The organism is Massilia cavernae (assembly GCF_003590855.1).
Taxonomy (GTDB): Bacteria; Pseudomonadota; Gammaproteobacteria; order Burkholderiales; family Burkholderiaceae_D; genus Telluria_A; species Telluria_A cavernae.
The window spans coordinates 1-99,052 of the sequence record NZ_QYUP01000149.1 but is presented as its reverse complement, the minus strand read 5'-3'; the positions used below and the strand labels follow the sequence as shown (position 1 = coordinate 99,052).

General features: G+C 60.6%; 103 protein-coding genes, 1 tRNA gene and 2 pseudogenes. 46 read left to right on the top strand and 60 right to left on the bottom strand.

Annotation, left to right across the window (positions count from 1 at the left end):
- The 4 genes from D3872_RS20120 to D3872_RS20105 all read right to left on the bottom strand — a co-directional run.
- The coding region (locus tag D3872_RS20120; protein WP_119812483.1) for an MFS transporter at positions 1-1,121 on the bottom strand (1,121 nt) is incomplete at its 3' end.
- 56 nt (positions 1,122-1,177) lie between these two features.
- A complete protein-coding gene (gene pgmB, locus D3872_RS20115) occupies positions 1,178-1,819 on the bottom strand; it encodes a beta-phosphoglucomutase (protein ID WP_119812482.1) in 642 nt (213 codons plus the stop codon).
- Positions 1,816-4,164 carry a glycoside hydrolase family 65 protein gene (locus D3872_RS20110; RefSeq protein WP_119812481.1) on the bottom strand — a complete coding sequence of 783 codons (2,349 nt, stop codon included), beginning with the start codon at positions 4,162-4,164 and terminating at the stop codon, positions 1,816-1,818. The genes pgmB and D3872_RS20110 overlap by 4 nt, the downstream gene beginning before the upstream one ends.
- Positions 4,165-4,251: 87 nt before the next feature.
- Positions 4,252-5,238, bottom strand: a complete 987-nt coding sequence (locus D3872_RS20105; RefSeq protein ID WP_229459436.1) for a LacI family DNA-binding transcriptional regulator — start codon at positions 5,236-5,238, stop codon at positions 4,252-4,254.
- A gap of 331 nt (positions 5,239-5,569) precedes the next feature.
- On the opposite strand from D3872_RS20105, the gene D3872_RS20100 reads away from it, so the two are divergent.
- The 9 genes from D3872_RS20100 (at position 5,570) to D3872_RS20060 (ending at position 16,734) form a co-directional block, all read left to right on the top strand.
- Positions 5,570-8,014 carry a TonB-dependent receptor gene (locus D3872_RS20100; RefSeq protein WP_119812479.1) on the top strand — a complete coding sequence of 815 codons (2,445 nt, stop codon included), beginning with the start codon at positions 5,570-5,572 and terminating at the stop codon, positions 8,012-8,014.
- Positions 8,015-8,112: 98 nt separating this feature from the next.
- On the top strand, positions 8,113-9,114 hold the full coding sequence (locus tag D3872_RS20095) for a glucokinase (protein WP_229459435.1): 1,002 nt from the start codon (positions 8,113-8,115) through the stop codon (positions 9,112-9,114).
- 83 nt (positions 9,115-9,197) lie between these two features.
- Positions 9,198-9,851 carry a PepSY-associated TM helix domain-containing protein gene (locus D3872_RS20090; RefSeq protein ID WP_119812477.1) on the top strand — a complete coding sequence of 218 codons (654 nt, stop codon included), beginning with the start codon at positions 9,198-9,200 and terminating at the stop codon, positions 9,849-9,851.
- Between the two features lie 21 nt (positions 9,852-9,872).
- Positions 9,873-10,388 carry a DUF2271 domain-containing protein gene (locus D3872_RS20085; RefSeq protein WP_119812476.1) on the top strand — a complete coding sequence of 172 codons (516 nt, stop codon included), beginning with the start codon at positions 9,873-9,875 and terminating at the stop codon, positions 10,386-10,388.
- Positions 10,389-10,402: 14 nt separating this feature from the next.
- Entirely contained in the window at positions 10,403-11,221 is an 819-nt protein-coding gene (locus D3872_RS20080) for a DUF4198 domain-containing protein (RefSeq protein WP_119812475.1), read from the top strand.
- Between the two features lie 2 nt (positions 11,222-11,223).
- Positions 11,224-12,225, top strand: coding sequence for an FAD:protein FMN transferase (locus D3872_RS20075; protein ID WP_119812474.1), 1,002 nt, complete (start codon positions 11,224-11,226; stop codon positions 12,223-12,225).
- Positions 12,222-13,565 (top strand): sulfite reductase subunit alpha, encoded by a 1,344-nt coding sequence (locus D3872_RS20070; protein WP_119812473.1) that lies wholly within the window; start codon positions 12,222-12,224, stop codon positions 13,563-13,565. The genes D3872_RS20075 and D3872_RS20070 overlap by 4 nt, the downstream gene beginning before the upstream one ends.
- Before the next feature lie 177 nt (positions 13,566-13,742).
- Positions 13,743-16,037 carry a catecholate siderophore receptor Fiu gene (locus D3872_RS20065; protein ID WP_119812472.1) on the top strand — a complete coding sequence of 765 codons (2,295 nt, stop codon included), beginning with the start codon at positions 13,743-13,745 and terminating at the stop codon, positions 16,035-16,037.
- A gap of 16 nt (positions 16,038-16,053) precedes the next feature.
- Positions 16,054-16,734, top strand: coding sequence for a Fe2+-dependent dioxygenase (locus D3872_RS20060; RefSeq protein ID WP_119812471.1), 681 nt, complete (start codon positions 16,054-16,056; stop codon positions 16,732-16,734).
- Between the two features lie 10 nt (positions 16,735-16,744).
- On the opposite strand, the gene D3872_RS20055 is transcribed toward D3872_RS20060, so the two are convergent.
- On the bottom strand, positions 16,745-17,119 hold the full coding sequence (locus D3872_RS20055) for a four-helix bundle copper-binding protein (protein WP_119812470.1): 375 nt from the start codon (positions 17,117-17,119) through the stop codon (positions 16,745-16,747).
- A gap of 29 nt (positions 17,120-17,148) precedes the next feature.
- Positions 17,149-17,373, bottom strand: a complete 225-nt coding sequence (locus D3872_RS20050) for a YgaP family membrane protein (protein ID WP_182915871.1) — start codon at positions 17,371-17,373, stop codon at positions 17,149-17,151.
- Positions 17,374-17,531: 158 nt separating this feature from the next.
- Between D3872_RS20050 and D3872_RS20045 the strand changes: the two genes are divergently transcribed.
- The 3 genes from D3872_RS20045 to D3872_RS20035 all read left to right on the top strand — a co-directional run bounded on the left by D3872_RS20045 (position 17,532) and on the right by D3872_RS20035 (position 18,806).
- Complete coding sequence (locus D3872_RS20045; protein ID WP_119812468.1) at positions 17,532-17,912, top strand: BlaI/MecI/CopY family transcriptional regulator; 381 nt, start codon at positions 17,532-17,534, stop codon at positions 17,910-17,912.
- Positions 17,909-18,109, top strand: coding sequence for an oxidoreductase-like domain-containing protein (locus D3872_RS20040; RefSeq protein WP_119812467.1), 201 nt, complete (start codon positions 17,909-17,911; stop codon positions 18,107-18,109). Before D3872_RS20045 ends, D3872_RS20040 begins: the two co-directional genes overlap by 4 nt.
- A 229-nt stretch (positions 18,110-18,338) precedes the next feature.
- On the top strand, positions 18,339-18,806 hold the full coding sequence (locus tag D3872_RS20035) for a DUF421 domain-containing protein (RefSeq protein ID WP_119812466.1): 468 nt from the start codon (positions 18,339-18,341) through the stop codon (positions 18,804-18,806).
- A gap of 11 nt (positions 18,807-18,817) precedes the next feature.
- Here D3872_RS20035 and gluQRS read toward each other — a convergent pair whose 3' ends face one another.
- Positions 18,818-19,720, bottom strand: coding sequence for a tRNA glutamyl-Q(34) synthetase GluQRS (gluQRS, locus tag D3872_RS20030; RefSeq protein WP_119812465.1), 903 nt, complete (start codon positions 19,718-19,720; stop codon positions 18,818-18,820).
- A gap of 22 nt (positions 19,721-19,742) precedes the next feature.
- Complete coding sequence (locus D3872_RS20025) at positions 19,743-20,240, bottom strand: nuclear transport factor 2 family protein (protein ID WP_119812464.1); 498 nt, start codon at positions 20,238-20,240, stop codon at positions 19,743-19,745.
- Between the two features lie 169 nt (positions 20,241-20,409).
- Between D3872_RS20025 and D3872_RS20020 the strand changes: the two genes are divergently transcribed.
- Together D3872_RS20020 and D3872_RS20015 are read left to right on the top strand one after the other, a co-directional pair.
- Positions 20,410-21,219 carry a substrate-binding periplasmic protein gene (locus tag D3872_RS20020; protein ID WP_147373944.1) on the top strand — a complete coding sequence of 270 codons (810 nt, stop codon included), beginning with the start codon at positions 20,410-20,412 and terminating at the stop codon, positions 21,217-21,219.
- A 53-nt stretch (positions 21,220-21,272) separates the two neighbouring features.
- A complete protein-coding gene (locus D3872_RS20015; protein WP_147373943.1) occupies positions 21,273-21,608 on the top strand; it encodes a hypothetical protein in 336 nt (111 codons plus the stop codon).
- Between the two features lie 94 nt (positions 21,609-21,702).
- Here the strand turns inward: D3872_RS20015 and D3872_RS20010 are convergent, their stop codons facing one another.
- The 7 genes from D3872_RS20010 to D3872_RS19980 all read right to left on the bottom strand — a co-directional run bounded on the left by D3872_RS20010 (position 21,703) and on the right by D3872_RS19980 (position 27,877).
- On the bottom strand, positions 21,703-23,004 hold the full coding sequence (locus tag D3872_RS20010; RefSeq protein WP_119812461.1) for a citrate synthase: 1,302 nt from the start codon (positions 23,002-23,004) through the stop codon (positions 21,703-21,705).
- Between the two features lie 68 nt (positions 23,005-23,072).
- A complete protein-coding gene (locus D3872_RS20005) occupies positions 23,073-23,354 on the bottom strand; it encodes an FAD assembly factor SdhE (protein ID WP_119812460.1) in 282 nt (93 codons plus the stop codon).
- 108 nt (positions 23,355-23,462) lie between these two features.
- The gene (locus D3872_RS20000; RefSeq protein ID WP_119812459.1) at positions 23,463-24,173 is read right to left on the bottom strand and encodes a succinate dehydrogenase iron-sulfur subunit; all 711 of its coding nucleotides are present in this window, start codon (positions 24,171-24,173) and stop codon (positions 23,463-23,465) included.
- 9 nt (positions 24,174-24,182) lie between these two features.
- Positions 24,183-25,961 (bottom strand): succinate dehydrogenase flavoprotein subunit, encoded by a 1,779-nt coding sequence (gene sdhA / locus D3872_RS19995; RefSeq protein WP_119812458.1) that lies wholly within the window; start codon positions 25,959-25,961, stop codon positions 24,183-24,185.
- Positions 25,962-25,963: 2 nt separating this feature from the next.
- Complete coding sequence (sdhD, locus tag D3872_RS19990; RefSeq protein ID WP_119812457.1) at positions 25,964-26,329, bottom strand: succinate dehydrogenase, hydrophobic membrane anchor protein; 366 nt, start codon at positions 26,327-26,329, stop codon at positions 25,964-25,966.
- On the bottom strand, positions 26,329-26,751 hold the full coding sequence (gene sdhC / locus D3872_RS19985) for a succinate dehydrogenase, cytochrome b556 subunit (RefSeq protein ID WP_119812456.1): 423 nt from the start codon (positions 26,749-26,751) through the stop codon (positions 26,329-26,331). Before sdhC ends, sdhD begins: the two co-directional genes overlap by 1 nt.
- Before the next feature lie 328 nt (positions 26,752-27,079).
- The gene (locus D3872_RS19980) at positions 27,080-27,877 is read right to left on the bottom strand and encodes a GntR family transcriptional regulator (RefSeq protein ID WP_119812455.1); all 798 of its coding nucleotides are present in this window, start codon (positions 27,875-27,877) and stop codon (positions 27,080-27,082) included.
- 258 nt (positions 27,878-28,135) lie between these two features.
- On the opposite strand from D3872_RS19980, the gene D3872_RS19975 reads away from it, so the two are divergent.
- The 7 genes from D3872_RS19975 (at position 28,136) to D3872_RS19950 (ending at position 37,149) form a co-directional block, all read left to right on the top strand.
- Positions 28,136-29,128: a malate dehydrogenase gene (locus D3872_RS19975; RefSeq protein WP_119812454.1), complete on the top strand. Its 993-nt coding sequence runs from the start codon at positions 28,136-28,138 to the stop codon at positions 29,126-29,128.
- Between the two features lie 82 nt (positions 29,129-29,210).
- Positions 29,211-30,209 carry an HpcH/HpaI aldolase/citrate lyase family protein gene (locus D3872_RS19970; RefSeq protein ID WP_119812453.1) on the top strand — a complete coding sequence of 333 codons (999 nt, stop codon included), beginning with the start codon at positions 29,211-29,213 and terminating at the stop codon, positions 30,207-30,209.
- On the top strand, positions 30,209-30,721 hold the full coding sequence (locus tag D3872_RS19965; protein ID WP_119812452.1) for a hypothetical protein: 513 nt from the start codon (positions 30,209-30,211) through the stop codon (positions 30,719-30,721). The genes D3872_RS19970 and D3872_RS19965 overlap by 1 nt, the downstream gene beginning before the upstream one ends.
- Before the next feature lie 49 nt (positions 30,722-30,770).
- Positions 30,771-33,479 (top strand): aconitate hydratase AcnA, encoded by a 2,709-nt coding sequence (gene acnA / locus D3872_RS19960; RefSeq protein ID WP_119812451.1) that lies wholly within the window; start codon positions 30,771-30,773, stop codon positions 33,477-33,479.
- 225 nt (positions 33,480-33,704) lie between these two features.
- Positions 33,705-33,971 (top strand): hypothetical protein, encoded by a 267-nt coding sequence (locus tag D3872_RS25350; protein WP_147373942.1) that lies wholly within the window; start codon positions 33,705-33,707, stop codon positions 33,969-33,971.
- 243 nt (positions 33,972-34,214) lie between these two features.
- Complete coding sequence (locus D3872_RS19955) at positions 34,215-35,477, top strand: DUF2863 family protein (protein ID WP_119812450.1); 1,263 nt, start codon at positions 34,215-34,217, stop codon at positions 35,475-35,477.
- A 316-nt stretch (positions 35,478-35,793) separates the two neighbouring features.
- The gene (locus tag D3872_RS19950; RefSeq protein ID WP_441295136.1) at positions 35,794-37,149 is read left to right on the top strand and encodes an IS4 family transposase; all 1,356 of its coding nucleotides are present in this window, start codon (positions 35,794-35,796) and stop codon (positions 37,147-37,149) included.
- Position 37,150: 1 nt separating this feature from the next.
- On the opposite strand, the gene D3872_RS19945 is transcribed toward D3872_RS19950, so the two are convergent.
- Positions 37,151-37,459, bottom strand: coding sequence for a hypothetical protein (locus D3872_RS19945; protein ID WP_119812449.1), 309 nt, complete (start codon positions 37,457-37,459; stop codon positions 37,151-37,153).
- A gap of 157 nt (positions 37,460-37,616) precedes the next feature.
- On the opposite strand from D3872_RS19945, the gene D3872_RS19940 reads away from it, so the two are divergent.
- From D3872_RS19940 to D3872_RS19925, 5 genes and pseudogenes are all read left to right on the top strand, one after another.
- Complete coding sequence (locus D3872_RS19940) at positions 37,617-37,913, top strand: transposase (RefSeq protein ID WP_119811095.1); 297 nt, start codon at positions 37,617-37,619, stop codon at positions 37,911-37,913.
- On the top strand, positions 37,910-38,350 hold the full coding sequence (locus D3872_RS19935; protein WP_119812448.1) for an IS3 family transposase: 441 nt from the start codon (positions 37,910-37,912) through the stop codon (positions 38,348-38,350). Before D3872_RS19940 ends, D3872_RS19935 begins: the two co-directional genes overlap by 4 nt.
- Positions 38,351-38,983: 633 nt before the next feature.
- Positions 38,984-39,838, top strand: coding sequence for a reverse transcriptase domain-containing protein (locus D3872_RS27655; protein ID WP_229459434.1), 855 nt, complete (start codon positions 38,984-38,986; stop codon positions 39,836-39,838).
- Positions 39,832-40,500 carry a group II intron maturase-specific domain-containing protein gene (locus tag D3872_RS27650; RefSeq protein ID WP_229459433.1) on the top strand — a complete coding sequence of 223 codons (669 nt, stop codon included), beginning with the start codon at positions 39,832-39,834 and terminating at the stop codon, positions 40,498-40,500. Before D3872_RS27655 ends, D3872_RS27650 begins: the two co-directional genes overlap by 7 nt.
- 68 nt (positions 40,501-40,568) lie before the next feature.
- Positions 40,569-41,072, top strand: a pseudogene (locus D3872_RS19925) (IS3 family transposase); the annotation flags it as partial.
- Here D3872_RS19925 and D3872_RS25345 read toward each other — a convergent pair.
- Positions 41,018-41,413: a hypothetical protein gene (locus D3872_RS25345; protein WP_147373940.1), complete on the bottom strand. Its 396-nt coding sequence runs from the start codon at positions 41,411-41,413 to the stop codon at positions 41,018-41,020. The pseudogene D3872_RS19925 and the gene D3872_RS25345 overlap by 55 nt on opposite strands.
- A 224-nt stretch (positions 41,414-41,637) precedes the next feature.
- Between D3872_RS25345 and D3872_RS19920 the strand changes: the two genes are divergently transcribed.
- Positions 41,638-42,621 (top strand): IS5 family transposase, encoded by a 984-nt coding sequence (locus D3872_RS19920; protein ID WP_119812446.1) that lies wholly within the window; start codon positions 41,638-41,640, stop codon positions 42,619-42,621.
- Positions 42,622-42,860: 239 nt separating this feature from the next.
- Here the strand turns inward: D3872_RS19920 and D3872_RS19915 are convergent, their stop codons facing one another.
- From D3872_RS19915 to D3872_RS26705, 6 genes are all read right to left on the bottom strand, one after another.
- Positions 42,861-43,619 (bottom strand): hypothetical protein, encoded by a 759-nt coding sequence (locus tag D3872_RS19915; protein WP_147373939.1) that lies wholly within the window; start codon positions 43,617-43,619, stop codon positions 42,861-42,863.
- 9 nt (positions 43,620-43,628) lie between these two features.
- Positions 43,629-44,774 carry a serine hydrolase domain-containing protein gene (locus D3872_RS19910; protein ID WP_119812444.1) on the bottom strand — a complete coding sequence of 382 codons (1,146 nt, stop codon included), beginning with the start codon at positions 44,772-44,774 and terminating at the stop codon, positions 43,629-43,631.
- 28 nt (positions 44,775-44,802) lie between these two features.
- Complete coding sequence (locus D3872_RS19905) at positions 44,803-45,267, bottom strand: CYTH domain-containing protein (protein ID WP_119812443.1); 465 nt, start codon at positions 45,265-45,267, stop codon at positions 44,803-44,805.
- 2 nt (positions 45,268-45,269) lie between these two features.
- Positions 45,270-46,391: a M14 family metallopeptidase gene (locus D3872_RS19900; RefSeq protein ID WP_119812442.1), complete on the bottom strand. Its 1,122-nt coding sequence runs from the start codon at positions 46,389-46,391 to the stop codon at positions 45,270-45,272.
- An 81-nt stretch (positions 46,392-46,472) separates the two neighbouring features.
- A complete protein-coding gene (locus D3872_RS19895; protein ID WP_229459432.1) occupies positions 46,473-46,877 on the bottom strand; it encodes a hypothetical protein in 405 nt (134 codons plus the stop codon).
- A gap of 122 nt (positions 46,878-46,999) precedes the next feature.
- Positions 47,000-47,413, bottom strand: a complete 414-nt coding sequence (locus D3872_RS26705; RefSeq protein ID WP_229459431.1) for a KGG domain-containing protein — start codon at positions 47,411-47,413, stop codon at positions 47,000-47,002.
- Between the two features lie 364 nt (positions 47,414-47,777).
- Here D3872_RS26705 and D3872_RS19885 point away from each other — a divergent pair, with 364 nt between their 5' ends.
- The gene (locus D3872_RS19885; protein WP_119812440.1) at positions 47,778-48,335 is read left to right on the top strand and encodes a hypothetical protein; all 558 of its coding nucleotides are present in this window, start codon (positions 47,778-47,780) and stop codon (positions 48,333-48,335) included.
- A gap of 44 nt (positions 48,336-48,379) precedes the next feature.
- Here the strand turns inward: D3872_RS19885 and D3872_RS19880 are convergent, their stop codons facing one another.
- Genes D3872_RS19880 through D3872_RS19865 form a run of 4 tightly spaced genes read right to left on the bottom strand, consistent with a single transcriptional unit; the run spans position 48,380 to position 51,918 of the window.
- Entirely contained in the window at positions 48,380-49,636 is a 1,257-nt protein-coding gene (locus D3872_RS19880; protein WP_119812439.1) for an FAD-dependent oxidoreductase, read from the bottom strand.
- Complete coding sequence (locus D3872_RS19875) at positions 49,633-49,932, bottom strand: (2Fe-2S)-binding protein (protein ID WP_119812438.1); 300 nt, start codon at positions 49,930-49,932, stop codon at positions 49,633-49,635. The genes D3872_RS19880 and D3872_RS19875 overlap by 4 nt, the downstream gene beginning before the upstream one ends.
- Positions 49,886-51,019 (bottom strand): NAD(P)/FAD-dependent oxidoreductase, encoded by a 1,134-nt coding sequence (locus D3872_RS19870; protein ID WP_119812437.1) that lies wholly within the window; start codon positions 51,017-51,019, stop codon positions 49,886-49,888. The genes D3872_RS19875 and D3872_RS19870 overlap by 47 nt, the downstream gene beginning before the upstream one ends.
- A 2-nt stretch (positions 51,020-51,021) precedes the next feature.
- Complete coding sequence (locus D3872_RS19865) at positions 51,022-51,918, bottom strand: dihydrodipicolinate synthase family protein (protein ID WP_119812436.1); 897 nt, start codon at positions 51,916-51,918, stop codon at positions 51,022-51,024.
- Positions 51,919-52,178: 260 nt separating this feature from the next.
- Between D3872_RS19865 and D3872_RS19860 the strand changes: the two genes are divergently transcribed.
- The 5 genes from D3872_RS19860 to D3872_RS19840 all read left to right on the top strand — a co-directional run bounded on the left by D3872_RS19860 (position 52,179) and on the right by D3872_RS19840 (position 57,022).
- A complete protein-coding gene (locus D3872_RS19860) occupies positions 52,179-53,369 on the top strand; it encodes an IS4 family transposase (protein ID WP_119810180.1) in 1,191 nt (396 codons plus the stop codon).
- A gap of 62 nt (positions 53,370-53,431) precedes the next feature.
- Positions 53,432-54,181 carry an AraC family transcriptional regulator gene (locus tag D3872_RS19855; protein WP_229459430.1) on the top strand — a complete coding sequence of 250 codons (750 nt, stop codon included), beginning with the start codon at positions 53,432-53,434 and terminating at the stop codon, positions 54,179-54,181.
- A 209-nt stretch (positions 54,182-54,390) separates the two neighbouring features.
- Positions 54,391-55,398 (top strand): glycosyltransferase family 2 protein, encoded by a 1,008-nt coding sequence (locus tag D3872_RS19850; RefSeq protein ID WP_119812435.1) that lies wholly within the window; start codon positions 54,391-54,393, stop codon positions 55,396-55,398.
- A 9-nt stretch (positions 55,399-55,407) separates the two neighbouring features.
- On the top strand, positions 55,408-55,992 hold the full coding sequence (locus D3872_RS19845) for a D-glycero-alpha-D-manno-heptose-1,7-bisphosphate 7-phosphatase (RefSeq protein WP_119812434.1): 585 nt from the start codon (positions 55,408-55,410) through the stop codon (positions 55,990-55,992).
- A complete protein-coding gene (locus D3872_RS19840; RefSeq protein ID WP_119812433.1) occupies positions 55,970-57,022 on the top strand; it encodes a glycosyltransferase family 9 protein in 1,053 nt (350 codons plus the stop codon). Before D3872_RS19845 ends, D3872_RS19840 begins: the two co-directional genes overlap by 23 nt.
- A gap of 55 nt (positions 57,023-57,077) precedes the next feature.
- Here D3872_RS19840 and D3872_RS19835 read toward each other — a convergent pair whose 3' ends face one another.
- Positions 57,078-57,353 (bottom strand): hypothetical protein, encoded by a 276-nt coding sequence (locus D3872_RS19835; protein WP_147373938.1) that lies wholly within the window; start codon positions 57,351-57,353, stop codon positions 57,078-57,080.
- Between the two features lie 418 nt (positions 57,354-57,771).
- On the opposite strand from D3872_RS19835, the gene D3872_RS19830 reads away from it, so the two are divergent.
- Both D3872_RS19830 and D3872_RS25340 read left to right on the top strand, forming a co-directional pair.
- Positions 57,772-59,082: a tyrosine-type recombinase/integrase gene (locus D3872_RS19830; protein ID WP_119812431.1), complete on the top strand. Its 1,311-nt coding sequence runs from the start codon at positions 57,772-57,774 to the stop codon at positions 59,080-59,082.
- 885 nt (positions 59,083-59,967) lie between these two features.
- Positions 59,968-60,741 (top strand): hypothetical protein, encoded by a 774-nt coding sequence (locus D3872_RS25340; protein WP_147373937.1) that lies wholly within the window; start codon positions 59,968-59,970, stop codon positions 60,739-60,741.
- 577 nt (positions 60,742-61,318) lie between these two features.
- Here D3872_RS25340 and D3872_RS19820 read toward each other — a convergent pair.
- Entirely contained in the window at positions 61,319-61,909 is a 591-nt protein-coding gene (locus tag D3872_RS19820) for a hypothetical protein (protein WP_147373936.1), read from the bottom strand.
- 126 nt (positions 61,910-62,035) lie between these two features.
- Between D3872_RS19820 and D3872_RS19815 the strand changes: the two genes are divergently transcribed.
- The gene (locus D3872_RS19815; RefSeq protein WP_220476972.1) at positions 62,036-62,275 is read left to right on the top strand and encodes a helix-turn-helix domain-containing protein; all 240 of its coding nucleotides are present in this window, start codon (positions 62,036-62,038) and stop codon (positions 62,273-62,275) included.
- 38 nt (positions 62,276-62,313) lie between these two features.
- On the opposite strand, the gene D3872_RS19810 is transcribed toward D3872_RS19815, so the two are convergent.
- Positions 62,314-62,955: a hypothetical protein gene (locus D3872_RS19810; protein ID WP_119812428.1), complete on the bottom strand. Its 642-nt coding sequence runs from the start codon at positions 62,953-62,955 to the stop codon at positions 62,314-62,316.
- A 372-nt stretch (positions 62,956-63,327) separates the two neighbouring features.
- Entirely contained in the window at positions 63,328-64,197 is an 870-nt protein-coding gene (locus D3872_RS19805) for a hypothetical protein (RefSeq protein WP_119812489.1), read from the bottom strand.
- Between the two features lie 218 nt (positions 64,198-64,415).
- Here D3872_RS19805 and D3872_RS19800 point away from each other — a divergent pair, with 218 nt between their 5' ends.
- Positions 64,416-65,036: a recombinase family protein gene (locus D3872_RS19800; protein ID WP_119812488.1), complete on the top strand. Its 621-nt coding sequence runs from the start codon at positions 64,416-64,418 to the stop codon at positions 65,034-65,036.
- Positions 65,037-65,086: 50 nt separating this feature from the next.
- On the opposite strand, the gene D3872_RS27540 is transcribed toward D3872_RS19800, so the two are convergent.
- The 3 genes from D3872_RS27540 to D3872_RS25335 all read right to left on the bottom strand — a co-directional run bounded on the left by D3872_RS27540 (position 65,087) and on the right by D3872_RS25335 (position 66,878).
- A complete protein-coding gene (locus D3872_RS27540; protein ID WP_119812427.1) occupies positions 65,087-65,242 on the bottom strand; it encodes a YegP family protein in 156 nt (51 codons plus the stop codon).
- A gap of 580 nt (positions 65,243-65,822) precedes the next feature.
- The gene (locus D3872_RS19790) at positions 65,823-66,476 is read right to left on the bottom strand and encodes a hypothetical protein (RefSeq protein WP_119812426.1); all 654 of its coding nucleotides are present in this window, start codon (positions 66,474-66,476) and stop codon (positions 65,823-65,825) included.
- 135 nt (positions 66,477-66,611) lie between these two features.
- Positions 66,612-66,878 carry a hypothetical protein gene (locus D3872_RS25335; protein ID WP_147373935.1) on the bottom strand — a complete coding sequence of 89 codons (267 nt, stop codon included), beginning with the start codon at positions 66,876-66,878 and terminating at the stop codon, positions 66,612-66,614.
- 289 nt (positions 66,879-67,167) lie between these two features.
- Between D3872_RS25335 and D3872_RS19785 the strand changes: the two genes are divergently transcribed.
- On the top strand, positions 67,168-67,407 hold the full coding sequence (locus D3872_RS19785; protein WP_119812425.1) for a hypothetical protein: 240 nt from the start codon (positions 67,168-67,170) through the stop codon (positions 67,405-67,407).
- 34 nt (positions 67,408-67,441) lie between these two features.
- The gene (locus D3872_RS19780; RefSeq protein ID WP_119812424.1) at positions 67,442-67,642 is read left to right on the top strand and encodes a helix-turn-helix transcriptional regulator; all 201 of its coding nucleotides are present in this window, start codon (positions 67,442-67,444) and stop codon (positions 67,640-67,642) included.
- A 150-nt stretch (positions 67,643-67,792) separates the two neighbouring features.
- On the opposite strand, the gene D3872_RS19775 is transcribed toward D3872_RS19780, so the two are convergent.
- Positions 67,793-67,869, bottom strand: a tRNA-Pro gene (locus tag D3872_RS19775).
- A 203-nt stretch (positions 67,870-68,072) separates the two neighbouring features.
- On the opposite strand from D3872_RS19775, the gene D3872_RS19770 reads away from it, so the two are divergent.
- Positions 68,073-68,588: a response regulator gene (locus D3872_RS19770; protein WP_119812423.1), complete on the top strand. Its 516-nt coding sequence runs from the start codon at positions 68,073-68,075 to the stop codon at positions 68,586-68,588.
- An 18-nt stretch (positions 68,589-68,606) separates the two neighbouring features.
- Here the strand turns inward: D3872_RS19770 and D3872_RS19765 are convergent, their stop codons facing one another.
- The 4 genes from D3872_RS19765 to D3872_RS19750 form a co-directional block, all read right to left on the bottom strand.
- Entirely contained in the window at positions 68,607-70,493 is a 1,887-nt protein-coding gene (locus D3872_RS19765; protein ID WP_119812422.1) for an MFS transporter, read from the bottom strand.
- A gap of 30 nt (positions 70,494-70,523) precedes the next feature.
- Positions 70,524-71,261 carry a helix-turn-helix domain-containing protein gene (locus tag D3872_RS19760; RefSeq protein ID WP_229459429.1) on the bottom strand — a complete coding sequence of 246 codons (738 nt, stop codon included), beginning with the start codon at positions 71,259-71,261 and terminating at the stop codon, positions 70,524-70,526.
- Between the two features lie 178 nt (positions 71,262-71,439).
- Positions 71,440-72,762, bottom strand: coding sequence for a homoserine dehydrogenase (locus D3872_RS19755; RefSeq protein WP_119812421.1), 1,323 nt, complete (start codon positions 72,760-72,762; stop codon positions 71,440-71,442).
- 23 nt (positions 72,763-72,785) lie between these two features.
- The gene (locus tag D3872_RS19750) at positions 72,786-74,015 is read right to left on the bottom strand and encodes a pyridoxal phosphate-dependent aminotransferase (protein ID WP_119812486.1); all 1,230 of its coding nucleotides are present in this window, start codon (positions 74,013-74,015) and stop codon (positions 72,786-72,788) included.
- Between the two features lie 181 nt (positions 74,016-74,196).
- Here D3872_RS19750 and D3872_RS19745 point away from each other — a divergent pair, with 181 nt between their 5' ends.
- The 3 genes and pseudogenes from D3872_RS19745 to D3872_RS19735 all read left to right on the top strand — a co-directional run.
- On the top strand, positions 74,197-74,586 hold the full coding sequence (locus tag D3872_RS19745; protein ID WP_119812420.1) for an Mth938-like domain-containing protein: 390 nt from the start codon (positions 74,197-74,199) through the stop codon (positions 74,584-74,586).
- 113 nt (positions 74,587-74,699) lie between these two features.
- Positions 74,700-75,167 carry a peroxiredoxin gene (locus tag D3872_RS19740; RefSeq protein WP_119812419.1) on the top strand — a complete coding sequence of 156 codons (468 nt, stop codon included), beginning with the start codon at positions 74,700-74,702 and terminating at the stop codon, positions 75,165-75,167.
- 232 nt (positions 75,168-75,399) lie between these two features.
- A pseudogene (locus D3872_RS19735) lies at positions 75,400-77,116 on the top strand (PhoH family protein); the annotation flags it as partial.
- 138 nt (positions 77,117-77,254) lie between these two features.
- Here D3872_RS19735 and D3872_RS25810 read toward each other — a convergent pair.
- Both D3872_RS25810 and D3872_RS27300 read right to left on the bottom strand, forming a co-directional pair.
- Positions 77,255-77,725 carry a hypothetical protein gene (locus tag D3872_RS25810; protein ID WP_182915869.1) on the bottom strand — a complete coding sequence of 157 codons (471 nt, stop codon included), beginning with the start codon at positions 77,723-77,725 and terminating at the stop codon, positions 77,255-77,257.
- Between the two features lie 269 nt (positions 77,726-77,994).
- Positions 77,995-78,147: a hypothetical protein gene (locus D3872_RS27300; RefSeq protein ID WP_182915868.1), complete on the bottom strand. Its 153-nt coding sequence runs from the start codon at positions 78,145-78,147 to the stop codon at positions 77,995-77,997.
- Between the two features lie 202 nt (positions 78,148-78,349).
- Between D3872_RS27300 and D3872_RS19720 the strand changes: the two genes are divergently transcribed.
- The gene (locus D3872_RS19720) at positions 78,350-79,246 is read left to right on the top strand and encodes an MBL fold metallo-hydrolase (RefSeq protein WP_119812418.1); all 897 of its coding nucleotides are present in this window, start codon (positions 78,350-78,352) and stop codon (positions 79,244-79,246) included.
- A gap of 36 nt (positions 79,247-79,282) precedes the next feature.
- Here D3872_RS19720 and D3872_RS19715 read toward each other — a convergent pair whose 3' ends face one another.
- A complete protein-coding gene (locus D3872_RS19715; RefSeq protein ID WP_119812417.1) occupies positions 79,283-80,461 on the bottom strand; it encodes an aspartyl/asparaginyl beta-hydroxylase domain-containing protein in 1,179 nt (392 codons plus the stop codon).
- A gap of 214 nt (positions 80,462-80,675) precedes the next feature.
- On the opposite strand from D3872_RS19715, the gene D3872_RS19710 reads away from it, so the two are divergent.
- Entirely contained in the window at positions 80,676-81,053 is a 378-nt protein-coding gene (locus D3872_RS19710) for a VOC family protein (RefSeq protein ID WP_119812416.1), read from the top strand.
- A 139-nt stretch (positions 81,054-81,192) separates the two neighbouring features.
- Here the strand turns inward: D3872_RS19710 and D3872_RS19705 are convergent, their stop codons facing one another.
- The 8 genes from D3872_RS19705 to D3872_RS27535 form a co-directional block, all read right to left on the bottom strand.
- Positions 81,193-82,203, bottom strand: coding sequence for an inorganic phosphate transporter (locus tag D3872_RS19705; RefSeq protein WP_119812415.1), 1,011 nt, complete (start codon positions 82,201-82,203; stop codon positions 81,193-81,195).
- Between the two features lie 34 nt (positions 82,204-82,237).
- Complete coding sequence (locus D3872_RS19700) at positions 82,238-82,864, bottom strand: DUF47 domain-containing protein (protein ID WP_119812414.1); 627 nt, start codon at positions 82,862-82,864, stop codon at positions 82,238-82,240.
- Between the two features lie 61 nt (positions 82,865-82,925).
- Positions 82,926-84,311, bottom strand: a complete 1,386-nt coding sequence (locus tag D3872_RS19695; RefSeq protein WP_119812413.1) for a replicative DNA helicase — start codon at positions 84,309-84,311, stop codon at positions 82,926-82,928.
- 130 nt (positions 84,312-84,441) lie between these two features.
- On the bottom strand, positions 84,442-84,894 hold the full coding sequence (gene rplI / locus D3872_RS19690; RefSeq protein ID WP_119812412.1) for a 50S ribosomal protein L9: 453 nt from the start codon (positions 84,892-84,894) through the stop codon (positions 84,442-84,444).
- 27 nt (positions 84,895-84,921) lie between these two features.
- Positions 84,922-85,212, bottom strand: a complete 291-nt coding sequence (gene rpsR / locus D3872_RS19685) for a 30S ribosomal protein S18 (protein WP_119812411.1) — start codon at positions 85,210-85,212, stop codon at positions 84,922-84,924.
- Between the two features lie 31 nt (positions 85,213-85,243).
- Entirely contained in the window at positions 85,244-85,534 is a 291-nt protein-coding gene (gene priB, locus D3872_RS19680; RefSeq protein ID WP_119812410.1) for a primosomal replication protein N, read from the bottom strand.
- A 36-nt stretch (positions 85,535-85,570) separates the two neighbouring features.
- Positions 85,571-85,984, bottom strand: coding sequence for a 30S ribosomal protein S6 (gene rpsF, locus D3872_RS19675; protein ID WP_119812409.1), 414 nt, complete (start codon positions 85,982-85,984; stop codon positions 85,571-85,573).
- Positions 85,985-86,675: 691 nt separating this feature from the next.
- Entirely contained in the window at positions 86,676-86,939 is a 264-nt protein-coding gene (locus tag D3872_RS27535) for a hypothetical protein (RefSeq protein ID WP_182915867.1), read from the bottom strand.
- A 74-nt stretch (positions 86,940-87,013) separates the two neighbouring features.
- On the opposite strand from D3872_RS27535, the gene D3872_RS25795 reads away from it, so the two are divergent.
- Positions 87,014-87,169 carry an MCP four helix bundle domain-containing protein gene (locus D3872_RS25795; RefSeq protein ID WP_182915866.1) on the top strand — a complete coding sequence of 52 codons (156 nt, stop codon included), beginning with the start codon at positions 87,014-87,016 and terminating at the stop codon, positions 87,167-87,169.
- A gap of 4 nt (positions 87,170-87,173) precedes the next feature.
- Here the strand turns inward: D3872_RS25795 and D3872_RS19660 are convergent, their stop codons facing one another.
- From D3872_RS19660 to D3872_RS19615, 10 genes are all read right to left on the bottom strand, one after another.
- Positions 87,174-87,434, bottom strand: a complete 261-nt coding sequence (locus tag D3872_RS19660; RefSeq protein WP_119808949.1) for a hypothetical protein — start codon at positions 87,432-87,434, stop codon at positions 87,174-87,176.
- Between the two features lie 32 nt (positions 87,435-87,466).
- On the bottom strand, positions 87,467-87,799 hold the full coding sequence (locus D3872_RS26690; protein WP_229459428.1) for an IS66 family transposase: 333 nt from the start codon (positions 87,797-87,799) through the stop codon (positions 87,467-87,469).
- 144 nt (positions 87,800-87,943) lie between these two features.
- Complete coding sequence (locus D3872_RS26685; protein ID WP_147373934.1) at positions 87,944-88,903, bottom strand: IS66 family transposase; 960 nt, start codon at positions 88,901-88,903, stop codon at positions 87,944-87,946.
- Positions 88,904-88,985: 82 nt separating this feature from the next.
- Complete coding sequence (locus tag D3872_RS19645; RefSeq protein WP_119812405.1) at positions 88,986-91,664, bottom strand: winged helix-turn-helix domain-containing protein; 2,679 nt, start codon at positions 91,662-91,664, stop codon at positions 88,986-88,988.
- Between the two features lie 62 nt (positions 91,665-91,726).
- Entirely contained in the window at positions 91,727-92,956 is a 1,230-nt protein-coding gene (locus tag D3872_RS19640) for an NAD(P)/FAD-dependent oxidoreductase (RefSeq protein WP_119812404.1), read from the bottom strand.
- Between the two features lie 6 nt (positions 92,957-92,962).
- Positions 92,963-93,277, bottom strand: coding sequence for a 2Fe-2S iron-sulfur cluster-binding protein (locus tag D3872_RS19635; protein ID WP_119812485.1), 315 nt, complete (start codon positions 93,275-93,277; stop codon positions 92,963-92,965).
- Between the two features lie 37 nt (positions 93,278-93,314).
- A complete protein-coding gene (locus D3872_RS19630) occupies positions 93,315-94,418 on the bottom strand; it encodes an NAD(P)-dependent alcohol dehydrogenase (protein ID WP_119812403.1) in 1,104 nt (367 codons plus the stop codon).
- A gap of 103 nt (positions 94,419-94,521) precedes the next feature.
- The gene (locus D3872_RS19625) at positions 94,522-95,391 is read right to left on the bottom strand and encodes a helix-turn-helix transcriptional regulator (RefSeq protein WP_119812484.1); all 870 of its coding nucleotides are present in this window, start codon (positions 95,389-95,391) and stop codon (positions 94,522-94,524) included.
- Between the two features lie 13 nt (positions 95,392-95,404).
- Positions 95,405-96,622, bottom strand: a complete 1,218-nt coding sequence (locus tag D3872_RS19620) for a cytochrome P450 (RefSeq protein ID WP_119812402.1) — start codon at positions 96,620-96,622, stop codon at positions 95,405-95,407.
- 159 nt (positions 96,623-96,781) lie between these two features.
- Positions 96,782-99,052 (bottom strand): efflux RND transporter permease subunit (locus D3872_RS19615; RefSeq protein WP_119812401.1); only part of this gene is annotated, 2,271 nt, incomplete at its 5' end.

Genomic DNA, 99,052 nt, shown 5'->3' with positions numbered 1-99,052 from the left:
ACGTAGCCGGTAATGAAGGAACCGGTGGTGCCGCCCAGCGCCGAAAAGATCACCAGCAAGCCCGTCATCGCGGAATGCTGGTTCTTCGGCAGTGAGCTGAGCATGACCGAATTGATGCCCGGGTATACCGGCGCCATGAACAGGCCGATCAGCGGGAACAGGAACACGGCCAGCGGCGCGCTGGCCCAGGTCACGTCGGCGCCGATGGCCAGGTCGCGGGTCAGCGGCAGCGCAAGCAGGACCATCGCCGCCATCCCGATCACGCAGGCGTTCATGACCGGATACCAGTGCACGCGGCGCATCACCACACCGGCCGACAGACGCCCCAGCGCGAGGCAGGCCGCGAAGATGCTGGTGACTTCCACGCTCATCGCCGCCGGCAGCCTGAGGATCTCGTTGTTGAAGGTCGGCAGCCAGGTCCCCACGCTTTGCTCGACCAGCACATACAGGAAGGCGGTGATGACGAACACGCAGATCAGCGGCTTGAAGAACAGCTTGAGCATCGCGGTGAAGTCGTCCCAGCGGCTGCGCCCTTCCGGCAGCGCGGCGGTGCTCTCGTCGAACGGGGTGGCCAGCACCAGCGCGAAGGTCGCGGCGCACAGGCCGGCCAGTACCCAGTACACCTGCAGCCAGCCGTGCGACTTCGGGTTGGCCGAATCGATGAAGTGGGCGAAGATCCAGTAGGCGCTCAGCACCCCGACCATGAACACTCCTTCCAGCGTATTCATCAGGCCCGCATGGTGGCGGCGGTCGGTGGCGACCAGGCCCAGGGTGGAGTACACCGACACCTTCACCAGCGCGAACGCGATGCCCACGCACATGAACAGCAGCTTTGTGGTCAGGAAGGACGGTGCCAGCGGCATGGCGGCGCAGGCGCAGGTGACCAGTGCCAGCGCCGCCAGCATGGCGTTGCGGTAGCCGATGCGCGGCAGGAACGAAGCCACCAAAAAGGACACCACCGCGATCGGCAGGTCCTTGAAGGCCTCCAGCACGCTGGCGCCGGATTTGCTGACGTCGTAGGTGTTGATCACCTGGAGGATCACGGTCCCGACGCTGTTCAGCAGGATCGCAAACACAAAGTAGATCAAGAAAAGGGCAAGCATGATGCGCTGGGTTTTCACACGGTCTCCTGGATTTCTGGTTTTTATATGTGGGCGCTACTTCATCAAGGCTGCTGCTAATAGTCCTCGAGGCGGAACTGGTCGAGTCCCGGGATGACGCGGTCGGCCTGGGTCAGTACGGCGGGGCTGCCGACGCCGAGCGCGTACATGCCGGCGGCCTTGATCGAGGCCACGCCGGCCACCGCGTCTTCCACGCCAAGGCAGTCGGCAGGCGCCACGCCGAGGCGTTCGGCAGCCGTGAGGAAGATCTCCGGGTGCGGCTTGCCCTGTTTGACTGTCGCCGCATCGACCACGTAGTCGAAGCGGTCGCGGATGCCAAGGTGCTCCAGCACGGTGAAGGCATTCTTGCTGACCGAGGCCAGGCCGATGCGCAGCCCGGCGGCGCGCACGGCGGCCAGTGCATCGACAGCGCCGGGCAGCAGGTCGGCGGCCGACATCGTCGAGATCAGTTCCTGGTAATGGCGGTTCTTGGCGTCCGCCATCTCGAGCTTCTCCTGCGCGGAGAAGGCTCGCGCCGCGCCGGCCAGGATCAGCTCGAGCGATCCCACGCGGTCGACGCCCTTCAGCTGCTCGTTGAACTCCTGGTCGAAATGCACGCCGGCCGATTCGGCCAGCCGCTTCCAGGCCAGGTAGTGATAGTGGGCGGTGTCGGTGATGACGCCGTCGAGGTCGAAGATGACTGCCTTGAACCTGCTCATGCTGCGTGCTTCCGGTCGATGCGGGCCGATGGCGCCGCGCTGGTCAATGAAATGGTGCGGCCGTGGTGCGCGAACTGGAGCGCTTCGCCGTTCATCAGCGTGTATTCGGCAGCCCCCTGCTCCACCCGGATGCGCAGCAACGCGCCGCGGATGTGAACCTGGAACTGGTAGTGCGTCCATTTGATCGGCAGGGTCGGCGCGAAGCGCAGCTCGCCACCGGTGACGCGCATGCCGCCGAAGCCGTAGGCAACGCCCATCCAGGTGCCCGCCATCGCGGCCGTGTGCACGCCGTAGTGGGTATTGCCGTGGGTGTCGTCCAGGTCGAGGCGCGCCGTCTCCATGAAGTAGTCGTAGGCCTTGTCGTGGTAGCCGACTTCGGACGCGATGATGCTGAAGATGCACGACGACAGCGAGGAATCGTGGGTCGTCACCGCTTCGTAGTAATCGAAGTCGCGCTTCTTGTCGTCCAGCGTGAACTGGTCGGACAGCAGCAGCAGCGCCAGCACCACGTCGGCCTGCTTGCAAACCTGGTGGCGGTAGATCACCAGCGGGTGGTAATTCAGCAGCAGCGGATAGTTTTCCTTCGGCGTGGCGGCGAAGTCCCACACCTTCTTGGACAGGAAGCTGTCGTCCTGCTCGTGGATGCCGAGCGCGGCGTCGTAAGGCAGCGCCATCACGTTGGCGGCGCGGCGCCATTCGGCAGCCTCGCCTTCGTCGAGCGAGGTGGCGGAGGCGATGCGTGCGAAGTCGCCGGCGCGCTCGCTGCGGATCGTGTCCAGCATATCCGCGGCGAAGCGCAGGTGCATGCGCGCCATCGCGTTGGTGTAGTAGTTGTTGTTGACCAGCGCGGTGTACTCGTCCGGCCCGGTCACTTCGTTGATGCAGAACCGCCCGCCGCGGTCATAGCTGCCGATGCCGAGCCAGATGCGGGCCGTTTCCAGCACAATCTCTGCGCCCGCCTGCGCCATGAAATCCAGGTCGCCGGTCGCTTCGTAATACAGCTTGATCGAGTACGCGATGTCGGCGTTGATGTGGTACTGCGCGGTGCCGGCCGGGTAGTAGGCCGAGCATTCCTCGCCGGCGATGGTGCGCCATGGGTACAGCGCGCCCTTCGCGTGCGACATCTGGCGCGCCCGCTCGCGCGCCTGCGCCAGTCCGGCGTAGCGGTAGTCCAGCAGCTTGCGGGCGATTTCCGGTTTGCTGTACAAGAAAAACGGGAAGATATAGATCTCGGTGTCCCAGAAGTAGTGGCCTTCGTAGCCTTCGCCGGTGACGCCCTTGGCGGCGATGTTGGTCTTGCCGTCGCGCCCGACCGACTGCAGCAGGTGGAACTGGTTGAAGTGGATGCCTTGCTGGAGCGCGTCGTCGCCGGCGATTTCCACGTCGGCGCGGGCCCAGAAATCTGCCAGGTACGCTGCCTGGCGTGTGCACAGGGCTTCGAAGCCGTTGGCGCGCGCCTGCGCCAGCGCTTCCTGCGCCAGCGCGGCAAGCTCCTGTTTAGCGTAGTCGCGCGACGAATAATATACGCCGAATTTGGTCAGGCGCACGGTCTCGCCCTGTCCGGCATGCAGTTCGAAGGACTGTCCCGCCACTTGGCCGGCCTGGTAGGCCCGCACCTGCACGGCGCCGCAGCAGCTTACGTCGGTATCGATCGCGCTCACCAGCACGAAGCCGCTGTTGTGAGTGCGCTGGGTGATGCTCGACGTGGTGCCGCCCTGCTCCAGCGCAACCAGCCGCAGGGTCGGGCCGGACACCGCCGAACCGACACGCGGGTCGTCGCCCGCCTCCTGGTTTTTCACCGCGCCGTCCACCTGCGACACGAGCCGCAGCGGGCCCGAGAAGTTCAGCGGCGTGACGTGGTAGTCGATCGCGAACAGGTGCTTGTCGTCGAAGGCGACCACGCGGCGACTGGCCAGCGCCACGCGCTTGCCGCCCGGCGAAGTCCATTCCAGCGAGCGCGCCAGCACGCCGGTGCGGAAATCGAGCTCGCGCTTGTAGGCCGCAACGGTGCCCTGGGCCAGGTCGAAGCGTTCGTCGCCGATCCACAGTTCGATCCCCTTGGCATTCGGGACGTTGAGCATGAACTGGTTGTTCCTGGCCAGGCCGTAGGCGCCCTCGGGGTAGACGATCGGCTCCGATTCGTAGAAGCCGTTCAGGTAGGTGCCGTCCAGCGACTGGCCAGCCGGGCCGCTGTAGCCTTCCTCATGGCAGCCGCGCAGGCCGATGTAGCCGTTCCCGAGCGCGAACAGGGTCTCGTTCAGGAAGTTGTTGGCGGTATCCAGCCCGGTTTCGCACACGCGCCACGGGTCGAGGGGAAAGGTATGGTTGTGGCTCGGCTGTGGCACGGGATTTCCTTTTTTAAGGTCAAGTGGGCTCCCCTCCGGACCGCATGGGGGAGTTCTTCAAGTGGTAATTGCTGTGGATACGGTTGTTCAGGTCTGGCGCGCCACCAGTTCGGTGGGCAGCATCTCCGACGTCACTACCTCGCCGTTCACCATGCCCAGGATTTTTTTCGCCAGCAGCACGCCGCCATCGCGCAGGTACTGGTGCACGCTGGTCAGCGGCGGCACGAAGCTGGCGGCGCCCGGCGTATCGTCGTAGCCGATCACCGAGACGTCGTCCGGCACCCGCAGCCTGGTCTCGGTGAGGGCGCGGATGGCGCCCATGGCCAGCAGGTCGCTGGCGGCGAACACGCCGTCGAAGCTGCGGCCTTTCTTCACCAGCAGCGACGCGATGCTGTCGAAGCCGGCCTCGAAGGTGAAGGCCCTGGGCCGGATGATGTGCACGGTGGCCTGGCCGTCCAGCGCCTCGATGAAGCCGGCGCAGCGCTCCTTGACTTCGGCGTGGTCGACATCGCCGAGGAAGATCAAATGCCTGCGGCCTTGCCCGAGGAAGCGCCGGCCCACGCTCATGCCGCCCTTGCGGTTGTCGCTGCCCACCACGACGTACGAGCCGCCATCTTCGGGCGCGCCCCACACCACCAGCGGCAGGCCGGACTTCTGCAGCACGCGCACCGCTTCGCCGTGCGTGCCCTGGCCCAGCAGGATCATGCCGTCGGCGCCCTGCACCGGTGCGGTGTCGAGCAGCTGCTTCGAGGTCAGCACCACGCTGTAGCCGGCGGTGGTCAGCTCCTGCGTGATGCCGCCCAACAGTTCAAGCGGGTACGGGTCCGACATCGGCCGGCCTTTAATCGGCGTCATTTCGACCACCACGGCAATCGAATAGCTGCGCCGCATGCGCAGGTTGCGCGCACTGACGTTCAGGCGGTAGCCCTGTTCCTCGGCGATGCGGCGCACCTTTTCGCGCGTCTTGTCGGTGACCAGCGGGCTGGCGCGCAAGGCGCGCGACACCGTGATGGTCGACACCCCCGCTACACGGGCGATGTCCTCCATCGTCGGGCCAGCCTCGTTCGCTGGCATTCCACTTTTGTTTGCAGCCATTCAGCTCGATCCATGTTCGGTAAAACAACAATACCGGCGCATTATGCCAGATTTGCGCGCCCTGCCAACAAAAATTGTTATCGATGTCATTTTTTTTGACATCGATAACATTCTGATTGACATCGATAACATTTCTTGTTTCAATGATTCGTCTTTTTCGGTGCACCGGGGCACCAGCATAGTGCGGCGGCATGCCTGAAGCCGCGCCCGGAACACATCCAGGCAGGGACAGCAAGGCACTTCGCCAGCCGCGCAGCGCGGCTGGCCTGTCCAGGAGACGGATTTTCACACCATAACAAAGAGAGTTAACATGAAAAGTCACAAGCAGTTGATGCTGTCCTCGATCGGACTGGCAGTGCTCACCCTGGTCAGCCAGGCCCAGGCCGCCGGCCAGTCCGCCGATGCGCCGGCCGCCACCGCGCAGGATGCGGTGTCGAAGGAGATCCAGACCGTGGTCGTCACCGGTACCGCGTCGGCCAGCGGCACCCGCAAGATCGACACCAGCTTCTCGATCACCACCGCCACCGAAGAACAGCTGAAGGCCGCCTCCCCGAGCAGCACGGCGGACGTGCTCAAGCTGGTACCGGGCGTATACGCGGAAGCCACCGGCGGCCAGTCCGGCGCCAACATCGAAGTGCGCGGCTTCCCATCCGGCAGCGACTCGCCCTTCGTGTCGGTCCAGCTGAACGGCAACCCTATCTACCCGGTGCCGGTCCTGTCGTTCTTCGAAGGCTCGTCGGCATTCCGCCTTGACGACACCATCGAGCGCGTCGAAGTGCTGCGCGGCGGCCCGAGCACCATCTACTCGGTGGGCCAGCCAGGCGCCACCATGAACTTCCTGCTGAAAAAAGGCAGCGACACGCCTGAAGGAACGCTGCGCTTCACGGCCGGCACCGGCGAACTGCGCCGCGTCGACGGCTTCTTCGGCGGCAAGATCGCCGACGGCTGGTACGGCACCATCGGCGGCTTCGTGCGCGAGTCGCATGGCGTGCGCGACCCGCAGTTCAAGGCAGACGACGGCCACCAGCTGAGCGCCACCCTCACCCGCATGCTGGACGGCGGCGAAGTGACCGCCTACGTGCGCTCGACCAAGGAAAAGAATGCCTTCTACACCGGCGTGCCCCTCATCTCCAGCAACAACGGCCGCACCATCACCGAATTCCCTGGCTTCGATCCGCTCACCGGCACACTGATGAGCAACGAAATGCGCCACTTCACCATCGACGCGGCGCCCGGCAAGACCCTGTCGCGCGACCTCGCCGACGGGCGCGGCATGGACGCCACTGTGTTCGGCCTGAACTACGAACAGAACATCGGCAGCTGGGACTTCTCCAACAAGGCCAACTACTTCGATGGCGACCTGAACACGATCTCCATGTTCACCGGTAACAATCCGCTCAGCGCCGCCGCCTACCTGGCCAACGCCAACGCGGCCCACAATCCGACCGCGGCCGCGACCTCCGGCAGCATGACCTTCGTGAAGGGCGGCGCCGTCAGCCCGACCCAGCAGGTGGTGCAGGCCGGCCTGTGGTCGGTCGAGAAGCAGCTGAAGTCCTTCACCAATGAATTCCGCGCGAGCAAGGAACTTGGCAAGGACAACACCGTGACCGCAGGCTTCTATTACGCCGACTACAAGTCCAATGACGAGTGGTACCTGGGTAGCAGCCACCTGATGACCGCCACCCCGAACGCCAGCCTGATCGACGTGCGCCTGACCAACGGCGTGATCGTGTCGAACCAGGGCAAGGATGGCAATGTGTTCTACGCGCCGACCGCTTCGTACAAGGGCGACAACCTGGCGCTGTTCATCGCCGACGAGTTCAAGGTCAACGACCGCATCAAGATCGACGTCGGCGCGCGCCGCGAGAAGCAAAGCGTGCACGCACGCGTCTCCAACCTGACGTCGATGGACACGGACAACAATCCGCTGACCGTGTACAACAACGGCACCTCGATGACGACCGGCACCTTCACCAACCTGGAGCGCGACGACAGCGTCAACTCGTTCACCGCCGGCGCGCTGCTCAAGCTGTCGCCGAACGCCAGCGTGTTCGCCCGCGTCAACAAGGGCCACACCTTCATCTTCTTCGACGACATGCGCAACGCCGGCACCCAGGCCGCGTTGAACGACCGCAACGGCGTGCCGACCCCGGAAGTGTCGCAGTATGAATTTGGGTTCAAGACGGCTACGCCGCTGTACAGTGCCTACATCAACGCCTTCGTCACCGATTTCAGCGGGATCTCGTTCCAGCAGATCACCATCGGCGCGGTGCTTAACTCGGTCAGCGGCTCGAAAGGCCATGGCGTCGAATTCGAACTGGCGGTGCGCCCGATCACCAACCTGCAGGTGACCCTGACCGGCAACTACCAGAACTCGGAATACAAGGACAACCCTGCCATCGCCGGCAACGAAGTCCAGCGCCAGCCGAACCTGCAGTTCCGCCTGACCCCGAGCTACCGCATCCCGCTCGGCGACAACGCGATCAAGCTGTACGGCACCTATACCCACATCGGCGACCGCTGGGCCGACCAGGCCAACCTGTCCTACCTGCCGTCGTACAAGACCTTCGACGCCGGCATCCTGGCCACGGTGGGCGACCACTGGGAATTCCGCCTGGCCGGCACCAACCTGAGCAACGAGCTTGGCCTGACCGAAGGCAATTCGCGCCTGACCGGCGCGCAAAGCAGCGGCCCGATCAATGCACGTCCGATCTTCGGCCGCGCGGTCGAAGCCTCGGTGCTGTACCGCTTCTAAGTTAAATCTCAAGGTCCCTGTCCGCAGGGATTGGGCAAGGCGCTCTCGCCTTGCCTTTTTTCAACTTCACTTCTTCCATCATGCATGCTGATTTCCTGATGTCCCGCGCGGCCGAAGCGCGTCCGAGGCCGTCCCTGCTGGCCGATATCGGCGGTACCAATGCGCGCTTCGCGCTTGAAGTGGCGCCCGGCCAGCTGGAGTGCATCCGGGTGCTGCCGTGCGCCGGCTTCGCGACCTTGCAGGACGCCCTGCGCGCCTACCTCGCCCTGCCGGAAGCCGCAGCCTGGGAAACGCCATGGGACGCCGCGATCGCCGTCGCCAATCCCGTCAACGGCGACCTGCTGCGGATGACCAACCACCACTGGCAGTTTTCCATCGAGGCGGTGCGGCGCGAGTTCGGCTTCGCGCGCTTTGGCGTGATCAACGACTTCAAGGCGCTGGCCCTGGCACTGCCCCACTTGGCGCCCGGCAACCTGCGCCAGGTCGGCGGCGGCCAGGCTGCCGACGCCGGCACGATCGGCCTGCTGGGCGCCGGCACGGGTCTCGGTGTGTCCGGCCTGGTGCCGTCGAAAGGGGGCTGGGAAGCCCTCGACAGCGAAGGCGGCCACGTGAGTTTCGCGCCCGCCAGCGAGCGCGAAATAGCTGTCCTGCGTTTCGCCTGGCGCGAGTTCCCCCACGTGTCGGCCGAACGGCTGATGTCCGGCAGCGGCCTGGTGCTGGTGTACCGCGCCCTTGCCGAGCGCGCGGGGCTGCCGGCGCAGGCCCATTCGCCGGCCGACGTCATCGCGCTGGCGTTGTCCGGGGAGTGCGCGGTGTGCGCCGGGGCCGTGGACTGTTTTTGCGAGATGCTGGGCACCATCGCCGGTAACCTTGCTGTGACGCTGGGTGCGATCGGCGGCATCTACATCGGCGGCGGCATCGTCCCGCGCCTGGGCAGCGCCTTCGACGGCTCGGGCTTCCGCACCCGCTTCGAGCAGAAGGGCCGCTTCGCCGGCTACCTGGCCACGATCCCCACGTTTGTGATTACCGCTGAGTATCCCTGCTTCGCCGGCGTGGCGGCGTGGCTGCGCTCCAGCGCCGGGGTTGGCAGCATAATGTAGTTGTATTGACTTCAATAGTCGTTGACGATGTAAATGAGAATCGTTACTATTTGCATTAACGAGCTCTTCCCAACAACGACCGCATGCCCGCATCCAATCCGACCGACCGTCCAGCCCTGCCCGGCGCCGGCCGCGCCATCTGGCTCAAGACTTTGCACCAGTGGCACTGGATCAGTGCCGCCATGTGCCTGCTCGGCATGCTGATGTTCAGCGCCACCGGCTTCACGCTCAATCACGCGGCGCAGATCGAGGCCAAGCCGCAGGTCACCAGCAGCAAGGCCGAACTGCCCGCGCCGCTGCGCACCCGCATGGAGCAGTCGGCCGAACAGCACGCCGACGCCAGCGCCCCGCTGCCGCCCGCCGTCGAAGGCTGGGTACGCACCACTTTCGGCATCGACGTCGACGGCGTCAATGCCGAATGGAGCCCTGAAGACGCCTACGTGCCGCTGCCACGCCCCGGTGGCGACGCGTGGCTGCGCATCGGCGTCGACGGCGCCGCCGAGTATGAAGTGACCTCGCGCGGCGCGATCTCGTGGCTGAACGACCTGCACAAGGGCCGCAACACCGGCCCTGTGTGGAGCTGGTTCATCGACATCTTCGCGATCGCCTGCCTGGCGTTTTCCATCACCGGCTTCCTGATCCTGAAACTGCACGCGGCCAACCGCCCCTCGACCTGGCCTGTAGTGGGCTTCGGCATCATCGCGCCGGTCCTGATCGCCATCCTCTTCATCCATTAACCCACCCTGTCAGATCGCCCCATGAAATTACAACACACGCTGGCCCTCACGCTTCCAATGCTCAGCAGCTGGGCCGTCGGCGCCGAACTCGCAGTCAAGTTCGAGATTCCGCAGCTGAACGTCGCCGAATACCACCGCCCGTATGTCGCCATCTGGCTCGAACGCGCCGACCAGAGCGTCGCCTCGAACCTGGCCGTGCTGTACGACGTGAAGAAGAAGGACAACGGTGGCCTGAAATGGGTCAAGGACCTGCGCACCTGGTGGCGCAAGGCCGGCCGCGAGCTCGACCTGCCGGTCGACGGCGTCAGCGGCGCAACCCGCGCCACCGGCCAGCAGAGCATGACCTTCGGTCCGGCCCGCACCCAGGTCGACAAGCTGCCGGCCGGCGACTACAAGCTGGTGATCGAGGCGGCGCGTGAAGCGGGCGGCCGCGAACTGGTGCGCGTTCCGCTGACGCTGCCGCTCAAGCCGGGCCAGTCGTTCAGCGCCAGCGGCAAGGAAGAACTGGGCGCGGTCAGCGTCCAGGTGTCTAAATAATCGGAGCCAGAGAGATGACCAATACTAAAAATGTCCTGCTGGCCGCCGTGCTGGCCACCCTGTCGCTGCAGGCCAGCGCCCACCGCCCGTGGCTGCTGCCGACCCTGAGCACCGCCGACGGCAAGGAGCCGGTGGTGCTGATCGACGGCGCCGTGTCCGAAAACCTGTTCGACTTCGACCACATGGCGATGAAGCTGGACGGCGTGATGGTCACCGACCCGGACGGCGTGAGCACGCCCGCCCCGGCCGGAGTCACCCAAAAGTCGCGCGCCAGCTTCGAACTGAAGATGCCGAAGCCGGGCACCTATAAGGTCAGCACCTCGAACGTGACGATGATGGCCAGCTGGAAGGAAGGCGGCGAGACCCGCCGCTTCCGCGGCTCCGAGGAGGCATTCAAGAAGGACGTGCCGGCCAACGCGGTGGAACTGCAATCGGGCTCGCAGCATGCGCGCATCGAGACCTTCGTCAGCGCCAACAAGTCGAGCAACGGCGCGCTGAAGCCGAGCGGCGTCGGACTTGAAATGGTGCCGGTCACCCACCCGAACGAGCTGCGCGCTGGCGAAACCGCCACCTGGCGCTTCACCCTCGACGGCAAGCCGCTGGCGAACTTCCCGTTCTCGTTGGTCCCGGGCGGCGTGCGCCACCGCGGCGTGCTGGGCGAGATCCGCCTGTCCACCGACGCCAACGGCCAGGCCAGCGTCAAGCTGCCTGACGGCGGCTGGTACTGGATGAGCGCGAGCTATCCGGCCGGTCTGGCCAAGGGCGCACAGCCACCGGGCCCGAATCCGCGCCGCTACAGCTACACGGCATCGCTGGAAGTCCTGCCAGAGTAAGCATGCGCAGCGTCCTCGTTCCCCTTGCAATCTCCGGCGAGTTGCCTCCGGCGTCGCACCGCGTGATCGACATGTCCGGCGGCACCATGGGCACCATGTGGTCGGTGAAGGCGGTCGTGCCCCCGCGCGGCTTGAGCAAGATCGAGGACCAGCTGGAGAAGGAACTGGACCAGGTGGTGGCCCAGATGAGCCACTGGGAACCTGAGTCGAACCTCAGCCAGTTCAATAACGCCGGCGCCGGCAGCTCGCAGCGCGTGCCGGACGCCTTCGCCAAAGTGCTGGCCTATGCCCTGTGGGTGCGCGAGGCCAGCGGCGGCGCCTACGATCCGTGCGCGGGCGCGCTGGTCAACCTGTGGGGCTTCGGCGCCAAACGGCGCTATGACCAGCCCGAGTTCTTCGTGCCGTCGGACCAGGCGATCGAGGCGCTGGTGGCACGCCGCGACGGCGACCGCATCGAATTCGACCCGGCGCAAAAGCGCTTGCTGCAGCCGGGCGGCGTGCAGCTCGACCTGTCGTCGGTGGCGAAAGGCTTCGCGGTCGACCAGCTGGCGCGCCGGCTCGAGGCGGGCGGCATCAGCCACTACCTGATTGAAGTCGGCGGCGAGCTGCGCGGCTCCGGCATGAAGCCGGACGGCCAGCCATGGTGGGTGGCGCTCGAAGGCGTGCCGGGCACGCACAGCGGCGAAGTCATCGTCGCGCTGCACGGGCTGTCGGTGGCCACCTCGGGCGACTACCGCCAGCACTTCCGCCACAACGAGCGGCGCGCGTCGCACACGCTCGACCCGCGCACCGGCTACCCGATCCGCAACCAGGTCGCCTCGGTGACCGTCCTCCACGAGGAATGCATGGCGGCCGACGCGCTGTCGACCGCGATGTCGGTACTCGGCCCCGAAGAAGGGCTGGCATTCGCCGAGCAGCACCAGCTGGCCGCGCGCTTCCTGCTGCGCGCGGCCGGCGAACTTACCGAAATCACTTCCAGCGCATTCCGCGCAATGCTGCAATGATCACCATCGACCCGGTGCGCTGGGCCGGTGCGGCCCTGCTGCTGTCTTCCTACGCCGGCATGTGCCTGGCCGTCGTGTGCGCCGTGCGCAAGCGCAGCGCCGATGCAGGCGGCGGCGAGGCCGACTGGCTGGTGGCCCACGCCAGCCAGACCGGCACCGGTGAATACCTGGCGCAGCAAACCGCCGACACCCTGCGCGCCGCCGGGCTGGCCGCGCGCAGCATCAGCGTGGAAGACCTGGACGACGCCACGCTGCGGTCGGCCACCCGCATCCTGTTCATCGCCAGCACCTATGGCGAAGGCGACCCGCCCGACAGCGGCGCGCGCTTTGCCAGCCGGCTCGCCCGCGCCACCGCCCAGCTGTCGCAGCTGCACTTCGGCGTGATGGCGCTGGGCGACAGCACCTATTCCAATTACTGCGGCTTCGGCCGCTGGCTCGACCAGGCCTTGCAGGCGCGCGGCGCCCAGCCGCTGTTCGGGCGTATCGAGGTCGACCGCGGCGCCGGTCCCGGCATCGCCGAATGGCAGCATCACCTCAGCCACCTGGCCGGTACCGCCGACGCGCCGGACTGGGTGGCGCCCGCCTACGAACCCTGGCGCATCGCCGAACGCAAGCTGGTCAACCCCGGCAGCGCGGGCGCGCCGGTGTTCCACCTGTCGTTGGTGCCGGCCGCCGGCGCCCTGCCCGCATGGGAAGCGGGCGACCTGGTCCAGCTCAGCCCTCCGTCCGACCCGGACTATCCGCGCGAATATTCGATCGCGTCGGCTGCGGCCGACGGCCGCCTCGACCTGCTGGTGCGCCTGCACGTGCGCGACGACGGCAGCGATGGCGCGGCCTCGGGCTGGCTGTGCCAGGGCGCGACGGCGCAGGACACGCTGGCCCTGCGCGTGCGCCCGCATACCCGCTTCCGCCTCGGCGCCAACGCCACGCGGCCCCTCATCCTGATCGGGAACGGCACCGGCATCGCCGGGCTGCGCGCCCACCTGCGCGCCCGCATCGCCAACGGCGACACGCGCAACTGGCTGCTGTTCGGCGAGCGCAACGAGGCCCGCGACTTCTTCTTCCGGCAGGAGATCGAAACGTGGCGCCGCGAAGGTTCGCTGGAATGCCTTGTCCTCGCCTTCTCGCGCGACCATGCCGGCCCGCGCTACGTGCAGGATGCGCTGTCCCTGCACGCGGAGCAACTGCGAACCTGGGTAGAGCAGGATGCGGCCATCTACGTCTGCGGCAGCCTGCAGGGCATGGCCTCGGGCGTGCACCAGGTGCTGGTCGATGCGCTCGGCGCCGCCGCGGTGGAAGCGCTCGAGGCCGAAGGACGCTATCGGCGCGACGTCTATTAAGCGAAGACGTTGCCAAATCGCACATCTTGAATGCGATTGATAACGATTCTCATTTACTCATTGCGAATAAATCCTTACAATCCTGCCACCACCCGTAAATCGCAAGCCATCTGTAGCCAGCCTCTCCCGAGTCCATGCGTGCAGTAGCCAGCGCAACCATCGACAGAAGAAAAGCACATGGCAATCAAGAGTCGCAAGCACGCACAGACCCATTTCAACCAGCACATCCACACCGCCATCGCAGCCATGCTGCTGCCGGTCGCGGCGCACGCCGCCGACGGCGCACCGGCAGCGCCGGACCAGCAGTCGCGCACGATGCATGAAGTCGTCGTCAACGGCGCTGCCGAGAACGAATTCAAGGCGGAGAAGGCATCGTCGCCGAAATACACGGAAGAACTGGTCAATACCGCACAGACCATCACGGTCATCAAGAAGGAACTGATCCAGCAACAAGGCGCGGTCACGCTGACCGAAGCGCTGCGCAACACGCCAGGCGTGGGCACCTTCTTCCTGGGCGAGAACGGCAACACCACCACCGGCGACTCGATTTACATGCGCGGCTTCGATTCGTCGAGCAGCATCTACGTCGACGGCGTGCGCGACATCGGCTCGATCTCGCGCGACGTCTTCAACATCGAACAGATCGACGTGCTGAAGGGCCCTGCGGGCACCGACAACGGCCGCGCCTCGCCAACCGGCTCAGTCAACCTGGTGACCAAGCAGGCCTCGCTGGAAAACGCGTTCACCGGCAGCGTGACCGTCGGCAGCGGTAGCCAGAAGCGCGCCACCGCCGACCTGAACCAGGCGATCGATGCCGCCAAGGGCAGCGCCTTCCGCCTGAACGTGCTGGCGCAGGACAGCGGCAACCCGGCCCGCGACGTGGTCAAGAACAAGCGCTGGGCAGTGGCGCCGTCGCTGACCTTCGGCCTGAACGGCCCTACCCGCGCTTACTTCAACCTGCTGCACGTGGACCAGGACAACGTGCCCGACGGCGGCGTGCCGACCGTCGGCCTGCCTGGCTACTCCAGCCCCGATCCGAAGCGCCCGTTCATCACCGCAGCCAAGCCGGTCGACCCGCAAGGCTTCTACGGCTCGGACACCGACTTCGACAAGGTCAAGGCCGACATGTTCACCGTGCGCCTGGAGCATGACTTCTCGAAGACCCTGCGCGTGCAGAACACCACGCGCTACGGCAAAACCGACCAGAACTACCTGCTGACCGCGTTCATGGGCAACACCGCCAACCTGCTGACGCCCGACCCGGCCAACCCGAACACCTGGACGCTGGCCCGCACCACCCGCACCGTCAAGGACCAGCAGAACAAGATCCTGACCAACCAGAGCGTTGTGACCGCCGACTTCGGCACCGGCGCGATCAGCCACACCCTGGTCGCTGGCCTGGAACTGACCGCCGAAGAACAGCGCAACGTGGGCTACACTGGCCTCGGCACCCTGCTGCCTGCCCCCCTGTACCCGCCGAATCCGTCGCTGCCGGTCACCGGCCTGAATCCGCGTCCGAACGGCGTGGCCAGCAAAGCCCAGGTCGACACCCAGAGCCTGTACGTGTTCGACACGCTTCGCCTTGGCGACAAGTGGATCATCAACGCCGGCGTGCGCGCCGACCGCTTCAAGGTCGACTACGACAGCATGGTGTTGACCACCGCAACGAGCCACCCTACCCGGCCTGTCGGTACCTTGGTACCGCTCGACTTGGGTGTGAGCGACACGCTGGTCAACGGCAAGCTGTCGGCACTGTACAAGCCGACTCCGGACAGCAGCGTGTATGCGCTGGTGGCCACGTCGAAGCAGCCGCCCGGCACCAACCTGGTGCTGTCCGGATCGGCCAACAACGCATCGAACCCGAAATTCGTGCCGCAGGATTCCACCACCGCCGAAATCGGCACCAAGTGGGACTTCCTGAAGAAGAAGGTCACCGTGTCCGTTGCCGCCTACCGCACCACCGTCAAGAACGAAGTGGAACAAGACCCGGTCGACCTGCAGTACTACCAGACCGGCCGCAAGCGCGTGCAAGGCATCGAGCTGGGCGTGACCGGACAGGTGGCGCGCAACTGGCTGGTGAGCGCAGGCTATACCCGCATGGATACCGAAGTGGAATCGGGCAAGGTTGTGACTGCCAGCGGCATCAACAACCTGAGCTACACGCCAAAGCAGGCCTTCACCGGCTGGACCGCGTACACCCTGCCTAACGGCATCAAGCTGGGCGGCGGTGCACGCTTCGTCGACGAGCTGCTGCGTGGCACCGACAGCGCCATCGGCACACCGAAGTTTGTCGATTCGTACTGGGTGGTTGACGCGATGGCCGCGTACAACGTCAGCAAGAATGTCGAGCTGCAGCTGAACGTGTACAACCTGAGCGATGAGCGTTATATTGCTGCGATCAACAAGAGCGGCTACCGCTACACGCCTGGTGCGCCGCGTTCGGCCAGCCTGACCGCCAACATCCGCTTCTAAGAAAGTAGCCTACGCCATGATGCAGCACATCCCCCAGGTACTGACCCTCGAGCAGGTCGCCGCTATGCGCCATGCGCTGGGGCGGGCCGACTGGGTGGATGGGCGCGGCACGGTTGGCGCGCAAGGCGCCCAGGTCAAGCAGAACCGCCAGCTGCCGGAGAACAGCCCGGTGGCGCGCGATCTTGGCCAGGCAGTCCTTGCCGCGCTGGCCGCCAATCCCCTTTACTTTGCGGCGGTGCTGCCGCTGCGCACCGTGCCGCCGCTGTTCAACAGCTACGCCGGCGGCGAACATTACGGCGCGCACGTGGACGGCGCCGTGCGCCAGGTGGCGGGCAGCGCCCTGCCGCTGCGGACCGACGTGTCGTGTACCCTGTTCCTGTCCGATCCGGAAGAGTACGACGGCGGCGAACTGAACGTCATCGATACCTACGGCGAGCACGAAGTCAAGCTGCCGGCGGGCGACATGATCGTCTACCCGTCGTCCAGCGTGCACAAGGTGCAGCCTGTGACCCGCGGCGAACGCGTGTGCTCGTTCTTCTGGGTCCAGAGCATGGTGCGCGCCGACGCGCGCCGCAGCATGCTGCTCGAACTCGACCAGAACATCCAAAGCTTGCGCGCCCGCCTCGGCGATTGCGCCGAACTGGTGGGCCTAACCTCCCACTACCACAACCTGCTCCGCCAATGGGCGGAGACCTGACGCCCGCTTCCTATTGCGCTTTGGAGCCTTCAGCCTCCACGCTGGCCGGCGGCGCCATGCCGCAGGTGCGCCTGCACTCCTCCACGCAGCGCCGGCAGGCTTTCGCACATTCCTGGCAGTGAACGGCCTGGTGCTTGCCGCATTCGTCTGCGCACGAATCGCACACATCGGCGCACATCTGGCACACCGCGACGGCGAATTCGCTGCCGCGCGCCATGTAGGATGAGGCCATGCGGCAGAGCTGGGCGCAGTCGATGTCCAGTGCGATGCACTGGGCCATCATACTGACGTCCTCTTCCTTGAGGCAGGCTGCGGAACAGTAGTCGCACGCGTCCGCACAGGCATCGCATGCGTCCATGCATGCCTTGAATTCCTGAAATGCCATAAACTACCCTTCCATTGTTGCGGACCCGGCTACTTGATGATGGGCGTCTCCCGTCCGCTGCTATCGATGCCGAACAGCGTATTTATCGGGCAGTAACCTATCCCCGCCGTGACGGCAAAATATGCCGCGAAAATCCAGCATACCGCCTTCCAGACTGTCTCAAGGTCGCCAAAGATCGCAAGACCGGCCAGGATGATGGCACCTCCGATGCGAACCACACGGTCCACACCGCCAACGTTACTTTCGAGATTCATGGAAGCCTCCCGTCTAAAAAACGCGCCCGGCCACACGATGCAGGGCGCGTTAACCATAAGACTTGCGGCGGGGGCAAGAAGTTCGTGGAATATCGCTGCCCTAGACATTCCAGTCTAGATCATTTATTCTAGGTTCAACCCCGACTCACCCCGCCACCATGACTTCCCCTGCTCCCGTCCCCAAGCCGACCGCCGCCGAACTGGAAATGCTGCGCCTGCTGTGGCAGCTCGGTCCGGCCACGGCGCGGCAGGTGCACGAGTCCGCCGTCGCCACGCGCCCGGACATGGCCTATGCGACCGTGCTGCGCCTGCTGCAGGTGATGCACGCCAAGGGTCTGCTGACACGCGACGAAAGCCAGAAGGCGCACGTGTACGCGCCGGCCCAGCCGCAGGACACCTGGCAAACCAGCCTGATCAAGGAACTGATCCACAAGGCCTTCGCCGGTTCCGGCAAGGACCTGATCCTGGCCGCGCTGCGTGGCCACGTCAGCGAACGCGAGCGCGCTGAGATCCAGGCCATCCTCGACAAGGAAAAGTGAAGCGCGTCCGCACCGCCAAGGCCGCTGTGGTGGCCGATCCGCCGCCGCCGGAACCGGTGCAGCCGGCGCTGGAAGACTGCTGCCGCAGCGGATGCACGCCCTGCGTGTTCGACTTGTATGAGGATGCGATGGAGCACTATCGCAAGGAATTGGCGGCATGGCGGCTGCGGCATCCGGCGGCGGCTTCCGGCGGGTAAGGAACTTGTTCTGCGCGTCCCGACAGTAATCGTCCCCAAAGAAGCGAACATGATCCCCAACCCGACGCATCCAGCCTACCGCAACGTCAACCTCTCGATTCTCAGGCAATTTGCATTCGATCTTCGAATGACTCGGTGAACCCACCTGACTTAGCGTGTTGGCATACCTATTTACAATATGAAAAGATAGGCCGGTCGCAATCCTGTCCGTTTATCGCAAAGGATCAACATGTTCGACATGTCACTCGACTGGTGGGAGTTCGTCGTCCGCGGGGCGATTGTCTACCTTGTCCTGCTGGGGATGATGCGAGTATCGGGGCGCCGAACCGTCGGCCAGTTCACGCCCTTCGACCTGCTGGTGGTCATGCTGCTGAGTGAATCGGTGTCGAACGCGCTGACCGGGGGCGACCAGTCGGTCGGTGGCGGCCTGATCGTCGCGGCCGTACTCGTCGCGCTGAACATGCTGATGGCCTTCCTGTCGGCGCACAGCAAGAAAATGGACAAGATGCTCGACGGCACCGCGGTGCTGCTCGGACGTCATGGCTTCTTCTACGAAGACGTCATCAAGAAATGCCGCCTGTCGGACGCGGAAGTCGAGGAAGCGATGCGCGAGGCCGACTGCAAACGGGAAGAAATGGAGTATGCGTTCCTCGAGGCGGATGGCCATATCACAGTGCTGAAAAAGCGCGAGTCTTAAGCGGCGCCGGACTACCGGACGCCACGCTCGCTTAGCAATTCCGACCAGGCCGGCACGGCCTTTTGCCAAAACTCGCTGATGCTTGCCGCACCGGCGACGTCCAGCCCAAGGAAGCCGGCTGCACGCTGCAGTTCGGCCAGGGCGGCCTGCGCGTCACCCGGCGCAACCGCCACGGCGCCAGTCTGCTTGGACAGCTTCTCGCCAAGTTCATTGCGCACAACGGGCACGTGAAGGTAGCGCGGCGTGGGGACGCCCAGCAGGCGCTGCAGATAGATCTGGCGCGGGGTCGAGTCGATCAGGTCGGTGCCGCGCACTACGTCGGTAACGCCCTGCTCCGCATCGTCGACGACCACCGCCAGCTGGTAGGCCCAGAAGCCGTCGGCGCGCTTGAGCACAAAGTCGCCCGACTCGGTGGCGAGGTGCTGAGTGACGGTGCCGGCGAAGCGGTCGGTGAATGACACTGTTTCACCGTCCGCGCCGGCGTCAGGCACGCGCACGCGCAGGCTGCGGGCGGTTCGTCCGGGGGCCAGGCCGTGCCGGCACGTACCCGGATAAATCGCCGAGCCGTCGGGAGCGAGGCCCAGGCGCGAGTCGGCGATCTCGCGGCGGTTGCAGCCGCATGGATAAGTGTGGGCGGCGATCTTGTCGGCGGCTTCCTGGTAGAGCTGCTTGCGCGCGCTTTGCCAGACCACCTCGCCGTCCGGGTGCATGCCCAGCGTCGCCAGCAGGTGCAGGATGCCTTCGGCTGCACCGGGAACGGTGCGGCCTTCGTCGATGTCCTCGATGCGGACCAGCCATGTGCCATGGTGGGCGCGCGCGTCGAGATAGCTGGCGACCGCCGCCACCAGCGAGCCCGCATGCAGCGGGCCGGTGGGCGATGGCGCGAAGCGTCCGACGTATGGGCGGGTGTGCATGGGCGTTTGCTGGCAATGCGCCTTACTTCTTCGTGGCAGGCTGCGCCTCGTGTTCCTTGATCAGCTGGGTCACCTTGTCGGCCACGTCATTCGGCACGGCGATCGACAGCTGGTAATGCTGGATCTCGAAACCCTTGCCGGTATTGCGGATCACGCCGCTGGCCTGGCAGATGCCCATCTGGGTGTTCAGCAGTTCGTCGAACCAGATGAACTTGCGGTCTTCGGACATGTACACGTTGCGCTTGATGGCGGTGAATGCCCACGCCTTCTTGCGGTCGAAGAAGCGCTTGGCCCAGGCCTTGAACTCGTCGCGAGTCCACAGCTCGGTCTTGTCGGTGCCGATGTAGATGCCGTCCTTCGCCATCTTGTCGAAGTAGGCCAGGCGCGCATGGGCGGCGTCGTCGTGCCACTCGTCGACAAAGGCGTTGACCTTCTGCCGCGTCTCGGCCGCGGAGGGCGTCGCTGCGACGGCGGCAAAGGCGAACAGGCAGAGGAAAGCGGACACGATCAGTTTCTTCATTTGCGTTTTCTCGTCGGTGTTTGTCTGGGTCTATCGGTGCGGCACGCGTGCCGCGGCCAGCGGTGAAGCGCAAGCGATTGTACACAATGGCGCGGGACGGCCACGACATATCTTGCCAATCACCCAACCCGGCAGACTATAATTGCTGGTCTATTTTCTGGCGTTCGCGATGCGTTTCGTTCTTACCCTTTCCACGCTTGCACTGCTTGCGGCAGCAGGCCAGGCCAGCGCCGCCTGCACGCCGATGCTGTTCGGGTACATGGACCAGCACCGCCCGCCCTACTACCATGGTACCGGCCCCGAAGAATCCAGGCCGCGCGGCGCGGGCATCGACCTCGTGCACGAAATTGCCGCCAGCGCCAACTGCCCGCTCAGGACGACGCGGCTGCCGCTGGCCCGCTTGCGCGCCGCCGCGCAATTGGGCGTCCTCGATGCGATCCCGCTCGAGGCCACCCAGGCCGATCTCGAGAATTACGCGCTGCCGGTAGATGCGCGCGGCAAGCTCGATCCTGCCAAGGCGCTTCGGCTGCATATCGTGGTCTACGTACGCGCCGGCGACGCGATCCTGAAGGACGCCGAACCGGCGCAGGCGCTTCGCCAGCGACGGCTCGGCATCAATCACGCGGTACCGATGGTGGCCCCGCTGCGCAACCTTGGTTTCAAGATCGACGACGGTGGCGTCAACCCGGCGCGCAACCTGGAAAAGCTGGTACGCAACCGGATCGATGGATATGCCGTTTCCGTATCGGCGCTCGGGGACATGGACGCATGGGTTGCGAGGAACTTCGGCAAAGCAGTCATGCGCCTCGATAAGCCGATTGTTACGCACCACATTTGGGTTGCCGTGAACAAGGACTATTTTGCGCGCAACCGTCCGCACGTGGAGACCATGTGGAACTGGTTGGCGGAAAACGGCCAGGGCAGGTTTAGCAAACTGATCAAGAAGTATGAAAAGCAGTCCGCGGCAAGCGGCATTTGAACGGGCTCCGGCGGCCTTGCCTCGGAGCCCCCCTCTACACGAAAGACCATCAAATGAATCAATCCTTACCACTCGCCAGCAAGCTGCAGCTTCGTCTCATGAGCCGGCTGGCGTGGCCTGCATTGTTCCTGCTGACCGGAGTACCTGCGCTGTTCAGGTTCGCGGCTACCGGGGCAGTAAGCGAGCTGTTGACCGGAGCGGGCTTTGTGCTGTTTTCGATCAGCGCATTCTTCGCGCCGCTGACGCCGGAATGGCGGATGTCGGCGCGGCTCACACAGGAGGCGGCTATCGGGCCGCGGAAGCTGCATCGCGTCGTTGAGATCGTTTGCTTGCTGAGCGTCGCGGTCGGCCTTGGCATGCGTGTGTTTAATGTCTTGCAGACCATGTAGCACTCAATCGAACAATCGAACGGTGCCCTGGCGTCAGTCCAGGCCAACAAAAAAGCGAGCCGAGGCTCGCTTTTTTGTTGGCGTCGAAACGGGATTAGCGCTTGTCGATCGCTGGTACGTCGCGTGGGGTCGAGCCGATGAACAGCTGGCGCGGACGGCCGATCTTCTGTTCCGGGTCGGCGATCATTTCGTTCCACTGGGCGATCCAGCCGATGGTGCGAGCCATCGCGAAGATACCGGTGAACAGCGAGACCGGAATGCCCAGTGCCGACTGTACGATACCCGAGTAGAAGTCGACGTTCGGGTACAGCTTGCGCGATACGAAGTATTCGTCTTCCAGCGCGATCTTTTCCAGTGCCATGGCCAGCTTGAACAGCGGGTCGTCCTGCAGGCCCAGCTCTTGCAGCACTTCGTGGCAGGTTTCGCGCATCAGCTTGGCACGCGGGTCGAAGTTCTTGTACACGCGGTGACCGAAGCCCATCAGCTTGACGCCGGAGTTCTTGTCTTTCACCTTTTCGATGAACGCCGGGATGTTTTCAACCGAGCCGATTTCCTTCAGCATGGTCAGTGCCGCTTCGTTGGCGCCGCCGTGGGCAGGGCCCCACAGGCAGGCGATACCGGCTGCGATACATGCGAACGGGTTGGCGCCCGAGGAGCCGGCCAGGCGGACGGTCGAGGTCGACGCGTTCTGTTCGTGGTCCGCGTGCAGGATCAGGATGCGGTCGAGCGCGCGTACCAGCACGTCGTTGACCTGGTACTCTTCGCACGGATTACCGAACATCATGCGCATGAAGTTGGCGCTGTACGACAGGTCGTTGCGTGGGTACACGAACGGCTGGCCGACCGAGTACTTGTAGGCCATCGCGACCAGCGTAGGCATCTTGGCGATCAGGCGGATTGCCGATACTTCGCGGTGATGCGGGTCGTTGATGTCGAGCGAGTCGTGGTAGAACGATGCCAGCGCACCGACGGTACCAACCAGTACCGACATCGGGTGCGCATCGCGGCGGAAGCCGCGGAAGAAGAACTGCATCTGCTCGTGGACCATCGTGTGCTTGGTCACGGTGTCCGAGAACTTCGCTTTCTGTGCCGCGTTCGGCAGTTCGCCGTTCAGCAGCAGGTAGCAGGTTTCGAGGAAGTCGCAGTTGACCGCCAGCTGTTCGATCGGGTAGCCGCGGTACAGCAGCTCGCCCTTGTCGCCATCGATGTAGGTGATCGACGAGTTGCATGCCGCCGTCGACATGAAGCCTGGGTCGTAGGTGAACTTGCCGGTCTGGGCGTACAGCTTGCGGATGTCGATGACGTCCGGGCCTACCGTACCCTTGTAGATCGGCATGTCGATGGCTTGGCTGCCATCGGAGAACGACAGGGTAGCTTTGTTATCAGAGATGTTCATGGCACTTCCTTCTTGGGAGGTGAGTCTACAAAATAAAAATCAACACAATTCTCGTATGCCGGTGCGGCTCAGGCTTGCCGCAGGCGTGCCAGCAAGGCGCGCACATGCGGCACGTCAAGCTCGCCTTCCGGTTCCGCACGCCCCAGGATCAGGTCCATCAGGGGATTGTCCGCCAGGTCGAGCAAACGTGTCAGCGCATCGACCTCTTCATCCGTGAGCTGTTCTTCATGCGCATCGAGGAAGCGCGTGAGGATGAGATCATTTTCAAGCAGGCCGCGGCGGCTGCGCCAGCGCAGGCGCGCCCGGTTCGCGGGATCGGATTGATGCGAGGTCACACTAGAGTCTGTCATTGGGTCAACACTATACTCCGCCTGCAACAAATCGGCAGTACGGTACTTCTACTGTATTGTCGCGGCGCACGGCAGCGGCAAGCGATTCACGCCTGCCGCCTACCCGGCTTAAATCGCGCGGCGGACCATCAGTTCCTTGATCTTGCCGATCGCCTTGTTCGGGTTCAGACCCTTCGGGCAAACATCGACGCAGTTCATGATCGAGTGGCAACGGAACAGGCGGTACGGGTCTTCCAGGTTGTCCAGGCGCTCGCCGGTGGCTTCGTCGCGGCTGTCGGCGATGAAGCGGTAGGCTTGCAGCAGGCCGGCAGGACCGACGAACTTGTCCGGATTCCACCAGAACGACGGGCACGAGGTCGAACAGCACGCGCACAGGATGCACTCGTACAGGCCGTCGAGCTCGTCGCGCTCGGCCGGGGTCTGCAGGCGCTCTTTTTCAGGCGGGATCGAGTCGTTCACCAGGTAAGGCTTGATCGAGTCGTACTGCTTGAAGAACTGGGTCATGTCGACGATCAGGTCGCGGATCACCGGCAGGCCTGGCAGAGGACGCAGCACGATTGGCTGGGTCAGCTCGTTCAGGTTGGTGGTGCAGGCCAGGCCGTTCTTGCCGTTGATGTTCATCGCGTCCGAACCGCACACGCCTTCGCGGCACGAACGGCGCAGGCTCAGGGTGTCGTCCACGTCCGACTTGATGCGCTGCAGCGCGTCCAGCAGCATCTTGTCGGTGTCTTGCAGTTCCACCGTCACGTCCTGCATGTACGGCTTGGTGTCACGGTCCGGATCGTAACGGTAAATTTTCAGTTTTACGGTGCGTGTCATGTTCTGACCTTAGAAAGTACGTGGTTTCGGCTTGAAGGTGTCGACCGTCAGCGGTTTGGTGATCACAGGCTTGTATTCGAGGCGGTTGCCTTCGCTGAACCACAAGGTGTGCTTCATCCAGGTTTCGTCGTCGCGCGCAGGGTAGTCGCTGTGCGCGTGCGCGCCGCGCGATTCCTTGCGTGCCACCGCCGAGGTGATGGTCGCTTTCGCCGTTTCGATCAGGTTGTCCAGTTCCAGCGCTTCGACGCGCGCGGTGTTGAACACCTTCGACTTGTCCTTGAACGAGACGTGCTTGCGGCGTTCGTCGAGGACCATGATTTCCTTCACGCCCTGCTCCAGCAGCGCATCGGTACGGAACACGCCGCAGTACTTCTGCATCGTGGCGCGGATGTCGTTGGCGACGCCCTGTACTTTTTCCGAACCGGTCGAAGTCTCGAGGCGGTTCAGGCGCTCCATTGCGTAGTCGGACGCGTCTTTCGGCAGCGGCTTGTTCGACTTCTGCTTCAGGTTCGATGCAACCACGTGGTTGCCGGCCGCGCGGCCGAACACCACCAGGTCGAGCAGCGAGTTGGTGCCCAGGCGGTTCGCGCCGTGCACCGATACGCAGGCGCATTCGCCGATCGCGTACATGCCGTTGACCACTTCAACCGGATTGCCGTTCTTCGGCGCGACAACCTGGCCGTAGATGTTGGTCGGGATACCGCCCATCTGGTAGTGAATGGTCGGCACGACAGGAATCGGTTCCTTGGTCGCGTCGACGTTGGCGAACTTGTGGCCGATTTCCAGGATCGACGGCAGGCGCTTGGCGATGGTGTCGGCGCCGATGTGGCGCAGGTCCAGCAGCACGTGGTCCTTGTTCGGACCGCAGCCGCGGCCTTCCTTGATTTCCTGGTCCATCGAGCGCGATACGAAGTCGCGCGGCGCCAGGTCTTTCAGGGTTGGCGCATAGCGCTCCATGAAGCGTTCGCCGTTGCTGTTGATGAGGATACCGCCCTCGCCGCGCACGCCTTCGGTGATCAGTACGCCCGCGCCGGCCACGCCGGTCGGGTGGAACTGCCAGAACTCCATGTCCTGCAGCGGCAGGCCGGCACGTGCCGCCATGCCGGTACCGTCGCCGGTGTTGATGAAGGCGTTGGTCGATGCGGCGAAGATGCGGCCTGCGCCGCCGGTTGCGAAGATGGTGGTCTTCGCTTCCAGGATCATGCATTCGCCGGTTTCCATTTCGAGCGCAACCACGCCAACCACGTCGCCTTCAGCGTCGCGGATGATGTCGATCGCCATCCACTCGACAAAGAAGTGGGTGCGTGCGCGCACGTTGCGCTGGTACAGGGTGTGCAGCAGCGCGTGGCCGGTACGGTCGGCCGCCGCGCATGCGCGCTGGACTGGCTTCTCGCCGAAGTTGGCGGTGTGGCCGCCGAACGGACGCTGGTAGATGGTACCGTCTGGGTTGCGGTCGAACGGCATGCCGAAGTGTTCGAGCTCGTAGACGACCTTCGGCGCTTCGCGGCACATGAATTCGATCGCATCCTGGTCGCCCAGGTAGTCGCCGCCCTTGACGGTGTCGAACATGTGCCAGTACCAGTCGTCCTCGCTCATGTTGCCGAGGGACGCGCCGATGCCGCCCTGCGCCGCAACGGTGTGCGAGCGGGTTGGGAATACTTTCGACAGCACGGCCACATTCAGGCCGGCTTCGGCCAGCTGCAGGGACGCGCGCATGCCGGAGCCGCCGGCGCCGACGATTACCGCGTCGAAGCGGCGGGTAGGGATTGCAGTTTTAATTGCTGCCACGATTACACACTCCAGATAATTTGAACGGTCCAGGCAGCGCAGGCGACCAGCCACAGGATGGTTGCGATTTGCAGCGTCAGGCGAATGCCGACCGGCTTGACGTAGTCCATCCAGATGTCACGCATGCCGACCCACGCGTGATAAAACAGCGCGGCAAAGGTCACCAGCGTGAACAGCTTGAACCACTGTTGGGCGAACAGACCGGCCCAGCCTTCATAGGTGAAGTTCTGGCCGGTGAGGAAGGTGGCCAGCAGGATCACGGTGTAGAGCGCCATCACGATCGCGGTGATGCGCTGTGCCAGCCAGTCCTTGAATCCGTAGTGGGCGCCGACGACGAGGCGCTTCGGTCCGACGTTATTCTTTGCCATCAAAATACTCCAAACAGTTTGAGACCTGCCAGCGCTGTCAGTACCAGGCTGATGCCCAGCACGCCGACGGCGGACTGGCGCGACGAATCCTTCTCGATCATCACGTGCATGTCCATGAACAGGTGGCGCACGCCGGCGCAGAAGTGGTGCATATAGCCCCAGATCAGGCCCAGCAGGATCAATTTAACGAGGGGATTGGAGAGGATGCCGGCGAAATGCGCGAAGGTCATTTCAGAACTGATTGACAGCTGCAGCAGGTACAGCATGAATGGCAGCAGCAGGAACATCAATGCGCCGCTGACGCGGTGCAGGATCGACACGTACGCTGCCGGCGTCATGCGGTAATTCATCAAATCGGTAACATGGATGTTACTGAAGTGTGGCCGCTCTTTTCTTGGCACTTCTTTCACGGCTTCGGACATAACAAGACCTCCCCTTAAGACAAAACTAATAGTGAACCCGCAATTTTCGCCTATTTTCGCGCGCTGCACCAATATCTAAATCTTAATGAGCGACAAAACCGACAACAATGCAGCAAACACCTACCAATTACTACAAAAATTACTACATAGTTACTACATAACAACGTATCTTAACCGCAACGCATAATCTCTGCCGGAGGAGGCGGCGGCCAGGTCGGCGGATGCGCGCGTGGTGGCGCTTATCCGCCCTACGCGTGACTGACCGAGTTGATGCGATGACGGCGTAGGGCGGATAAGTGCGAAGCACGCATCCGCCGAACGCCAGCCGTCAGGACAACTCATTCTGGTAATGATGATGCGCAGTGAGGTACAAGCCCCTGCGCAACTCCACCGCCTTATCCCCATACGTAAACGAAACCCGCTCCGCGCACAGCAGCGGCGAACCTTCCTTCACGTGCAAAAACTCTGCCGCGGTCGAATCCGCAGCGATGGCGCGAATCTTCTCGGTCGCGCGAATCATGCGCGTGCCGAATTCCGACTCGAACAGCCCATACATTGGACCGCGATACTCGATCAGTCGTTCTGCCGTCAGCCCCTTGAACAGCAGGCCCGGCAGCCAAATTTCTTCCAGGATGGTCGGCTCGCCCTCGAATGACATCACGCGCTTGATATAGACCACTGCGTCGCCGCTCTTCAAGTCGAGCAGGCGCGCCACTTCGGCGGGCGCACGCATGCGCTTGACTTCGATGAGCTTGTTGTCGGGATGGTGCGGAACGCCCTCGTCGGGCACCAGGCGCAGGAAACGGAAGTGCGCGCGCGCCTCGTGATGGGTGGACACGAAGGTGCCCTTGCCCTGCCGGCGCATGACCAGGTTTTCGGCCGCCAGCTCGTCGATCGCCTTGCGCACGGTGCCCTGGCTGACCTTGAAACGGCCGGCCAGCTCGACTTCGCTGGGGATAAGTTCGCCCGGCTTCCATTCGCCCGATTGCAGGCTTTGGGTGATCAGGGCCTTGATTTGCTGGTAAAGCGGACTGAAGGTGGGTGAACTGCCCGCTCCGCCGGCGGCATTGCCGCTACCGCCGGATGGCGCGCCATTGTTGTTCGAATTCGACGAGGCTTGGTTCATAGACCACGATTTCACCACAAACGGCGATGCCAGTCCAGCATTTCCACCCATTGGTTATGTGTCTTATATAAGACATAAGATATGAATTGACAGAAGCACCCCGGCCGCCTACACTCCCTGCGATCCCGGCTTGCGCGCGCGCATCGCGCCTTGTATCGCGCCCGGGTTGAGGTCTGGCGATTTTGGTATGATTATACTTTTGCCCAAATCGCGTTTCCTCGGCGTCGACCGTTTCTTTTCTCACATTGGAGATTCACCATGGCTAAAACCCCACTGCGCGTTGCTGTCACCGGCGCCGCCGGCCAGATCGGCTATTCCCTGCTGTTCCGCATCGCCAACGGCGACATGCTGGGCAAGGACCAGCCAGTCATCCTGCAACTGCTGGAAATCGCTGACGAAAAAGCACAGAAAGCGCTCAAGGGCGTCATGATGGAAATCGACGACTGCGCATTCCCGCTGCTGGCCGGCATGACCGCCCACGCCGACCCGATGACCGCATTCAAGGATGCCGACTACGCCCTGCTGGTTGGCGCGCGTCCACGCGGCCCAGGCATGGAGCGCAAGGACCTGCTCGAAGCCAACGCACAGATCTTCACCGTGCAAGGCAAGGCGCTCGATGCCGTCGCATCGCGCAACGTCAAGGTACTGGTGGTCGGCAACCCGGCCAACACCAACGCCTACATCGCGATGAAATCGGCGCCTTCACTGCCGGCCAAGAACTTCACCGCCATGCTGCGCCTGGACCACAACCGCGCCCTGTCGCAGGTCGCTGCCAAGTCCGGCAAGCCAGTTGCTTCGATCGAAAAAATGGCTGTGTGGGGCAACCACTCGCCAACCATGTACGCCGACTACCGCTTCGCGACTGTCGATGGCCAGTCGGTCAAGGACATGATCAACGACGACGCATGGAACCGCGACACCTTCCTGCCAACCGTCGGCAAGCGCGGCGCAGCGATCATCGAAGCGCGCGGCCTGTCGTCGGCAGCATCGGCAGCCAACGCGGCGATCGACCACATGCACGACTGGCACGTCGGCACCAACGGCAAGTGGACCACCATGGGCATCCCATCGGACGGCTCGTACGGCATTCCGAAGGACACCATGTTCGGTTTCCCTGTCACCGTTGAAAACGGCGAGTACACTATCGTCCAGGGCCTGCCGATCGACGAGTTCTCGCAAGAGCGCATCAACCTGACGCTCAAGGAACTGACCGAAGAGCGCGAAGGCGTTGCCCACCTGCTGAAGGCTTAAAACCTACAGTCGCTGTCGGTTCCGCCACTGGCGGAACCGACTTCCCGCGAAAGCGGGAACGACGGTTTCAGAGCAAACGAAAATGCACCCATCCGAGGTTTTATTCCAGGGCAAACGCCAGCCCCTGCTGCTTCCAGCCTGCGACCACTATTGCGGGTCGGAGAAGCTGATGCGCAAGTCGATGGCCCTGCAACAAGAGCTTGGCCCCCTGTTCGACATCACCTTCGACTGCGAAGACGGCGCAGCTGCCGGCGCCGAGCCGGAGCACGCCCAACTGGTGGTGCGCCTGCTGAACGACGAAGGCAACCGCTTCAACCGCATCGGCGTGCGCGTGCACGACGTATCGAGCTCCTTCTTCGAACCTGACATCGCCGTCATCGTCGGCGGCGCCGCATCGCGCCTGGCCTATGTGGTCGTGCCGAAGGTTGAGAGCACGGAAGACGTGATGCGCGCGATCGAGCTGATCAACCAGCACGCCGCCAAGGCCGGCCGCGCCGACCTGCCTGTTCACGTTCTCATCGAAACCCACGGCGCCCTGCGCGACGCATACGACATCGCCGCCCTGCCCCAGGTCGAGTGCCTGTCGTTCGGCATCATGGACTTCGTCTCGGCGCACTATGGCGCCATTCCCGGCAGCGCGATGCGCACGCCGGGCCAGTTCACGCACCCGCTGGTGGTGCGCGCGAAGCTCGAGATGGTGGCAGCTTGCCATGCGCACGGCAAGGTGCCGTCGCATAACGTGACGACCGACATCAAGGACAGCGCAGTTGTGGCCAACGACGCACAGCGCGCCGGCGCCGAATTCGGGTTCACCCGCATGTGGAGCATCCACCCGGACCAGATCAAGCCGATCATCAAGGCATTTACGCCAAGGTTGTCCGAAGTGAATGAAGCCACTAACATCCTGACTGAAGCCATCAATGCGAATTGGGGACCAATCTCGCAACATGGGCGCTTGCACGACAGAGCCAGCTACCGATACTATTGGACGGTTTTACAGCGCGCGAAACTGGCCGGACTGGCCCTGCCCGACGCCGCTGCCGCCCTCCTCGGCCCTGACCTTCATACGGAAATAACCTGATGTCTACTCTTATTAGCAAGCTCATCGTTGCCTGCGGCTTCGCCTTCGCAACCGCCGCCCTCTGCGTTCCTGCCGCAGCCTCCGACATGGCGCAGCAAAACAAGGCCAAGCCAGCCGCCAAACCCAAGGCCAAGCCTGCCAAGAAGCCGCTTGAGAAGCACCCGAAAGCGGTCGACGTCCTGGCGGACGAAGCGGAACCCGACATTACCGACACCACCACGGTCGAGTACCAGTGTGAACTGAACAACAAGATCACGATTTACAAGAACGACGGCGATGTCGGCCACATCGCGCTGCGCTGGAAGAAACGCCTGCACCGGCTCGACCGCGTGGGCACCACCACCGGCGCCCTGCGCTTTGAGAACGCGCGCGCCGGCCTGGTATGGATCGGCATTCCGTCCAAGGGCATGCTGCTCGACTCCAAGCTGAACCGCCAGCTGGCCAACGAATGCAAGAACGCCGAACAGATCCAACAGGAGCTGATCAAGGCCCAGGAAGCCACAAAAACCTGAACGATTGCATAACATGCAATAACAAAATACCCCCACTGAAGGAGAGGATATGTCCCGCAACACACTGAACACACTCAAGGATTTCAAACTGTCGGCAGGCCAGAAAGGCAAGTTTTACTCGCTGCCGGCACTGGAGAAAAACCTGGGTGTGAATATTTCGCGCCTACCAGTGTCGATCCGTATCGTTCTGGAGTCCGTGCTGCGCAACTGCGACGGCAAGAAAGTGACCGAAGAACACGTCAAGCAATTGGCGAACTGGGGTCCGACCGCCGACCGCACGGAAGAAATTCCGTTCGTGGTAGCGCGCGTTGTGCTGCAGGACTTCACCGGCGTACCGCTGCTGGCCGACCTGGCCGCGATGCGCAACGTCGCCAACAAGATGGGCCTCGACCCGAAGAACATCGAGCCGCTGGTGCCGGTGGACCTGGTGGTTGACCACTCGGTCACCATCGACCACTACCGCGAGCCGAAGGCGCTCGACCTGAACATGAAGCTGGAATTCGAGCGCAACAACGAGCGCTACCAGTTCATGAAGTGGGGCATGCAGGCCTTCGACACCTTCGGCGTCGTGCCACCGGGCTTCGGCATCGTCCACCAGGTTAACCTCGAGTACCTGGCGCGCGGCGTACACAAGGCAGCGGAAGTCTACTACCCGGACACCCTGGTAGGCACCGACTCGCACACCACCATGATCAACGGTATCGGCGTGGTCGGCTGGGGCGTGGGCGGCATCGAAGCGGAAGCGGGCATGCTGGGCCAGCCGGTCTACTTCCTGACCCCGGACGTCATCGGCGTCAACCTGACTGGCGCGCTGCGCGAAGGCTGCACCGCGACCGACCTGGTACTGACCATCACCGAAATGCTGCGCCACCAGAAAGTGGTCGGCAAGTTCGTCGAATTCTTCGGCGCCGGCACCGAGACGCTGTCGCTGACCGACCGCGCCACCATCGCCAACATGGCGCCTGAATACGGCGCGACCATGGGCTTCTTCCCGGTTGACGACGCGACTGTCGAATACTTCGAAGGCACCGGCCGCACCAAGGAAGAAATCACCGCCTTCCAGAACTACTTCAAGGCGCAGGGCCTGTACGGCGTGCCAAAAGATGGCGACATCGACTACACCCGCGTGGTATCGCTCGACCTGTCGACCGTCACCCCATCGCTGGCTGGTCCGAAGCGTCCGCAAGACCGTATCGAAATCGGCAACGTCAAGAACAACTTCATCGAACTGTTCTCGAAGCCGACCACCGAAAACGGCTTCAACAAGGACGCAGCCGACCTGACCAAGGTCTACCCAACCGGTAACGGCGTCAACGTCAAGAACGGCGACGTGCTGATCGCGGCGATCACCTCGTGCACCAACACCTCGAACCCGAGCGTGCTGCTGGCTGCCGGCCTGCTGGCCAAGAAGGCTGTCGAAGCCGGCCTGAGCGTCGACCCGCACATCAAGACCTCGCTGGCTCCTGGCTCGCGCGTGGTTACCGAGTACCTGACCGCTGCCGGCCTGCTGCCATACCTGGAAAAGCTCGGCTTCGGCGTCACCGCTTACGGCTGCACCACCTGCATCGGCAACGCCGGCGACCTGACCCCGGAACTGAACCAGACCATCACCGAGAACGACATCGTCGCTTCGGCTGTCCTGTCGGGCAACCGCAACTTCGAAGCGCGTATTCACCCGAACATCCGCTCGAACTTCCTGGCCTCGCCACCGCTGGTCGTCGCCTACGCGATCGCCGGCAACATGACGCGCGACCTGATGACCGAGCCAGTCGGCAAGGGCCACGAAGGCAAGGACATCTACCTGGGCGACATCTGGCCGACCTCGAAAGAGATCCAGGCCCTGATGAAGTTCGCGATGAACTCCGATGTCTTCAAGGCTAACTACGCGCAGGTAAAAGGCGCACCTGGCAAGCTGTGGGAAAGGGTATCGACGGTGGAAGGCCAGGTCTACAACTGGCCTGAGTCGACCTACATCGCGGAACCTCCGTTCTTCCAGGACTTCACGATGGTCCCGAAAGCGGCGGCGAGCGGCATCACCGGCGCGCGCGCACTGGGCGTGTTCGGCGACTCGATCACCACCGACCACATCTCGCCAGCCGGCTCGATCCAGGAAAGCGGCCCTGCGGGCCAGTGGCTGAAGGCGAACGGCGTGATGAAGGCCGACTTCAACTCGTACGGCTCGCGCCGCGGCAACCACGAGATCATGATGCGCGGTACCTTCGCCAACGTGCGAATCAAGAACCGCATGATCCCGGCCAAGAAGGACGGCTCCGCGGTTGAAGGCGGCATCACGATCCACCAGCCGAGCGGCGAACAGATGTCGATCTACGACGCAGCGATGAAGTACGTTGCTGACGGCACTCCGACCATGGTGTTCGGCGGCGAAGAATACGGCACCGGCTCGTCGCGCGACTGGGCTGCGAAAGGCACCCAGCTGCTGGGCGTGAAGGCCGTGGTCGTGCGTTCGTACGAACGTATCCACCGCTCGAACCTGGTGGGCATGGGCGTGCTGCCACTGCAGTTCATCGGCGACGACAGCGTGCAAACGCTGAACATCACCGGTAACGAAGTGTTCGACCTGAAGGGCCTGGAAGGCGAGATCAAGCCACAACAACTGGCTACGCTCGTAATCCACCGCGCGAACGGCGACAAGCAGGAAGTGTCCGTCCTGCTGCGCATCGACACCCCGATCGAAGTCGACTACTACAAGCACGGCGGCATCCTGCCATTCGTGTTGCGCCAACTGCTGGCCGACTAATCGGCAAGTGCCTTGCGCTCCGCGCAAGGAGCGAACAGCAAAACGCCGGATTCGTCCGGCGTTTTTTTCTCCATTGAAAAGCGAATTACGTAACGCGAAATCCGTGATGCGTGATGGGTGATGGATATTGGGTAATGCGTAATTCGTGAGGCGCCATGCTTGCATCCACGTGATATCCGCATCTGACGGGGCGTATGAGGCACCTGCGTAGGGCGGATAAACGCAGTGCATCCGCGCTTTCATGCTCACTTCCGCCACCAACGCGGTCGCTTCACGCGTCAAACTCAATTCATCAACGTGACCCGTATGGCGGAAAGCGCGCAGCGCGTTATCCCCATGGCCGTCGTTCCACAACACTACAACTGGCGGAAACGACTTCCCGCCACTGACGGAAACGACTTCCCGCCACTGACGGAAACGACTTCCCGCGAAAGCCTCGGCGACGCGCGGCAACCCATGCTGAACACCCAGCACCTCCACCGCCCGCACTGATGGCAAACGCACACGCGTTATGGCTTCCCGCCTCCGTGGGAAATCGGGTCCGCCAATGGCGGGCACGACATGCAAGCGACAATAGGCATGGTCAAACCCTCAACACTCCCCCACCAAAACCCCCACCCCCTGCGCAGTGTTCATCCCCTCACCCCGAATCAACTACAATACGAACAATAAGGGTTTATCATTGTTCACAGAACAATCGAACCGTTCACTTCACTTAAAGAGACTTTTAGCGTTATGCGTCGACCATCCAAAGATTCAACGAACAAACTGTCGGCAGAAAGCCAGCGACTGGTCAGCATTTCACAATCGATCGTCCAGGCCGGCAGCCGGCTCGAGGAACGTACATTCGAGCGGCACCTCGACATGCAGCTGCAAAAGCTTCTGAAAACTGCGCACCAGGACACCATCGACGCCACCCTGAACGTCCTGTTCAAGGACGACCTGAACGCCTACGACGTGCTGATGGAAGGCGTCGAAGCGGTCAGCGAATCGTCCACGATGACCGAGATGCACGACGGCGTCGAAACCACTCACCAGGCCCTGCTGATCGCAGCGCCGGTACTGGCATGGACGCGCTTCTCGATCGCCTCCGGCACCATCCCTGGCGAGATCCTGACATCGCTGTCCGCCCACTTTGGCGCACACCTGCTGGCCGAAGGCACGCAGATGTCGATGGCCCCTACCCTGTTCGCCATCGACCAGCTGCCGCGCACGCACGCCGAGACCTACGCGCTTACGCACAAGCTGGCGCAAGCCGCGCACAAGGGTGCGGCCGTCAAGCCGATCGCAAAGCCGGCCGACACCGCGCCCTTCCTGGCCGACACGCGCTACCTGCTGGTTGCCGTCGTGGCGCCACTTGGCGCGCCGCTCTTCCGCTGGCAAGAACCGCAGTACCTCAACAACTTCATGGCCGAACGCACGAACGCGCTGGAACAGTGGCGCACGCAGGCCACGCCAAGCGTCTCGCGCCTGCTGCCAGGCTGCGGCGTCGAGCTGCTGCTGCCGGAAGCGTATTACGTCGCCTGCCGCGAAGCGGACAAACTGATTCGCCCGGTCTCGATCCGCGCGGCCGTGCACTACCTGACCAATACGCTGGGCGTTGAAGCGTCCGACCTGCGCGCGGTGATCGCAGGCTTCGGCGAAGAGACCACTGACGGCCAGATCGACGAATACCGCGTGTCGTTCACGATGCGCCAGGAAGCGGAGGTCATCTACGGCATCGTGTGGCCGCTGTACGGCCAGGAAGACGAGGAAGGCACGCCGCTGGAAGGGCTAACGCATTCGGCACTCGCTACTGGGGAAATCGTGCGGCCGATCGACGAGATCGTGGCGCACCTGAACGATTGCGGAATCACGCACATCAAGAAGCACACCGAGCGCTTCGTGGTTGAGTACTGCGATGACTGCGGCGCCCCCTTGTTTGCCGACCCCGTCGGGGAGTTGGTGCATGCGGAGATGCCGGAGGATGCTCCGCAGGGCGGCGAGCACTTCCACTAAAACGAAAGCCCGGGTGACCGGGCTTTTGTTTGTGGACTAGACGGTGACACCAATTGTTTCGCTCTGCCCTGTTCCTACGTTCACGCCAAGTGGCGGATTTGCTGATTTAGGGCCAATGCAAGAGTCAAGCAACTAGTCCAACCTCAGAATTACCGTTACCTTATTTCAAATTCTATCAAAGTGTGGATCCGCTTCAACACATATCGTTATACACAAGTCGGAAGCCGCTCCCAGCTTAGCTAGAAATATCGTTAACTTTCAATGAGTTGCAGATGGGTCTTGTAAACTTTGGCGAGATCGCGTTTACTCTTTCATTTTGGGTGACGCATTGACCAAGGTAGCGCAGCGCTGGACGGATCACGAGTTTGCAGGACTGGCCCTTGGGGATGCCCGCCTCGACAAGAGGGCAAGAATAATGATGGAACGACTTTCGGCAAAGCCGACGGCCAGCATCCCGCAGGCGTGCGATAGCTGGAATGAGACGTGCGCGGCCTATCGGTTCCTCGGCAACGACGATGTCACGTGGGAGGGCATTCTTGCCCCGCACTGGACGCGGACGCAGGAGCGCATGAGCGCGCATCGCGTGGTGCTCTGTATTCAGGACACGACCGAGCTTGATTTCAACGGACAGGAAACCGAAGGTCTTGGCCCGCTGAACTACGAAGCGCGGCGCGGCATGTATCTTCATCCGACCTATGCGGTCACGCCGGAACGCGAACCGTTGGGAGTGCTCGATGCCTATATGTGGGCGCGAGAGCAACGCGGTGCGGACGGGGTCCGTCCTGGGCAAAGTGAGAGCGCACGCTGGCCCGAAGGCTATGAACGCCTCGCGGAGATGGCGCCCGAGATGCCGGACACGCGGTTGGTGTACGTGGCCGACCGGGAAGCCGACATGGTAGCGATGATGCGTCGCGCGCGTGACTTGGGAACGCCTGTCGATTGGTTGGTGCGTGCCAAACACAATCGCTGCTTGCCCGACGGCGGCGACGACAAGTTGTGGGCCTATACGACCAAGGGCGAGGCAGTTGGAGAAATTACCTTCAAGATGGGTCCCCGTGACGAACAGAAAGCGCGTACCGTTCGCCAGCAAGTCTGGTCCCGCGCAGTCGAGATATCGGATGGCAAAGGTGGACGCATTACCGCAACCTGCATCGTGGCGCGCGAGATCGGCGCGCCCAAAGGCGTCAAGCCCGTCGAATGGCGCTTGCTGACCAACCGCCAGGCATCGACAGTTGAGCAAGCTATCGAGCTGATCGAATGGTACCGGGCACGCTGGGAAATCGAGATCTATTTCAATGTCCTCAAAAATGGTTGCGAGGTAGAGGCATTGCAACTGTCGGCGATCGATCGGATTGAACGCGCGCTCGCACTCTTTATGGTTGTTGCCTGGCGTATCACCAATCTGATGCGGTTGGGCCGAACCTGCCCCGACCTCGATGCCGCGCTGTTCTTCGATCCGGACGAGATCCGGGGCGCTTACCTGCTAACAAAAAAGAAGATGCCGACCGCTCCACCCACGCTCAACGAAATCGTCCGGCTTGTCGCGCAGGTGGGAGGCTTCCTCGGTCGCAAGAGTGACGGCGAACCGGGAGTAAAGACGATTTGGCGCGGACTGGATCAAGTCATGACCGCCGCCGAAACGCTACGCGCGCTGCGCGAAGGACTCGGCTGACTTATGTATAACGATATGACTTAAAATCAGGAACGGGCTTGTTGAATTCCTTTTTTAGCGGATCCAACAATCCGAAGTAGCCATTACGTTTGGCCTTAATTACGTATTCTACTTCAGTCGTAGCAGAGTCCCGGTCGATCAATGCGACGGCGTCGCAAATATCCGAAGAGGCTTGATATTTCACAAATCGGAAAACTTTTACTTGACCTTTCCCCAAAATTTCCGCGAGTACATCCTTAGGTACCGCCTTGGCCAACTTGAGAGAATAGCCAGGGAAAGCCGCGGTAAAGTGAGGAAACAGTTCGTCCATTAAATAGCCACGAACTCCGAACTGTTTGAAACGTTGAAATATTAGGGCGCCTTGAGCGCGTCCTTTAGGGAAATATGCGTGCAGTAAGAACGGTGCTGTGGTCTAATTTGCCCGGACACCTCGATAGGTGGACAATCCACCATCCGAGGAGATTTGCATGACAAGGCAACGCCGTAGTTTCGATCCCAGCTTCAAGCTTGAGGTCGTCAAAATGATCAAAGAACAGGGACTGAGTGTGCAGCATGTGTGCCAGAGCATGAGCATTGGTCCCACCGCCGTTCGCCGCTGGGTGGAGCAGTACGATTCCGAGCAGGCTGGCCAGCCAGGCATTGGCAAACCGTTGACGCCTGAACAGCAACGAATCCGGCAACTGGAGCAGGAGAACCGCCAACTGCGAGGAGACGTAGAAATTTTAAAAAAAGCGTCGGCCTTCTTTGCCCGCGAGCTGAAATGAGTTTTCGACTTATCGACGAGCTGCAAACGAAGGCCATCCCTGTCTCGCAAAGCTGCCGTGTACTGGGCGTTAGCCGTTCCGGTTTCTATGAAGCTAAGCGCCGTGCTGCTGCGCCGGCGGTTTGCAAAACGAGTGTCCATGTACGCGCAGCTTTCGTGGCAAGTCACCAGAGCTATGGCAGTCGCCGTATGGTGGCAGAGCTGTCAAATCGGGGCATTACGGCCGGTCGCTTCAAGGTTCGACGTTTGATGCGCCAGGCAGGCTTAAAACCCGTCTGGAAGCGCAAATTCATTCACACTACCGACAGCAAGCATGATCTGCCGATCGCAGCCAACGTACTGGCCCGCCAGTTCAATCCGGCCGCGCCAAATAAGGCCTACGTCTCCGACATCACCTACGGTACGCCCAGCCAGCGTAGCCCGCCTGCATTGGGGTGACGCTGCTTGAGCATGTTTGGAATGCAGTACCCGGCAAGTTTTTTTTTCGGGAATGCCCTTTCTCTGCTACGAGAGAAAGTGAGCCGAAGCGGCGGTGACTTGCTGACACTGGCAAGGTGACGTAGTCCGTGGGAAACGGGATTTGCGGCGAAACGGTTACGCCAAGATGAATCTCTAGGCTGAGCATGGGACGGTTGAGGAACACGAACCTATTAATCCGTACCTGAGGGTTGAAATGTCACCCCTGCCTACACCGTTTAACAGGCAGGGCGTGGATCGATTTCAGTTATACGTATGACCTGGAATCGCGAGTGCCGATCAGACATGTATGCTGATCGGCATGGGGTCATGGAGAGCGCGTAGCTAGACCATGACATCCGCGCCGACTTGCGGAAAGCAAGGATAAAGGCTGCGATAGGCAACCTCGCCCATGCGTTAAGTCCAGCATGTGAACTGGGGAAGGTTTGCGCAGATGCCAAGGGAGTGTGCCCCCGATGATGTGCAAGCTGGCGGAGCCCTCGTAGTAGTCCGAGGCCGGGAAATCCGGTCACATGGCGAAGGGGGGCAGTTTAAGTGGTTTGCTTGGTCGATTAACTGACCACAATGAGGTGAAGACCTTTGATAATCAGTGAAATGCAAAGCAAGCTGGCGACATGGTCAACGGAGAACAAAGAACGCAAGTTCGATCGCCTCCTGAGGCTGGTCGCCGACAGCGCCTGGCTTAGTGAGGCGGCTCGTATCACGCTGGCTTCCAGCGGAGCCAAGACGCCGGGCGTCGACGGTGTTGACAAGGTTCGGATGGAGGAGCATCTCCACGCTGAACTCGCGACGATCCGTTCCGAGCTGTTGGCGGGGGCGTACCACCCGCTGCCAGCACGACGTGTACTGATTCCGAAAGCGAACGGCAAAATGAGGCCGTTAGGCATTCCTTGTCTTCGTGATCGAATTGTGCAGAGGGCCATTCTGATGGTGATGGAACCGATATGGGAGAGTGACTTCCATCCGGCGTCATATGGATTCAGACCGGCCCGCAGTGTGCACCACGCGATACGTACCGTGAAACTTCAACTGCAAGATAGTGGTACGGAAAATACCGCAGGCCGTTGGGTGATCGAAGGTGATCTCGCCAGCTACTTCGATACCGTACATCACCGCTTGCTTATGAAGGGGATTCGTAAGCGTATTGCTGATCAGCGCTTGCTGGCACTGCTCTGGAAATTCATCAAGGCAGGATGCGTTGATCACGGTCTATTTCGAGCAGCAAGCGAAGGCGTTCCACAAGGCGGGGTAATTTCACCATTGCTTTCCAACATCATGTTGCATGAATTCGATGCTTGGATGGAGAAGAATTATCTTAGCAAGAAAGTGCGCCAAGACCGGGGGCGTGGAACTTCAGCATTCTCAATCGGCGGCCCATTGCCGTGCGGGAGAATCGGCAGTGGATACCTGCAATATCGTACTGCCGTTACGCTGATGACTTTGTGGTAGCCGTCAAAGGGACCAAGGCGCATGCGGAAGCCGTACGCGAAGCGTGTCGTGGGTTTCTGGAAGGCCAACTCAAACTAACGCTGAACATGGAGAAAACCCATGTTACGCATGTCAACGATGGCTTCGTATTCCTCGGCCATCGCATCATCCGTAAGCGAGGTCCACGCGGTCGCATGCGGCCTGTCAGCACAATACCGTGGGAGAAGTACCGACGCTTTGCCGAGAAACTGGTCAAGCAACTGTCAGGCGATTATGGTGCAAACCGGATGGATGTCGTGGAAAGCCTGAATCGGCAACTTGCGGGATGGGCGAACTTCTATCAGTACACCGACTTTACAGCCACCATGTTTAGCAAGCTGGATCGCACTGTCTTCTGGAAATTTGGGTATTGGCTTGCGCGTAAGTATCGACGGGGCTTCCCGTCACTAATGCGCGACCATGTCTGTGAACCAGAACCGGGGCAAGCAAAGACATGGGTAGTAGAAGGTCGTAACAGTCGTGGCTGGTATGGAGCGATAGCGCTTCGGCGCCTCATCACAAGCCGTAAGGGGCAATTCAGATGGCGGACCTCGTCGGAAAATCCGTACATCGTGCGCGACGTAGCGCGACGAACGATTGAGTCGCGATACGCCGATGTTGCCTTTGCTATGAGCAGCACTTAAATGGAGAGCCGGATGCACTGAAAGGTGCAAGTCCGGTTCGGAGAGGAGAGGCAGGGAAATAGTTCGACTACGCCCTGCCTCTTACTCTACTCCGGACCGGCGCCGGCTGGCTATACCTGGCGGTGGTGATCGACCTGTTCTCGCGCAAGGTGGTCGGTTGGGCCATGGCACCGAACATGCCAGCCAAGCTGGTTTGCGATGCTCTGCACATGGCGGTTCAACAGCGGCGGCCGGGCGAAGGATTGATCGTTCATTCAGACCGCGGCAGCCAGTACGCCAGTGCTCAGTACCAGGCGAAATTGGCCAGCCACGGCTTCATCTGCAGCATGAGCCGCAAAGGGAACTGCTGGGACAACGCCGTCGCCGAACGCTTCTTCCTGAACCTCAAAATGGAACGCGTGTGGCAGCGAGAATACGCCAACCACGCTGAGGCCAAGGTCGATATCGCCGCCTACATCGTCGGCTTCTACAACAGCGAACGTCTGCACTCAGTTCTGGGCAATCTGCCGCCCTCCGTCTACGAACGGAACATGGCAGCAAAAAAACCTATCGTTGTGTCCGAATTTACTTGACCACCACACGGCAACATTTCCGCTTCAGACATCTTCCTGTTGTAGGCATTTGCTTTGAGATTAGTATCATACAGATCACTGGTAAAACCGTACTCACCCGTTTGCAATTTGGCGGTGAAGGCATCACTTTGGATCTTATCAACGGCAGCAAAACGCAGAATCCGTTTCTTGTGAGCGTATGTCACGTCGGATCCGCGTCTCGACTTGATGAAATCATGCAACATTTCTAGGAAGCTCGTGCTTCCATCGAAAGCGTCAAGTGGTAAAGATTTTTTCGACCCCGTTTTGTTGATCGTAACCGTATATGCTGCCAAAGAAAACACAAACTTCCCCTCGTTCATTAGATATTCTTACCGGTCGCGAAGCCCGCGATTTAACGAAGCGTTGCTAACGCCGCGTGGTAAGGCCAATAGTATATGTGGCGGCACAACCGAAAAAACTAACCAATTGTTACAGATCATCATCCTTGTGGTCTAGGGAAACGCTGATTTATTCTCCGGGGCCGGTTCCGACGGCGCGCAAGACCTGAGACAATGATGCCACGTTCACCATTGACCAGTCGACCATGCAGAAGAGTTTTTCCGACCTCGAATACGCAGCCAAGAAAGAGCTGACGCGGCGTGATCGCTTCCTGGCTGAGATCGACAAGGTGACGCCTTGGTCGCAATTGCATCAAATGATCGAGCCCTTCTATCCAAAGGTTGTAGGTGCCGGACGCCCGCCGGTTGGACTGGCGCGCATGCTGCGCATGTACGTGGCCCAGCAGTGCTTTGGATTGTCCGACGAGGGCATTGAGGACGCGATCTACGATAGCCAGGCGATCCGTGGTTTCGTCGGCATTGACCTCAATCGCGAATCCGCTCCGGACGCAACGACCTTGCTGAAATTCCGCCGACTACTTGAGAAAAATGAACTGACGCGCAAGATCTTTGACACGATCAACGGCCACTTGGCGGAGAAGGGTTTGATCATGCGCGAGGGTACGATTGTCGATGCAACGCTGATCGCAGCGTCCCCATCGACCAAGAACAAAGACAAGAAGCGCGATGCGGAAATGCACCAGTCGAAGAAGGGGAATGATTGGCACTTCGGCCTCAAGGCCCATATCGGCGTTGATGCTACGTCGGGGTTGACGCACACCGTCGTCGTCACCGCCGGCAACGTCAGCGACGTAACGCAAGCGCACGCGCTGCTGCATGGCGACGAAGTGGCCGCACTCGGCGACGCAGGCTACCAGGGCGTGGAAAAGCGCGAAGAGAACCAAGGCAAGGCGGTCACCTGGCATGTCGCGATGAAGCGCTCCAAACGCAAGGCGCTGCCCAACAACAAGCTTGGACGCAGGATGGAAAAACTCGAACATCTCAAGGCCAGCGTGCGGGCAAAGGTGGAGCATCCGTTCCATGTTGTGAAGAACCTGTTCCGTCATCGCAAGGTTCGCTACCGTGGCTTGGCGAAGAACACCGCACAACTGTTCACGTTGTTCGGCTTTGCCAATCTGCTCCTGGCGGGTAGGCGGTTCACGATATCTGAATCCCGAGTTGCGTCTTGAGCGCGCAAAAGCGCGAAATGCAGGGCCGATTTACCGAATAGAAGCGATTTCTGGTAGCGCCGATTCCGCAATCGCGCAGTTGGATGAATCCGTCTGTTCGAAAAACGGACGCGGCGCCAGAAACGTCAATTGATCAGCGCTTCCCTAGCAGCGGTGAAGGTCAAATGACTCATAGCGTAAACTGTCGCATAGCGGAACCCGAGGTGCCTTGCCGACTTTCGCTTCGGACCGATAGCGCACTATTGCGAGCGCTCCGTGAGGAACTCGCCGACGGAATGCGTACCCGGGGCATTGTGGGCCATTGTCCATCCAGCCGCGGAAATGGCAATAGCCGTCATTGCGAAGGGCAACGCAGTCTTTCGCAAAGCGGTTTCGAGCCAGTGCCGTGTCTCGAGACCGCGCAGGCGCCGGTACAGGCTCGCCGACAGCAGGCCATCCACTGCAAGTTCCGCAAAAAGCAGCGGCGCCGAATAGACCATGAACAGCGAGGAGAAAAGAATCGCTGCGAGAACCAGAATAACGCCCAGCGGAATCGCGAATTCGTCCGCGTCCGCCACCGATCCGAGCGCGTTATCGGTAATGCCCGCAGGCTCGGCGCTTCGCAGGGTGGCATCAGATGCGAGTTCGTACGAGCCACTGGCTCCATCGCCATCAAACGTGCCTCCCTTGCCGCTATAGACCGGCGTCGGCGCGTCGTGACTCCAGGTGGGTAGCCCGCTGACGTCGATAACGTCGATGTAATCGTTGGCCTTCGTCCGCAGCCAAAGCCACAGAAGGAACAGGAACACCACATACGCCACGCCGAATGACAGCAAGTACCGAATCCACATCTCGACGATGCCCGTGCGGAGCATCACGAACGAAGCGAAGAACCCCGCTCCACCCGTCAGCGCGACCAGTAGGAACATCTGCAAGCGCGGATAACTATCCCGCTCCAAATCGCCCTTTATCCGGCGAATCTCTTCACTCCGATGAAACCGCGAACGTGCTGTCTTCAATCAGGACTCCTATTTGATGGCTGCAATCACCCGCTTCGCAAACTCCCCCGAGTTCCCCGAATGCCAGCGCCACACGACCACCAGGTCATGATCCGGCGACACCGTAATCGTATTGCTGCCCGCCCCCAGCGCGGCAAAAGCGTTGGTGGGAAGCCCTGGCAGGTTCTTCCCCTTCGTGTTCAGCCACCACAGGTAACCATAATCCGGCCCGTGCCCACTCGGCGTCAGCGCCGCCTTCACATACGCGGGCTGCAGCAGCTGCTTGCCGCCCCACTGCCCGCCGCGCAGCCACAGGTAGCCAAAGCGCGCCATGTCCCACGAATTGATCCACATGCCGCCGCCCCAGCGCGTACCGCCGCTGACCGACGGCATGCGTTTGCCGCCCTGTTCCACATAGCTGTTCGCATATGGCACCCACTTCCACGACGACGAAGCGCCGATCGGGTCCATCACCTCCTGCTGGAACGCGTCCGGTACGCTCTTGTCCATCACGCGCAGCAGCGACAGCGCGAAGCGGTTGATGCGCACGTCGTTGTACTCGTAGAACTCGCCCGGCTGCTTCAGCGTGCGCGGCTTGCGCTCGCCCGAGCCGAAAGCCTCCTTGCCGATGAAGTCGTCCTTCTTGCCCCACATCGTGCCTTCCCACTCCGACTCCTGCTGCAGGTGCATCTTCCACGTCACCACTGCATTGCTCGGCGACTCGTAGCCGCCGTCCTTGACCGTCGCCCCAACTGGCTGGTCGAGCGAAGCGATACGCCCGTCGCGCAGCGCCACGCCGGTCACCGTGGCCAGCATGCTCTTCGCCACCGAATAGGTCGGGTCCACCGCCGCCGTGTCGCCAAACTCCGCAACCACGTAGCCCTTGTAGATCACCACGCCGTTGGTCTTCGCGCGCCTCGTCGGCATCGAGCCGAGCAGCGAACCGAAGACGCGCTCCTGGTCCGACAGGTCGAGCGGTCGCTCGGTCTCGTGCTGCTGCGCGTAGCTGACGGCTTCCGCCAGCTTGGCCGCGTCCATCCCCAGTTCCGCGGGCGACTTCTTGGCCCATGTACCGGCTGGCGGGAAATAAGGACCAGATTGTGCGAATGCGCTGATGGCGGTCGATGCGGCAAGCGCGACGCACAGGCGCAACGCGGTACGGCGGGATGGGGTCATGTTCGGCCTTATGGAGGTAAAGCGCCGCCTACCACTGCGAGAACGGCAGGCGGATCAGGCTTGAGTTGTAGTAGCGCGCGTCGTGGGTGACTTCTTCGCCTATCCACGACGGCTTGCCGAACTGCTGGTCTTCGGATTCGAGTTCCACTTCCGCGAACATCAGGCCCTTGTTCGCGCCCAGGAATTCATCCACTTCCCAGGTCAGCCCCGCATGCGGGATGCGGCGCCGGTACTTTTCGATGATGGGTTTTTCGCACAGCTGGTCCAGCAGCTCGTTCGCATCAGCCAGCGGAATTTCGTACTCCCACTCGCCGCGCGTGGCGCCGCTGCTGCGGCCCTTGATGGTCATGGTGGCGCGTTCGCCTTCTATGCGCACGCGCACCACGCGGTCGGGCTGCGACGACAGGTAGCCCTGGCGCAGCAGCACGGGCTCACCCAGGCTGCGCCAGTCGTCACCGGTCAGAAGGAACTTGCGTTCGATCTCGACGCCCATGCTCAGTCCAGGGAACTGAGGATAGGCTGCAGGATCGCCGCGCCAAGCTCGCTGCTGCGCGCGCCGTTCCAGCCGGTGTACTGGTCGGGCAGGTCGGCGTTGTCCTTGAACGGCATTTCCAGCGTCAGCGACAGGCACTTGAAGGTGTGGCCGATGTACTTCGATGCGAGCGTCAGCAGTTCTTCGTTGTACTTGGAGGCTGCGTAGCCATATACGTTCTGGAAGTCCGGGCTGGCGGCCATGTACTGGTCGACGAAGGCCTTCTGGCGTGCCTCGCGCTCCGGCGTGAAGTCTGCCAGCATCTCGTTACCGGCCACGAAGTTGTACGGCAGCGCTTCGTCGCCGTGGATGTCGAAGAACATGTCGACGCCGGTCTCGTGGATCTTGTTCTTCACGCACAGCACTTCAGGGCTGCGCTCCAGCGTCGGCGTCATCCATTCGCGGTTCAGGTTCGCGCCGGCCGCGTTGGTGCGCAGGTTGCCGCGCACCGAGCCGTCCGGGTTCATGTTCGGTACGATGTAGAACACGGCGCGCTGCAGCAGCTTGCGCGCGATCGGGTTGGCGTTGTCCAGCAGCGCGTCCATCATGCCTTCGACGAACCATTCGGCCATCGTTTCGCCCGGGTGCTGGCGTGCGATCACCCAGATCTTCTTCTCCGCAGCCGGATTGCCAATGACAACCAGGTTCATGTCACGGCCGTCGATGGTGGTGCCGATGTCCTGCACGCGCGCGATCGGGTTCTCGGCCACTTCGCCCAGCAGGCGCAGGTGGCGTTCCCACGAATACGGCTCGAAGTAGGCGTAGTAGACGCTATCGAGTTCAGGGGTGTGGGTGACGGTCATGACCTGGCCGTCGAAGGTGGTCGGCACGCGGAACCAGTTTTCAGTATCGTAGCTGGCGCAGACCTTGTAGTCTTCGAAGCCCTTGGCGTAGGTCGCCTGGCCGGCGTTGAGGAATCGGATCGTGCATGCCTGGCCGCGCGCGCCTTGCAGGCGGAAGTGGAACCACTGGTGGATGTCCGCGTGCGAATCGCTGCGCAGGTTCAGGTCGATCTGCTTGGCGCTGTCGGCCTGCACCACTTCGATGGCGCCGGAGTCGAAATGCTGGCTGATTTTGATTGGCATGTCTGATCCTTTTGTGGATGTGTCAAAAAGAACAGAATGATACCGCACGCGCACCGCCAGATGCGCGCCGGCGGTGCGCTTTTACTGCACCTCGAGGTCGATCAGGTCCTTGCTGTACGCGTTCATCATCTGGCGCATCAGTTCGACGTTGGAGCGATTAAGCAGCACGGTCAGGTCCGGACCTTGTTCCATCGCAAAGGTCATGCGGATGGCGTCGTGGAACTGCTTGCAGTTCACCGTGTAGGCACGTACCACGCTCGGGTCTTCCCAGTCGTATTGATCGATGCGCGGCAGCCCCGGAGGCTGCGGCAGGTTGGGGTCCTGGTTGACAGGCAGGTGTTTCAGCAGCCAGAACACAATCGTCGCAGGAATGTGGATCGACGTATCTCGGGCGCCATTGCAGGCGAATTTCGTCAGCAGCAGGTTGCCGATGCGGTCACACGCCATATTCAGGCTTTTTACTTCACGGATTATCGGGCTTTTCACGACAGCGCTTCCTTGTGGGTATAAAAACAGGCGCGACGATTCTAACCTATCCGTAGGGCAATTTGGCCAAAAAACAAAACGGGAAGCCGCAGCTCCCCGTCCTGTGTCAGTTCGGCGCGATCCTAGCTGTCGCTGCCTGATTTGCTGCCGCTGCGGCTGTCGTCGCGGCCACGCTGGTTGCTGGCCTGATTGCTGGCCTGGTTGCGCTCGGATTGCTCGTTGCGCTGGGTGTCCGACTGGCGGCTGCCCTGGTTGATTTCAGACTGGCGGCTGCCCTGGTTCATCTCCGGTTGTTGCTTGCCGCCCTGGCGGCTAGGCTGCTTACCACTTGCGCTGACGCTGGCATTCGCCGACTGGCGGTTGCCGTGGCTCATGCTGCCGGCGCGGCGGGCTTCTTCCGAAGTGAATTCGTGCGCAGTGCCCTTTTCATGGGCTGCTTTGCCGCCCTGGCTGGCAATCTCGCGCTGGCGCTGCGGGTCCATCGAAGCGAAGCCCCTGTTGCTGGTCCCGCTGCCTTGTTGTTTGTTTGTAGCCATGGTGTTCTCCCTTTATCCAATTACCCCCTCGCCCACGCGACGGAACTGCTCGGACCACCGGCCGTGGGCCGATGAGTAATCGAGCAAAATCATCATAGGCACCACTGATGCATGCAGGTATAGGAGATGGTTGGAAGAGTTTGTAGGACTAGATGAGATAGAAATTGCACTTAAAAAATTACGTTTTGAGTTGCAACTTTTTATGCACGATGTCCTACATTTGTGCGCTCTGTGGACTGATACAGCTGACCTCCTTCGGCGCGCATGATGGTCGTCCAGCAAGGCCAGTGCGGATTGGACGGTTAGCCACCTCCCCCGCTGTCGTGGACTTCAGGATCCTCCTAATACCGTAAAGGAAATGAACATGAATTCGAATCAACGAGACCAAGGCAAGCAATCGGATAAAGGCGGAAGCGAAAAAGATCTCTCGGCATCGCGCAGCGGTGCGGACCAAAGCAACAAGCGCCAGGAGAACCTGTCGCAGCAATCGCAGGACAAGGGTAGCCGTCAGTCCGGTTCGCCCCAGGATGATCCATCGTGGGGCCGTGAAGGCAAAGCCCAGCCAACGGGCGCCAGCCAGCAATCCAGCCAACAAAAGGGTTCGCAGCAGCAGGCAACGCAAAAGCCCGGCTCGCAGACCTATGCCACCAAGGACAAGGGTTCGCAGCAGGCGGGCCAGCAGCAAGGTTCCCAGCGTTCTGACTCGCAACAGTCGGGCAAACAGCCTGGTTCGCAGCAGCAAGGTTCCAAGCGTTCGGATTCGCAACAGTCGGGTTCACGCGACAGCCTCGAACGGGTAGGTACCCAAACGGGCGGCAGCCGCGGCCACCTGCACGCGGATGAACTTATGGATGAAGACACCGGCCTGTCCAACAAGGGCAACCGCCAGTCGGCAGATGACATCGATGAAGGCCAAAAATAAGCTAAGCAAAGCAACGCTGGGCGCCGTAGCGACATGACGCCAGACTAATCGTCAGGCAACCGCGCGAGGACTGCGGCGCTGGTCGGAAAGACCGGCTCGCGCAGTCCTGGCGCTTCCCATCCGTACAGGAACTGGCACGCCGTTCCGCACACCCTTCCCTGGCAAGCTCCCATTCCCGCACGCGTTTGCAGCTTTGCGCTGCGCCAGCCAGTATGCTGCATCAGCTCCGCGGCACGCACGTCTTCGCAACGGCAGACGATTGTCTCTGGCGTGCACAGCGCACGCAGCGCTTTGTCCAATCCAAAACTTTTACCGAGCAGCCCCGCGAACCTGTGAGCCTGTGTGCGCGCCTTCAGGTCTTGCGCCGATGGCGCCTTCCCGCATGCAGCAAGTCCAGCTATGCGCCCTTCCGCCAGGGCCTTGTCCACGCCGCCGATGCCGGTTGATTCGCCTGCGGCCCATATTCCTGTTGCGCTGGTTTGCTGCGTGCTGTCGGCGATGATGCATCCGCCTTCGCTGCGGCAACCGAACAGCATCGCCGTTTCAAGGCTTGGAACGAGCCCGAATCCGCAGGCGAGGAAGTCGCATTCGACTTCCGTGTCGCGGCCGTTGCGCCGGACGACAACGCTGCGCAGGCGTGTATCGCCTTTGGCTTCGATGACAGTTGCACCGGCATGGAACACACCCGCACCAATCGAGGCGCCTAGCCGGATTGCCTGCGCAAGCTTGTTTCGGTGCGAGATTGCGAGGCCGGCGGCAAACCGGGCCAGCTCGGGCATGGGTTGGTGCTCGGCCACCAGCGCCAGCTTGCCGCCGCTCTTTCGTACCGTGCTTGCCGCAGCAAGCAGCAGCGGGCCGCTTCCCGCCACCACCACGCGCTTGCCGGCTACCGGCATGCCGCCCTTGACCAGCGCCTGCAGCCCACCGGCGCCGGTCACGCCCGGCAGTGTCCAGCCGGGGAACGGTAACAGCAGTTCGCGCGCACCGGTGCACAGCACCGCGTGGTCCCATGCCAGGTCGCGCGGCGTGCCGCCTTCGTCGAGCAGCAGCCTGCCCTCGCCGGCCTTCGCTACGATTCGCGCCCCGGAAATCCATTCGATCAGGGCGTTGCCGCGCAAAGCCTCCCACAGCGCGTCGGCACGCCGGTCATGCCAGCGGCCTGGCCCACCGCGCCATATCTGGCCACCGGCTTGGGGATTCTCGTCGACGATCGCTACCCTCTCGCCACACGACGCGATGGCGTGCGCCGCCGCCAGTCCCGCAGGCCCGGCGCCGATGACGAGGATCGGATGCGCGCTCACTTCGCGGCCCCTGTGTCTATCCGCATGCCATCCCTGCACGCGGCCTGGCATGCCAGCTGATGCGGCCGTCCGTCGATGCAAACGCGGCACTCCTGGCACTGTCCCATGCCGCACAAGGCGAAGCGCGGTTCACCGCCGACCGATATGCGCGTACACAACGAGTCCAGCAGCGCCAGCGCAGCCACGACGCTGGCGCCGGCCGGAACGCTTACCGGCTCGCCATCGACATGCACCGTCACTCGGGGAATTTCAGTCCGCACACCATGCCTCCAGCTCCCTGAACCGCGACGGCGCATACGGCGCCGCGCTGATCTCGCCCTCACGTCCCATGACCTGGTCGGCCAGCAAGCGAGCCGTGGCGAACGACGTCGTCACGCCCAGCCCTTCATGCCCCGCCGCCAGCCAGACGCCGCGGCGGCCCGGGTGTGCGCCGATGATCGGCCTTCCATCCGGCGACGCGGGCCGCATGCCTGTCCATGCGCGGATGATGTTCATGCCCGCCAGGCATGGCAGCAGCTCGATCGCGCTGCGCATCACGCCGGACAACGCAAGCGGGTCCAGCTCCGTACCGGTCTGCCCATCCTGCCTGCACGAGCCCACCAGCCACTGTCCGCTGGCGCGCGGCTGCACGTTGGCGGCGACGGCCAGCGAACCGCTGCCGGCCTCTGTCTGCCCATAGCTCATGCTGACCACCTGGTGCGACAGGCGGCCGGGATAGCGGTCGGTAATGGCAAGGTGGCCCTTGCGCCCGAAGACCGCCACCTCGGGAAGTAACGCGCCCACCTGCGCGCCAGCGGCGACCACGATGTGCCTTGCTGTGATTCGCGCGCCGTCGGCGATGATCGCCTCGCCTTCGCGCACGTCAACCGCGCGGCAGCCGACGAGCAGTACCCCGCCCTTGCGTTCGAAGTCACGCGCAAGGTGGTCGGCCACGGCGGGCGGGTACACCACCATGTCTCCGCTGACGCGCACCCCGCCGCACAGCCCGCGCCGCAGTTCCGGTTCCAGCACTCGTACCTGTTCGCCGCGAACCAGGTCGGCGCTCCAGCCGCGCTTCGACAGCTTCAGCGCACGCTGTTCAGCTTCCGCCAACTGGTGCTCGTCCTCCGCCACCCACAGCGTGCCGCAGCGGAGCGGGTCGCCCACGCCGGGATGCTGGTCCAGGAATTCGCGCCACAGGCGCAGCGAGTACAGGCACAGGTCAAGCTCGTCGTCGCTTTCATCGAGCGCAACGAGATGGCCCATGCCTGCGGCGGTAACGCCCGATCCGGGCGAAGCCGCATCGAGCAGCGCTACCGATATGCCTTCATCCCGCAGCGCCGCGGCGCAGGCCGCGCCGACAATGCCTGCGCCGATGACGATGGCGTCGAAACTGCCTGGCATCGTCAGTCGAAGCGAGGCAGCTGCGGGCGCACTTCCATGGCGGTGCGGATGACCTTCTCCGCACGCGCGCGCGTCTCGCCTTCCAGCGGCATGCGCGGCGCGCGCACGCGTTCGTTGGAACCGATGGCCATCGCTTCGGCGAGCTTGATGTTCTGGACCAGGTAGGTGGAAACGTCCAGGTCCAGCAGCGGCCGGAACCAGCGATAAATGTCCAGCGCCTCGCGCTGGCGGCCTTCCTGCATCAGCCGGTAGATGGCCACCGTCTCCTTCGGGAAGGCGACCACCAGCCCCGCCACCCAGCCCACCGCGCCCACCGAAAGCGCCTCGAAGGCCAGGTTGTCGACGCCAGTGAACAGGTCGTAGCGCCCGCCCAGGCGGTTGATGATGTCGGTGCTGCGGCGGATATCGTCCGACGATTCCTTGATCGCGACGAAGCGCGCATCGTCGGCCAGTTCTTCCAGCATGTCGCAGGTCACATCCACACGGTAGGCCACGCGGTTGGAATAGATCATCACCGGCAGGTCCGCCGCCTGCGCGACCGCGCGCAGCGTGGCCACGGTTTCCTTGTGGTTGCTGTGGTAGATCGTGCTTGGGACCACCATCAAGCCGTCCGCGCCGGCCTTGGCCGCCTTGGCGGCAAGCGCGCAGGCGTCGCGCGTGGCCGCTTCGGCGACCGTCAGCAGCGCCGGCTTGCCGCCGCTTGCGCGCTTGGCCACGCGCAGCACTTCCAGCCGTTCGTCATGCGACAGCATCGGGCCTTCGCCCAGCGAGCCGCAGGCGATCAGGCCATCGCATCCTGCGTCCATCTGCAGGGCGAAACAGCGCTCCATCTCGCCGATGTCGAGCGAGCCGTCTTCGTTAAACTTGGTTGTTACCGCGGGAATCACGCCTTGCCACATGCTTGCCTGCTTTCTCCGGAGGACCGGTCAGTTGTACCAGGTTGCCAGATTACCCTGCGCCGGCCCTCCGGTCTTGATCGATGAATGCAGCCCCAGGGCCGAAATCGGCACAATCCAGGACGGCCCCTGAGCCTTCCCCTCAAAAATTGCTTGTAAACAGGCTGGATGCCTGTTAACTTCTAATCCCAAAAACGGCGCATGCATGGCTGTGTTAACCCTTTCGTTTGTAGCGACCAAACTGCGAACGAAAGGAACAGACTATGCATGCAGGACGAATCATACAAGATTTGTTAGCCGATCAATGCCCATCGATACACGCCAAACGCCGGCATTGCCTTGCCTTGATGATTGAGGCGGCGCGGAGTGGCGGGCTTGGTTTGCTGAAGATGAGTAAGTCTGTGCAAGGCTCGAGCTCATTGCGTCATCGCATCAAGCGCTGTGATCGGCTGTTGAGCAATCCCCATCTGGCGACCGAACGCGTGGAGATATTTCGCGCAGTCGCGCAGCGCGTCTTGCAAGGCCAATCGAAGATCAGCATTATCGTGGACTGGTCCGATTTGTTAGCCGACATCAGCCAACACGTGCTGCGTGCGGCTGTCGTTGTGAAGGGCCGCGCTATCGTCATCTATGAAGAGATACACCCCACCGCGCAGTATGGTGCGGCTTCGGTGCACCGCGAGTTCATGAAGACGCTACGCTCGGTGCTGCCAGCCCATTGTCAGCCCTTGATCATCACCGATGCCGGCTTTCGCGCCGCGTGGTTCAAGATGCTCGATCAACTCGGGTTTGCCTGGATAGGACGCATCCGAAACCGCGACATGGTGACCCCCAGTGGCAAAAGTGACTGGCGCGGTTGCAAAGAGCATTTCGCGGACACGAAGGGACGTGCACGCGACCTGGGGAGCTTCAATTACGTCCGTTCGAACCCTGTGCCATGCCGTTTGGTGATGATCAAGAGAGTACCCAAAGGGCGCACATGCAAGACTGTGTTCGGGAAAAAATCGCAGAGCCACCATAGTAAGAAGCAGAGCGCAGGGCAACGGGAGCCGTGGTTGCTGGCTGTTTCGCCACGCCTGTCGAGGCTCAGTGCCAAGGCGGTTGTTAATTTGTACCAGGGCCGCATGCAGATCGAGCAGACGTTCCGCGACCTCAAAAGCTCCCAATGGGGAATGGGGCTCAGCAGCAGCCAAACACGCAAGCCACATCGACTCACCATCTTGTTGCTCATCGCATCGCTGCTTGCGTTCGCGCTGTGGCTGATCGGCTTGGCCGTACGCCGCAACGGGTTCGCTGTTCACTATGGCAGTCGCAAGAAAGCGGCTGCCACCCTATCCATCCTGTCGCTAGCGCGCCACTGGCTGCAATATCACAGCTCGGCACTCTTAACGCGACGTCAAATCGCCGAAGCGTTGAACGAGCTCGGGTCCATGCTCGAGACGTACGAAATATGAGGGGAAGGCTCAGGGACGGCCCTCCAGCTTATACTGGTGGATTGCGACATGGCGGAGGAAAAATGGAGACAGGTGACATTGCGCTGGCCTCGGTGGACCTGGCATCGCTCGAAAGCCTGTTCGATGCGCTGAGCGACGTGGCCTTCTTCGTCAAGGACCGCGACGGCCGCTACCTCAGCGTCAACACCACCATGGTGCGGCGTTGCGGACTGCGCGAGAAGGCCGACATCGTCGGCAAGACCGCGCTCGAGGTCCATCCGCGCCCGCTCGCGCAGGCCTACATGGCGCAGGACCGCCAGGTGATCGACCAGGGCGTGGCGATCCGCAAGCACCTCGAACTGCACCTCTACCCCACCCGCAGCCATGGCTGGTGCCTGACCAACAAGACGCCCTTGCGCGACGCAAACGGCACAATCATCGGCCTGGCAGGCACCTCGCAGGACCTCGGCCTGCCGGGCGACCAGAACCCGGTGTACGGCCAGATCGCCAACATCGCGGACCACATACGCGCACACTACGCCGACAACGTGTCGATGGAAGAGCTGGCGCGCAGGGCCGGACTGTCGCTTGCGCGCGTCGAGCGGCTGTTCCAGAAAGTGTTCCACTACTCGCCGCGCCAGCTGCTTCTGCAAACGCGCCTATCGGCGGCAATGGCGATGATCGAATCCGGCAGCCAGGCCAGCATCGCGGACATTGCCTACGCCTGCGGCTACACCGACCACAGCGCGTTCAGCCGGCAATTCAAGGCGCACACCGGCATGAGTCCGGTGCAATACCGTGCCCACTGCCACGAGCCCGGCGGCAACAGCTGATTCTTGCGCCCGGCGCACTTGCCCGGCTCCGCATCCAGAAACGACCTTCGCACTTGATTCAGATCCAGCGCACGCGTTAGCGCAGGAACTGGCTCGCCTTTCGCGGGATCGAACCACCCGCATCGTCGCGCACCGAATGCCGTCTGCGGCGGCGCATGGATGATGTCGGGGCAATGGGGCGAAGGACGTCGTAAAGGCTGGAGACAACAATGCAAACAACGCCAGGATCCACCGGGCAGGATGTGCCCGACGTAACGGTAGTGGTGCCGACCTACGGCAGGGTCGACCTGCTCGACCGCTGCCTCGATGCGCTGCTACACCAGACGCTGGAAGGGTGCCGGTTTGAAGTCATTATCGTCGACGACAATCCGCGCCGCAACACGCGCCAGCTGGTGGCCGTGTGGCGCGCCAGCGCGGGGCCGCGCGGGCCGTTCATCCTGTACCTGCCCAATCACATCAACCATGGCCCCGCCGCCGCGCGCAATGCCGGGTGGCGCCATGCGCGCGCGCCGATCATCGCGTTCACCGACGACGATGCCGTTCCCGCCCCCGGCTGGCTGCGCAACGCGCTCGATGCCTTCGACAAGGACACCGACGCGGTCTCCGGCAAAATCCAGATGCCATTGTCCGGCACGCCCACCGACTACCAGCGCGAGGCGCGCCGGCTGGAGCAGGCCGAATTCGTGGCCGCCAACTGCTTCTGCCGCAAGTCGATACTGGAGAAAGTCGAGGGCTTCGACGAACGCTTCCAGTCCGGCTGGCGCGAGGACAACGACCTGCACTTCCGGCTCCTTAAAATCCGCGCCGCCATCGCCCTCGCGCCAGACGCGTTGGTGATCCAGCCCGTCCGCCCTGCGCCGTGGGGTGCGAGCCTGTTCCAGCTGAAGAAAACGGCGTTCGACGCCCTGCTCTATAAAAAGCATCCACAGCTGTACCGCCAGAAAATCGGCGCCACGCCGCGCTGGGACTACTCCGCCATCGTCGCTGCGCTGCTGATTGCCCTGGCCGGACTGGTGGCGGGCAGCACGCCCGTTGCGGCCACCGGCGCTGCTGCATGGTGCCTGCTGACCGCCATGTTCTTCGTCAAGCGCCTGCGCGGCACTTCGCGCACGCCCTCGCACATCGCCGAACTGGTTTTCACCTCGGCGCTGATCCCGCCGCTGGCTGTGTTCTGGCGCATCGCGGGCGCCATCCGCTTCCGCGTCCGCTTCGCGTGACCATGAATCATGAAAGCCATCTTCCTCGACAAGGACGGCACGCTGGTCGACGACGTGTCCTGCAACGCCGAACCGCGCCGCATCACCCTCGCGGCCGGGGCAGGTCCCGGCCTGCGTCTGCTGGCACGGCTCGACTATCGCTTTTTCGTCGTGACCAACCAGGATGGCATCGCACATGGTCATCTTGAACTCGACGACGTCAAGGCTGTCGCGCACCGGCTGGCCGACCTGATGTTCCGCGAACAGCTTACGCTCGAAGGCTTCTACTTCTGTCCGCACCATCCCGAGGGCAAGGTCGAAAGGTTTTCGCGCGAGTGCCACTGCCACAAGCCGCAGCCGGGCATGCTGCTGCAGGCGGCGCGCGAGCACGGGATCGACCTGCGTTCATCGTGGATGATCGGCGACATCCTGCACGATATTGAAGCCGGCAACCGGGCGGGCTGCCGCACCCTGCTGATCGACAATGGCAACGAAACCGAATGGCGGCTGGGGGCACGGCGGATCCCGACCCGGATGGCGCGCGACCTGTATGCCGCCGCCGTGCTGATCGAAGAAGAAGACAGGGTCCGCGATGAACAACGCCGCGTGGAATGATGCGCGCAGCGTGCTGTGCATCCGCCTCGACTCGCTCGGGGATGTGCTGATGTGCACCCCCGCGATACGCGCGATCAAGCAGTCGCGCCCAGGCCGCTGCGTGTCCCTGCTCACCTCGCGCGAAGGCGTTGCGGCTGCACCTTTCATTCCAGAGGTGGACGCCATCATCGACTACGCGGCGCCGTGGATGGAGGCAAGCGGCGCGCACCATCCCGCAGCCGACACGGAATTCATCGCCTCCATCGCCGCGCGCCATTTCGACGCGGTGGCGATTTTCACCTCCTTCGGCCAGAGCGCCCTGCCCGCCGCGTTGACCTGCTACCTGGCCGGGATCCCGCTGCGCATTGCCCACTGCCGCGAGAATCCGCGCCGGTTACTGTCTGACTGGATTCCCGACCTCGAGCCAGCCACGCTGATCAGGCACGAAGTGCGGCGCCAGCTGGATCTGGTAGCCAGCGTCGGATGCACCGCCGCCAGCCTGGGCTTGTCCTTTTCGGTGCTCGATAACGATGTCGAAGCAATGCGCGCCCGGCTGCTTGCTGCGGGCATCAACCCGGATCGCCAGTGGCTGCTGCTCCACCCCGATTCCAGCGCGCCGCCGCGGCGCTATCGGTCCGCACACTGGGCCGATGTCATCCGCGACATCGCGCGGCGCACCGGTGTGCCGATTATACTGGCGGGGAATGCCGCAGAGCGGCCCCTGATCGATGAAATCCACAGGGGCTGTGGCGACGCGGCATGCTTGCTGGCGGGGGAGTTGAACCTCGGCGAACTTGGAGCGGCCATCAAGCTTGCCAGCGTCATCATCTCAAACGACACCGGTTCTGTTCACTTGGCTGCCGCGGTTGGTACGCCGGTGGTCGACCTGTGCGCGCTGACGGCTCCCCAGCACACGCCGTGGCAAGTTGAAAGCCTGGTATTGTTCAACGACGGCACCGCGCCGGCGCGAGTGGTCGATGCAGCATGCGCGCTCCTGGCACGCAGTGCGCGGATGATGCTGAGAGCGATGATGCACAAGCCGAACGGCTAAATCATTCGCGGCACCAGCTTCCGACGATTGGGCGATGCAAGCGTTACGTGCAAGATTAGAAGAGATTGACGGCTCTGGCCAGCAAGCCAAGAACTGCAAGCAATGTCGTAAACTGGATGCCTACCACCCAACGCATCTCCGTGCGGAGTTCCTTGTACCGTTCATTGGACTCGTTTCGAGCCTCGCGAATTTCTGAGCGGAGTTCCGCTCGCATCTCAATAGACTCGCGCCGAGCGTCTCGAAACCCCTCGTCCATCCGGCGACGAATCTCATCCACCAACTTTACGGTGTTTTCCGAAATGGCTTCTAACGATGCGATGCGTGGTTCCATATTCAGATGCTCGCGCCGCGTTCTCGCCGTGTCAAGTCGTTCGCCCAATCGTGCATAGGATAGTCCCATCGTGGCGCCTCACCATTCCTCGACATCACGGTCATCGTCGACGCAGTTGAGGTATCGCGGGCAACAAATGACAAACCCACCACACTGCATATTAGACAACTGTCTAATATGCAGTGGTGGGTTCATATACAGGATGAGTCGTAAGTCGTTGAATCTATTGGTCGGGACGGTGTGATTCGAACACACGACCCCTTGCACCCCATTTAAAGAACTATCTATCTAACACCATCGCCATTCATCGCTTATTCGCCTATAATCAATAACTTAGCGGTTTCAATCATCCAAACTCATCCAGCATGAATTGATTGAACCCAACTTTTTCTAGGGCACAGATAGGGCACGAAACGATATGGCAGACTTAACGGTACAGGCGATCCAGAAGCTACAGCCAGCGGCAACCTACAAGAAATATAACGCCAGCCCCGGCCTGTTCATCGGCGTGACAAGCAGCGGGGAAAAGCTTTTCATCGTTCGCTACTCAGTCAACGGTAAGCAGATCGACTACCGCCTGCCTAAGCCCTTCGGCCCGAAGTCGGACGCCGCTCACATCTCACTGTTAGACGCGCGGGCGAAGGCAGCAGAGATACGCGCACTGGGCAAGCAAGGCGTCAACTACCAGCAGAAGCTAGACGCGGACGCCGCCGCGATAGCAGCCCAGTCAACCCAGAAGGCAGTAGACAACTACACGGTAGCCGACCTCTACGACGCATGGTTTGCTACCACTCGACGTAAGGACGCCGGAGCCGAACTCACACGGTCGTTCAACCGGGACGTACTCCCCATCCTCGGCCATATGAAACTACGCGACTTGGAGGAAGGCCACGTACGCGCCCTACTCCTGCCAATCTCCAGTACAGGGACCAACCGCAAGGCCGTCGTCATTCTCAACAACTTGAAGCAAATGTTCAAATGGTCTAATGGTCGCAAGCCTTGGAAGCTGCTTGTTGACGACCCTACTTGCAACCTCAAGCCGCAGGACATCACACAGCCTGACTACGAAGAAATCGAGCGGGATCGCGTCCTGTCACACGACGACATCCGGGCACTTGCGAAACAGCTTCCAAAGGCCAGATTGGTCAAGACCACCGAGATTGCAATCTGGCTTGCCCTGTCCTGCTGCACCCGCATCGGTGAGACGATCAAGGCGGAATGGAAGCATGTGGACCTAGAAGGCGGCACTTGGCTCATCCCGGAGGCGAACACTAAGGGCAAGGCTCCAGCGCATACCGTCCACCTCTCGGCCTTCGCCATCCGCCGGTTTAAAGCCCTGAAGGCTATCACCGGTACAAGCACTTGGTGCTTTTCCAGCGAAGACGACACATGCCACCTCGACGTGAAGTCACCAACCAAGCAGATCAGCGACCGGCAAGCCGCACTGAAGGCATCCAAGCCACTAACGAACCGCAGCAAGGCTGCCGACTCCCTCGTACTGGGCACTGAAAAGTGGACGCCACACGACCTACGCCGGACCGGAGCCACCCTACTTCAAAGTCTCGGCGTGGAGCAGCACATCATCGAGCGCATGACCAACCACGCGGAACAGAACCGGATGCAGCGCATCTACCAACGCCATGACTACGCCGACGAACAGCGGGAAGGCTGGGCGAAGCTGGGCAACTTACTCGACCAACTGACCAACGCCCCGAATGAAACTTTATAACATCCAGAGTGGATGGGCGGTCTTCTCACCATCCGCTAGCCACAGGCACGCACGCAGGGCCCTCACAGCCCCGCTATGGCACGAATAGTAGTGAGTTGATTACCAGCCCAGCCCGCCTCTCGCACAAGCCTCCTAGCGCCTCTAATCGCATCTACCAAGCCCCCCCCGGCATTGTTACGCACGCCCGGAAGGAATGGGGACTGCCAACGTCCAAGCCATGCACCCTCGTCCGCAAGCCGCCCACACCTCTAGGAAGAAGCAGACTTCTGACCGAAACGGAAGAGATAAAACTGCTTGATGAACTCAAGCCAGTACGCCGGAGAAGTCCGTGGATGCTTCCATTGGTACCCCCTCAGCAATGGGGCCTAGCGTGCCGTACAGCGTCGCTAGTCGCTCAACGGCACCTCATTGGAGTATCCCTCCGTACGCAGCGTCAATGCGCCCTACGCGCCCCTAACAGGCTCGCTCACTTACCGCACGACTAATCAAACTCTATCGATGAATTGAAGCAGCACACGAGAGGTTAGCAAATGGACGCTTGTGGTTAATTCCTACACGGGGAAATTCCCCACATTTCACCTGCTTTAGTCCATTCATATTCGAGCTGCTCGTATCGCCATGTATAAACGCCAAAGGGGGGTTTAGCCTTTATATGCACACACAAAAGTTAAAGTCAAGATTTTTTGACTTTCCTGCTCATGCATGCCAAAATCCGGTGTCTGTGGAAACGGTTGAGGGGCAGCGTAAGATGCCTCGACCTCGATATCCGCCCTTATTCCGAACTGCATCCCTAACCGGAAAGTTCGGTTTTTTTATGACCTTGAAAGCCTGCAATGCACAAGACAACTAGCGCCGTTCGCGGCATTACCATAAAGGACTCAACCCATGACCCAAATAGCAACCCGCCATCCCCACCATAAATACCCGCCGTTCCTGCCAAACAACTTCTACGAGGCACCTCAGTACGCGGCGTTTCGGCCTTCAGTCGCCATCAATCATCCCGGCGAAGCTATCCTTCCTTATCATCAAGATTCCGATCTTGGTGTACCTCTAGCACTTTGTACTGGTAAGCCAATTGCACTGACGGCGGAAACGCCGAGTGCGTCCAGACCAAAAGCTCGACGAGCCCAATGGGAGTCGCAAGCTCGGGCACGTGAAATTCACGGATGGTTGGAAAATCTGCATCTTCAATATGAACTTCATACGCAAGCCAAGGGAAATGCACCCATCCACCGGGCAGCGCCCTGTAATGGCGAGCGCCCAAATGCCTGTCCAGTCCCAGGAATTTTGCCTGCAACCAAGCCGGGCAGGGGTAGGCCGAAGAAAGTCGTTGTAAATCGGCTAAAGCCCTATCTACAGCGTTTCATCTTCCCCAAGGATGCACTGGTAGCCCTCCCATTCTTTGATGACATCGTTGCCGGTACCGTACGTGCTGACATGGGTGGCAACACTCGGTCATTCGGAAAAACATTGATGGTCAGTTTTCTCCAACGCTTGGATGTACTCTCCGCTGAAGCAATTCAAGAGGAAATGAAAGGCTCGTTGCGAAACGCTCAGAAAGTGGCAATGTGCCTCCGAGTCATCGAGTGCGAAGCGGTTAAGGTCGCAGAACAGCATTGGCATCAATCCTCCGACATCGATTGGTCAGATTTGGATTAAACGCCACCTAATAAAGAGCCGTGCGGAAGCGAGGCTCGCATATTCTGCGTAGCTGCAAAGAAAGCTATAACGTCAACCTGCACGGCAAATTGTGCCAACAAGTAAAAAGCGATTTAACGCCACCTAATGAAGAGCCGTGCGAAAGCGAGGCTAGCGTAAGCTTGAGTTTTTGCAAAAGCCGTAGCCGGAAGGCTATCGTGTCGACCGTAGCCGTTCCTTGCACAGCTTCGAACTACCGCATTCCATGCAGTACTGACTAACTGACACCCCCCTAACGGGGTTGCCCTTATCTTGCAAAAATATGGCGAAGCCATGTAGTACGACATAGCTCGTGCAATATGTGTTGCCTCAGCTTTGCCATGCAACAGCTATCGCACATGTCCTGCTATGTTTTTTTGATGTAGGGCGTTTGGAGTAGTTTCCGTGGAACGTGCCGTAAGCAGTGGCCGGGGCTGTTCGCAGCCCTAACGGGTTTCGTACCTCGATGTATGACATGGCCTTGCCATGCTGTAGGACCATTTGCGGTGCACACGGCTGAGCCTGAGCTAACGCCACTCAGGCTCCGGCCCGCCTACACTTAATCCAATGACAGGTCGAACTTTAGGCCGTTCGCAAGGGTTTTAAACTTGCTGGACTCTTGTCCGAAGTTGTCCGTACCACTTGATGCAAGTGCGGTCATCCACTGAGCCACAGTTTCTTTCGCCTTACCTTTCAACTTTTCGTCTTTAAATGCACGGATGAATCCCCGGGCAGGGTCCACAGTCTCATCGTTATTCCGTGCGATGCAAGACTGCACTGCACCGGGAATGTTCGCTTCGGATGCCGCTTCATTCTCTAAAGTTTTCCGGGCCATTTCTGACAGACGCCTTCCGCGCATGCCCATCTCAGCCGAGATGACCTTGATGTTAATTGTTGAATCAAGCATCACCGTCAAGCTTTGGTGAAGGATTTGACACGTTTGAACTGACTTTGCCAGCTTGTCGATGTACTCAAGATTAGCCTTTACTTCATCCGATGACATAGGCTCAACTTGCTTCGCTTCTTGAACTGGCATCGCCTTGACTGCCGTTGACGCTGCCTTGCCCTTCTTTTCAACAGCAACCGCCGATGTTGTGGCAGTAACGGTAGCCCCGGCCAATAGTGCCATAGCAATCCATGTCTTTTTCATCGCATCCCTTTATCGTATTTTTATCAAAACCTGTGGAGAAGCTATCCCAGCAGATGTGAACGGATGCTATCACATGCTACTCAAAGTCTGTAGACCCAAAGTCATCCTCCTCTCACGCTACTGTGCGTGAAATCTGATAAAACGAAACCTACACAGCGACAACCAGCCAAGATTCAGTTCGGACTGGTCCTTCGGCATGCCCGGGAAGCGTTGAACCTGTCTCAGGAAGCTTTGGCCGAGCAGGCTGGGCTGCACCGCACCTACATAGGTCAAGTAGAACGGGGAGAGCGGAACATTTCCGTGGACAGCATGGAACGCTTGGCTCAAGCCGTCGGAATGGAATTGTGGGAGATGTTGCACCCGTAACGGGGACGGTAGCCCGACCGTATCTACCGGGCACACAGTTAACGACTGATCGCCTTTAATTTCGCTTCTCGGAACTCCTCTTCACTCAACACGCCCTCAACCAGCAATCGGTGAAGTGCACTAACCTCGGCAGCAACGCCGGGAGGCGAAATCGCCTTAACGTCATCTTGAATAAGTGGTACGGCACGCGTGGTTGAGGTGTGAGCAACTGCCAAGATTTTTGACTCCCAATCCCTGCCCATCTTCATAGCACTGAGTTCCCCGAGAGCAGTCTCGTCGACTCTGACGAAAAGGCAAACCCGCAACACTGGAAACTCTGTATCGCGAAAATGGACGCACAAGTTGATCTCTTTCGGTCCAGAGTTAGTTGAAAACTTAGCGAACCCTGTCTTTCTCGACACCGACGCCTCGCCAACCTGCTCAACTTCTACACTGATAAAGGTATCTGCGGGGAGCACCTTAACCTTGACTATCCCGTTGTCGCGTAACCCGACTGCAAATCTTCCCGACTCAACACTACACGCTATGGCAGCGCGATCACTTGCGAGAACTTCGCTTTTGCTGAAGTCGGGTAACGTAGATATCTGTTCGCGTAGTTCCTTCTTATTGTTTGCCGCACTGACCATAACGGCCACAACAATTGCAACCGCCACACAGACTACAAATAAAACAAGAAGCATCGGTTACCTCACTCAAATGATATGAGCATCAACGGTAACACTTCAATGTTGCCGAAACAACATTTTTCGCGTTGATGTGTAAATTATGAACCTGATCTCCCTGTCAATCCTGACCCGCTATTGCTACTAGGCGACGGTACCGGTTTCACTGCAGGCTCTGCACATTACGAAGTACAGCATCCTCATGCAGACAGCCCCGGACCCGGCTCACGAAGGTCTCACCCCGGAGCAGATCACCGCCCATCGGCGTGCCAAGTACGAAGCCGTGGTAGCCGCATACACTGAAGCTGAGCGTGCGGATCGTGCAGCAGCACAGGCCGACATCGCCGCTGGCATCCTGCCGTTCTGAGCAACGGCACGACCTTAGTACGGTTAGCGTTTCCCGCCAACTTTGAGGAGACGCTGAACGGCAGACGTGAGTTCCGCCTCCTCCTTCACGGCTGTAGCCATACGCTCAACTAACTCCGTAAGAACTACCCGAATACTCGTCGCCAATTCCAAGCATGCTTCATCGCTTGTGGCGTGTAGTCCTTCGCTCAGCGCAGAATGCAAGAGGGTTAGCGGGTTATGACCGTCGATTAGAAGAATGGGAGGTAGACCGTGCTTAATACGGTTCAGAGCCTCGGTAAAACGCGTTTCTTGCTTGGCAGCTCTCAGATCCTCTATCAGTTCAGGAGCCGCATCCAATTTCTCCGCAACCTTCAGAATCTCACCGATGATCTTAGATTTCTGATTTTCCACGACCCGGCGATAGTATGCGAAAGCCCCGACACCTAGTCCCTGATTTTCGCATCTTCTGCCCTTCAAGTACGCATCCCTTTCAGCCCCCATCAACGACAGAACCTTTGACGGATTTGGAGGGCCGAACTGCGGCAGTTCACCGTACTTAAACATCTCTACCTTGTCATCAGTCGTCGGTCGAACCGAAATGGCATACTGTTTTCGATGGTTGTTACAATTTCGGCAGCGGAATGTTGCGAACATAGTTGTCAATCCCTTCTTCCTATATTGGCATTCGCCAACGTGTTGAAAGAAGCGATACCCCGCGCATTGCTCCGACGTGCAATAAAGTCGCAAATCCTTCGGTCCCCAAGTAGCGTACGCGTTCTGCAAACCGCCCTGATCAACTTGAAGAAGAGTAACTTCTTTTGCTTGCCCCGGTGGAACATTTTCAAAGAAGTCCGTTTCCGAAATGGCTTCGGGGGTTGGCGTCTCTGCTGGAGATGTTAAGAGCGTTTTCACGTACAAACCTACAAAGTTAGCGTAAGGGATAGTCTGATTGCATTGCGCTTTAAAGGCAACCTACGCGTTGGTCTATTTCGAGTATAGATCAGGAAGACCACCTCCGGCTCAGTAGCTCAAGGGCTGGGCCATTAAAAAGTACCGTTTAAAATGGACCAATTTTAATATACCATGTAAAATAGACTTCACCTGCTCAGCAACCAGTGAAGGACTACACCATGTTCGTACGTGCATATCTCAGGGCCTCGACCAAACAACAGGACGCCACCCGTGCCAAGAGCCAGCTTGAAGCATTCGCTGCCGACCGTCGTCTGAGCATCGCTGCCTTCTATATTGAGAACGAATCAGGCGCATCCCTGCGACGTCCGGCCCTGTTTGAGCTGATCGCAGACGCCTCTAACGGCGATATTCTGCTGATCGAGCAAGTAGACCGCCTCTCACGCCTTAACGAAACTGACTGGGACGCGCTAAAGCAAGCCCTGAACGCCAAACAGATCAAGGTAGTAGCACTCGACCTCCCGACTTCATGGATCATGGCCGCGCCAGCCGACGACTTCACGGCACGTATGTTCTCGGCCATCAATGGGATGATGCTCGACATGCTGGCGGCAATCAGTCGCAAGGACTACATCATCCGCCGTGAACGCGCAGCACAGGGCGTACAGAAGGCGAAGGCAGCAGGGAAGTATCAGGGACGCGTCGAAGATACCGAGCGCAATGCACTAATCCAGCGGCATCTGAAAGCTGGACAATCAAGCTGGAACGAAATCATGGACTTAGTGGGATGCAGCCGGGGCACGGTAGCGAAGCAAGCTGCAATTCTGAAAGCGATGATGTAAGGAGGGAGCGAAAGGGGAAAGCACCAAGAATAGGAACTTCCCCGTACAGATTAGCCTGTATACCCGTTCCGACGCGCATTCTCTACGCAATCCGACCTGTTGGAGTAGCCCTGCGAAGAGGCACCCACGATGTTTCCGTTCGGGGCAGTACGCCTCCAGCGCCAGCTATCCGAATTATCTTTGTAAAAATCCCACTTGTCGTTCATTTACACTCCCTACCTTGGTTAAAAATCGGTCGGTGAAACGATAATAAATTTACAGTGTTGCACGGCGATTATGGGCTTGTTGCAATTCGGAATCAAGTATCCTCGACATTCAGTCGGGAAAAAGAGTAAAGCAGACTTGGCGTCACGACAGCTTGCGGCAGGACGTGGCATCCCGTCCAGCGTCTACCGCGTCCTCAAAGCCGCCGCAGCCTGAGCCTCCTACAGCCCCGCCACGCCACGATCACGCCGGGTTGTGGCTGAGCACTCCCCGCCAGCGCCAGCCGTTCCTAGCCATATTTTGAAATTCCGACACATTTTCGCTCTGGGTAGGCATATGTGCCAAGCACAGTGATGGAAACATGATGATTTCGGTGTTTCCAAAGTCGCCTACACCCATAGGCACTTCCAAATTTTTTAAATTTGGTAAATCCTGGCCCAACACTTCCCCTACTGGGACGCTGCACTTTAACTCCTGAATCTCGCCCCGATTGCATCCTCTCAGCCGTCTCTTGGCCGTGAGTGAACGTACTAGTTTCGACACCTACGGCATGAACGAGAGCACCTCCGCCTCTCACTTCGATCAGTTCATTAGGATGGTGCTGAACTGGTACTCGGTACGTAACTCGCCTTGAGAATGACACCAAATATAGTTGTCAAGAGCAGCGCCCACTTTCATCGGCACAATCGCAACGATCTTCTGAACAGGGGTGTAAAAGTGGAATCCATAAGTCGTATTCTTGTACCAACTTAGGCTGATCAGGATGGTGTAGATGGAAGTCCAAGTTGAGTAGAGTTGTGGATTACTCGCATGCAGACGCAGCGCCTCCTGCCGCAACGCTTCGCTTTTAAGCTCATCCAAAGTTCGGCGTGCGAACGCGGCCAACAACCTCTCCCTAGCCGTACCTCCCCCCTCAGTAGGCGCATCTAGCGCAGCATCAATCTTGACAAGGAAGAACTCGATGTCAGTACGGGCGGTTTGCACAAAAGCCTGCTCGAACACATGATCGCTTGTTTGACGTTGAAGGCGCACTTGCATAAATAGGACGCCGAGGGTGAGCAGCGACAGAAGCGGGCCGTATGCGCCAGACAATACCGTAGCGGTTTGAGCCCAATCCTCAGGCTTGCCACTAATTTCAAAGCCAAACTGCCAAATTAAAGCAGCAATGGGCAACAGGAGCGCAACTACGACAGCCGCACCCAAGCCAACGTAACCAAGTCGCTTTGTCGTCGCCATTTTCGTCGCTCTCCAAAGTGCGTGCAAAATAGTGTAGCGATGCTCGTGGAAGTGGGCAACGACACACAAGAAGTAAAACTAATGTTTGTCGCTTTAGCACCACCCACCCCTCAAGGTAGAAAGTTGACGCGTAACTTATCGCCTAAAAGAACTCAAGACCTGTTGAAAGTGTGCGACGGTGCTATCAAAAGCCTCCACGCCTTCCGGCTCTACTTGATCTCGCGCTACCGCTTGTAATTTCTCTAGGTTGTCAGATACGGCACCGAGCAACGGAGGTAACGACAGGCCAACCGCACCAGTCAACGCGTCAATCATCGTCCGGTGAGCTACAAGTGCTCCTGCTTGGGCCATGTTTAAGCCGTAAAGCGCCGCTACTGTCTCTTCCATTTCATTTATGTCCACGCGTATCCCCAGTTGTTATTGAAAAGTCAAATATAGCACGGTAGTACCTACCGGTTATTGAAGCCGGGCGACTCCTCCTGCATTCCGATACCGTCGGAACTGCAAACAACCCGGTCAAAAGCCCCTCCCTCACAGACATACACCTTGACAGAACTCAGCAGTATCGAGTATAGTTTCGAAATGGTGGCGATCCACTGAGGGACTTTTGCGCTCAAAAATAAGTGAACTTACTTTAATGCGTTAAATGCCCACGCCACCTATTTCTACCTACACAACGAAAGGAAACACGATGAACCACAAATTAGAACTGGAATTACACAAGAACGACTTATCAATGGATAGCGATGGCCTCCTCGGCAATACAGTAACGTCGCTCGGCCTTAACCTCTACAAGCTCAAGCATATGTGGGACATGTCCGAAGCTGAGGTAGTTGAAAAGCTAGCCTCTGACGCCGTAATCAAGGCCGAACGACGACACAAAAAGACTGGCTCGTTTTGCAAGCCGATCAAGGCAAGCCCCTTGCACTAATCAGATATCCACAAACTCAATCAATAGGAGGCATATGCAATTCGAACAACTACTCACGGTAAAACAAGTCGCAAGGAAACTGAGCATTAGCATCTCAGGCGTCTGGGCAAAGGTCCAAACGGACGACGGCTTCCCGAAACCCTTCAAACTCTCAGCGAAGCAAACCCGATGGATCGATACCGAACTCAACAACTTTGTGATGTCGAAAAGAGAAGCAAGCATGACCATGCACTAACCTAGAAGCCGCTCCAGCATCCCACTGTGAGCGGCTTTTTTACGCCTGTACCACAGGAAAGAACTAGGGCACACATAGGGCACGACAGCGAAAAAGAAAAAAGACCTACGCAGCATAACCACGTAAGCCTTTGTTTTAAAACAGTATTTTTGGTCGGGACGGTGTGATTCGAACACACGACCCCTTGCACCCCATGCAAGTACGCTACCAGGCTGCGCTACGCCCCGACGAGTTGCGAATTATATCAGAGCATTTTGAAGTTTTGGCGGGTAAAACGCACAGGTACTACGCTGCGCTGTAACCGATTGCGCTGCCGCAAGGGAATTGCCTTTCCTGCACAGAAACGCGCGGCGCGTTTCAATTTGTTCATATAATATACACAAATGGATTTTCCCTAGGAAATTTAACATCCTCCGGCAGTTGCCCAACCATGGATACCCAGGACCGCGATACCACCTGCCTGCCAGACACCGCGCAAGCGCCATCAGGAATGAATGGCGTGCTGGTCGAGCTTTTTCCAAAAAAGGAAGCCGATAAGCTGGACAGCGGACAGCCGGCGGCTTCCCCGGCGTGCCAGCGTATCAAGGTGCTGGTCGTCGACGACAACCGTGACGCCGCCGACTCGCTGCATGCCCTGTTCGAGATGGACGGATGCAACGTGGCGACCGCCTACGATGGCCTCGAAGCCGTCCGGGCGGTCGAACAGGAAATCCCCGACCTGATCATCATGGACCTCGGCATGCCGACCATGGACGGCTACGAAGCCGCGCGCCGCATCCGCCTCCAGCCCGGCTCCCAGTCCATCCTGATGATCGCGCTGAGCGGCTGGGGCCAGGGCGAAGCGCGCCAGCGCACCATCGAAGCGGGCTTCGACCACCACCTGATCAAGCCGGTCAAATACGAAGAACTCAAGAAGCTCGCCACCGCGCGTTTTAAGCGCGGCTAGCAGCGAGCCGCGCCCCTCTTACTTCCAGTCGCCGCGCAAGGCCATTACCTGTTGCTGCAGGTATTCCGGCGTCGCCTGCTGTGGCGTCACCGGCACGCCGACCGCCAGTGCCAGCTTCGAACGCGGACCGCGCGCGAAGGAACGCTCGAACGGGTTGCCCGGGTCGCGCGTCAGCAGGCTTCCCCACAACCCGCGTAGCGCCATCGGGATCACCGGCACCTTGCTGCGCTCGACGATCTTGGCGATCCCGCCGCGGAACTCATTCATCTCGCCAGTCGACGTCAGCTTCCCCTCCGGGAAAATGCAAACCAGCTCGCCTTCGTGCAGTGCCTTCGCAATATCCACGTATGCCTTCTCCATTACCCACGGGTCTTCCTTGGCGGACGCGATCGGAATCGCTTTCGCTGTGCGGAAGATCCAGCCCAGGAAAGGCGTGTTGAAGATGCGGTGGTCCATCACGAAGCGGATCGGGCGCGGGCTGGCCGCCCCGATCACGATCGCATCGACATAGCTGACGTGGTTGCAGACCAGGACCGCCGGCCCCTCCTCCGGGATGCGGTCCACGTCCACCGTCGTCACGCGGTGGATCGTATGAATCAGCATCCACGCCAGGAAGCGCATCAGGAACTCGGGCACCAGCGAGAAGATGTAAAGCGCGACCAGGGCATTGAGCAGCGCGGTGGCCAGGAACATCTCGGGAATCGTGAAGCCCTGGCTCAGCATCAGCATCGCCAGACCGGCCGCCGCAACCATGAACAGCGCATTCAGGATGTTCATGCCGCCGATGGTACGCGACAGGTGTTGCGGGTCGCACCGGGTCTGGATCAGCGCGAACAGCGGCACGATGTAAAAGCCGCCGAACACGCCCAGCATCATGATGTCGGCAAGGATGCGCAGCGAACCGGCTTGTGCCAGCAGGCCCAGCATGTCCACCGCCTCCGTGCCCTTGAATCCCAGGCTGGCGAAGTACAGGTCGATGCCGAACAGCGACAGCCCGATCGAACCGAACGGCACCAGCCCGATTTCGACCTTGTGCCCGGACAGCCGCTCGCACAGCAGCGAACCGGCGCCCACGCCAACCGAGAACACGGTCAGCAGCATCACGAACACGCTGTAGTCGCCGTGCAGGTAGTCCTTCGCGAATATCGGGAACTGCGACAGCACCAGCGCGCCGTAGAACCAGAACCACGAGTTACCCAGCATCGACAGGAATACCGTGCGGTTCTGGCGCGAGAAAGCGATGTTGCGGATCGACTCGGCCAGCGGGTTGGGATTGATCTTCAGGTCAGGGGCCGGCGCGGGCGAGTGCGGTATGCGCCAGCTGGCCACCAGGCCGACCAGCGCGAATACCAGGGTGGCTCCTGCCACCAGTTCGACGCCATAGGGCTTTGCCTGCACCAGCGCGGCGCCGATCACCTGCCCCAGCAGGATGCCGACGAAGGTACCCATCTCCACCAGCCCGTTGCCGCCTACAAGTTCCTCCGGCTTCAGGTGCTGAGGCATGTAGGCGTACTTCACCGGCCCGAACAGGGTCGAATGCAGGCCCATGCCGACCACCGCGGCGATCAGGATCCACAGCGTGTGCGTCAGCCAGCCCACCGCCGCGATCATCATGATGGCCACTTCGAGCACCTTCACGAAGCGCGCCAGCCGGCCCTTTTCCACCTTGTCCGCGATCTGGCCGGCAGTGGCGGAAAACAGCACGTACGGGAGGATGAACAGGCCGGGGATCAGGCTGTTGAGCATGGCCGGTTCCATCGTCGTCCAGCTCAGGGCGTCGTAGGTAAGCGCCACCAGCAGCGCCGTCTTGAACACGTTGTCGTTGAACGCGCCGAAGAACTGCGTCCAGAAGAACGGGCCGAAACGGCGTTGCGGCAGCAGGGAGAACTGGCTTGGTTTACTCATTCTGGTGACTCGCTCTGTGATTCAGGTAAATCAGGAAGGCTTGCGCAGCAGCGCCTTGAAGGATTGCGGCACCCATGGGCGGGCGGCGAGCATGAAACTCATCGCCTTTTTCTGCTCGAACGGCAGGCGGGTGTCATTCTGGTGCTGGTGTGCGATGTCGGCCGCCACCTGCTTCAGGCGTTCGATCAGCGCGGCGCTGGACTGCTTGGTCAGCATCACGTTGACCAAGCCGAGCGCCTCGCCCTCGCCGTCGAAGCGCGCGTCGAGATAATCGGCCGCCGCTTCGGCGCGGAAGTAGGACTGGATCGGGCCGTTCGCAATCCAGCTGAAGGTGCGCGCGATCAGCAGCTTGGCGCGGTTATTCGGCAGCAGCTCGAGGAAGCCGATCTTGTCGAGGCGGACCAGGCAGGCGGTCACTTGCGCCTCGGTCAGCTCGTAGGTGCGCACGATGTCGTCGAAGCCGATGTGGTTCATCGCCGATACCGCCACCACCAGCAGGCGCGGGTCGCCGATGATCTCGCGCTCCTGCGCCAGCGTCAGTTGGGAGATCAGGGTCGGGGCGCCTTGTGCGGCGCTCAGTTCATCGAAGCCGATGCCGCAAGCGTCCAGGATCTGGTCAAGCCGCTGCAGGGTGAAATTCTTTTGGGAGAACATCCGTTTGACGCTCGCTTCCGACATGTCGATACGCGCCGCCAGATCGCCGTAGGTGATGCCACGGCCCTTCAGCAGGCGCTTCAAGGTGTCGACAAGTGTAATCGCATGCGGCATCGGGTTGCCCTCTAGTAATCTGGTATCAGATACTAATACTTCTTGGGATCAAAAGCGATACTGGGTGGGGGATTTTTGAGGCGGGTCGGAGGGATTGTTAGCCGAAAAACCGTCGTTTCCGGCGCTGCCGGAAACGACTTCCCGGCATTGCCGGGAGCGACGTCCTTGGGGAGCCGGCTTAGCTCAGGCTTTCGAGCCTGATCTTCACCACATGCCCCACCACAGTCTCCATCTGCTCGATCTTGGCAATCGCCGCGTCGATGTTCTTCTCCTGCGTCTGGTGCGTCAGCATCACGATATCCAGGCGGGTCGCGTTCTCCGCCGGTTCCTTCTGCAACACCGCGTCGATCGAGATGCGCGCGTCGGCCAGGATGCGCGTCAGGTCGGCCATCACGCCCAGGCGGTTCTTGACGTACACGCGCAGGTAGTAGCTGGTGGTGATCTCGGACATCGGCAGGATCGCCACGTCGGTCAGCAGGTTCGGCTGGAACGCCAGGTGCGGCACGCGGTTGCCCGGGTCGGCCGTGGCCAGGCGCGTGATGTCGACCAGGTCGGCGATCACCGACGACGCGGTCGGCTCGGCGCCCGCGCCCTTGCCGTAGTAGAGCGACGTGCCCACCGCGTCGGCCTGCACCATCACGGCGTTCATCGCACCTTCCACATTGGCGATCAGGCGCTTGGCCGGGATCAGGGTCGGATGCACGCGCAGCTCGATGCCCTCCACGCCGCCAACCACCGTGCGGCGCGCGATGCCCAGCAGCTTGATGCGGTAGCCCAGCTGCTCGGCATAGCGGATATCCACGGCTTGCAGCTTGCTGATGCCTTCCACGTAGGCTTTGTCGAACTGCACCGGGATGCCGAACGCGATGGCGGACATGATGGTTACCTTGTGCGCCGCGTCCACGCCCTCGATGTCGAAGGTCGGATCGGCTTCGGCGTAACCCAGCGCCTGCGCTTCCTTCAGCGCCGTCGCGAAGTCGATGCCCTTGTCGCGCATCTCGGACAGGATGAAGTTGGTGGTGCCGTTGATGATGCCCGCAATCGATTCGATGCGGTTGGCCGTCAGGCCTTCGCGCAGCGCCTTGATGATCGGGATGCCGCCCGCAACCGCGGCCTCGAACGCAACCATCACGCCTTTTTCCTGCGCCGCCGCGAAGATTTCGTTGCCGTGCAGTGCCAGCAGCGCCTTGTTCGCGGTGACCACGTGCTTGCCGTTGGCGATCGCCTTCATGATCAGCTCGCGCGCAGTGTCGCAGCCGCCGATCAGTTCGACGACGATCTCGATGTCCGGGTGGTTGACGACCAGGTTCGGGTCCGTGACGACTTCGCAGCCGGCCCGCACGACGCCGTCGGCACGTGCCGGGTTGCGCACGGCGACCATCGCAATCTCGATCGCGCGGCCGGCGCGGCGGCGGATCTCTTCTGCGTTGCGTTCCAAAACGCTGTACGTGCCCGCGCCTACGACGCCAAGTCCGATCAGTCCTACTTTGATGGGTTTCATATTATAAGATCTAAGTTGTGTTGTCAGCCACGCCCGTGGCGGCGGCGGTATCCGTCGAGGAACCGCGCAATGCGGCCGCAGGCGTCGGTCAGGTCGTCCGAGTTGGGCAGGAAGACCAGCCGGAAGTGGTCCGGCGCGATCCAGTTGAAGCCCGTCCCCTGGACGATCAGTACTTTTTCCTCGGCCAGCAGCTCGCATGCGAACTGCTGGTCGTCCGCGATGGGGTACATCGCAGGGTCGAGGCGCGGGAACATGTACAGCGCAGCTTTTGGCTTGACGCAGGTAACGCCCGGAATATCGGTAAGCAGCTTGTGCGCCAAGTCGCGCTGCTTGAGCAACCGGCCACCGGGGCCGACCAGGTCATTGATGCTCTGGTAGCCGCCCAGCGCGGTCTGGATCGCGAACTGGCCCGGCGCATTGGCGCACAGGCGCATCGACGCCAGCATGTTCAGGCCTTCGATGTAGTCCTTCGCATGGCGCTTCTCGCCCGACACCACCATCCAGCCGGCGCGGTAGCCGCACGAGCGGTAGTTCTTCGACAGGCCGTTCAGCGTGATGAACAGTACGTCGTCGGCCAGCGACGCCATCGACACGTGTTCCTCGCCGTCGTACAGGGTCTTGTCGTAGATTTCATCGGCCAGCACGATCAGCTGGTGCTGGCGTGCCAGCTCGATGATGTCCAGCAGGACCTCGCGCGGGTACAGCGCGCCGGTCGGGTTGTTCGGGTTGATGACCACGATCGCCTTGGTGTTCGAGGTGATCTTGCGGCGCATGTCTTCCACGTCCGGCAGCCAGCCCGACTGCTCGTCGCAGACGTAGTGTACCGGGTTTCCGCCCGACAGGCTGACCGCGGCGGTCCACAGCGGGTAGTCCGGCGCCGGCACCAGCACTTCGTCGCCGTTGTTCAGCAGGCCGTTCATCGCCATCACGATCAGCTCCGAGGCGCCGTTGCCCAGGTAGATGTCGTCGATCTTCACGCCCGAGATATTCTTCTCCTGCGTGTAGTGCATCACCGCCTTGCGCGGCGCGAACATGCCCTTGGAGTCGGTGTAGCCCGCCGCGCCCTGCATGTTGCGGATCATGTCGTGCACGATCTCGTCCGGCGGGTCGAAGCCGAATACGGCGAGGTTGCCGATGTTCAGCTTGATGATCTTGTGCCCGTCCTCTTCCATCTGGCGGGCTTTTTCCATCGCCGGGCCGCGAATCTCGTAGCACACGTCGTCCAACTTGTTCGATTTCAGGATCGGTCGCAAAATCATTTCCCTGTTCAATTACCCGCGGCCGCACCGTCATGTTGCAGTGCGAAAAATACCCATTCTGCCGAAAGCCTCAGCTTTAATCAACTTATCGCGAAAATTAGCGCTTTATAAGCGTTTGTGGCATGCTACGCCCCACGCAGGTGCATTGCACTGCCAAACTACGCGCGACTCGCCAATGAAGCTACATCCCAGCATTAACAAACAATACCAAACTGTGACCGGGTACGACGAAACCGGCGTGGAAATCAACGCCGAGCGTTTCAACTACAGCCTGATCGTGCTGCCCGAAACACCGCCGCGCCCCTGGCCGGTCGCGAACTTCGACGCCCTGTCCACCGAGCATTTTGCCACCATTGAGGCCGACCTGCCCGACGTGGTGATCCTGGGCACCGGCGCGCGCCAGCGTTTCGTCCATCCGCGCCTGGTGGCCAGCCTCGCGGCCCGCCGCGTCGGAGTCGAGTGCATGGACAGCCAGGCCGCCTGCCGCACGTATAACATCCTGATGGGCGAGGGCCGCAAGGTGACCCTCGCCCTGATCATCGAAGGCGGCCAGCCGCCGGCTTGAATGCCGTACAGCAGTCCCCATATTTAGCAGGTTGTCATCTTCGCCTAACCCCCTGCCCCGCTGATGGGGGGCCTACAAAAAATCAGCGCCGACTCATCTCCAGGAGAGCACCTGTGGCTGACAGCCCATCCGCACCCGTAACGAACTTTTCGGCCGCCATGACCGGAGAACAGACCTTCCAGCTGGAAGGCCGGCCAGCGCGTTACACCGTGCTGTATTTCTACCCGAAGGACAACACCCCGGGCTGCACGACGGAGAGCATCAACTTCCGCGAGCTGCACGACCAGTTCACCAACGCCGGCGCCGAGATCTACGGCATCAGCCGCGATTCGCTGCGCTCGCACGAAGGCTTCAAATCGAAGCTGGGCCTGCCGTTCGAACTGATCTCCGACCCGGATGAAGCCGTCTGCACCCAGTTCAACGTCATGAAGATGAAGAATATGTATGGTAAGCAAGTTCGCGGGGTCGAGCGCAGTACGTTTGTCATTGACGCTAACGGTAAATTGGTGAAAGAATGGCGTGGCGTGAAAGTTCCAAATCACGCGGATGAAGTGCTGGAATTCGTCAAAAGCCAGCCCTGACTCGCACGGCTAACATGTTGATCAACCTGCTGTAGAACCTGATTGCACCAGCCCATTTTGAGTCAACCGTTTTCAAGCTTCGCATCAATCCAATCTGGCCTGTCGGCCCGGTCATCTTCCGGGTCCGACCAGCGCCCCCCTACTTCGCCCCAGCCATGTTTGAACACGATGCCGCACATAATGGCGCGCACGCTGCTGGCTGTCCCCCAGACATTTTTAGATTGAGACCCTGATGCCACTGCCAAAAATGCCAACCAAGCCAGCCACGCTGCTGCTGGCAAAAGACTACCCAAAGGCTGAACCTGGCAAGGCGGGCGCGCGTACCGTCGCCGCCGCCAAACCCAAGCTCGCCGCCGTTCCCGAAGTTGCCGATGACGAGTTGATCGCCAAGGAACCGGTCAAGGCAGCGCGCAAGACCGCAAGCAAGAAGACCGCCGCCGTGGCGGAAACCCCGCGCGTGGTGCCGGTCGCCAAAGCCGAGCCGGCCACCAGGCCGTCTCGCACCAAGGCCAAGGCGCCTTCCGAGAATGTCACCCCGCATCCGGCCAAGCACAAGCCGGTCGAAGTGCAGGTCAAGTCCTCCACCAGCCGCCTGGCCGACCAGACCGGCGGCACCAAGATGTTCGTGCTCGACACCAACGTGCTGATGCATGACCCGACATCGCTGTTCCGTTTCGAGGAGCACGACGTCTACCTGCCGATGATGACCCTGGAAGAACTGGACGACCACAAGAAGGGCATGTCGGAAGTGGCGCGCAATGCACGCCAGGTTTCGCGCACGCTCGACGCGCTGGTCGGCAACATCGACGACGGCGCCATCGAGTCGGGCATCCCGCTGGCCAAGCTGGGCAACAAGGACGCCAAGGGCCGCCTGTTCTTCCAGACCCGCGTCCAATCCGGCCCGCTGCTGCCGGAAGGCCTGCCGCAGGGTAAGGCCGACAACCAGATCCTGGGCGTGGTGCGCAACCTCGAAGCCGAGCTGCCGGGCCGCGCCATCGTGCTGGTGTCAAAAGACATCAACATGCGCATCAAGGCGCGCGCGCTGGGCCTGCCGGCCGAGGACTACTTCAACGACCACGTGCTGGAAGACACCGACCTGCTGTACTCGGGCATCATCCAGCTGCCGGATGACTTCTGGAACAAGCACGGCAAGGACATGGAGTCCTGGCAGGAGAACAAGGGCGGTTACTCCGCCACCTTCTACCGCGTCACCGGCCCGACCGTCCCTACCCTGCTGGTGAACCAGTTCGTGTTCCTCGAGCCGCGCAACGGCGAGGCGCCGTTCTACGGCCAGGTCAAGCAGATCAACGGCAAGACCGCCGTGCTGCAGACCCTGCGCGACTACAGCCATAGCAAGAACAACGTGTGGGGCGTCACCGCCCGCAACCGCGAGCAGAACTTCGCGCTGAATCTCTTGATGAACCCGGAGTGCGACTTCGTCACCCTACTGGGCCAGGCAGGTACCGGCAAGACCCTGCTGGCACTGGCGGCCGGCCTGGCGCAAGTGCTCGAGACCAAGCTGTATAACGAGATCATCGTCACCCGCGTCACCGTGCCGGTCGGCGAGGACATCGGCTTCCTGCCGGGCACCGAGGAAGAGAAGATGTCGCCGTGGATGGGCGCTTTCGACGACAACCTCGAAGTGCTGAACAAGTCAGACGGCGAAGGCGGCGAGTGGGGACGCGCGGCCACGCAGGACCTGATCCGCTCGCGCATCAAGATCAAGTCGCTCTCACACTTCATGCGCCGGCCGTACCTTTCGTCAACAAGTTCTGATCTCGCCGAAGCGCCAGACCTTTACACCGAAGCACGCTCCAGACGCTGGTGACGCGCGCCGGCCCGGGCACCAGCTCCTCTGCCTGGGCTAAACATCGCGCAGATCGAACACGCCATACCTTGACGAAGGTTTCGGCGGCCTGACAACGTGGTCGACCCGCTACAAGGGCTGGTGACGCACACGCGCCATCGTGACCCTTGGGCGCGCGGCGAACTTCTGGGCGGCCTGGCCCCGACACGCGAGCGAGTGCCCTCTAAGCCTTTTCCGCTAAAAGAAAAACCTGTACGCGCGAGGCCGTACAGGGCTTTTTTTATTGGCGCGACGGTTCTAGCGCACTTCGCAATCGATCGTGGAGTATGCGGCGCATGCTGGCCGTTCCGCCGTCCGGCCTCATGCCGGCCGACGCGTTGAACACCGGCGGCGGCGTGAACTTCAGCCCCGGGTTGGAAGGCTCGATCACTGGCGGCGTCAGGTTGGACTCGCCCGCGTCGGCGCGGATGCTGGCGTCCTTGCCCATCCAAGTCTGCCGCGCGTTCAGCACAGCCGCGCTCTTGCCCTGGTAGTCGCCGCCGACCAGCACCGTGCCGCCGCCGCCCGTGCCGCTGGCGTCGATGCGCGCGCCACCAAGCAGCGCCACGCGCTCGCCCAGCACGCTCACCTGGCCGCCCTTGCCTGCGCCGGTGGCGCTGGTGACGCTGCCTGCTTCCAGCAGCGTGTCGCCGCTGGCCTTGAGGATGATCTTGCCGCCTTCGCCGCGTACCGCGCTGTTGGCGTTTGCCACGCCACCGCGGCATTCACTTCGGACACGGGCAGCAGCGTATTCCCGGTTACTTCGAAGCCGCGGATCTCGAAGCGGATCGGCGCTTCGGTTTCGGCCACCGCATCCACATTCGGCTCGCCGCGCCCGTCGAACAGCGGCACCGGCGCCATGCCGATGTCCTTGCCGCTGGCGCCGCCCTGGTACAGGCCCAGGGTGTCATTGATCGAAATGTGGAAGCAGGCTGCGGCGGTCATCGCTGGGGCGGTACAGGGTGCCGCCGTCGGCGTCGGTCATGTGTTTGGCGACCTTGAGTATAGGTCGAGCAGCGTGCCGATGTCCGGGCTGTTGCCCAGCGCGACGCTCAGTTCGGTGAGCTGGTCGAGCCGCTGGGCGATTTGTGTGTGGTTCAGCTCGTGCATTTCCCAGGACAGCCATTTCATCATTGCTGGGCGTGACGTAAAAATGCCAGCTTGTAATTCGTCAGTGTAGCGCCAAGCGTGGCCCGATGCATATCCCGGCGCAAATTTCGAGGCGGTAACGGCCTAAAACCGCTATCATCAGTCTAAATTGCAACTGTATGCAAGGCGCCTAGCCGCGCTTCGCACAAATCGAAGAATATCGATCGGTCCTGCCGGGGAGTCTTTCATGAAATTCCGTTTCTGGGGTGTGCGCGGGTCCATCCCCTCGCCCGGCCCGCGTACAGTCAGATATGGCGGCAACACGACGTGCATCGAAGTATGCACCGACGACGGCACCCTGATCATCCTGGACGGCGGCACCGGCATTTTCAACCTCGCGCAGAACCTGCTTACCCGGCTTCCGGTACAGGCCAATATCTTCATCTCCCACAGCCACTGGGACCACATCCACGGCCTGCCCTTCTTTACGCCGCTGTTCATCCACGGCAGCCGCGTGCGGCTGCACGGCGCGGTGGATCCATCCACCGGCCACGGCATCGAGCACGTGATGGGCGTGCAGCTCCAGAACAGCTACTTCCCGGTCAGCGAAACCCAGATGGACGCGACCATCGAATACCGGACGCTGACGGCGGGCGAACCGATCGAAGTGGGCGACGCGGTGGTCGGCAACGTGGTGATGAACCATCCGGTGACCAACCTGGGCTACCGCATCAGCTGCAACGGCAAGTCGCTGTTCTTCACCGGCGACCATGAACCGTTCCATAACATCTACCCGGAAGGCGACGAGCGCCGCGCGGCCTACCAGGAATACATCGACCGGCGCCAGGGCGAGATCGACCGCTGCATGGAGGGCGTGGACGCGCTGATCATGGACTGTTCGTACACCCGCGAGGAATACCCGGCCAAGCAAGGCTGGGGCCACGGCACCTTCGATGCGGCGCTGGAAACGGCCAAGCGGGTGGGCGCGCGTACCCTGTACTGCACCCACCACGAGCCGACCCGCAGCGACGACGAGCTGGAAGCGGCGTTCGCCGACGCGATGGCGCGCCATGCGCCGCTGCCGAACGGGCTGAATGCGGTGCTGGCCTACGAAGGGCTGGAAGTCTCGCTCGATCCACGCTAACCGTGCGTGCGGGCGGCAGGCGCCGCCCTTCACTTCTTACATCCCCCACTCGGTCCGGGCGTCGCTGTAGTCGTCGATAGCCGCAAACATCTCGGCCACCATCGCGCGCTCGTCCCCGGTCAGCTCCGGTCGCCAGATATCGAACAGCAGGATCACGCGCGGCTGGCTGCTGCGGTTCCATGCCTCGTGCTCGATCGAATCGTCGAACACCCACGCCCTGCCCTCGACGCACTCGCGCGTGTCGTTCCCGACGCGCAGCGAGCAGCCGCCCGGCACCACCAGCGGCAGGTGGCAGATCAGGCGCGTATTGAGCACACCGGTATGCGGCGGGATGTACGCGCCCGGCCGCAGCAGCGAAAACAGCACCGACGGCGAGCGTCCTTTCACGCGCGGCATCGGCACGCCTTCCAGCGCCGCCATCGTGGCCGGGCAGCGCGCCGCGTTTTCCGCCACCAGTTCGCCGTCCTTCCACAGGTAGAAGGCACTCCAGTCCGGGTTGTTGTTCAGTCCTTCCTGGTTGCGCATCGGCCGCTTGGGATCGTGCTTCACGTACGGCTCGAACGCATCGGGGTCGCTCATCACGGCCAGGGCCTCGGCGCGGATCGCGGCGGTTGCCGCCTCCAGCTTGCCGATCCACGGGAAAGCATCGGTCTCGAAGAACTGGATCTGCGGCAGGCCGGGGAAGTAGAAATAGCGCGGGCTTTGCAGGTAGACCTGCTTTTTGCCGAGCAGGAGGTCGATCGATTCCCTGAAGCGCGGCGACTGGCGCTGTTCGCCGCCTCCGCTGGCGAGGCGCGTCATCAGGTGCGAGGCGAACTTCGCAGCATATTCGTCGCACTTGCCCTGCGCCCGCGCCAGCTCCTGGCGCATGAATGCGGGCATCTGTTCCTGCGGCGGCGCCGCCTTGATCGCGGCCTGGTAGAACGCGACCGCGGCGCGCCCGTCGCCGCTGGCGACCAGCAGGTCGGCCTTCAGCAGCAGCGATTGCATGTTGGCCGGCGCGGTCGCCAGCGCGCGGTCGGCCGCCGCCAGCGCAGCCGGAAGGTCGCGCAGCGCGGCGCAGGCATGCGCCAGGCAGTGGAACACGGAAGCGTCGGCATGGCCCGCCGCGGCTACTTTCTCCAACAGCTTGCGCGCACCGGCGGCGTCGCCCGCGCGCAGTTTATCGATGCCGGCCTGCGCGGTGGCGCGCGGGTCGAATGAAGTCGTTTGCATGGGGTGCCTATATTCCCGAGTAAATATTTACACGGAAATTCTACACGTGCCGATGCGAAAAGAATGACTATATTTACGCTGCGCAAGTATCGTTTTCGATACAGTTGGCGGACTGCCACGGTGGGCGGAAAGCGCTGCGTGTGCCAGCGAACGGACTACCCATCCCACCGGGGCTAGGCTGTTCCGGATGATCCAATACGACCGGGAGTGACACATGCTAAGCGACAAGGAAGCGATCGCGATGATCGCGGTGAAAGACATAGGTGCGGCTGCGAAGTTCTATGAAGGCACGCTCGGCCTGGCCAAAATTGCGGCCGAGGGCGAGGAAGTGATCACCTTCCGCAGCGGCTCGTCGAAGATCAACGTCTACCACTCGGAATTTGCCGGCACCAACAAGGCCACCTCGGTGGCCTGGGATGTCGGCAACGAAATCGGGGCGATCGCCGCCGCGCTCAAAGCCAGGGGCGTCCCCTTCGAGCACTACGACATGCCGGGGCTGACCATAGAGGGCGACATCCACAGCGGCGGCGACATGAAAGTCGCGTGGTTCAGGGACCCTGACGGCAATATCCTCAGCATTGTCGGCACCTGACACCGGCAAGGATGGCTTCCTGAGCAAAAAGGAGATGGCGGGCGGACATGCATCCATGATGAAAAAGCACTGACAAAAAAGAACACCCCTCGCGAGCGTACCTCGTGAGGGGTGTTTTTTGCACTAACGCTGCCGCACCTTACATGACGTGGCGGCCGATCCACCAGGCCACCGCGGCCATGAAGGCCGAGGCCGGGATCGTGAAGATCCACGCCCATACGATATTACCGGCCACACCCCAGCGTACCGCCGACATCTTCTGCGCCGCGCCGACGCCGACGATGGCACCGGTGATGGTGTGGGTGGTCGACACCGGGATGCCGAAGAAGCTGGACATCAACAGCGTGATCGCGCCGCCGGTCTCCGCGCAGAAGCCGCCGACCGGCTTGAGCTTGGTGATCTTCTGGCCCATGGTCTTGACGATGCGCCAGCCGCCGAACAGCGTACCGAAGCTGATCGCCGCGTAGCAGGCCACGATGGCCCATTGCGGAGGCTCGGCCGCGTCCTTGGCCAGGTGCCCGGAGGCGATCAAGAGCATCCAGATGATGCCCAGGGTCTTTTGCGCGTCATTGCCGCCGTGGCCCAGGCTGTAGCCCGCCGCCGACGCCAGCTGCAGGCGGCGGAACCAGGTGTCGACCTTGCGCGGCGTCGATTTCACGAACAGCCACGACACCAGCAGCATGATCAGCGAACCAAGCAGGAAGCCCAGCATCGGCGCCACCACGATGAAGATCACGGTCTTGATCAGGCCGCCGGCGATCAGCGCGCCGGTACCCGACTTGGCTACTGCCGCGCCAACCAGGCCGCCGATCAGCGCGTGCGAAGACGATGAAGGAATACCGTAGTACCAGGTGATCAGGTTCCAGACGATGGCCCCGACCAGGGCCCCGAAGATGACGTAGTGGTCGACCACCAGCGGGTCGATGGTGCCTTTGCCGATCGCGGTGGCCACCTTCAGGCCGACCACGAAGATCGCCACGAAGTTGAAGAACGCCGCCATCGCAACAGCGGTCTGCGGTTTCAGTACGCCGGTCGACACCACGGTCGCAATCGCGTTCGCTGCGTCGTGGAAGCCGTTCATGAAGTCGAACAGCAGTGCCAGCACGATCAACATGCCGAGCACGTAAATGCTGATTTCTAGGGTTTGCATGTGTTTTCTTTTTTATTTGGCTCAGGACGCGCCGTTACGCGTTTTCGACGATGATGCCTTCGATGATGTTGGCAACGTCTTCGCAGCGGTCGGTCACCGTTTCCAGGATCTCGTAGATCGCTTTCAGCTTGATCAGGTTGCGCACGTCCGGTTCATCGCGGAACAGCTTGGACATGGCGGCGCGCATCACGTGGTCGGCGTCCGATTCCAGGCGGTCGATCTCTTCGCAGATGGCGACGATCTTGTGCGAGTTGTCCATGTTGTGCAGCAGGCCGACTGCGGCCTGCACGCGTTCGCAGCATGCCAGCGACAGTTCCGCCAGGCGCTTGGCTTCGGGCGTGACCGCCTTCAGGTCGTACAGCGACACGGTCTGCGCGGCGTCTTCCATCAGGTCGAGGATGTCGTCCATGCGGGTGATCAGCTTGTGGATGTCGTCGCGGTCGATCGGGGTGATGAAGGTCTTGTGCAGCATGTCGACGGTGGCGTAGGTAACCTTGTCGGCTTCCTTTTCGATGCCCTCGATCGCGTGGGTGCGCATTTCGAGGTCGTCGAAATTGGTCATCAGGCCGACCATCTCTTGCGCGCCCTTCACGCACAATGCTGCGTGCTGGTTGAACAGGTCAAAGAACTTGCCCTCGGTGGGCATTAAACGTCCGAACATAGATTTCTCCGTTATATCGTAGATGCTGCTGGATGCCGCTGCGGTGGGCGGCCTGTTGATGTTAGTCGCCCTGGTAGAGGGCGAGATTGCCGCTGTAGTTGCCAAATTTGGTGTATTGGCCGATCCAGGTCAGGCGCACCGCGCCGATCGGACCGTTACGCTGTTTACCGATAATGATCTCCGCGGTGCCCTTGTCGGGCGAGTCCGGGTTGTAGACCTCATCGCGGTAAAGGAAGATGATGACGTCGGCATCCTGCTCGATAGCGCCGGATTCGCGCAGATCGGACATGACGGGACGTTTGTTGGGGCGCTGTTCCAGCGAGCGGTTCAGCTGCGACAGCGCGATGACGGGGCAATGCAGCTCCTTGGCCAGGCCCTTCAGGCTACGCGAAATCTCCGAGATCTCGGAGGCGCGGTTGTCGCCCTGGGTGGAGCCGGTCATCAGCTGCAGGTAGTCGACGATGATCAGGCCAAGCTTGCCGCACTGGCGCGACAAGCGGCGCGAACGGGCGCGCATCTCGATCGGGTTCAGCGCCGGCGTCTCGTCGATGTAGAGCTGGGCCTCGTTCATTTTCTGGATGGCGTGGGTCAGGCGCGGCCAGTCCTCGTCGTTCAGGCGGCCGGTACGCAGGCGGTGCTGGTCGAGCTGGCCGACCGAGCCAAGCATACGCATGGCCAGCTGGGCGCCGCCCATCTCCATCGAGAAGATCGCCACCGGCAGGCCGGCTTCGATCGCGACGTTCTCGCCGATGTTGACTGAGAACGCGGTCTTGCCCATCGACGGACGGCCGGCGACGATCACCAGGTCGCCCGGCTGGAGGCCGGAGGTCATGCGGTCGAGGTCGATGAAGCCGGTCGGCACGCCGGTGATCTCGCTCTGGTTGTCGCGGCTGTACAGCTCGTCGATGCGCTCGACCACCTGGGTCAGCAGGGGCTGCACCGGCACCCAGCCGGCAGCGCCGCGCGAGCCCTGTTCGGCGATCGCGAAGATCTTCGACTCGGCCTCGTCAAGCATCTGCTTGACTTCCTTGCCCTGCGGGTTGAACGCCTGGCCCTGGATTTCGTCGGCCACGGTGATCAGCTTGCGCAGGATGCCGCGGTCGCGCACGATCTCGGCGTAGCGGCGGATGTTGGCCGCCGACGGCGTGTTCTGCGCCATCGCGTTCAGGTACTGCAGGCCGCCCACTTCCTCGGCCTTGCCGAGGTTGGTCAGCGCTTCGAACACGGTGATCACGTCGGCCGGCTTGGACGCATTGATCAGTCGAACCAGCTGCTCGAAGATGATGCGGTGGTCGTAGCGGTAGAAATCATCGGCATGCATCATGTCCGCAATTCGGTCGAATGCGGCGTTATCGCGCAACAAGCCACCGATCACAGATTGTTCGGCTTCGATGGAGTGCGGCGGGATACGGATGGAATCGACTTGCGGATCGGATGGGGCATTCATGGAGGCGCATTATACCTGCTTCGCATGAACAGGCTGCAAGAATTGGAAAGGTTCAGACGCAAAAAAGCCGGGCGGACCCGGCTTTTTTGAACATGGAAGGCCGTGCGGCCTCCCCTGCTTTTGCTATTGCTTAGGCTTGTTCGCCAACGACAGCGATGGTGATTTCCACCACGACGTCGGTGTGCAGCTGAACAGCAACCGGGTGTTCGCCGGTGGTCTTCAGCGGGCCGGTAGGCATGCGCACTTGCGCCTTTTCTACAGCGAAGCCTTGCTTGGTCAGCGCTTCAGCGATGTCGAAGTTGGTGACCGAACCGAACAGGCGGCCATCGACGCCCGCTTTTTGCGCGATCGAGATGGTCATGCCGTTCAGCTTCTCGCCTTGAGCCTGGGAAGCGGCCAGCTTTGCAGCTGCTGCTTTTTCCAGTTCGGCGCGCTTGACTTCGAATTCAGCAACAGCTGCTGCGGTAGCGCGGCGGGCCATGCGTTGTGGGATCAGGAAGTTACGTGCGTAACCGTCTTTGACTTTAACCACGTCGCCCAGGTTGCCGACGTTAACAACTTTTTCCAACAGAATGATTTGCATAGTTCTCTCCAGTTATTCTGCCAGCGATTAAGCGTGGTGCAGATCGGTGTATGGCAGCAGCGCGAGGTAGCGTGCGCGCTTGATGGCGGTGTCAACCTGGCGCTGGTAGTGCGCCTTGGTGCCGGTCAGGCGTGCTGGCATGATCTTGCCGTTTTCCTGGACGAAGTCTTTCAGGGTGTCGACGTCTTTGTAGTCGACCTGTTCAACGTTTGCTGCGGTGAAGCGGCAGAATTTCTTACGCTTGAAGAGTGGGTTTTGCTGTTTGCGCTTTTCTTTAAGCTTTGCTTTGTTCTTGTCGAATTTTTTACCGAATGCCATTTGAGGCTCCTGTATCTAAAATATGCACCGCTCAGGCGGCGCTAAAATCAATGATGTGAAACACCAGGCTTTTGCTGTTGCGGTTCTTCTTGGCGAGGAAACCCGTGAACTGGTGCACCGCCCCCAACTCCGCCTGGTTGAATCGGCCTGAAATTTCGCCAGCGGCAAGCGCGGCAATTTCAAACTCGACCAGCCTGGCTACCCCTGCTTCCATCTGCTGCGAACTGTGCAGCAAGGTGGCGGACACGATCGGCACGCCGGCCGGGGTATAGCGCAATACGTCGCGCTCGCAAATCTGGGCTACTACCTGAAGTTGATTCACTGAATCAAATTCGTGTTCTGGTTTCCGTGCCAGGAATTAGGCCGCTGCGGCGGGAGCGGCAGCCGATGCTGCGGCGGCAGCTGCTGCTGCTGGAGCTTCTGCGCGGTGGCTCTTGGCTGCGTCTTCACGTTGTACCGACTTCATCATCGGCGACGGCGCGGTTTCAGCCTTCTTCATCTTAACGGTCAGGTGACGCAGCACGGCATCATTGAATTTGAACGCGGTTTCGAGTTCCACCAGGGTCTCGTTGTCGCATTCGATATTCATGCAGATGTAGTGCGCTTTTGGCAGCTTCTGGATCGAGTAAGCCATCTGGCGACGGCCCCAGTCTTCGACGCGATGAATGTTACCGCCGCGTGCGGTGACGCTGGCCTTGTAACGTTCGATCATCGCCGGGACTTGCTCGCTTTGGTCCGGGTGGACGATAAAAACGATTTCATAGTGACGCATGCATAACTCCTTAAGGACGTTTAAACAAATGCCCACCTCGGCGTCAAGACGAGTGTGGGAAGGGAAGCCGGCGATTATAACCCGGAAACGGGCGGGGTTCAATGACTGTGTTGCAAAGTCAGGGCGATTGCACGAAGGATCAGCTTGCCGGGCCCAAGAACCTGCCAAGCGGCAACGTTCCACCCGGCCTTCAGGCGCTTCCTGGCGACGCCGAGCGTCGTTGTCTTGCCATGCCCAACACCGAGGCGCGTCCTGAGCGCCGAAACGACGCTGAAGCATCCCCGCTCGCTTCCGAGAATCCGCCGTTAGCGCGTCATATCGCGCGAACGTCGATTTCGTGACAAATCCGCTTTTTGAAAACTCGCGCTAATCGGCGGGAAAACTGAATCGCGGAGGATTCCCTGGAGTCGCTATGGTTGCGGAGGAAATATTTCACCAACTCTCTTGATTCATGATTAAGTCACAAAACAACTCTAATCTACGCAAGACCTTACTGCGTTTTCTCAACCGGGTATTCATATGCAAATCGGGTGAAATCATTGGCCACGATGACTTCATACCAGCTCCGCCATAAAGCCCATTGGCAGTCGCGGCTGGAATCTTCTTCTATTGACAGTACATCTAACATGTCGCAAAGTTGCATTGAGGCACTTGTCAAAAATAAATCTGCCTACCAAGCCATTTCTGAATGTTAACCTGGAAGGTCCGCCTTAACTGGAGTTTGACAGCTATCCATTCTGCTTTGGAAAACCAACAAGGAGTGCTTATGCATCCGGCATGCAGTTTGACCAAACCCGATGGCCTCTGGAAATCCCCCAGGCGTTCCATTAGCGGTGGCTTGGAATTTCTCGCCTTTACCATAGGCGAAGAAGAGTATGGGATTGGCATTCAGAAAGTACAGGATTTGCGCGCTTACGACGCCGTAACCCGCGTCGACCAATGCGCCGAAGTTCATCACAGGCATCGTCAACTTGCGCGGCACCGTCGCGCGTGAACATTTTTATAGATCTATTTAGTCAGGAAAACAGAATGGTTAAAAATATGAAAGTGGGAACCCGGTTGATCATGGGCTTCTTGTCCGTTGCTCTTTTAGGCGCGATTGTTGCCGGACTTGGCATATGGAACATGAGCAAGATCGACCACTTGTCCGATCAAATGTATGCCAGGGAGTTACTTGGGCTGTAACTGTTCAGCCTGAATGGCCAAAGCAATCCGCGTCATCCGCATCGGTGAACGCGATGTCGCCTTGTTCGGCCTCAGCTATGCATTCCCACAGGCCGTCTTGATGCAGCGCGATCGAATCGGCATTTCGCAAGTAGAACTCATCGGGATCCAGGCCATCGATCAGGACCGGACGACGTACCCGCCTTTGTTTTCCGTTGATGAAGATAGTCATGAACTGTGCCTTCTCCCTCTTCTGGGCGACGGTCAGTTTGCGCTTCGGGGCCATGGTATTGAATGCGATTGTTAACTGTTCGGCCGCTACGCAGCTGGCATGATCGGATCGCCAGTAAATGCGCGGCGTAGCACTTCCAGCATGCTGTGCCCCTGTTTGCGTAGCGTGTCGAGGCAGGAGCGAATGATGCAGAAATTGTCGGCGCCGGCAATGGTGCGGAAGCATCCCGATATTTTTTGTTTGACCTTGGGCATGCGGACGGCCCGCTCGGCAATATTGTTGGAGAACGGGACGGTCGGATCGGCGATGAAGCGCAAGATAGCATCGGCGTGCAGCCGGAAGCGGCGCAGCAAGTTATAGGCGTCGGATTGCTTGCAGCGACCGGATGATCCGTCTGGTTTGAGTTGGGGAGGGTTCAATTGCTCCCGCCTTAGGCGCAACGACTGGTCGTTGTAGACGATGGGTGAGGGCGGCCGATGGCAATCGGCATCAAAATGGCCGCCCTGGCTGTGCGCGCGCCGCGCTACAGGTCCGTTGGGCGTTGAGGATGCAGGTCAGTTCCGTCATGGGCGGTCGGCCATTGCTGGGCGCAGATCACTTCCTGCCGCATATCTACAGTTCTCGAAGGAGATGCGGCATTGCACAAGGCATGCAGGCCATCGTCGAGTTTCCAGTAGGGGCCCAGCAATCATGCACCAGAACGCCGATGCGTTGGGGAGAATGCCATGCGCGACGATGGCATCCAGGCCGCGCTTTGCGTGCATGCCATACCAGGTCAGTTCCGCCGTGGCCGCCACATGCATCCAGTGCAGTTTGCCATCCACGCGCAAGCCCGATTCGTCGGCGCACAGCACTGGCGCGTGGTGCAATTGCCGCGCTATCAGGTCGGCTGTACCCTGCAGGGCCAGGCTCGCTTCGCCAACCCAGGCAAGCAGGGTTGCTGGCGACACAGACAAGCCCGTCATCTCGCCAATCAACTCGGCGGCGCGGGCATATGGCAGCATCTGGCCCTGGGTCAGATGCACGCCCAGTGCGCGCACGTTCGGGCCGTATTGCGCAAGGTCGCCGACCGCAGCCGGGAATACGCTGTCGTGCCGCTGACCGCAGGCGCAGACCACCGTGTAGACACGGTGTTCCACCACCTCGAAGCTCATCGCAGGCACATCGAATACCTGGCGGCGCTCCAGCACCTGCGCCTGTTCGAGCGCCAGCGCACTGTGGCAGCGGTTGCAATGCGACGGCGGCGGATAATCCTTCGTACTGGTGGGCTCGGCCACCCGCTTGAGTGTACTGCCTTTATGGCCCGGTTGGCCGCCAACCGCCTTGCCAGACTTGCCGCGCAACGAGCTAGTCTTCTGCTTCTTGGCCAGTCCATCCGAGGATGGTGGCTTGCTCGAATTCTGGCTGTTCATTCCCAGCTTTGCCTCAAGCGCATCCATGCGTGCAAAGAGCACGTCGATGAGACGATCCTTGTCGGTATCGGACAGCTGCGTGAGGTCGGGACGAGGCGGTTTCGGTGGCATGCCGACATGATGCGGCAATAGCCAATAGTTTACAACTGCTCATTGCCGTGTTCATTCAGGCTGAATAGTTACGCGAACAGTTCTAACGAATAATCCCTATCCGCCTGGCAACTGCCACCGCCTCACTGCGACTGTGCGTATTCAACTTCGAATTGATATTGCGCAGATGTGTACGCACCGTGCTATCGGACAACCCCAGCTTCTCGACCATGACACCGTTCGAGCAACCATCCGCAGTCAACTGAAGTACGTAAATCTCCTTGCGCGTCAGCGGCTCCATCAGCGTGATGGGCATGGAACTGTCCTGTCCCTCGCCTGCTATCGCCCCAAACACAGCGATCAAGCGCTGCAGGTATTCCATGAGTATTGGATCGCTTTGGCGGGCAGGCATCTCCTCCAGCACTGCATTGAACTGCTGCGCAACCCGCCCGACCTCTTCGCCTTCATCGGCGATAAGCCGGAGGAAGCCCTCCGGAACGGCTTCGCGAACCACTGCTGCAATCGCCTCCGTGGCCGAGGCAAAATCGCCGCTGCGTTGCAGCGCCAGGCAGCGCAACACGCGCAGTTTAAGTGCGCGCCGGTAACGGAACTGAGCCGTCGCCTCGGCGATGTCGCGATCGATCAACGGCAGGACTGCGCGCGGGTCACCAAAATGAATTTCCCAACGGTGCCGGGCCAATTCCATATAGTCGAGCTCATTGGCCGGAAGACGCTGCCGGCCAATACGTGACCAAAGCGCTGCGTCATCAGCCCGGTTCAGCTCATCCTTCGCAGCATGCGCATTACCCCGCAACAGGAGGAATTTACTGCGTTCAAGCTTGGCGTTGGCGACCAAGCGTGGCAAACCGCGGTGATGACCAAGATGTTCCAACGCCCCCAATACTTCGAAGCTTTCACCAACCTCCCCGCGGCAGAACGCAATGCGTGCCATGATGATATGACCGGTGCACATTTGATCGGGCAAACCGATATCGCATATCAATGGCAGATAACTGTTGATCAATTGCTCGGCCGCAGCGAATTCATTGGCTTCGTAGAGTGCTTCCGCATACAACAGCCCCGCCCAGGCATTGCCTTGCGTATAGTTGATGCGTGCAGGGCTAGTACTGCTCAACGCCATCCGAAATCGCGCAGTGGCTTGCCGTAGCCTGCCGGCCTGCAAATCCAGCACACCCTCGAGCGATTCCGCGTACATGCGGTTGAAAATGCTCTCGCCATGGGTGCGGCGGGCATCGTCAATCAAGAGTTGCGCCTGTTGACTCTTGCCCATCACGATAAGCACATCGGCCATTGCATTGCTCAGCACACTGTCGGCAAAGGCGTTGCAAGTCGGCAAACTGGCAAGACTAGCCTGCCCAACGGCAAGCGCTTCGTCGTACCGGTCTTCCATGGCCAGCAATACTGGCCGCTGGGCATTCAGGTGAGCCTGTAGCTCAGGGTCCAGATGATCGGTATAATCCGGCCGCTTCAATTCGCGGGCGACGCTTAGGGGACCCTCAGTAAACAGCCTCGACCATATCCGGGCGGCCCTCAGCATCGGCACGTTTTTTAAGGCGTCCTCGGGAATCGCATTGAACCACCGCGATAACAGGCGCATGCGGCCAGCCTCCAGTAGGCTCTTCGCAGCTTTTCCCAATAGCTCGAGGACCAAGGTGATTTCATCGCCGACGATGGCATGTTCAATCGCCGGCACCAGACGATGGTGCGATGCATACCACTGCGCCGCGCTTAAATGCAGTCTTTTCTGCTCACCGGGATACTCACGTCCCAAGCGGGCACGCAGGAAATTGGCGAACAGGCTGTGATAGCGGTAGCTGTTGCCCTGCTTGGCGGGCGACACCAAGAATAAATTTTGGTCGGTCACCGATTTCAGGACGCTTTCCACGTCGAGTTCCGGCATCAGCGCTTGACATAAAGGCTGGTCGATGTCCCTGAGTATGCTGGTTTTCAGGAGAAACCGTCGAATCTCCGAGGTCTGGCGATCAAGCACATCTTCCACAAGGTAATCGGCGACTTCACGCGTGGTGCCGGAAAAATCGCTCACTACCGCATCGCTAGAGCCGCTACGTTCGATCGAAATCGAAGCAAGCCATAACGCGGTAATCCAGCCTTCTGTTTTGACGTGCAAGCTGCTGATGGCTTCCGCCGATAAGGCCTGCTGGTGACGCAAGCGGAGGTATTGCCTGGTTTCGCTCTCAGTAAACCGGAGCACATCCGCGTCGAGTTCCAACAACTGACCTTGGGCCCGCAATTTCGCCAATCCCAATGTCGGCTGGTTGCGGCTTCCGACGATGACTTGCGCCCCCCGCGGCAACGACGCAATAATTGTTTTTACCAGCGCAAATACCGCTGGCTCATGGATATTTTCAAATTCATCCAGAAAAAGCGCGAACGGTGCAGTACAGCAGGACAACAGATGGTCCAGGTCAAACACAGAAGCAGGGGGCGACGAACAGATCCCGGCCGCGGCAAACGATGCATTCAGGCAGTGCAAGAAACGCGATGCGTCGTTGTCCGCATGATCCAGCGTCAGCCACGCACTCTTGATTCCGCCCTGGCAAAGGCGCTTGCACAATTGATGCATCGACGTGGTCTTCCCGAACCCGGCCGGCGCTTGCACGACAATAAGCCTGGCCCGCATGCCGTTAGCTGCCGACCTGTCACAAAATGCCAGCCGGGCTACTTCTGCTTGCGGTGATACCGGGGGCATCAATTTTGCAGAGGGTATGTTGGCTGGCAATTCGTTACGGATGATCTCCATGGTGCCACTCCCCTAACGGCCGAAATGCTCGCGAATAATGGGCGAAATCGCGCGCAATATTGTTACCCAAGGCATGCCTTTAACGGCAGCGCTGCATTGGTCAGGATTTCGCGGTCGGGCTTGGCTCTCGCCAACAACAGCACACGACCCTGAGCAAAGTCGGCGGGTGCATTCACGCAGTCGAGCGCAATGACACGTCCTTGCCGCAAATAAATGATGGAAAACTTGCGTTGCGCCATATCGCCACGCACAAGGCACTCATCGTAGCCAATCGATAGCCCGACAGTTTGCAGCCGCAAATCGTACTGGTTGGACCAGAACCATGGGACCGAAAAATAGTCCTGCCCCTGTCCCATGATTTCCTTGGCCACTGTGATGGCCTGGTCCGTCGCATTCTGGACCGATTCGAGCCGGATCCGTTGGCCGTCTGCAAATTGGTTTTCGTGTGCGGCGCAATCGCCCAGTGCGAAGATATCCGGCAGCGAAGTACGGCAGCGCACATCAACGTCAACGCCATTTTTCCCTGCGGCTCCCGCAGCCCTGAGTGGCGCAACGGCCGGTTCGATACCTATCCCTGCGATCACCAGATCGGCAGGCAACAGCGTATTGTCCGACAACCTGACTGAGCGAACCCGGCCACCCTTTCCTTCCAGCGCCTGGATTCCGCTGGCAAGCTGGAAATGGACGCCATGCTCGGCATGGACCTGCTGGTAAAAGCCGGACAGCATTGGGCTCGTTACCCGCGCCAGTACCCTGTCCAGCGTTTCGACGATGGTGACTTCCTTGCCCATTTTGCGCAGAGACGCCGCCGCTTCCAAACCGATATAGCCGCCGCCGACGACCACGACGTGCTCTGTTCCAGGTAATTCAGCAATGAGACCGTCCGTATCGGAGCGCTTGCGTATAGTATGAATACCGCCCAGCTCGCTCCCGGGACACGACAGCGTACGCGCCTGCCCTCCAGTCGCCCACAGCAGCTTGCCAAAACCAAGCACGCGGCCATCGTCGGCCGTGACAATATGCGCATCAGCATCAATCGAGACGATGCGCCGGCCCAGCAGCAAGTCGATGTTCCGCTCTTTCCAGAAACTGTCGGACCGTATCAGCATGCGCTCAAATGGTTTGGTACCCGCCAGATACTCTTTGCTCAGCGGCGGCCGGTCATACGGTGGCGACGGCTCGTCGCCAACCAGTCCAATCGACCCAACGAAATTGGATTGCCGCAGGGAGATAGCGGCTTGCGCGCCGGCGTGGCCAGCGCCGACAATCAGCACATCGTATTGAGTGTTCATCGCGTATTACTCTTCTGGTGCGATTTCGACCACCAGGCCCTCACAGGTCTGCGTCACGGGAATCTGGCAAGCAAGCCGGGAACCTTCTTTTCGGTAGAGAATGCTGCTCAACATGGCATCCTCAAGGTCATTGACGACCGCCAATTCCGGGCTCCCCTGGACGACGTACACGTGGCAGGTCGCGCAAGAGCAGCATCCGCCGCACAATGCGCGCATCTCGTCCACCCCGGCCTCGCGCATTGCCTCCATCAGCGACAAATCGTTGGCGGTATTGATTTCCAGCTCTTCGTTGCTACGAAGGCGTATTTTGATTGTTGACATCGCTTGCTCCTCTTTCATGTTTCGACAATTGCGCCACTTAAGGTATGAGGACTGCCTTGATGCAGTTCCCACGCAATTGCTCTTCTACCGCGTGATTAATTTCGTCTAAGGCATAGGTTTTGATCAGTTTTTGTATCGGGAAGCGGCCCGCCTTGATGTGCGAAATCAGCTCCGGGATAAAGATGTCGGGATCGCTGTCTCCTTCGATAATGCCGTGGATGCGATGGCCAAAAGTGATCAGCGAAGCAAGATTCACCGATACGGCGCTTTCCGGCTTGGGAGGAACTCCAACCAGTCCCAGCAAACCACGGCTGCCCAGCACTGACAGCGCGGTCGCGACCACGGCCTCCAGGCCGCTGCTTTCAAGCGCGAAATCGACACCGGCAGGCACGATGGCGCGTATCGCCTCGGCCACATTGCATTCAGCGGGAGAAATCACATGATGTGCGCCCAGCTCCAGCCCAAGCTGACGACGGGCTTCGACAGGCTCCACCAGGATGATGGTCCCGCAATCACGGATCTTTGCGCCCATGACTGCGGCCAAGCCGACGGGACCACCGCCGAAGATGACGATGGACGAACCGGCCGGGCATGCAAACGAGTTCATGACGGCGCCGGCGCCCGTCTGCAAGCCACAGCCAAGTGGTCCGAGCAGCTCTAACGGAAGGTCGCTATCGGCAACCTTCACAACATTGCGTTCGAACGCCAACGCATGCGAAGCAAACGATGACTGGCCAAAGAAGTGTGCGGAAACCGCTTGCCCGCCTACGCCTACGCCCGAGGTGCCGTCGGGCCGCGTGCCCAGGAAATTCCGTACCGGGAATTCGTGGCAATAGGCAGGCAAGTGATCGTGGCATTTGCCACACACGCCGCAACTGGCGAAGCTCAGCACGACCCGGTCACCGGGCTTAACCTTGGTGACGGCGTCACCAACCTTCTCCACTATGCCCGCGCCCTCATGGCCCAATACCGCCGGCAGAGGAATAGGAATGAACTGGTCACGCGCAACGAGGTCCGTATGGCACAAACCCACCCCGACGATTTTGATCAGGACTTCGTTTGACCGGGGGTCTTCCAGCGTAGCATGTTCAATCGTGAATTCCTGATGCGCGGCACGCGCGAGCGCTACCTTGATTTCCATCTGTCGTCTCCTGTTTTTATACGTCAAATCCGGTTTTTCCAAGGCACTGGCAAAGCAGTCCCCCTGGGGGCGTTGCCCCCATCAAAAAAAGCGCAATACATCGTTACTTAGCCCGGTTGCGTAGCCTGTATTGGCTTGGCGTTTCCCCCGAGCGCCGGGTAAAGGCAGTGGAAAAATGCCCTTGGTTGCGGAAGCCCAGAGCGTCGGATATCTGCGAGATGCGCATGTCCGATTGCACAAGCATCAGCTCGGCCATATTGAGCCGGGTGTTCATAACAAACTGATGCGGCGTGACGCCCATGGCCTTGCGGAACACGCGGCAAAAATGCCATGGCGTCAGGCCGGCAATCTTGGCCAGGCTTTCGACGGTGTGATCCTGACCTGGCACATTGCGAATTTCCGCCAAGACCGTGCTCAGCCAATAAGCCGACGACTGGACGGTAGGAATTTCACTCACTGGCTTCGGTTCGCAATAACGAACGAGATGTGCATTCAGCGCGCCCATCATCGCGTCGATGTAGCTATCGCGCTGGGGCGACTCCGGTTGATACAGCTCACCGACAATTTGCCGCGTCAGCGCCACGCCCAGAGCATCGGAAAACGCAAACTGAATCCGTTGCTCGTTTTCCATTGACCGTTGCGTTTCGAGATTGGGCAGGCTGAACGTTACGACATCCAGCTCGCCATCGACCAGCCAACGTGTGGGAACACCGCTCGGCATCAGCGTGACGTCGCTCGGCTTCGAACTGGCCTCACTCCAGCCCTCGCCCTGCCACACTTTGATCGCTGGCTTGCCGCCAATATGCACCACGTAAGTAGGGCACGGTAACGCAGGCAGGGAATAGCTGCCCACCAGCTGGCGCCACCTGCATATGGTAACGGCGGTCTCATCCAACTCGAGCTGCTTATCCGGCGCGCAGCTCAAGATGTCGGAAATGATCGATTCGTTACTGGGTTTAGCCGAATGCGCCATGGCGCCTCCCAAATTAGCCTACCAGGCGAACGTTGAGGTTCTTCAATCCATTCAGGAAATTGGAACGGAACCGACGCGGCGGCTCAACCACCTCGAATCGCTTCACCCGTTCAGCCAGGATCCGAAAGGCAACACGCAATTGCATCTCAGCCAGACGCGAACCCACGCAGACGTGCTGTCCGGAGCCAAAGCCGACATGCTGCGGCCCCTTGCGCCCGACATCAAACATATCCGGATCCTTGAAGACCGACTCATCACGATTGGCCGCGATGTACCACATTACCACCTTGTCGCCCTTCTTAATCGCCTGGTCGCCGATCATGGTGTCGACCACCGCCGTGCGACGCATGTGCATGACAGGGCTGCTGTACCTGACCATTTCAGCCGCGGCGGTCGACAGCATCGCGGGGTTTTCCCGGATCCGGTCCCACTGTTCAGGGAATTGGGAAAACGCATTGACGGTGTGGCTGATGGTATTGCGGGTGGTTTCATTTGCCCCCACCATCGCCAAAATCATGTTACCCAAAAACTCGCGGAACTCAACGGGCTTACCCTCAACCACAGCGTTGGCAAACAGGGACGCGATGTCCGCACCGGGAGTGACGCGGCGGGTCGTGAACAGTTCCTGCGCAAAGGCGGCAAATTCACCCAGTACTTTGCCGATTTCCTCGGGCGTCTTGCGGAACTCGGGATCGTCCTCACCCACAAATGCGTTGGTCCAATGGTAAAGCTGGATCCACATTTCGTCGTCAATGGCAAACAACTCTGTCAACGTGAACAATGGCAGCGGCGCTGACAGAAGCGGTACCAGATCGACCACTTCATTGAGTGGAATTTTCGAGATCAGACGCTCCGCCCTGGCCTGTATCCGCTGCTCGATATCACCCAGGCGTGCCGGTGATACGGCCGGCATGACCAGTTTGCGGTACTCGGTATGATGGGGCGGATCAAGGGAGATCATGGGCACGCCAATCGCCGAATCCCCGCCCCCTACCAGGCCAACCTCATTCTCGTTGAAAATGCGGTGCCCACCATATTTGTACGCCGACGAAAATATCTCAGGTTGACGGGAAATCGCCACAATATCGGCATGCTTCGTGACTGCCCAGAATCCACTGCCATCGCTTTCAGGATTCCAATTGCAAGGGCTTTCACGGCGTAGCTTTGCGAAAGCTTCATAGGGCACCGAATTAACATAAAGATCCGGATTTTTGAGGTCAAGCTGCAACATTTTATTTGTCTCCTAACGTCTTTGCGCTTCCCGAGGGCGCTACCACAGCCGCCGCTCGGGTCAGGCATTTTTATATTTTCAGCAGAGCAATCCGACTTACTCTGTTACACCGTCTGCACTGCACTGATCTGAACTGACAGATACCATGATACAAGGCATTTACCTGCACCATTTCTCTGTACTTGCGCCACTATTTACCGATTCCTGCGCTTTGTTGCACGACTTGCGTAGTGCTTCGGCTTTAGCAGCCACCGGGCCGCGCCCCCTGAGCAGGAAGTGCGACAAGGCAGGAATCAGGATCAGCGCACCGAGCATATTCCACAGGAACATGAAGGTCAGCAGGATGCCCATGTCGGCTTGGAACTTGATTGGGGACCATGCCCAGGTCACCACGCCGGCCGCGAGAGTGACACCCACCAGAGCAACCACTTTGCCGGTAAAGCTGACGGCGGTCTTGTAGGCCTGCTCCAGGGATTGCCCCGCGCGCTGGTGCGCCAGCTGGACGCTGAGCAGATACAGGGCGTAGTCGACACCGATCCCGACACCCAGGGCTATGACAGGAAGCGTGGCTACTTTTACGCCGATTCCCAGCATGACCATTAACGCTTCGGCTAGTATGGAAGTCAGCACCAGGGGAACGACCGCCACGACGACAGCGCGCCAACTGCGGAAGGTGATGAAGCAGAGCACGATCACCGCCAGATAAACATAGGCCAGCATTTGTCGATTGGCATCGCGGACGACGATATTCGTTGCAGCTTCGATGCCGGCACTACCCGCCCCCAGCAGAAACTCGCGTCCACCTTCATTGTGCTGATCGGCAAACTGTTGCGCCGCGTGGGCAACCCGGTCCAGTGTCTCGGCCTTGTGGTCGGTGAGATAGGCAACCACCGGCATGACGGAGCATTCCGCGTTTAACAGCTCCGTACCCGACCCCAGGATATCGTGGATGGACGTGTTGGAGATTTTTTCATTGCGGAGCGTGGAACTCCACTTCGGGTTGCCTTCAAAGGTGCCGGCCACCTGGTTGGCCAGGGTATCGACGAACGATACCGTGGTTTGCACACCAGGAACCTGGCGCAATTCCCACGCCAGGCGGTCAACCTCGACCTGCGTTGCGTAGCGTTCACAGCCATCCTTGGGTGTCTTGACCAGTACAGCAAACACATCACTCGACAATCCATAGTTTGCCGTGATGTAGGCATTGTCCTGGTTATACCGGGAATCCGAGCGCAGCTCCGGTGCGCCGCTGTCCAGGTCGCCAATTTTAAGATTGAGGCTCACCATGAAGCCGACCACGGCAAGGATGCCGGCGCCGAGTACGGTCACTATCGCCCAGCGGCGTTCAGTGAAACGGCCCAGCAGCATCCACGTGGCCCCCAACCCGCTGCCCCGGTACTCGTCGTTCTCATCAGCCAGCGCACGCCTTGCCGCTGCTGCGCTCACGCCGACATAGGACAACAGTACCGGCAACAGGATCAGGTTCGTAAAAATCAACACCGCCACACCGATGCTGGCAGAGATGGCGAGATCTTTGATAACGGGAATGTCAATCAGCATTAATACGGCAAAGCCAACCGCATCGGCCAGCAACGCCGTCACGCCGGCAAGGAACAGGCGCCGGAACGTGTAGCGCGCGGCGATCAGTTTGTGGGTCCCTTTGGCGACGTCATTCATAATTCCGTTCATCTTTTGCGCACCATGGCTAACGCCAATCGCAAATACCAGGAAGGGAACCAGGATGGAGAACGGATCAAGCTGGAAACCGAATGCGGTAACGATGCCGACTTGCCATAAGACTGCCACCAGCGAACACAGCACCACCAGCGCCGTACTACGCGTGCAGCGGGTATAGGCGTAAATGATGAGGGTGGCAACCACAGCCGCCGCCACGAAGAACAGCATCACCTTGACAATGCCATCGATCAGATCGCCCATCAGCTTGGCAAAGCCAATGATATGGATGCGGATCTTCCCGGATTGAAGCGGCGCCAGCTTGTTCTCCAGCTCCGTTGCCGCTTCGTATGGCTTGCGTACTTTATCCTCGAGCAGGCGGGAAAAAGTGCCATAGTCGAGAGGCTGGTCGGTGTCGGGATTTTTCGACAGCAAGGGCACCACGATCATGCTCGACCTGTAATCGTTGGCCACCAGGCTTCCCACGATGCCTGCCCTGGCGATGTTTTGCCGGACTTGCTCCATTGAAGCTGGCGACCCGTCGTACGTGTCCGGGATAATGGTCCCGCCGGCAAAGCCCTCTTCGGTGACCTCCGTCCACCGTACCAGTGGCGTCCACAGCGATTTCATCCAGCTGCGATCCACCCCGGGAGTGAGAAACAGGGTGTCGTTAATTTTTGCCAGCGCCGCCAGGTATTCTGCATCGAAAATGTCCCCCGACGTGTTCTCGACGACCACCCGCACCGTATTGCCCAG

What these genes read in the sequence shown, in the direction of transcription:
- pgmB (WP_119812482.1), bottom strand. Translation starts at nt 1,819, where the DNA reads ATGAGCAGGTTCAAGGCAGTCATCTTCGACCTCGACGGCGTCATCACC.
- D3872_RS20105 (WP_229459436.1), bottom strand. Translation starts at nt 5,238, where the DNA reads ATGCCAGCGAACGAGGCTGGCCCGACGATGGAGGACATCGCCCGTGTA.
- D3872_RS20100 (WP_119812479.1), top strand. Translation starts at nt 5,570, where the DNA reads ATGAAAAGTCACAAGCAGTTGATGCTGTCCTCGATCGGACTGGCAGTG.
- D3872_RS20095 (WP_229459435.1), top strand. Translation starts at nt 8,113, where the DNA reads ATGTCCCGCGCGGCCGAAGCGCGTCCGAGGCCGTCCCTGCTGGCCGAT.
- D3872_RS20090 (WP_119812477.1), top strand. Translation starts at nt 9,198, where the DNA reads ATGCCCGCATCCAATCCGACCGACCGTCCAGCCCTGCCCGGCGCCGGC.
- D3872_RS20085 (WP_119812476.1), top strand. Translation starts at nt 9,873, where the DNA reads ATGAAATTACAACACACGCTGGCCCTCACGCTTCCAATGCTCAGCAGC.
- D3872_RS20080 (WP_119812475.1), top strand. Translation starts at nt 10,403, where the DNA reads ATGACCAATACTAAAAATGTCCTGCTGGCCGCCGTGCTGGCCACCCTG.
- D3872_RS20075 (WP_119812474.1), top strand. Translation starts at nt 11,224, where the DNA reads ATGCGCAGCGTCCTCGTTCCCCTTGCAATCTCCGGCGAGTTGCCTCCG.
- D3872_RS20070 (WP_119812473.1), top strand. Translation starts at nt 12,222, where the DNA reads ATGATCACCATCGACCCGGTGCGCTGGGCCGGTGCGGCCCTGCTGCTG.
- D3872_RS20065 (WP_119812472.1), top strand. Translation starts at nt 13,743, where the DNA reads ATGGCAATCAAGAGTCGCAAGCACGCACAGACCCATTTCAACCAGCAC.
- D3872_RS20060 (WP_119812471.1), top strand. Translation starts at nt 16,054, where the DNA reads ATGATGCAGCACATCCCCCAGGTACTGACCCTCGAGCAGGTCGCCGCT.
- D3872_RS20055 (WP_119812470.1), bottom strand. Translation starts at nt 17,119, where the DNA reads ATGGCATTTCAGGAATTCAAGGCATGCATGGACGCATGCGATGCCTGT.
- D3872_RS20050 (WP_182915871.1), bottom strand. Translation starts at nt 17,373, where the DNA reads ATGAATCTCGAAAGTAACGTTGGCGGTGTGGACCGTGTGGTTCGCATC.
- D3872_RS20045 (WP_119812468.1), top strand. Translation starts at nt 17,532, where the DNA reads ATGACTTCCCCTGCTCCCGTCCCCAAGCCGACCGCCGCCGAACTGGAA.
- D3872_RS20035 (WP_119812466.1), top strand. Translation starts at nt 18,339, where the DNA reads ATGTTCGACATGTCACTCGACTGGTGGGAGTTCGTCGTCCGCGGGGCG.
- gluQRS (WP_119812465.1), bottom strand. Translation starts at nt 19,720, where the DNA reads ATGCACACCCGCCCATACGTCGGACGCTTCGCGCCATCGCCCACCGGC.
- D3872_RS20025 (WP_119812464.1), bottom strand. Translation starts at nt 20,240, where the DNA reads ATGAAGAAACTGATCGTGTCCGCTTTCCTCTGCCTGTTCGCCTTTGCC.
- D3872_RS20020 (WP_147373944.1), top strand. Translation starts at nt 20,410, where the DNA reads ATGCGTTTCGTTCTTACCCTTTCCACGCTTGCACTGCTTGCGGCAGCA.
- D3872_RS20015 (WP_147373943.1), top strand. Translation starts at nt 21,273, where the DNA reads ATGAATCAATCCTTACCACTCGCCAGCAAGCTGCAGCTTCGTCTCATG.
- D3872_RS20010 (WP_119812461.1), bottom strand. Translation starts at nt 23,004, where the DNA reads ATGAACATCTCTGATAACAAAGCTACCCTGTCGTTCTCCGATGGCAGC.
- D3872_RS20005 (WP_119812460.1), bottom strand. Translation starts at nt 23,354, where the DNA reads ATGACAGACTCTAGTGTGACCTCGCATCAATCCGATCCCGCGAACCGG.
- D3872_RS20000 (WP_119812459.1), bottom strand. Translation starts at nt 24,173, where the DNA reads ATGACACGCACCGTAAAACTGAAAATTTACCGTTACGATCCGGACCGT.
- sdhD (WP_119812457.1), bottom strand. Translation starts at nt 26,329, where the DNA reads ATGGCAAAGAATAACGTCGGACCGAAGCGCCTCGTCGTCGGCGCCCAC.
- sdhC (WP_119812456.1), bottom strand. Translation starts at nt 26,751, where the DNA reads ATGTCCGAAGCCGTGAAAGAAGTGCCAAGAAAAGAGCGGCCACACTTC.
- D3872_RS19980 (WP_119812455.1), bottom strand. Translation starts at nt 27,877, where the DNA reads ATGAACCAAGCCTCGTCGAATTCGAACAACAATGGCGCGCCATCCGGC.
- D3872_RS19975 (WP_119812454.1), top strand. Translation starts at nt 28,136, where the DNA reads ATGGCTAAAACCCCACTGCGCGTTGCTGTCACCGGCGCCGCCGGCCAG.
- D3872_RS19970 (WP_119812453.1), top strand. Translation starts at nt 29,211, where the DNA reads ATGCACCCATCCGAGGTTTTATTCCAGGGCAAACGCCAGCCCCTGCTG.
- D3872_RS19965 (WP_119812452.1), top strand. Translation starts at nt 30,209, where the DNA reads ATGTCTACTCTTATTAGCAAGCTCATCGTTGCCTGCGGCTTCGCCTTC.
- acnA (WP_119812451.1), top strand. Translation starts at nt 30,771, where the DNA reads ATGTCCCGCAACACACTGAACACACTCAAGGATTTCAAACTGTCGGCA.
- D3872_RS19955 (WP_119812450.1), top strand. Translation starts at nt 34,215, where the DNA reads ATGCGTCGACCATCCAAAGATTCAACGAACAAACTGTCGGCAGAAAGC.
- D3872_RS19945 (WP_119812449.1), bottom strand. Translation starts at nt 37,459, where the DNA reads ATGGACGAACTGTTTCCTCACTTTACCGCGGCTTTCCCTGGCTATTCT.
- D3872_RS19940 (WP_119811095.1), top strand. Translation starts at nt 37,617, where the DNA reads ATGACAAGGCAACGCCGTAGTTTCGATCCCAGCTTCAAGCTTGAGGTC.
- D3872_RS19935 (WP_119812448.1), top strand. Translation starts at nt 37,910, where the DNA reads ATGAGTTTTCGACTTATCGACGAGCTGCAAACGAAGGCCATCCCTGTC.
- D3872_RS27655 (WP_229459434.1), top strand. Translation starts at nt 38,984, where the DNA reads ATGCAAAGCAAGCTGGCGACATGGTCAACGGAGAACAAAGAACGCAAG.
- D3872_RS25345 (WP_147373940.1), bottom strand. Translation starts at nt 41,413, where the DNA reads ATGAACGAGGGGAAGTTTGTGTTTTCTTTGGCAGCATATACGGTTACG.
- D3872_RS19920 (WP_119812446.1), top strand. Translation starts at nt 41,638, where the DNA reads ATGCAGAAGAGTTTTTCCGACCTCGAATACGCAGCCAAGAAAGAGCTG.
- D3872_RS19910 (WP_119812444.1), bottom strand. Translation starts at nt 44,774, where the DNA reads ATGACCCCATCCCGCCGTACCGCGTTGCGCCTGTGCGTCGCGCTTGCC.
- D3872_RS19905 (WP_119812443.1), bottom strand. Translation starts at nt 45,267, where the DNA reads ATGGGCGTCGAGATCGAACGCAAGTTCCTTCTGACCGGTGACGACTGG.
- D3872_RS19900 (WP_119812442.1), bottom strand. Translation starts at nt 46,391, where the DNA reads ATGCCAATCAAAATCAGCCAGCATTTCGACTCCGGCGCCATCGAAGTG.
- D3872_RS26705 (WP_229459431.1), bottom strand. Translation starts at nt 47,413, where the DNA reads ATGGCTACAAACAAACAACAAGGCAGCGGGACCAGCAACAGGGGCTTC.
- D3872_RS19885 (WP_119812440.1), top strand. Translation starts at nt 47,778, where the DNA reads ATGAATTCGAATCAACGAGACCAAGGCAAGCAATCGGATAAAGGCGGA.
- D3872_RS19875 (WP_119812438.1), bottom strand. Translation starts at nt 49,932, where the DNA reads ATGCGCCGTCGCGGTTCAGGGAGCTGGAGGCATGGTGTGCGGACTGAA.
- D3872_RS19870 (WP_119812437.1), bottom strand. Translation starts at nt 51,019, where the DNA reads ATGCCAGGCAGTTTCGACGCCATCGTCATCGGCGCAGGCATTGTCGGC.
- D3872_RS19865 (WP_119812436.1), bottom strand. Translation starts at nt 51,918, where the DNA reads ATGTGGCAAGGCGTGATTCCCGCGGTAACAACCAAGTTTAACGAAGAC.
- D3872_RS19860 (WP_119810180.1), top strand. Translation starts at nt 52,179, where the DNA reads ATGCATGCAGGACGAATCATACAAGATTTGTTAGCCGATCAATGCCCA.
- D3872_RS19855 (WP_229459430.1), top strand. Translation starts at nt 53,432, where the DNA reads ATGGAGACAGGTGACATTGCGCTGGCCTCGGTGGACCTGGCATCGCTC.
- D3872_RS19850 (WP_119812435.1), top strand. Translation starts at nt 54,391, where the DNA reads ATGCAAACAACGCCAGGATCCACCGGGCAGGATGTGCCCGACGTAACG.
- D3872_RS19845 (WP_119812434.1), top strand. Translation starts at nt 55,408, where the DNA reads ATGAAAGCCATCTTCCTCGACAAGGACGGCACGCTGGTCGACGACGTG.
- D3872_RS19840 (WP_119812433.1), top strand. Translation starts at nt 55,970, where the DNA reads ATGAACAACGCCGCGTGGAATGATGCGCGCAGCGTGCTGTGCATCCGC.
- D3872_RS19835 (WP_147373938.1), bottom strand. Translation starts at nt 57,353, where the DNA reads ATGGAACCACGCATCGCATCGTTAGAAGCCATTTCGGAAAACACCGTA.
- D3872_RS19830 (WP_119812431.1), top strand. Translation starts at nt 57,772, where the DNA reads ATGGCAGACTTAACGGTACAGGCGATCCAGAAGCTACAGCCAGCGGCA.
- D3872_RS25340 (WP_147373937.1), top strand. Translation starts at nt 59,968, where the DNA reads ATGACCCAAATAGCAACCCGCCATCCCCACCATAAATACCCGCCGTTC.
- D3872_RS19820 (WP_147373936.1), bottom strand. Translation starts at nt 61,909, where the DNA reads ATGAAAAAGACATGGATTGCTATGGCACTATTGGCCGGGGCTACCGTT.
- D3872_RS19810 (WP_119812428.1), bottom strand. Translation starts at nt 62,955, where the DNA reads ATGCTTCTTGTTTTATTTGTAGTCTGTGTGGCGGTTGCAATTGTTGTG.
- D3872_RS19800 (WP_119812488.1), top strand. Translation starts at nt 64,416, where the DNA reads ATGTTCGTACGTGCATATCTCAGGGCCTCGACCAAACAACAGGACGCC.
- D3872_RS27540 (WP_119812427.1), bottom strand. Translation starts at nt 65,242, where the DNA reads ATGAACGACAAGTGGGATTTTTACAAAGATAATTCGGATAGCTGGCGC.
- D3872_RS19790 (WP_119812426.1), bottom strand. Translation starts at nt 66,476, where the DNA reads ATGGCGACGACAAAGCGACTTGGTTACGTTGGCTTGGGTGCGGCTGTC.
- D3872_RS19785 (WP_119812425.1), top strand. Translation starts at nt 67,168, where the DNA reads ATGAACCACAAATTAGAACTGGAATTACACAAGAACGACTTATCAATG.
- D3872_RS19780 (WP_119812424.1), top strand. Translation starts at nt 67,442, where the DNA reads ATGCAATTCGAACAACTACTCACGGTAAAACAAGTCGCAAGGAAACTG.
- D3872_RS19770 (WP_119812423.1), top strand. Translation starts at nt 68,073, where the DNA reads ATGGATACCCAGGACCGCGATACCACCTGCCTGCCAGACACCGCGCAA.
- D3872_RS19765 (WP_119812422.1), bottom strand. Translation starts at nt 70,493, where the DNA reads ATGAGTAAACCAAGCCAGTTCTCCCTGCTGCCGCAACGCCGTTTCGGC.
- D3872_RS19760 (WP_229459429.1), bottom strand. Translation starts at nt 71,261, where the DNA reads ATGCCGCATGCGATTACACTTGTCGACACCTTGAAGCGCCTGCTGAAG.
- D3872_RS19755 (WP_119812421.1), bottom strand. Translation starts at nt 72,762, where the DNA reads ATGAAACCCATCAAAGTAGGACTGATCGGACTTGGCGTCGTAGGCGCG.
- D3872_RS19745 (WP_119812420.1), top strand. Translation starts at nt 74,197, where the DNA reads ATGAAGCTACATCCCAGCATTAACAAACAATACCAAACTGTGACCGGG.
- D3872_RS27300 (WP_182915868.1), bottom strand. Translation starts at nt 78,147, where the DNA reads ATGATGAAATGGCTGTCCTGGGAAATGCACGAGCTGAACCACACACAA.
- D3872_RS19720 (WP_119812418.1), top strand. Translation starts at nt 78,350, where the DNA reads ATGAAATTCCGTTTCTGGGGTGTGCGCGGGTCCATCCCCTCGCCCGGC.
- D3872_RS19715 (WP_119812417.1), bottom strand. Translation starts at nt 80,461, where the DNA reads ATGCAAACGACTTCATTCGACCCGCGCGCCACCGCGCAGGCCGGCATC.
- D3872_RS19710 (WP_119812416.1), top strand. Translation starts at nt 80,676, where the DNA reads ATGCTAAGCGACAAGGAAGCGATCGCGATGATCGCGGTGAAAGACATA.
- D3872_RS19705 (WP_119812415.1), bottom strand. Translation starts at nt 82,203, where the DNA reads ATGCAAACCCTAGAAATCAGCATTTACGTGCTCGGCATGTTGATCGTG.
- D3872_RS19700 (WP_119812414.1), bottom strand. Translation starts at nt 82,864, where the DNA reads ATGTTCGGACGTTTAATGCCCACCGAGGGCAAGTTCTTTGACCTGTTC.
- D3872_RS19695 (WP_119812413.1), bottom strand. Translation starts at nt 84,311, where the DNA reads ATGAATGCCCCATCCGATCCGCAAGTCGATTCCATCCGTATCCCGCCG.
- rplI (WP_119812412.1), bottom strand. Translation starts at nt 84,894, where the DNA reads ATGCAAATCATTCTGTTGGAAAAAGTTGTTAACGTCGGCAACCTGGGC.
- rpsR (WP_119812411.1), bottom strand. Translation starts at nt 85,212, where the DNA reads ATGGCATTCGGTAAAAAATTCGACAAGAACAAAGCAAAGCTTAAAGAA.
- rpsF (WP_119812409.1), bottom strand. Translation starts at nt 85,984, where the DNA reads ATGCGTCACTATGAAATCGTTTTTATCGTCCACCCGGACCAAAGCGAG.
- D3872_RS27535 (WP_182915867.1), bottom strand. Translation starts at nt 86,939, where the DNA reads ATGAACTTCGGCGCATTGGTCGACGCGGGTTACGGCGTCGTAAGCGCG.
- D3872_RS25795 (WP_182915866.1), top strand. Translation starts at nt 87,014, where the DNA reads ATGGTTAAAAATATGAAAGTGGGAACCCGGTTGATCATGGGCTTCTTG.
- D3872_RS19660 (WP_119808949.1), bottom strand. Translation starts at nt 87,434, where the DNA reads ATGGCCCCGAAGCGCAAACTGACCGTCGCCCAGAAGAGGGAGAAGGCA.
- D3872_RS26685 (WP_147373934.1), bottom strand. Translation starts at nt 88,903, where the DNA reads ATGCCACCGAAACCGCCTCGTCCCGACCTCACGCAGCTGTCCGATACC.
- D3872_RS19645 (WP_119812405.1), bottom strand. Translation starts at nt 91,664, where the DNA reads ATGGAGATCATCCGTAACGAATTGCCAGCCAACATACCCTCTGCAAAA.
- D3872_RS19640 (WP_119812404.1), bottom strand. Translation starts at nt 92,956, where the DNA reads ATGAACACTCAATACGATGTGCTGATTGTCGGCGCTGGCCACGCCGGC.
- D3872_RS19635 (WP_119812485.1), bottom strand. Translation starts at nt 93,277, where the DNA reads ATGTCAACAATCAAAATACGCCTTCGTAGCAACGAAGAGCTGGAAATC.
- D3872_RS19630 (WP_119812403.1), bottom strand. Translation starts at nt 94,418, where the DNA reads ATGGAAATCAAGGTAGCGCTCGCGCGTGCCGCGCATCAGGAATTCACG.
- D3872_RS19625 (WP_119812484.1), bottom strand. Translation starts at nt 95,391, where the DNA reads ATGGCGCATTCGGCTAAACCCAGTAACGAATCGATCATTTCCGACATC.
- D3872_RS19620 (WP_119812402.1), bottom strand. Translation starts at nt 96,622, where the DNA reads ATGTTGCAGCTTGACCTCAAAAATCCGGATCTTTATGTTAATTCGGTG.